The organism is Wolbachia endosymbiont of Culex quinquefasciatus Pel (genome assembly GCF_000073005.1).
GTDB lineage: Bacteria > Pseudomonadota > Alphaproteobacteria > Rickettsiales > Anaplasmataceae > Wolbachia.
This window is the reverse complement of the sequence record NC_010981.1, coordinates 1-115343: the sequence shown is the minus strand read 5'-3', so window position 1 is coordinate 115343 and position 115343 is coordinate 1. Positions and strand designations below refer to the sequence as shown.

At 33.7% G+C, this 115343-nt stretch carries 98 protein-coding genes, 2 tRNA genes and 12 pseudogenes (1 of these 112 running past the window's edge); 49 read left to right on the top strand and 63 right to left on the bottom strand.

Features of this window, described 5'->3' with window-relative positions:
- From WP_RS00555 to WP_RS00510, 10 genes are all read right to left on the bottom strand, one after another.
- A protein-coding gene (locus tag WP_RS00555; RefSeq protein WP_007301954.1) for an IS982-like element ISWpi16 family transposase crosses the window boundary here: on the bottom strand, positions 1–157 show its beginning. It extends 716 nt beyond the left edge of the window; only the first 157 of its 873 coding nucleotides appear in the window; the start codon lies at positions 155–157; its stop codon lies off the left edge, out of view.
- 65 nt (positions 158–222) lie between these two features.
- Positions 223–444, bottom strand: a complete 222-nt coding sequence (locus tag WP_RS00550; protein ID WP_007302738.1) for a hypothetical protein — start codon at positions 442–444, stop codon at positions 223–225.
- 68 nt (positions 445–512) lie between these two features.
- Positions 513–1271 carry a phosphate ABC transporter ATP-binding protein PstB gene (pstB, locus tag WP_RS00545; protein WP_012481738.1) on the bottom strand — a complete coding sequence of 253 codons (759 nt, stop codon included), beginning with the start codon at positions 1269–1271 and terminating at the stop codon, positions 513–515.
- Positions 1268–2056 (bottom strand): 4-hydroxy-tetrahydrodipicolinate reductase, encoded by a 789-nt coding sequence (dapB, locus tag WP_RS00540; RefSeq protein ID WP_007302740.1) that lies wholly within the window; start codon positions 2054–2056, stop codon positions 1268–1270. Before dapB ends, pstB begins: the two co-directional genes overlap by 4 nt.
- Positions 2057–2344: 288 nt before the next feature.
- The gene (locus tag WP_RS00535; RefSeq protein ID WP_007301954.1) at positions 2345–3217 is read right to left on the bottom strand and encodes an IS982-like element ISWpi16 family transposase; all 873 of its coding nucleotides are present in this window, start codon (positions 3215–3217) and stop codon (positions 2345–2347) included.
- Positions 3218–3293: 76 nt separating this feature from the next.
- Positions 3294–3848, bottom strand: coding sequence for a hypothetical protein (locus tag WP_RS00530; protein ID WP_007302741.1), 555 nt, complete (start codon positions 3846–3848; stop codon positions 3294–3296).
- A 312-nt stretch (positions 3849–4160) separates the two neighbouring features.
- On the bottom strand, positions 4161–5873 hold the full coding sequence (locus tag WP_RS00525) for a hypothetical protein (protein WP_007302742.1): 1713 nt from the start codon (positions 5871–5873) through the stop codon (positions 4161–4163).
- Between the two features lie 126 nt (positions 5874–5999).
- Entirely contained in the window at positions 6000–6803 is an 804-nt protein-coding gene (locus WP_RS00520; protein WP_007302743.1) for a hypothetical protein, read from the bottom strand.
- A 133-nt stretch (positions 6804–6936) separates the two neighbouring features.
- Complete coding sequence (locus WP_RS00515) at positions 6937–7638, bottom strand: hypothetical protein (protein ID WP_012481736.1); 702 nt, start codon at positions 7636–7638, stop codon at positions 6937–6939.
- Positions 7639–7712: 74 nt separating this feature from the next.
- Positions 7713–8876 carry a phage major capsid protein gene (locus tag WP_RS00510; protein WP_007302745.1) on the bottom strand — a complete coding sequence of 388 codons (1164 nt, stop codon included), beginning with the start codon at positions 8874–8876 and terminating at the stop codon, positions 7713–7715.
- A gap of 167 nt (positions 8877–9043) precedes the next feature.
- Between WP_RS00510 and WP_RS07460 the strand changes: the two genes are divergently transcribed.
- The gene (locus WP_RS07460) at positions 9044–9196 is read left to right on the top strand and encodes a hypothetical protein (protein ID WP_156220886.1); all 153 of its coding nucleotides are present in this window, start codon (positions 9044–9046) and stop codon (positions 9194–9196) included.
- Positions 9197–9627: 431 nt separating this feature from the next.
- On the opposite strand, the gene pyrF is transcribed toward WP_RS07460, so the two are convergent.
- Together pyrF and WP_RS00500 are read right to left on the bottom strand one after the other, a co-directional pair.
- The gene (gene pyrF, locus WP_RS00505) at positions 9628–10308 is read right to left on the bottom strand and encodes an orotidine-5'-phosphate decarboxylase (protein ID WP_012481735.1); all 681 of its coding nucleotides are present in this window, start codon (positions 10306–10308) and stop codon (positions 9628–9630) included.
- 43 nt (positions 10309–10351) lie between these two features.
- Complete coding sequence (locus WP_RS00500; protein WP_012481734.1) at positions 10352–11518, bottom strand: hypothetical protein; 1167 nt, start codon at positions 11516–11518, stop codon at positions 10352–10354.
- A 129-nt stretch (positions 11519–11647) separates the two neighbouring features.
- On the opposite strand from WP_RS00500, the pseudogene WP_RS00495 reads away from it, so the two are divergent.
- Positions 11648–12885 (top strand): annotated as a pseudogene (locus WP_RS00495) (IS256-like element ISWpi15 family transposase).
- Between the two features lie 122 nt (positions 12886–13007).
- Here WP_RS00495 and WP_RS00490 read toward each other — a convergent pair.
- Both WP_RS00490 and WP_RS00485 read right to left on the bottom strand, forming a co-directional pair.
- Positions 13008–15119, bottom strand: a complete 2112-nt coding sequence (locus WP_RS00490) for a coiled-coil domain-containing protein (RefSeq protein ID WP_007302749.1) — start codon at positions 15117–15119, stop codon at positions 13008–13010.
- A gap of 41 nt (positions 15120–15160) precedes the next feature.
- Positions 15161–17734: a valine--tRNA ligase gene (locus WP_RS00485; RefSeq protein WP_007302750.1), complete on the bottom strand. Its 2574-nt coding sequence runs from the start codon at positions 17732–17734 to the stop codon at positions 15161–15163.
- A gap of 85 nt (positions 17735–17819) precedes the next feature.
- On the opposite strand from WP_RS00485, the gene WP_RS00480 reads away from it, so the two are divergent.
- Positions 17820–18395 carry a hypothetical protein gene (locus WP_RS00480; protein WP_012481733.1) on the top strand — a complete coding sequence of 192 codons (576 nt, stop codon included), beginning with the start codon at positions 17820–17822 and terminating at the stop codon, positions 18393–18395.
- A gap of 117 nt (positions 18396–18512) precedes the next feature.
- Here the strand turns inward: WP_RS00480 and WP_RS00475 are convergent, their stop codons facing one another.
- A complete protein-coding gene (locus tag WP_RS00475; RefSeq protein WP_007302752.1) occupies positions 18513–19805 on the bottom strand; it encodes a cbb3-type cytochrome c oxidase subunit I in 1293 nt (430 codons plus the stop codon).
- A gap of 315 nt (positions 19806–20120) precedes the next feature.
- On the opposite strand from WP_RS00475, the gene WP_RS00470 reads away from it, so the two are divergent.
- From WP_RS00470 to WP_RS00445, 6 genes and pseudogenes are all read left to right on the top strand, one after another.
- Positions 20121–21230, top strand: coding sequence for an outer membrane protein assembly factor BamB family protein (locus WP_RS00470; RefSeq protein ID WP_007302753.1), 1110 nt, complete (start codon positions 20121–20123; stop codon positions 21228–21230).
- A complete protein-coding gene (lpdA, locus tag WP_RS00465; RefSeq protein ID WP_007302754.1) occupies positions 21223–22602 on the top strand; it encodes a dihydrolipoyl dehydrogenase in 1380 nt (459 codons plus the stop codon). Before WP_RS00470 ends, lpdA begins: the two co-directional genes overlap by 8 nt.
- Positions 22603–22604: 2 nt before the next feature.
- Entirely contained in the window at positions 22605–23525 is a 921-nt protein-coding gene (locus tag WP_RS00460) for a tyrosine-type recombinase/integrase (protein WP_010401376.1), read from the top strand.
- Between the two features lie 499 nt (positions 23526–24024).
- A pseudogene (locus tag WP_RS00455) lies at positions 24025–24565 on the top strand (IS982-like element ISWpi16 family transposase); the annotation flags it as partial.
- A 94-nt stretch (positions 24566–24659) separates the two neighbouring features.
- Positions 24660–25532 (top strand): IS982-like element ISWpi16 family transposase, encoded by an 873-nt coding sequence (locus WP_RS00450; protein ID WP_007301954.1) that lies wholly within the window; start codon positions 24660–24662, stop codon positions 25530–25532.
- 14 nt (positions 25533–25546) lie between these two features.
- A pseudogene (locus WP_RS00445) lies at positions 25547–25885 on the top strand (transposase); the annotation flags it as partial.
- Positions 25886–26181: 296 nt separating this feature from the next.
- Here WP_RS00445 and WP_RS06905 read toward each other — a convergent pair.
- The 4 genes from WP_RS06905 to pdhA form a co-directional block, all read right to left on the bottom strand.
- A complete protein-coding gene (locus WP_RS06905; protein ID WP_231834416.1) occupies positions 26182–28371 on the bottom strand; it encodes an ankyrin repeat domain-containing protein in 2190 nt (729 codons plus the stop codon).
- A gap of 259 nt (positions 28372–28630) precedes the next feature.
- On the bottom strand, positions 28631–29506 hold the full coding sequence (locus WP_RS07605) for a hypothetical protein (protein ID WP_044475423.1): 876 nt from the start codon (positions 29504–29506) through the stop codon (positions 28631–28633).
- A gap of 11 nt (positions 29507–29517) precedes the next feature.
- Complete coding sequence (gene gatB, locus WP_RS00430; protein WP_007302757.1) at positions 29518–30939, bottom strand: Asp-tRNA(Asn)/Glu-tRNA(Gln) amidotransferase subunit GatB; 1422 nt, start codon at positions 30937–30939, stop codon at positions 29518–29520.
- Between the two features lie 205 nt (positions 30940–31144).
- Complete coding sequence (pdhA, locus tag WP_RS00425) at positions 31145–32125, bottom strand: pyruvate dehydrogenase (acetyl-transferring) E1 component subunit alpha (protein ID WP_007302758.1); 981 nt, start codon at positions 32123–32125, stop codon at positions 31145–31147.
- A gap of 65 nt (positions 32126–32190) precedes the next feature.
- Between pdhA and hemJ the strand changes: the two genes are divergently transcribed.
- From hemJ to WP_RS00390, 7 genes are all read left to right on the top strand, one after another.
- Entirely contained in the window at positions 32191–32619 is a 429-nt protein-coding gene (gene hemJ, locus WP_RS00420) for a protoporphyrinogen oxidase HemJ (RefSeq protein ID WP_012481732.1), read from the top strand.
- Positions 32620–32773: 154 nt separating this feature from the next.
- The gene (locus tag WP_RS00415) at positions 32774–34285 is read left to right on the top strand and encodes an HlyD family type I secretion periplasmic adaptor subunit (protein ID WP_007302760.1); all 1512 of its coding nucleotides are present in this window, start codon (positions 32774–32776) and stop codon (positions 34283–34285) included.
- A gap of 556 nt (positions 34286–34841) precedes the next feature.
- The gene (coxB, locus tag WP_RS00410) at positions 34842–35606 is read left to right on the top strand and encodes a cytochrome c oxidase subunit II (RefSeq protein ID WP_007302761.1); all 765 of its coding nucleotides are present in this window, start codon (positions 34842–34844) and stop codon (positions 35604–35606) included.
- A gap of 15 nt (positions 35607–35621) precedes the next feature.
- Positions 35622–37172 carry a cytochrome c oxidase subunit I gene (gene ctaD / locus WP_RS00405; RefSeq protein WP_012481731.1) on the top strand — a complete coding sequence of 517 codons (1551 nt, stop codon included), beginning with the start codon at positions 35622–35624 and terminating at the stop codon, positions 37170–37172.
- Between the two features lies 1 nt (position 37173).
- On the top strand, positions 37174–38061 hold the full coding sequence (locus tag WP_RS00400) for a heme o synthase (RefSeq protein ID WP_007302763.1): 888 nt from the start codon (positions 37174–37176) through the stop codon (positions 38059–38061).
- Between the two features lie 175 nt (positions 38062–38236).
- Positions 38237–38674, top strand: a complete 438-nt coding sequence (rnhA, locus tag WP_RS00395) for a ribonuclease HI (protein WP_007302764.1) — start codon at positions 38237–38239, stop codon at positions 38672–38674.
- A complete protein-coding gene (locus tag WP_RS00390; protein ID WP_007302765.1) occupies positions 38667–41600 on the top strand; it encodes a YhdP family protein in 2934 nt (977 codons plus the stop codon). Before rnhA ends, WP_RS00390 begins: the two co-directional genes overlap by 8 nt.
- A gap of 30 nt (positions 41601–41630) precedes the next feature.
- Here WP_RS00390 and WP_RS07865 read toward each other — a convergent pair whose 3' ends face one another.
- The 6 genes from WP_RS07865 to WP_RS00360 all read right to left on the bottom strand — a co-directional run bounded on the left by WP_RS07865 (position 41631) and on the right by WP_RS00360 (position 45996).
- A complete protein-coding gene (locus WP_RS07865; RefSeq protein WP_012481730.1) occupies positions 41631–42044 on the bottom strand; it encodes a YqaA family protein in 414 nt (137 codons plus the stop codon).
- Positions 42013–43407: a cysteine--tRNA ligase gene (gene cysS / locus WP_RS00380; RefSeq protein WP_012481729.1), complete on the bottom strand. Its 1395-nt coding sequence runs from the start codon at positions 43405–43407 to the stop codon at positions 42013–42015. The genes WP_RS07865 and cysS overlap by 32 nt, the downstream gene beginning before the upstream one ends.
- Positions 43400–44056: an exopolysaccharide biosynthesis protein gene (locus WP_RS00375; RefSeq protein WP_007302767.1), complete on the bottom strand. Its 657-nt coding sequence runs from the start codon at positions 44054–44056 to the stop codon at positions 43400–43402. The genes cysS and WP_RS00375 overlap by 8 nt, the downstream gene beginning before the upstream one ends.
- 114 nt (positions 44057–44170) lie before the next feature.
- Entirely contained in the window at positions 44171–44824 is a 654-nt protein-coding gene (locus WP_RS00370) for an exopolysaccharide biosynthesis protein (RefSeq protein ID WP_007302768.1), read from the bottom strand.
- A gap of 126 nt (positions 44825–44950) precedes the next feature.
- On the bottom strand, positions 44951–45118 hold the full coding sequence (tatA, locus tag WP_RS00365; protein WP_006013840.1) for a twin-arginine translocase TatA: 168 nt from the start codon (positions 45116–45118) through the stop codon (positions 44951–44953).
- A 140-nt stretch (positions 45119–45258) separates the two neighbouring features.
- Positions 45259–45996 carry an ABC transporter ATP-binding protein gene (locus WP_RS00360; protein WP_007302769.1) on the bottom strand — a complete coding sequence of 246 codons (738 nt, stop codon included), beginning with the start codon at positions 45994–45996 and terminating at the stop codon, positions 45259–45261.
- Between the two features lie 151 nt (positions 45997–46147).
- Here WP_RS00360 and WP_RS00355 point away from each other — a divergent pair.
- Positions 46148–46221 (top strand) — tRNA-Arg (locus WP_RS00355).
- Between the two features lie 77 nt (positions 46222–46298).
- Here WP_RS00355 and WP_RS00350 read toward each other — a convergent pair.
- Positions 46299–47639 (bottom strand): ankyrin repeat domain-containing protein, encoded by a 1341-nt coding sequence (locus WP_RS00350; protein ID WP_007302770.1) that lies wholly within the window; start codon positions 47637–47639, stop codon positions 46299–46301.
- A 114-nt stretch (positions 47640–47753) separates the two neighbouring features.
- On the opposite strand from WP_RS00350, the gene glpX reads away from it, so the two are divergent.
- The gene (gene glpX / locus WP_RS00345) at positions 47754–48677 is read left to right on the top strand and encodes a class II fructose-bisphosphatase (protein WP_007302771.1); all 924 of its coding nucleotides are present in this window, start codon (positions 47754–47756) and stop codon (positions 48675–48677) included.
- A gap of 140 nt (positions 48678–48817) precedes the next feature.
- Entirely contained in the window at positions 48818–50164 is a 1347-nt protein-coding gene (locus tag WP_RS00340; RefSeq protein WP_007302772.1) for a hypothetical protein, read from the top strand.
- A gap of 42 nt (positions 50165–50206) precedes the next feature.
- On the opposite strand, the gene ychF is transcribed toward WP_RS00340, so the two are convergent.
- On the bottom strand, positions 50207–51301 hold the full coding sequence (gene ychF, locus WP_RS00335; protein ID WP_007302773.1) for a redox-regulated ATPase YchF: 1095 nt from the start codon (positions 51299–51301) through the stop codon (positions 50207–50209).
- 118 nt (positions 51302–51419) lie between these two features.
- Here ychF and WP_RS00330 point away from each other — a divergent pair, with 118 nt between their 5' ends.
- Positions 51420–52598 carry a hypothetical protein gene (locus WP_RS00330; RefSeq protein ID WP_007302774.1) on the top strand — a complete coding sequence of 393 codons (1179 nt, stop codon included), beginning with the start codon at positions 51420–51422 and terminating at the stop codon, positions 52596–52598.
- A gap of 89 nt (positions 52599–52687) precedes the next feature.
- Positions 52688–53926: pseudogene (locus WP_RS00325) on the top strand (IS256-like element ISWpi15 family transposase).
- A gap of 418 nt (positions 53927–54344) precedes the next feature.
- Here the strand turns inward: WP_RS00325 and WP_RS00320 are convergent.
- From WP_RS00320 to odhB, 5 genes and pseudogenes are all read right to left on the bottom strand, one after another.
- Positions 54345–55121, bottom strand: a complete 777-nt coding sequence (locus tag WP_RS00320; protein WP_007302843.1) for an enoyl-ACP reductase FabI — start codon at positions 55119–55121, stop codon at positions 54345–54347.
- 418 nt (positions 55122–55539) lie between these two features.
- Positions 55540–56385 carry a hypothetical protein gene (locus WP_RS00315; RefSeq protein WP_007302842.1) on the bottom strand — a complete coding sequence of 282 codons (846 nt, stop codon included), beginning with the start codon at positions 56383–56385 and terminating at the stop codon, positions 55540–55542.
- 107 nt (positions 56386–56492) lie between these two features.
- A pseudogene (gene tnpA, locus WP_RS00310) lies at positions 56493–56911 on the bottom strand (IS200/IS605 family transposase).
- Positions 56912–57205: 294 nt separating this feature from the next.
- Positions 57206–57367: a hypothetical protein gene (locus WP_RS00305; protein WP_007302841.1), complete on the bottom strand. Its 162-nt coding sequence runs from the start codon at positions 57365–57367 to the stop codon at positions 57206–57208.
- A gap of 68 nt (positions 57368–57435) precedes the next feature.
- A complete protein-coding gene (gene odhB / locus WP_RS00300; protein WP_007302840.1) occupies positions 57436–58608 on the bottom strand; it encodes a 2-oxoglutarate dehydrogenase complex dihydrolipoyllysine-residue succinyltransferase in 1173 nt (390 codons plus the stop codon).
- A gap of 143 nt (positions 58609–58751) precedes the next feature.
- Here odhB and WP_RS00295 point away from each other — a divergent pair, with 143 nt between their 5' ends.
- The 3 genes from WP_RS00295 to WP_RS00285 all read left to right on the top strand — a co-directional run bounded on the left by WP_RS00295 (position 58752) and on the right by WP_RS00285 (position 61557).
- On the top strand, positions 58752–59969 hold the full coding sequence (locus tag WP_RS00295) for a hypothetical protein (RefSeq protein ID WP_007302839.1): 1218 nt from the start codon (positions 58752–58754) through the stop codon (positions 59967–59969).
- 276 nt (positions 59970–60245) lie between these two features.
- Complete coding sequence (gene uppS / locus WP_RS00290) at positions 60246–60941, top strand: polyprenyl diphosphate synthase (protein ID WP_007302838.1); 696 nt, start codon at positions 60246–60248, stop codon at positions 60939–60941.
- Entirely contained in the window at positions 60931–61557 is a 627-nt protein-coding gene (locus WP_RS00285; RefSeq protein WP_007302837.1) for a phosphatidate cytidylyltransferase, read from the top strand. The genes uppS and WP_RS00285 overlap by 11 nt, the downstream gene beginning before the upstream one ends.
- 15 nt (positions 61558–61572) lie before the next feature.
- Here the strand turns inward: WP_RS00285 and WP_RS00280 are convergent, their stop codons facing one another.
- Together WP_RS00280 and coaD are read right to left on the bottom strand one after the other, a co-directional pair.
- Complete coding sequence (locus tag WP_RS00280) at positions 61573–61782, bottom strand: zinc-finger domain-containing protein (RefSeq protein ID WP_007302836.1); 210 nt, start codon at positions 61780–61782, stop codon at positions 61573–61575.
- Between the two features lie 71 nt (positions 61783–61853).
- Positions 61854–62360 (bottom strand): pantetheine-phosphate adenylyltransferase, encoded by a 507-nt coding sequence (gene coaD, locus WP_RS00275; protein WP_007302835.1) that lies wholly within the window; start codon positions 62358–62360, stop codon positions 61854–61856.
- Positions 62361–62434: 74 nt separating this feature from the next.
- Here coaD and WP_RS00270 point away from each other — a divergent pair.
- Positions 62435–62507: transfer RNA gene (locus tag WP_RS00270), tRNA-Phe, on the top strand.
- Positions 62508–62567: 60 nt separating this feature from the next.
- Positions 62568–63506 carry a gamma-glutamyl-gamma-aminobutyrate hydrolase family protein gene (locus WP_RS00265; protein ID WP_007302834.1) on the top strand — a complete coding sequence of 313 codons (939 nt, stop codon included), beginning with the start codon at positions 62568–62570 and terminating at the stop codon, positions 63504–63506.
- Between the two features lie 122 nt (positions 63507–63628).
- Here the strand turns inward: WP_RS00265 and WP_RS07920 are convergent.
- A pseudogene (locus WP_RS07920) lies at positions 63629–63784 on the bottom strand (IS5 family transposase); the annotation flags it as partial.
- Positions 63785–63879: 95 nt separating this feature from the next.
- Between WP_RS07920 and WP_RS00260 the strand changes: the two are divergent.
- Positions 63880–64752: an IS982-like element ISWpi16 family transposase gene (locus WP_RS00260; RefSeq protein WP_007301954.1), complete on the top strand. Its 873-nt coding sequence runs from the start codon at positions 63880–63882 to the stop codon at positions 64750–64752.
- 3 nt (positions 64753–64755) lie between these two features.
- On the opposite strand, the pseudogene WP_RS07915 reads toward WP_RS00260, so the two are convergent.
- A pseudogene (locus WP_RS07915) lies at positions 64756–65555 on the bottom strand (transposase); the annotation flags it as partial.
- Positions 65556–65805: 250 nt separating this feature from the next.
- Positions 65806–66963 (bottom strand): 2-octaprenyl-6-methoxyphenyl hydroxylase, encoded by a 1158-nt coding sequence (gene ubiH / locus WP_RS00250; protein WP_007302833.1) that lies wholly within the window; start codon positions 66961–66963, stop codon positions 65806–65808.
- Positions 66964–67124: 161 nt separating this feature from the next.
- On the opposite strand from ubiH, the gene WP_RS00245 reads away from it, so the two are divergent.
- Positions 67125–67532 carry a hypothetical protein gene (locus tag WP_RS00245; protein WP_007302832.1) on the top strand — a complete coding sequence of 136 codons (408 nt, stop codon included), beginning with the start codon at positions 67125–67127 and terminating at the stop codon, positions 67530–67532.
- A 141-nt stretch (positions 67533–67673) separates the two neighbouring features.
- On the opposite strand, the pseudogene WP_RS00240 reads toward WP_RS00245, so the two are convergent.
- A pseudogene (locus WP_RS00240) lies at positions 67674–68903 on the bottom strand (IS256-like element ISWpi15 family transposase).
- 426 nt (positions 68904–69329) lie between these two features.
- The gene (locus WP_RS00235; protein ID WP_012481726.1) at positions 69330–69998 is read right to left on the bottom strand and encodes a septal ring lytic transglycosylase RlpA family protein; all 669 of its coding nucleotides are present in this window, start codon (positions 69996–69998) and stop codon (positions 69330–69332) included.
- 26 nt (positions 69999–70024) lie between these two features.
- On the opposite strand from WP_RS00235, the pseudogene WP_RS00230 reads away from it, so the two are divergent.
- Positions 70025–70853, top strand: a pseudogene (locus WP_RS00230) (Mur ligase domain-containing protein); the annotation flags it as partial.
- A 443-nt stretch (positions 70854–71296) separates the two neighbouring features.
- Entirely contained in the window at positions 71297–72169 is an 873-nt protein-coding gene (locus WP_RS00225; RefSeq protein WP_007301954.1) for an IS982-like element ISWpi16 family transposase, read from the top strand.
- Positions 72170–72280: 111 nt separating this feature from the next.
- Here the strand turns inward: WP_RS00225 and WP_RS00220 are convergent, their stop codons facing one another.
- Positions 72281–73441, bottom strand: a complete 1161-nt coding sequence (locus WP_RS00220; protein ID WP_007302830.1) for a multidrug effflux MFS transporter — start codon at positions 73439–73441, stop codon at positions 72281–72283.
- 16 nt (positions 73442–73457) lie between these two features.
- Between WP_RS00220 and WP_RS00215 the strand changes: the two genes are divergently transcribed.
- Entirely contained in the window at positions 73458–74015 is a 558-nt protein-coding gene (locus WP_RS00215) for a GNAT family N-acetyltransferase (RefSeq protein ID WP_007302829.1), read from the top strand.
- Positions 74016–74268: 253 nt separating this feature from the next.
- Positions 74269–75198, top strand: a complete 930-nt coding sequence (locus WP_RS00210; protein WP_007302828.1) for an AEC family transporter — start codon at positions 74269–74271, stop codon at positions 75196–75198.
- A gap of 364 nt (positions 75199–75562) precedes the next feature.
- On the opposite strand, the gene WP_RS00205 is transcribed toward WP_RS00210, so the two are convergent.
- Together WP_RS00205 and prfA are read right to left on the bottom strand one after the other, a co-directional pair.
- The gene (locus tag WP_RS00205; RefSeq protein WP_007302827.1) at positions 75563–75940 is read right to left on the bottom strand and encodes a leucine-rich repeat domain-containing protein; all 378 of its coding nucleotides are present in this window, start codon (positions 75938–75940) and stop codon (positions 75563–75565) included.
- A 184-nt stretch (positions 75941–76124) separates the two neighbouring features.
- Complete coding sequence (gene prfA / locus WP_RS00200; RefSeq protein WP_007302826.1) at positions 76125–77216, bottom strand: peptide chain release factor 1; 1092 nt, start codon at positions 77214–77216, stop codon at positions 76125–76127.
- Between the two features lie 113 nt (positions 77217–77329).
- Here prfA and yihA point away from each other — a divergent pair, with 113 nt between their 5' ends.
- Positions 77330–77923: a ribosome biogenesis GTP-binding protein YihA/YsxC gene (gene yihA, locus WP_RS00195; protein WP_007302825.1), complete on the top strand. Its 594-nt coding sequence runs from the start codon at positions 77330–77332 to the stop codon at positions 77921–77923.
- Entirely contained in the window at positions 77898–78836 is a 939-nt protein-coding gene (gene argB / locus WP_RS00190; RefSeq protein ID WP_007302824.1) for an acetylglutamate kinase, read from the top strand. The genes yihA and argB overlap by 26 nt, the downstream gene beginning before the upstream one ends.
- Positions 78837–79207: 371 nt before the next feature.
- Here the strand turns inward: argB and WP_RS00185 are convergent, their stop codons facing one another.
- A complete protein-coding gene (locus tag WP_RS00185) occupies positions 79208–80740 on the bottom strand; it encodes a hypothetical protein (protein WP_007302823.1) in 1533 nt (510 codons plus the stop codon).
- Positions 80741–80919: 179 nt separating this feature from the next.
- Between WP_RS00185 and WP_RS00180 the strand changes: the two genes are divergently transcribed.
- The 4 genes from WP_RS00180 (at position 80920) to WP_RS00165 (ending at position 85380) form a co-directional block, all read left to right on the top strand.
- Positions 80920–82197, top strand: coding sequence for an adenylosuccinate synthase (locus tag WP_RS00180; protein ID WP_007302822.1), 1278 nt, complete (start codon positions 80920–80922; stop codon positions 82195–82197).
- A 158-nt stretch (positions 82198–82355) separates the two neighbouring features.
- The gene (locus WP_RS00175) at positions 82356–84485 is read left to right on the top strand and encodes a hypothetical protein (RefSeq protein WP_007302821.1); all 2130 of its coding nucleotides are present in this window, start codon (positions 82356–82358) and stop codon (positions 84483–84485) included.
- A gap of 71 nt (positions 84486–84556) precedes the next feature.
- Positions 84557–84793: a translation initiation factor IF-1 gene (infA, locus tag WP_RS00170; protein WP_007302820.1), complete on the top strand. Its 237-nt coding sequence runs from the start codon at positions 84557–84559 to the stop codon at positions 84791–84793.
- A complete protein-coding gene (locus WP_RS00165) occupies positions 84790–85380 on the top strand; it encodes a Maf family nucleotide pyrophosphatase (protein WP_007302819.1) in 591 nt (196 codons plus the stop codon). Before infA ends, WP_RS00165 begins: the two co-directional genes overlap by 4 nt.
- Here the strand turns inward: WP_RS00165 and WP_RS00160 are convergent.
- Positions 85367–87580 carry a hypothetical protein gene (locus tag WP_RS00160; protein ID WP_012481723.1) on the bottom strand — a complete coding sequence of 738 codons (2214 nt, stop codon included), beginning with the start codon at positions 87578–87580 and terminating at the stop codon, positions 85367–85369. The genes WP_RS00165 and WP_RS00160 overlap by 14 nt on opposite strands.
- Positions 87581–87935: 355 nt before the next feature.
- Here WP_RS00160 and WP_RS07910 point away from each other — a divergent pair.
- Positions 87936–88876 (top strand): annotated as a pseudogene (locus tag WP_RS07910) (IS5 family transposase).
- Between the two features lie 166 nt (positions 88877–89042).
- Here the strand turns inward: WP_RS07910 and WP_RS00145 are convergent.
- Entirely contained in the window at positions 89043–90380 is a 1338-nt protein-coding gene (locus WP_RS00145) for an alanine/glycine:cation symporter family protein (RefSeq protein WP_007302817.1), read from the bottom strand.
- Between the two features lie 638 nt (positions 90381–91018).
- On the opposite strand from WP_RS00145, the gene WP_RS00140 reads away from it, so the two are divergent.
- Positions 91019–91909 carry a hypothetical protein gene (locus tag WP_RS00140; protein ID WP_007302816.1) on the top strand — a complete coding sequence of 297 codons (891 nt, stop codon included), beginning with the start codon at positions 91019–91021 and terminating at the stop codon, positions 91907–91909.
- A 144-nt stretch (positions 91910–92053) separates the two neighbouring features.
- Here the strand turns inward: WP_RS00140 and WP_RS00135 are convergent, their stop codons facing one another.
- From WP_RS00135 to WP_RS00115, 4 genes are all read right to left on the bottom strand, one after another.
- Entirely contained in the window at positions 92054–92557 is a 504-nt protein-coding gene (locus WP_RS00135; RefSeq protein WP_007302815.1) for a protein-disulfide reductase DsbD domain-containing protein, read from the bottom strand.
- A 177-nt stretch (positions 92558–92734) separates the two neighbouring features.
- Positions 92735–93594 (bottom strand): IS630-like element ISWpi11 family transposase gene (locus WP_RS07005; RefSeq protein ID WP_076611713.1). Its coding sequence is split into 2 segments (ribosomal slippage): positions 92735–93270 and positions 93270–93594, totalling 861 coding nucleotides; the frame shifts between segments, so codons are not numbered across the junction.
- 201 nt (positions 93595–93795) lie between these two features.
- Positions 93796–95454, bottom strand: coding sequence for a chaperonin GroEL (gene groL, locus WP_RS00120; protein WP_007302814.1), 1659 nt, complete (start codon positions 95452–95454; stop codon positions 93796–93798).
- An 89-nt stretch (positions 95455–95543) separates the two neighbouring features.
- Positions 95544–95834, bottom strand: coding sequence for a co-chaperone GroES (locus WP_RS00115; RefSeq protein ID WP_007302813.1), 291 nt, complete (start codon positions 95832–95834; stop codon positions 95544–95546).
- A gap of 112 nt (positions 95835–95946) precedes the next feature.
- Between WP_RS00115 and ygfZ the strand changes: the two genes are divergently transcribed.
- Complete coding sequence (ygfZ, locus tag WP_RS00110; RefSeq protein ID WP_006012580.1) at positions 95947–96744, top strand: CAF17-like 4Fe-4S cluster assembly/insertion protein YgfZ; 798 nt, start codon at positions 95947–95949, stop codon at positions 96742–96744.
- Positions 96745–96806: 62 nt separating this feature from the next.
- The gene (locus tag WP_RS00105; RefSeq protein WP_007302812.1) at positions 96807–97724 is read left to right on the top strand and encodes a hypothetical protein; all 918 of its coding nucleotides are present in this window, start codon (positions 96807–96809) and stop codon (positions 97722–97724) included.
- 751 nt (positions 97725–98475) lie between these two features.
- Here the strand turns inward: WP_RS00105 and WP_RS06995 are convergent.
- Positions 98476–99141: pseudogene (locus WP_RS06995) on the bottom strand (IS6 family transposase).
- Positions 99142–99216: 75 nt separating this feature from the next.
- Positions 99217–100206 carry a ribonucleotide-diphosphate reductase subunit beta gene (locus WP_RS00095; protein WP_007302810.1) on the bottom strand — a complete coding sequence of 330 codons (990 nt, stop codon included), beginning with the start codon at positions 100204–100206 and terminating at the stop codon, positions 99217–99219.
- Between the two features lie 129 nt (positions 100207–100335).
- Here WP_RS00095 and WP_RS00090 point away from each other — a divergent pair, with 129 nt between their 5' ends.
- A complete protein-coding gene (locus WP_RS00090) occupies positions 100336–100674 on the top strand; it encodes an outer membrane protein assembly factor BamE (protein ID WP_007302809.1) in 339 nt (112 codons plus the stop codon).
- Between the two features lie 30 nt (positions 100675–100704).
- Here WP_RS00090 and WP_RS00085 read toward each other — a convergent pair.
- Positions 100705–101100 (bottom strand): annotated as a pseudogene (locus WP_RS00085) (hypothetical protein); the annotation flags it as partial.
- Positions 101101–101413: 313 nt separating this feature from the next.
- Between WP_RS00085 and WP_RS00080 the strand changes: the two are divergent.
- The 3 genes from WP_RS00080 to WP_RS00070 all read left to right on the top strand — a co-directional run bounded on the left by WP_RS00080 (position 101414) and on the right by WP_RS00070 (position 104737).
- Positions 101414–103000, top strand: coding sequence for a hypothetical protein (locus WP_RS00080; protein ID WP_012481717.1), 1587 nt, complete (start codon positions 101414–101416; stop codon positions 102998–103000).
- 106 nt (positions 103001–103106) lie between these two features.
- A complete protein-coding gene (proS, locus tag WP_RS00075) occupies positions 103107–104366 on the top strand; it encodes a proline--tRNA ligase (protein WP_007302805.1) in 1260 nt (419 codons plus the stop codon).
- Complete coding sequence (locus WP_RS00070) at positions 104363–104737, top strand: holo-[acyl-carrier-protein] synthase (RefSeq protein ID WP_007302804.1); 375 nt, start codon at positions 104363–104365, stop codon at positions 104735–104737. Before proS ends, WP_RS00070 begins: the two co-directional genes overlap by 4 nt.
- 52 nt (positions 104738–104789) lie before the next feature.
- Here WP_RS00070 and WP_RS00065 read toward each other — a convergent pair whose 3' ends face one another.
- The 6 genes from WP_RS00065 to WP_RS07455 all read right to left on the bottom strand — a co-directional run bounded on the left by WP_RS00065 (position 104790) and on the right by WP_RS07455 (position 107920).
- Positions 104790–105524: a hypothetical protein gene (locus WP_RS00065; RefSeq protein ID WP_006013937.1), complete on the bottom strand. Its 735-nt coding sequence runs from the start codon at positions 105522–105524 to the stop codon at positions 104790–104792.
- A 58-nt stretch (positions 105525–105582) separates the two neighbouring features.
- Complete coding sequence (locus WP_RS00060) at positions 105583–105972, bottom strand: phage tail tube protein (RefSeq protein ID WP_007302803.1); 390 nt, start codon at positions 105970–105972, stop codon at positions 105583–105585.
- Positions 105947–106402 (bottom strand): DUF3168 domain-containing protein, encoded by a 456-nt coding sequence (locus WP_RS00055; RefSeq protein ID WP_012481716.1) that lies wholly within the window; start codon positions 106400–106402, stop codon positions 105947–105949. Before WP_RS00055 ends, WP_RS00060 begins: the two co-directional genes overlap by 26 nt.
- A gap of 282 nt (positions 106403–106684) precedes the next feature.
- Complete coding sequence (locus WP_RS00050) at positions 106685–107215, bottom strand: head-tail connector protein (RefSeq protein WP_007302801.1); 531 nt, start codon at positions 107213–107215, stop codon at positions 106685–106687.
- Positions 107216–107317: 102 nt separating this feature from the next.
- On the bottom strand, positions 107318–107596 hold the full coding sequence (locus tag WP_RS00045; RefSeq protein ID WP_007302800.1) for a hypothetical protein: 279 nt from the start codon (positions 107594–107596) through the stop codon (positions 107318–107320).
- 156 nt (positions 107597–107752) lie between these two features.
- Positions 107753–107920, bottom strand: a complete 168-nt coding sequence (locus WP_RS07455; protein ID WP_012481715.1) for a hypothetical protein — start codon at positions 107918–107920, stop codon at positions 107753–107755.
- Positions 107921–108228: 308 nt separating this feature from the next.
- Between WP_RS07455 and dut the strand changes: the two genes are divergently transcribed.
- Together dut and WP_RS00035 are read left to right on the top strand one after the other, a co-directional pair.
- The gene (dut, locus tag WP_RS00040; protein ID WP_007302799.1) at positions 108229–108690 is read left to right on the top strand and encodes a dUTP diphosphatase; all 462 of its coding nucleotides are present in this window, start codon (positions 108229–108231) and stop codon (positions 108688–108690) included.
- A 68-nt stretch (positions 108691–108758) separates the two neighbouring features.
- Positions 108759–109436: a hypothetical protein gene (locus WP_RS00035; protein WP_007302798.1), complete on the top strand. Its 678-nt coding sequence runs from the start codon at positions 108759–108761 to the stop codon at positions 109434–109436.
- Between the two features lie 99 nt (positions 109437–109535).
- Here WP_RS00035 and nusB read toward each other — a convergent pair whose 3' ends face one another.
- Genes nusB through yidC form a run of 3 tightly spaced genes read right to left on the bottom strand, consistent with a single transcriptional unit; the run spans position 109536 to position 112133 of the window.
- Positions 109536–110018, bottom strand: coding sequence for a transcription antitermination factor NusB (gene nusB / locus WP_RS00030; RefSeq protein WP_006014794.1), 483 nt, complete (start codon positions 110016–110018; stop codon positions 109536–109538).
- A complete protein-coding gene (locus WP_RS00025; RefSeq protein ID WP_007302797.1) occupies positions 110018–110446 on the bottom strand; it encodes a 6,7-dimethyl-8-ribityllumazine synthase in 429 nt (142 codons plus the stop codon). The genes nusB and WP_RS00025 overlap by 1 nt, the downstream gene beginning before the upstream one ends.
- A complete protein-coding gene (yidC, locus tag WP_RS00020) occupies positions 110424–112133 on the bottom strand; it encodes a membrane protein insertase YidC (protein WP_007302796.1) in 1710 nt (569 codons plus the stop codon). Before yidC ends, WP_RS00025 begins: the two co-directional genes overlap by 23 nt.
- Before the next feature lie 113 nt (positions 112134–112246).
- Between yidC and WP_RS00015 the strand changes: the two genes are divergently transcribed.
- Complete coding sequence (locus WP_RS00015; protein ID WP_007302795.1) at positions 112247–112771, top strand: TIGR02281 family clan AA aspartic protease; 525 nt, start codon at positions 112247–112249, stop codon at positions 112769–112771.
- 5 nt (positions 112772–112776) lie between these two features.
- On the opposite strand, the gene secF is transcribed toward WP_RS00015, so the two are convergent.
- Positions 112777–113652: a protein translocase subunit SecF gene (gene secF, locus WP_RS00010; protein WP_007302794.1), complete on the bottom strand. Its 876-nt coding sequence runs from the start codon at positions 113650–113652 to the stop codon at positions 112777–112779.
- 157 nt (positions 113653–113809) lie between these two features.
- The gene (gene dnaA, locus WP_RS00005) at positions 113810–115192 is read right to left on the bottom strand and encodes a chromosomal replication initiator protein DnaA (protein WP_012481713.1); all 1383 of its coding nucleotides are present in this window, start codon (positions 115190–115192) and stop codon (positions 113810–113812) included.
- Between the last annotated feature and the right edge of the window lie 151 nt (positions 115193–115343).

Sequence of the window (115343 nt, the reverse complement as noted above, 5' to 3'; positions counted from 1 at the left end):
GGTATAACAGGATTATGGTTAGAATTTCTGAGTGCGCTATTTCTGGTACTCTGGTTGGTTTTTTGCCGTTTGATAAGAACCTATTTGCAAAATTATCATCTACCGCACGACAAAAATCCTCGACGCAACAGTACAGTTCTGTAATATCTTTCTTCATGGGTAACCTCTTATTATTACTAAAATACTCGAGTTTACCCTGTTTCCCTCTTCTTAGTTATACTTTTATCTATTTTCTAATCCATAACTGAGGTTACTAGTAACAAAAGCTGAAATAATGCACATCAAAGGTGTCATCCCATCCTCAAAAGCGTTAACATTCGCTCCTTCTTTCAATGCTTGTTGAAAATGATTCCAAGCTTCCTCAGGTGTTATTCTTTCACCACTAGCATTTTGAAATTCAATAGCTTTAAACAACTTTTTTGTTGCTTCACTTGTACTAAACATTTTAACCCCCTATCACAATAAACTTGATAAAATTATACATAGAAAGAATTAAAATATCAATTATTAAGCTAATGATCCAGAATATACTCCTTCGTTAAAGGAGACTGAGCATTTTCAAAGATTTCTTGAGTACTTCCGAATTCAACAATCTTGCCATTGCAAAAGAAAACTATGCTGTCAGATAATTTTTTAGCTTGCTTCATCGAATGAGTTACCATAATTATGGTGAACCTCAATTTCAATTCTTGTATAAGATTTTCGATTGCATTGGTTGCCATTGGATCAAGAGCAGAGCATGGTTCATCCATTAATAAAATAGTTGGCTTTACTGCAATTGCACGAGCAATGCATAATCTTTGTTGCTGGCCACCAGATAAATTTAGTGCACTATCTTGCAATCTATCTTTCAACTCTTCCCATAAACCAACCTTAGTTAAACTACTTTCTACTATTTCATCTAATTTTTGCTTATTTTTCACCATGCCATGCAATTTAGGCCCATAAGCAACATTATCATATATTGACTTTGGAAAAGGATTGGGTTTTTGAAATACCATACCAACTTTTGCTCTGAGCAATACAACATCCATATCACGTGAATATATATTACCCAGCCCATCGATTACCAGCTCACCGGTCGCTTTACATCCAGGTACGTAATCATTCATACGATTAAAACAACGCAAAAATGTCGATTTACCGCACCCAGAAGGTCCGATAAAAGTTGTGACTTTCTTTTTGCAAATATTCAAATTTATATCGAATAAAACTTGTTTAGAGCCATACCAAAGATTTAAATTTTTAACGAAAGCGTATTTATCGTTCATACTAAATCCTGCATTGAATAAAGTCCTGGAGTTTTATTCTCGCACAACCATATTGCTGCCTGAACCGCCCCTCTAGCAAACGTTGTACGATCAATTGCCTTGTGATTTAATTCTACTCGTTCATCGTAATTGACAAACATGACACTGTGATCTCCTATTACTCCACCTCCACGAGATACTGCAAAGCCTATTCCTCCTTTCCCTCTTATATTTGAATTATTATGTGAATATTGATTGAGCTCAAAATCCACTTTTGCAGCGTTAGCAACTGCTTTACCAAACTCTATAGCTGTTCCAGATGGTGAATCCTTTTTTAAATTGTGATGCATTTCCCAAATTTCAACGTCATACTCATTACCTAAAAGCTTGGCAGCTTCTTTTACCAATTTCAGCAACACATTAACTCCTATACTCATATTTGCTGACCATAATATTGGAACTTTAGCAGCATAGTCTTTTAAATTTAGACCTTCTATTCCAGTTGTGCCACTAACTAGCGGTTTTTTAAATTTCACGGCCGCCTTAAGGCATTCTAGCATACATTCTTTAGTTGTAAAATCTATTACAACATCGGACGATTCAAATACCTCACTAATAGAACTTGTAATTTTGATTCCTAAATTGCAATTATTGCCTACAATAGGCCCAATATCTAAGCCTATATACTCACTGCCCAAGCGAGCAACAGCACCTGCTATTTCCACTTTGGTATTCGTAATTAATTCATTGAGTATTTTCTTACCCATTCTGCCTAAGCAGCCTATTACTCCAACTCTGATTTTCATAAAGCTTTTTCCACTATGTTAGGCTTTTTTTGAAGCTTTGTCATCTTTATAAGCTTAGCATATTTAGCCTTACACTGATAAAACTATAGCTATACATCGATGAATCTATTGAAAATTGATACGAAAAATTGTAATTAGTCAATTTTCTCCTATGGAGAAAACTTATAAAGAAAAAAAGAGCACCAAAGGAGGTGCTCTTTTGTGAAGGGTTTATTTTAATAATAACCGTTTCTTACTTTGATCGGATTAGATATTTGTGCTTCTGGCACTTCAAACCTCAGTTATGGATTAGCCGATAAAGAAAGGCATAGAAATAGAAGGCTTTTTGGACTGCATGGAGTAGGAAATCAGAACAGAAAAAACATGAATTAGGAAATTTGTTGGCGATCTATGTCTTGTATGCTCAATCTCAAATTTGTTTTTCAAGGAATCAAAAACAGTCTCAATAATCGACCTTTTCCTTAATAAAATCTTCTCTTTAAGTGAAATTAGTGCGTTTTTCATACCTTTTTTTACTTTAGTGACTAACTTTAGGCCTCTATCGAAGAGTTTCTCAAAAAGCTCTTTCTTTATATAGCCCTTATCTCCAAACAAAAGTCCGGTCAGTCTTTTAGTGAGAGTTGGTAAAGGTTTTCTGTCATCAACGTTACCTTTGGTTAGGGTAAGTGCTTGAATTTCACCAATTTCGTTAATCACTAAGTGCAACTTGAAGCCAAAAAACCAACCATACGTACTCTTACTAATTTCTGCTAGATGATTAAAAACTTTATTCCTAGAGATCCTTTTTTTGTGGCAAACGGCAATCGTAGAGGTGTCGATGTAGGAAGTGCCGGTCATTTTCGCTTGTTCACAGAACCATTGCAAAAGTAATGCTAAATACCACAAAACTCGCGGCTTTAAGGCAATAAATCTGTGATATGAAGGCAGCTTTGAAAACTCTGATCTATAGAATAACTGAAGATAACAAAGATAAAAAGCCTTGAAGTTTTTACATGGTGATTTATGGTATAACAGGATTATGGTTAGAATTTCTGAGTGCGCTATTTCTGGTACTCTGGTTGGTTTTTTGCCGTTTGATAAGAACCTATTTGCAAAATTATCATCTACCGCACGACAAAAATCCTCGACGCAACAGTACAGTTCTGTAATATCTTTCTTCATGGGTAACCTCTTATTATTACTAAAATACTCGAGTTTACCCTGTTTCCCTCTTCTTAGTTATACTTTTATCTATTTTCTAATCCATAACTGAGGTTTCAACTGTTGGACTTGGTTTTGTACCTTTTTCATCTTGTTGTGCCGCAATAGGATTATGCTTATCCAACGCTGTACCTTCAAACGGCTGATTAGATATAATACTATCTACTTTAATCTCTGTTACATCATCTTTCAATCCTAACATTTCTTTTATATTGTAGGCGTTATCTTTTTTACTCTTAATTTTATTAAGATTTAAATACTCGCCATTTTCATTCTTTTTTGTTACTTCTTCTATAAGTACATTTTTGATCTCACTAAAGCCCGTATCATTACCAACGATTTTATATTCATTTTTACCGCACTTTACATATACAAGTAGTTTTTTCAATAAACTAGATTTAGCACTGAGACAATTGAGATTTTTATACTCTCCTTCTGCTAAAGGTTTCTTTAATGAAAGAAAGAATTGGTTATCCTCAAATTTAATCTCACCTACCGCTTTAGGTTCATCATTTAATCTTTCTGGAAAATTTTCTGCTGGCTCGACGTTTATATCTGTTTTAGATACAGATTCTTCAGTCTCATTTTGCATAGGGGTGCTAACAGTTGGACTTTTATTTACATTCTCATCTGAAGGTCTCTTTGGTGATATATTTTTTTGAGCAGCATTTGCTTTACTGCTAAATAACCAATTCCAACCTGATGAAACTTTTTTTGTAATCCATGAGATTCCTGTACGATAAGCAATCGACTGAAAAAAGTTTTTTATACTTTCCTACATACTTTACTCCTTAAATTAATAATTTAATTATTATATATAAAATTTAATTTGTCAATTTTCCCTATGAATAAAACTTATAAAGAAAAAAAGAGCAACAAAGAAGATGCTCTTTTATGAAATTAACTAGCAAGAACAATTATTACTCGCAAGCTTTTCTTCAACTATTAGTCGAATAAGTAACGAATTTGGTACTACTTCATCGCAAAGCAATCTTCTTATTTCTGAGCTTCTTGCTTTTGATAAGTAGTTAGATAATTCTTGAGAAAACTTCAATCTTGCTTCTTCTGGAATAAAAAATGCATCATGAAAATCACCATCTAATTCCTTTTCTGCATCATAAAACTTCTCTTGTTCATTATCCTCATTATTAACCTCTTGTTGTATTATCTTGTGACTAGCATCAGTATTATGCTCATCTTTTTCTTTATGTGCATTAACTAATAGAGATTTATTACAGTTAGCGTTCTTTGCTTCCAGACTAGTAGTTTCTGAACTTGGCACGCCATTATTTGTTGGCGCTTTAAAACTTTCAATAGAATCTATTACAACAAATGTTGAACCTTTCTTGAAGCCTAAGGACTTTTTCATTTTCCATACATGAAAAAGTTGGAGTTTATCTTTTTGTAGTATATTAATAATTAGAGATACGGAACCATCATCGTTATCTCTTTTACTAAAATTAATATTAAAATCATTTTTATTGCAGTGTATTTTCATACGATATTTACCTTTGTTTCTTGGATGCTTATAATCCTCTAGATTTTGTTGAATATCATCTGCAAGACGTAGTTCTAAGTTTCCGTTAAAAATGTTGATAGTAGAAGATTCTCTTGTTACTGCCAATGGATCAATAGTTGTATTGTCACCCGCTTGTTGTGCCGTAATAGTAGGTGTTATAGATTCAAATGGCTGATTAGATATACTACCCACTTTAATCTCTGTTACATCATTCTCCAATCCTAACATTTTTTTCACATTCTCAATACTGTCTTGAACTAATATTTTATCGCTATCGATATACTTCCCATCTTTGTTCTTCTCTATTATCGATTCTACAATTAAATGTTTAACATACTCAGGAGAATTAACACTCCTACCAGTAATGCAATATTCTCCTTTATTACACTTTAGATATACAAGAAACTTAGGATGATATGCGTTCTTGGTTAAACTACTTTTATAATCCTTAATGTTTATACACTCTTCCAAATTTAACCAAAAGTTATTCCCTTCAAATTCAAGCCCACCTACTACTGATGTTTTTTTTGTTTTTAATGGCTTGTAATTTATCTTATCCACTTTAACGAACTCTTTGTTTTTACCTAAGCCTAATACACGTATCATTTCTAATGGATTACTTAATACAGAACCTTCATCAATTTGTTTCTTTACTGAAGTTATTGACACAGACTTCCTCTCACCACCTATACTTTTCTGTGAGAGATAAGGGCCGGTAATATGAAAATCTCCACTTTCACATCTTACAAATGCATGAAATTCATTATATTGACATGGATTCTTATGTTTCTCTTCAAGGATTTTATAATTTTTATTTATCATAGTTAATAGTAGTTCACCATCGATAACTTCAAGACAAACTTTGGGTCTATCTATCTGCTTTGGCAGTATTAGTTGATTACCATCTAGAGTTTTTGGCAACGTATTATTTTTATTTACATTCTCATCTAAAGGTCTCTTTGGTGATATATTTTTTTGAGCAGCATTTGCTTTACTGCTAAATAACCAATTCCAACCTGATAAAACTTTTTTTGCAATCCATGAAATTCCTGTGTGATCAGCAATCCATTTAAAAAAGTTTTTTATTTTTTTTAACATGTCCACTCCTTAAATTAATAATTTAATTATTATATATAAAATTTAATTTGTCAATTTTCCCTATGGAGAAAACTTATAAAGAAAAAGAGCACCAAAGGAGGTGCTCTTTTGTGAAGGATTTGTTTACTAATTAATAATACCGCTTCCTACTTTGCTCGGATTAGAGGTACAATGTGTTTGTGCTTCTGGTACTCCAATTGTTGGACTTGGTTTTGTACCTTTTTCATCTTGTTGTGCCGTAGTAGGATTGAGATTATGCTGCTCCAACGCTGTACCTTCAAACGGCTGATTAGATATATCATCTACTTTAACCTTTGTTACACCATTCTCCAATCCTAATATTTCTTCTATACGGTAGGTGTTATCTTTTTTACTCTGAATTTTATTAAGATTTAAATACACACCATTTTCATTCTTTTTTGTTACTTCTTCTATAAGTACATTTTTGATCTCACTCAAGCCATTATCATTACCAACGATTTTATATTCATTTTTACCGCACTTTACATATACAAGTAGTTTAATCAATGAACTAGATTGAGCACTGAGACGATTGAGATTTGTATACTCTCCTTCTGCTAAAGGTTTATTTAATGAAAGAAAGAATTGGTTATCCTTAAATTTAATCTCACCTACTGCTTTAGGTTCATCATTTAATCTTTCTGGAAAATTTTCTGCTGGCTCGACGTTTATATCTGTTTTAGATACAGATTCTTCAGTCTCATTTTGCATAGGGGTGCTAACAATTGGAATTGTATTACTTTTATTTTTATTCTCACTTGAAGGTCTTTCTGGTGATGTATTTTCTTGAGTAGTATTTTTTTTACTACTCAACAGCCAATTCCAACCTGATGAAATTTTTCTTGCAATCCATGAAATTCCTGTGTGATCAGCAATCCATTTAAAAAAGTTTTTTATTTTTTTTAACATACTTTACTCCTTAAATTAATAATTTAATTATTATATATAAAGTTTAATTAGTCAATTTTCTCCTATGGAGAAAACTTATAAAGAAAAAAGAGCACCAAAGGAGGTGCTCCTTTTGAAGGGTTTACTGCAATTATTATGCACTAACACATAGACCATTACTAGCAGCTGGTGTTGTTGTAGAACTAGCAATTTCTGATTTAGGAACTATAATCGGATCTTTAGATATCTGAGTTATGGCAACGGTTGCTTGCTTTTCATTCAGACCTAAGATCTTCTTCATTGCGGCCAATTCGTCAGACGAAGTTTTATTATCCCCAGATACTACTGACTTTATATTCAAGAATACACCATTTTTCTCACCTTTAGGTTCATCACAAGTAATATGGAATACTTCTCCTTTTTCGGACTGGACGTGTTGAGTATATACTTTTAAACGATCAATAATATCAGTCCAATTAAGATCAGTATTACCACTAAGATCTATATCACCACAAAAAACTTTACTTGCATGTTTTATCTTTACAAATAGTTCCAGCGTTCCAGGTGTGTTTTCACAAATACCGGCAATAATAGGTAGTTTATCACGTTCCTTAGATTGCGTAATCTCAGCTCGACTGTCATCACCATTACTATGGATTGAATAATCTGCAGCTACTGGCTTCTCATGATTAACTGTATTATCCAAAGTTTTTGTTAATGTCTTGCTTGAAAACTTTCCTTGCTCTGATGATAGATTTTGTTTAGCATTACTTGGTTTACCACCAAACAACCACTTCCAGCCTGATGCAATTTTTTTTGCAATCGACTTAAAAAACTCTTTTATTTTTTCTAACATATTTTACTCCTTAAATTAACAATAATTTAATTATTACATAAAAAGTATAATATGTCAACTATTTCATAAAAATTTTAGTACTTGCTTGCAATTTTCAATAATTTAATAGCACTGGTGTTGACAACCTCCCCACCGACACGCTTAGTAACAAAAAATCTAACATAAGGTTTGTTTGTATAAGGGTCTCTCAATATTCTCATTCCTCTGTTATCCACGATCTTATAAGCTTGTTTGAAATCCGCTACTGCAATCATTGTAGGTGGCATATCAGCAGATTGATATACCGGTATTCCCATCAAAGTATCTGGAGTTTCAAGCGATAAACTCGGCTGCCAAAGATACTGACCTGTTTCAGATTTTAGTAGCCTCACGTCCTTTAACGTACTCCTGTTCATCAAAAATGATGCATTTTTAGAGTAATGTTCATTTAGAGAGTAGTACAATATCATTATGGCGTCGCTGTCTAGCTTATCAGCTTTAATTTGCTCTATCTTATTATGACCATTTCCATTTTCGTAAGTTAAAATTCCTTTAGGCTGAAAAGTGCCATCACCTTTAATGAAGGCTTCATTCTCTTTCTTACTGAAAGTTTCGGCAACCTTTTCTACAAGCCAACTTTCAACATTGACAAATGCATCATCGAGCAATTTTTGTGATATTTGCGGCTGAGCATAGAGCTCGTAAGTTGTGATGGAAATCTTTTGAATTTTAGGTGTACTTGTGTCTTTTGCAAAATCATATTTGGATTTATAGCCACCATCTTCATCTTCTACTGTTTCACCACTCCAACCTGCACCAGCACGGTCACAATCTTCTATAATATAATCCAGCGTTTCAGTAGAGATTCTTTGACTAGAACATATTTGCCGCATTGGAGATGAATCAGCTATACGCTTGTTTATCCGTTTTACAATGTGAGGAGTAACTAAATACCCTCCAATATCATTGTCATCTCCACTTAGGGTTTTGTGTGATAACCTGTTTTCCATTCCTTTGCGGATATAATCAGAAAAATATTTATCACCTGTATTAAAATCTGTGCTAATCTCTGGGCGTTGAGCTGAAGTTTCAATAAAATCTAAGCGCTCTTTGCAATTATCAATATTACTATTTATCTTGCATAGCTGCTCAGGTCCTTTGCTTTCGATTTCTTTTAGTTTGCGATCATTTATTAATTTAAATTGCTCCCATGATGAAGCAAGTTCATTAACACGGTGAGCGATATCAGTAAGTGACATAATAGCCTCCTTTAAAAATAAAATTAGAATAGTTATTGTAATTTGAAGGTAATCTTTATCAGTAATCTCAGCGTTGTCATGCAACCTGCATTCAGAAAAAAGACCGGTGAATGGCAGCTTAGTATAACTCAAACGCTTGTTTACAACCAGTGCTGGGAGGCGCCCTCATGGTAAACAACGTTCATACAACTGTGACGTATAATGCTCGTACCTGCCATTCACCGGTCTTTTTTCTGGATTCTAGCATTGGCTTCATGGTAGATACAAATGAACGTAAGCTGCTTGGTAACGGGAGAAAAATGATAATGATTACTTGTTGAAGTAAAAAAAACAGTGTAGCATTACACCACGCTAAGTATTATACTTAATTGTCAGTACTATACAGCATCCATTTTTTTGTGTCAAGCACTTTTTTTCACTGAGTAGGAGAATGTGCAAATAAAGTACGTAGCCGTATAAAGCTGGGATCCATTTTTCTATCATCACCAGAAACGTTGATTACTTTTATACCTGTAAATTTAACTGGATCCCAGTTTCAGGGCACTGGGATGACAGAAGAAAAAGGCCTGTATCGGCTACTTCGATGACACTCACAGCCCTGTCATTCCAGTGCGTGACGCTGGAATCCAGAAAAAAAAGAAAAATGGTCAAGCACTGACCCATTTAGTTATCTTTTCTCGTCTACCTTGTTTTGCCACCCTGCTGAACGGATACATACCGTTTGTTGCTTTTACTCTATATCTGCCCTGCTTCAATCAGTAAGGGATTTCAATATTAACTCTGCACTACTTGCGGGATTGCTACTCTCTGTAATGGGTCTGCCAATTACGATATAATCAGCTCCTGAATTTATTGCTTCTTTTGGTGTTGCTGTCCTTTTTTGATCATCATGACCTCGATTCATACGGATTCCTGGAGTAATAATTTTAAAGTCTTTACCACATTCTTGGCGCACTTCTTGAGCTTCTAGTGCAGAGCAAACTACTCCATGTAGTCCAATCTTTTTTGCAAGCTTTGCTAGCAAAATTACCTGTGATTTTGCCTCCCTTGCTACTCCGAGTTCACTCAGATCTTCATTGCCCATACTAGTTAGTACTGTTACTCCAATTAGCTTTATTTTCTTTCCTTGCACTATACTTAGTGCTTCTTTAAGCATTTTTGTTCCACCACTGATATGCAATGTTAGCATTTCAACATCTAGAGCTTTTATTGCTTCAACTGTTCTAGCTACAGTGTTTGGAATATCATACAATTTTAGATCTAAAAAAATTGGTACATTGCATTTTGCAACTTCTCTCACTCCAGAAGGACCATGTGCAGCAAAAAATTCTAACCCAAGTTTTACCATGCCAACCTTATCACGCAGACCATTAGCCCAAGATATGGCTTCATTCAAATCTTGTGTATCCAGTGCGCATATTATTGGGTTCATTATCTTGTATAATTTTTTTTATAATAAGAGTAATTGTTGCATTTTACAATCCATATTCAGGGATTGGTCCACTTGCAATGCTTTGTACAGACACTGAACACGATAATCTGGTCGGAGTGGGTGAACGACTGGCATATCCAAGATCTTCCTGTAAAGAATCAGACGTTTCCTCCGATGTTTTGGAACCTTTCATTGGCTTGAATTGCACAAGCTGCCCTAATATAAATTTTATTTTCTGAGTCTCCCCTAATATTATTTTTTTGCTATAATCTTTAATTGTTTCATTTTCTCTTATTGATTCTTCTATCTTATCTATCACATATTGAAGTTGTTTTATTTGACTGTCTCGCTCTAAAAGTGAATTTCTTAAATTTTTCACTTCGTTATTACAATCTTGTCTTATTCTGTCTAACTCAAAAGATTGATTTTTAATTAAACCGTCTGCTTTATCTAGCTCTTCAAATTTCCTTTTTAACTCTTGAGATAAGTTTTTATTTTTCTGATCAATTTCTTTAAATTTACATTGTAATTCATCTAATTTCACACAAAGTTCTTCTTTTCTTTTATGTAATTCTTCTTTTTTCATATACAGTATATCTTTCTCTTTACGTAATTTGTCTATTTCCTTAGATAACTCCTCTTTTTCTTTAGATAATTTCTCTACTTCCTTATATAATTCCTCATATTTATCATTGTCTATTTTTCTTTTCAATTCGATTATAAGTTTTTTCCTCTCAGTTAGATTAGCTTCTTTTTCCTGTAACTGTTTACACAAATATGAGATTTTATGGAGTAGTTCTTTTTCTTGTGCAGCAAGCTCATCTTTCTCCTTCGTTACTTTTTCTAATTCGTCTGTTATTCCAATTATATGGATCATTTTTGCTTCTAATTTCTCCTCCAAAGATTTTTTTTCTTTAAGAAAAGATTTCCTCTCAGTTTCTATTTTTTGACCAAATTTTCTTTCTTCCTCGTATAAATTGTGCTTTTCTTGAGTCAACTCACGCTCTTTGTGAGCAAATTTCTTCTCCACTTTACTAGTGTCAATAATTATTTTATACAAAATCATAAAAGCCAAAACAGATAATACAGCTAAAGCGAGAATTAAAGAACTAGGTACATTAATAAGCGCTAAAGATGTAAGTAACGTGAGAGTAGCCAGAGAACTAGCTATAAAATAAAATGTATTATATTTATTAAGTAAATTGCTCATCACCTATACACAAAACTGCAGCAGTCTTGTATATATTGATTAAAATTGTCTTACCTGGGGAGTGTTAAATAAACTGTGTCAAACCGAAAAAAAAGTAATAAATTGATATAAAAAAATGGAGGTTTGACAATGAGTCAGAAAGTAGTAAACAGAACTACCGGTTTGGTAGATTATAAAGAATTAGAAACAAATATCCTGTCGTCTATACGAGAAGGAAGACCGTTGACAGGAAGAGATGGAGCATTAACACCGTTTATAAAAAAGTTGCTGGAGGTAAGCCTGGAAGGTGAAATAGAAAACCACTTGTCGGCCGAAAGCGAAGAGAATAATCGAAGAAATGGGAGGAATGCAAAGACTTTACGTACAAGCGCAGGGTCATTTGAGCTTTTGACGCCAAGAGATAGGGAAGGAAGTTTCGAACCACAAATAGTCAAAAAAAGGCAAACAAACTTACATCCAGAGCTTGAAACGAAGATTTTGAGCACATTTGCCAGTGGTATGGGCTATAGAGATATAGTGTCACATGTTGAGGAAATTTATGATCACAAAATATCGGCGGCAGAGATATCAAGTATTACTGACAAATTGCTACCAGTAATCAACGAATGGCGTAGTCGCCCGCTGCAGTCTGTATATCCGATAGTTTTCATGGATGGCATGTTTTTTAAAGTCAAAGAGGACGGGCATTGCGTAAGTAAATGCATGTATAACATATTAGGCATAGATCAAAATGGCAAAAAAGAAGTATTAGGTTTTTATTTGGCTGAAAGTGAAGGAGCTAACTTCTGGTTGGGAGTGCTAAATGACCTCAAAGAAAGAGGAGTAGAAGATATCCTTATTGCCTGCGTTGATGGGCTGAAAAGCTTTCCTGCAGCTATAAACAGTGTCTTTCCTAATGCGGAAGTGCAGATGTGTATAGTGCATCAGATACGCAACTCACTGAAGTATGTGGCCAGTAAAGATGCGAAGAGTTTTTTGAGCGATTTAAAGAAGGTATATCAAGCTTCAAGCAAGGAAATTGCCGAGAATTATCTGTTGGAATTGGATGAAAAATGGGGCACAAAGTACCCTATGGTTATAAAATCTTGGCAGAATAATTGGGAAAACTTGTCTGGTTATTTTAAGTATTCTGGTCCAGTTAGGAGGATAATCTACACCACCAATCCCATAGAGGGGCTACATAGGCAAATTAGGAAATTCACTAAGACCAAAGGCTCATTACCAGCATAAATGCCTTGTATAAGCAGGTATATTGTGCTATAAAGAAGGTAGAGGAAAAGTCGACGATGCCTGTACATGATTGGGCATTAACTATCTCTCAACTTGATGTTTTCTTTCCTGGCAGATTGAAAATTGAGTTGAACTAAAAATGCGGTTTGACACAGTTTATTTAACACTCCCCTTACCTGTAGAGGAGAACACTTATCACAATTTTACCAGTGATAAACTTTAGTTGATATTCTAACTAAACTCAAAATGCAAGGTGGCATCAGACAGGAGTAGAACATCTAGGAGTAGAACATCTACTAGAATATCCAAAATCTTCTGAATATGAAGCTTCATCCAGCTCTTTATTTGGTAGTGCTGATAAATCTCCATTACTTATATCTGAAGGAGGAAGGCTATCATTAGTTTGTACAGATATTTCTTCAATTACTCCTTTTATTTCTTGATCACTGACTCCAACATTCTTGATTAATTCCTCCAATCTATTCAAAATCTCTAATACAGTTTCCTGCGATATAATCACTTTATCTCCTTCTCTTACATTCTCTTTGAACAAATATATCATGTTTTTTGCCAAATCTTGTGCTAAGCTCACACGATTCTGATGAACTAATGAAGATTGATCATTCAAATCTGAAATTTCTTCTTTTATAGAATGCTTCTCAAATAGTAACTCTTTGTACTTTTCATGTTGAATTTGACTTTCTTCCTCCAGATTGATGCTATAATTTTCCAACTCTTCACTGTTTTTTCTTTCTTTATTAAGAATTTTTTCTAACTCTTTAATCCTACTGAAATATTTAGTTTCTTTCTCTTCCGATTGCTTACTTAGTTCTTCTAAATCTACAGTTAGTTTAATCACTTCTTGAGTTTTTTCATTTAACTTTTCTTGTAATCGTTTTTTTTCTTCTTCTGAATTACATAATCTAGATTCTAAACTAAAAACTTCCCCCTTTTCTTCTTCCAACAGCACCTCTAACTCTGCTATTTTTTTCTTTTTCTCTTCTAAGTATATTTCCAATTCTGTTATTTTTTGACTTTCTAATTCGTGTGATTGACTTTCTAATCTCTGGATTTCACCATACTTACCATCCAACTCTTTTTGAGTATCATTCAATTTTTGTTTTAATCTTTTATTTTCATTCACTGCTACAGCCACACTGTACTCTAATTGCCTTATTTGATCCTTTAGTCTTTGTACTTTAACATCTAGACCTTCAGCAAATTCTTCTAAATCTTGCTTTTCTTGCACTAATTCAGCTTTTTCTTTACTTAACTTTTGTATCTCTTTTTGCGCTTTCCTTAACTTCTCCTCTAACTTTTCCTTCTCTACTTTTCTCCTTTCAAATTCACTCTCTACCGAATCACTTAGCTGCCCGAATTTTTGTGTTATTTCAGCCAAAACTTCATCTTTTTCCCTTACCTTTCCATTTAATTCCTCTACCTCTCTCATTTTTTGCTGTAATTGTTCTAATATAGTTTGATTATTTCCAGTTAATCTTGTATTTTCTTTTTCCAATTTATTAATTCTTTCGTTTAAGCTTTCATCTACAACTTGTGCAATTTTGTCTTGCATTTTAGTACTACCTATTTGAGCTTTTTTGATGCCACGCTCAATTTCTTGAGTTGTTTGAATGTTAATATTTCTATTACTATTTTCTATCACAATCTCAGATGATTTATGATTGCCTTTCTCCTTATTTCTAAATTTTATTTGATACAAGAATAAGTTACCTATTTTTACATCTTTATTTGCTTTCAATTGATCATCAGTAACACGATTACGCTCGATAAGTTCTATACCATTAGCATCAATATTAATTATAATAGTGCACTTTTTTCCGTCCTCATCACACCAATTCAGAGTCATTTCGTATGCACCATCAGTTACAACATAGTGCCTTATTCCTTCTTCAGAAACAAAACCGTGCATTCCATTTTTTCCATTGCTATGCAGAGTTGAAAACCCTGAAATTCCATTATCTTGACAGAAATTACTATTCAAAAACTCACTGACTTTGAATTTGTTTTTATTAGCTCCCAATTTAACTTCTGCACAACTACCATATATTGACACTGTTTCAACACCATTTGCAATATACCCATTCAATACTTTTTTAGCCTCATCTTGAAGCTCTGGTCTCGCCTCCTTTACATTATTGAAATCTTGGATAACGGCTTTATACAATTCATCTTCATTAAAATTGGCATTGTATTTTATTAAAAAAGATAATATGTGAAGACTAGCTACAGCAGTGTGAATTGATTTATTCTTTTCTTTTATCTTACCGAGCAAAAACAAAAACCTTTGAATGAAGTCATGATAATCATCTTTTTGCTCTTCAATTTTATTATTATATGAATTACCAATCATTATTACCTCACAACTAAATAATTAGTATAGTAATACGAATGCTAAGTTACATCAATCAATAAACTTACAGTAAATTTTCCATTCTCAGTTATAAGCTCTGCTTCTGTACCCTCAACCCATTCTATCACTTCAGCATTGCAAACTGACTGCAAATCATGCTGAGCAGAATAATTTAACTCATCCTCTTTTACACTCGCTTTTATCATCAACTTTTGTATAAGATGCTTAACTGATACGTTATTATCTGCTTTTATTTTTCTCACAAGGTTTAATATCTGCACGAAATTATCTCCCATTTCTTCAGAATACTTATCATAGATAAGTTCTTCCTTGTTAGGCCAATTACTTTTATTGTGAACGGAGTTATAACTATACAACTGATGATATATTTCCTCTGTAATGTATGGCAAAAATGGTGCAAATAACCGCAAAATAATATTTAGTACATATGCCAAACTCTGTTTCGCACTCATGTTTGCCTCGCTGTCCAATGCATCTCCATATGCACGTTTTTTAACTAACTCTAAGTAATTATCACAAAAATCTTTCCAAAAAAATTCTTCTATTGCGCTCAAAGCTTCGCAGTATTCAAACTGTAATAGGTTGTTCGTCGTTTTTTCTATCACTTTATATAATTTGGACAATATCCACTTATCCATCGTCTCACTGATGGAATTTATGCTCAATGCTTGATGTTTTTCCATAAACATGGAAACAAATTTGCTAGCATTCCAAAGTTTCGTAACAAGTCGTTTGCCAATTTTGAAGATATTTTCAGAGTAGACTGTGTCAACTCCAAGTCTTGAGTTTGCTGCCCAATAGCGTACTACGTCAGCTCCATAGGTTTCAAGCATTACATGAGGAGTGATGATATTACCTTTTGATTTACTCATCTTTTTTTTATCATCAGCCAAACACCAACCACTAATCATGATATTTTTCCACGGCAGTGAATCTGCATGATAATGTGCCTTCAAAATCGTATAAAAAGCCCAAGTTCTTATTATCTCATGGCTTTGGCTGCGCAGATCTGCAGGAAATATCTTATCATACCGATGGCTTGGTAAACCGAGCTCACTGTTTACTGCCAGTGCACTTAATTGAGGAGTGATCGCACTTGTTGCCCAAGTATCCATCACATCTTGATCTGAAGTAACTTCTTCTTTAATATACCCTTTCGGCAAATCTTTGAGTGGATCTACAGGTAAATCCTTTACTTCAGCTAGAATGATTTTGCCTTCTTCTCCCTTACGTTTTGAATACCAAACTGGAAATGGTACACCAAAATAACGCTGTCTTGAGATGCACCAATCCCAACTTAGCCCTTCTATCCACACCTCTATACGTTTACGCATAGATTCTGGATGCCAATTACATTTACTCACTTTATCTAATACTTGAGTTTTTTGCTCTAAAGTCTTGACAAACCATTGATAAGTAGGTAATATTTCAAGCGGCGCACCAGATCTTTCAGCACATTTAACAGAATGAGAAATGCTAGTGCTTTCTATTAAAAGGCCCTTTTCAGTTAGGATTTCAATAATTCTCTTTCTTGCTTCTTTAACTCTTAGGCCATTTACTTCATCGTAGATTCCAGCGTCACGCGCTGGAGCGTGTGTCTCCTCTAATGTCTGGATTCCAGTGTCAAGCACTGGAATGTCACTCCCCTTTGTCATCCCAGTGCCTTGACACTGGGATCTATTATTACCATACACTGAATCTAGACTTATCCTACCATCCTGATCGATAATAATTTTCATCGGCAGACCATGCTTTTGCTGCCAATATATGTCGAGCTCATCACCAAACGTACAGCACATAACAAGCCCAGTACCTTTATCTATTTTAACTTTATCATCAGCTATTATTGGAACTTTTGCTCCTGTTATTGGCACTACGGCTATTTTTCCAATCAGCTGAGTGTAGCGTGCATCTTCTGGATGGCAAAAAACTGCAACACATGCTGGAAGCAACTCAGGCCGTGTAGTTGCAATCTTAATCTGCTCATTTTCTTCAGTGGAAAAAACTATCGTGTTCAAAAATGACTCAAAGACTTTATCCTCTATTTCTGCTTGTGCAATTGCAGTTTTATCGACTGGGTCCCAAAGAATAGGTTGCATTTTTTTGTATGCATACTCTTTATTATATAGATCAATGAATGACATTTGAGAAAGTGCCACAGCTTCTTTACTAATTGTGTGATACTCTAAATTCCAGTCATAACTAATACCGACTGATTTAAACAATTCCTTGAATTCCTGCTTTGACTTCTCAATAACTTCATGGCACATCTCTATAAATTCTTCTCTGCCAACTTCTTTTGCACGGGTTTTATAGGTCTGCTCAACTAACCTTTCAGTGGGAAGCCCATTATCATCAAACCCAATTGGATAAAATACATCTTTCCCCAGCATACGTTGAAACCTTGCAATAAAGTCCGTATGGCAATAGCTAAATATATGACCAATATGCAACTTTCCAGATATCGTTGGTGGAGGCGTATCTATAGTGAAAGTATTATCCTTTTCACCATTCCATTTATAAACTTTACTCCCTTCCCATAATATGTTGTATTTGTCTTCAATTTCCCTAAAGCTATACTTTTCTTCTAACATAAATATTTCTCAGTTTTAAGCTTTAAGTTATCACAATTGAGCAAATACAGCAATTTTAATGTCTGCCATTTAATTTAGCCTTGTTATGATACAAATTTTTCTTGATCTTATAATTTTTAATGTATTACATAATAAATTTTTAGTATTGAGGTTTATTATGCTTAACTTTCATAACTTAAAAGAGCTTATAGATATTCTAAGTAATCCATACTATGTGCCTCACCCAGCAAAAGTAGACTTAGTAGAATTGCTTGAAGACGTGCTGGAATTAAAAGATAAAAAAAGCCCAGAAGAGGCAATAACTACATTGAAAGATAAAATAAGAAATGAACTCAAAAGTGAAATGTCGAATGAACTGAAACAAAAAATAAATACTCAAATCCAGCAGTTACAGCAAGAAAAGAAAATATTAGAAACCAAAAATGAAGCAAATAAACAACTAAAAGAAAAAGCAACATATATCGCTACTGCTAGTACTGGTCTTGCTGTTGGGTTAGTAGTGTATATTACACTTGAACATACAAATAAATTGGACATGTGGTTAATCGTTGTTATAGCAACAGTATCTGCATTCTTAGCTGGTGATTTAATAATGAAACCTAGCTCTCAAGTAAATGGAACACAAGAACCACAAGGAGTAGCAAATAAGAATTCAGTGTAGCTTGATATAGTTTTTTTCATTTCACTGCCTTTCCAAATTTGAAGCAGGTTGTTTGAGCCATAGTACAAAGTAAATATAGTAATTTTACACTAAAATTTTTAGTTTTGTTTCTGTGGGTTAGTTGGTACGAGCCTTGCCTTTAAGAAGATGTAAAATCACAATTATTACGAATAACATTCCACCAATAACTGATATAGCTCCACCCGTAATAAAACAAGCACGTGCCAACATTGATGAAATACTTGGCAGATCTGCAACTTTTCTTAAGGCACCATATCCACCAAGCCAAACAAGTCCAGTAATGTGGAGAAAATGTCCCAAGCTATATGCATAAATCTGTAATCTTACTATGGAGCTTTTTATTTCTTTACAGCCCAATTTTGGTAACAGCCAGTAGACAAAATTCATAAAAGCTATAGTAATACCAACTACAGAACCATGATAATGCGCAGGAATAGTGACATTTCCTTCAATAGTTAGCACTCCAAGCACACCTCCATAAATGAACAATACAAACGAGTGAAGAAGATAATTGCCCTTATCATTGAGCAGAGTTTTTATGTTGCAATACACTAATATTGTTAAAAAGCACGGCAGAACTGCTCCAGCAATTCTCATATGCCAGGTAAAAAACTGTATCAATTCAGCACTATCCGCCGAATAAATAAAGTATATAAACGGCGCACCTACGGTCAAAACTGTGTTTATAAATAGTGGTAAAATGGTAATTTTATTTAGACTAATATAGCGAGCATTCAGTATGATCAAATAAACTAAAAACATTGCTTGAGCAAAGGCAAACTGCAGTAAATGTCCGCCTCCCCAAAAGAGATATTCATAAAATAAATTCTTGTCTGAGTGATATAGACCTGGAGGCATATTTTTATGTGCTAAAACAACACAAAGAAATGATGACACAAGTATAATGACCAGGCCAATTTGTCCGATTGAAAGATATGAGTCTTGTTTATTTGATATGTAGGCTAGAGCTGTATTTATCAATATGCTGGTAATGAAAAGACTGAGTCCAAGTAAAAATAATTTGTTTTGTAATACAGGTATATAGTTACTTTTGATAACTTCAGTATTTGGAACAAATGCAGATATAAACATTAGCAGCATGGAAAGGATTGAGAGAATCCATGAGAAGTTAAACCAATGATTGGTGTTTTTTAAGTTTATGATGAAGAGCAGAGATATTATAGAGCACATCCATACCAAAATTGACAAATTTACGTGTATCACCAGTGCATTATCAAAGATATATTGTGCAGAAGGAATGAGAGAAGAAATAAAAGGCAATCGTAGAAAAATAACAATTATTGACAGCAGTCCAGAACAAGCAAGAGCAAGTACTGCCAAGAATATCCATTGCCTGCAAAGTGAAGCGTTATTTTGTATGTTGAGCATTTATTTTTAGGTACTATAGCATAAGATAGTATACATTTTTCAAATTGATATGAGTAGTTCAAATGAATGACATCACAACAATATCTTTCATCCTGAAAATGCTGCCTGTTTCATATTGGAGTAGTATTACTGACAGCATTAGTTTGAGCTATAGATATTTCTTTTAGTCCATACTTGATAAAAGTTATTACAGTAAGAGAATCTTTACATAATGGTATGACATTACGTTAATGCTTTTGATCCACAATTAAGAACATTTTCGTTGTGATTTACGTTTCTAGTATGTATATTAATGAATCTTGTTTTCACTAAATAATGAAAATAATAATTGTCATGATAATGTTATTGTATAGTAACTATACAATGGCAAGCGAACGAATAAGTTTAGTAGATAAAAAATTATCTCAAGGATATGTAGCTCCAATACTTACAGAAAATAGCGTTATTTTACCAGACAAGCACGGTACCTTATATTCCTTTGATATCGATAACCCAAGAGTTATAAATTGGAAATTATACCTCTCAAGTAGGAAAAAAATTGGTAATATGAGTTTATCGAGCTACAAAGAAAACGTTTTCTTCATAGTGGATAACATTCTACACACAATAGATGCGAAAACAGGAGAGATTCAATGGGAAAAAGAATTAAGAGCTCCGGTAAGAGGGAAAACAGTAGTAATAAACAATAAGTTGGTAGTGTTGACTATTGATAACTATCTGCATGCATTTAGTATAAAAGATGGCAGTTCCATTTGGAATTATCAAAATGGTATAAATGAGGTTCGAGGTTTGTATTCCATCTCACCAGCAATCTCCAATGATAAAATAATAGCACCATTTTCAAATGGTGAATTGATAGCTTTTAATGAAGACGGTAAAAAATTGTGGAGCCAAAAATTGGCTACAAACCTTTTGGATACACAGCTTACAGATGTAACTACTACACCTAGAGTACACGATAATATCTTAATAGCTACGAGCAACTCTTATATTTATAGCATTGACGTAAACTCAGGAAATATTTTATGGTCAAGGCCACTACAAGTAAAAAGTATATCAAACATTGAGTCATATTATAGCCCTCTTATTCCTGCAGAGAAACAAAAAGAAGGCGGAAGAATTTTCATGGTGACTAAAGATAATAAGGTAATTGGCATCGACATACAAAGTGGAAAAACAGTTTGGACATCTGATTTTATAGAGAATGTGCAATTGTTTGTTCCAATTATGTATGCCCATACGCTTTGGGTAACAAGTAATAAAGGTTCAATATTTGCTTTTCCTGGATCTGAAAGTACAGGAAGGGTAATTAAAATACCCGGTAATGTGTTTCATGCTCCAGTATTTACCCATGGTAAGATGTATATAACGACTGAAGGAAATGGTGTTTATTCTTTAGAAAATAGGTTTGTTTTTTATGACTGATTATGATTTGATTATTATAGGTGGTGGTCCAGGTGGTTACAAATGCGCTATTGCTGCTGCAAAACTTGGACTCAAAGTTGCTTGTATAGACAAAAATAGCATTTTTGGTGGCACGTGTTTGCGAGTTGGGTGTATACCATCAAAAGCATTACTCCATTCCTCTTATCAGTATGCTAGCGCGAAAAATAATCTATCAAAACTTGGCATAAAAGTTAAGGATGTAAGTCTCGATTTGAGAGAAATGATAGGCTATAAAGACGCTAGAGTTCAGGAGCTTGGAAAAGGCATAGAATATCTGTTTAACCTTTACAAAATTACTAAGATCAATGGACTTGGAAAAATTACTTCTTTTGATCAAGGCAATCTTGAAGTTTCAGTTGAAGGTAAGGTACTGAAGACAAAAAATATAGTAATTGCAACCGGTTCTGACGTTATTTCTTTGCCAGGAATTAATATCGATGAGAAAAGTATTATTTCATCAACTGGTGCATTGTCTTTAACTGAAGTACCAAAAAAACTTGTCGTAATCGGAGCCGGGGCAATAGGGCTTGAAATGTCTTCTGTATGGAGGAGGCTAGGGTCTGAAGTCACTGTAGTAGAATTTTTTGACAGAATCGCTGCAGCAATTGATGGAGAATTAAGTAAGTCTCTACTTTCTAGTCTACAAAAACAAGGAATAAAATTTTTACTTAGCACTAAAGTTGAGGGAATAAAACAAAGTAGTAACTCTTTGAGTGTGAAAGTTTGCTCTGTAAAAGATAATCAAACAAATACTATAGAGGCGGATAAGGTATTGGTGGCAGCAGGGCGCAAACCATGCTCTGAGGGTCTTGAAAAAATAGAAAAAGACAGTCGTGGCTTTATTAAAGTCAACAATAGTTATGAAACCAACGTAAAAGGAATATTTGCTATTGGTGATGTGATTGGTGGAGCAATGCTTGCTCACAAAGCTGAGGAAGAAGGGGTGGCAGTTGCAGAGATACTAGCAAGGCAATTGCCTCACGTTGATTATGAAATCATACCGTCAGTCATTTACACCCACCCTGCAGTTTCTTCAATCGGTAAAACTGAAGAAGAACTAAAAAGTGCTGGTCGAAAGTATAAAGTTGGTAAATGTCAATTTGCTGCAAACGGTAGAGCAAAAGTCACTGACGATGCTGAGGGATTCGTGAAAGTTCTGACTTGTAGCAAAGCAGATACAATACTCGGTGTACATATCATAGGAGCATACGCTGATACGCTAATCAATGAAGCAGCGGTTGCAATGGCATATGGTGCAGCAGCAGAGGATATATACAGAATTTGTCACTCTCATCCTGATATAAATGAAGCCTTTAGGGATGCGTGCATCGATGCTTTCTTTAAAAAGTAACTGTGGACCTCGGTTCAATCATTGAAAAATGGTATGATTGGCTAAAGTACAACAGGTCTTACTCACCAAACACTTTGGAGTCATACATGAGGGACCTCAAGGATCTTATAAGTTTCCTAAATACTCACATTGGTGAAGAAGTAAATGTTGGCTCTTTAGAAAAATTAAGCATACCTGAACTGAGAAGTTGGTTTACCTCTCGTTATGCAAGAGGTGTAAATGCGAGATCTAACACTCGCGCATTGTCAGTAATCAGAAATTTTTTCAAATATATAAAAAACAATTATGAAATAAATAATGAAGCGGTATTTTCTTTATCAAGGCCAATTCAGAGAAGAACTCTACCTAAAGCACTTTCAATATCTAACATAGAAACTCTATTGAAAGAAATGAAATTGCCTGATCTAGGCGAGCCTTGGGTGGTAAAAAGAGAAATTGCAATTGTCGTTCTGCTATATGGTACGGGCTTAAGAATCACTGAAGCACTGAATCTTAAGGTTAGTGATATTAGCAATGAAAGTTTAATAGTAACAGGTAAGGGAGATAAACAAAGGCAGGTATTTATTCTTCCAGTAGTAAAAAAGTGTATACAAAAATATATAAAAGCTTGTCCCCACTTTGACGAAGCGGGACATCTTTTTGTCGGGGTAAGAGGAAAAAAATTGGGAAGAACTTATGTTGCTAATCGTTTGCAAAAAATAAGAAGATTTTTAAACTTACCAGAAATTTTATCTCCACATGCATTTCGCCATAGTTTTGCTACTCATTTGCTTCAGGAAGATATTGACATAAGATCAATACAACAGCTGCTTGGCCACTCAAGCCTTGAAACTACTCAAGTTTACACTCACCTAAATTATCAAGATGTCTTCAATATGTATAAAAACTTTCAGAAGAGTTTGAATAAAAAATCGAAATCTTAACTTCGTCTTAAATCGATAATATTGCCGAACTGAGTGCTTGCAACATCATTCAGTACTGTACTTGCTTTATATAAGCAATAGTGACCAGCAGAGAAGAAAGCAAAAACGTTTTGCAAAAGGTTATGAATGAAAGAGAATAGACAGCAGAATTTAAATTAGAAGCTATGTAAAGAAACAAGTCAAGCAAATAGCAAAAGAGCTAGGCTCTGTGTACAAAATGTTAGCAGGTCAAATTAATTGAGGACGGGGATTTGCGACTAAAGTTCATGCACTTGTTGACGTACTGGGAAACCCATTCAAATTTATTTTGACCTCAGGCTAGAGGAACAAAATTACTCAGTTGACTAAAAATGTCTCTAGCTACACTATATGGCTTCTTTAAAATTTTGTTTACAGAGCCTAGAAACCTCAGTTATGGATTAGAAAATAGATAAAAGTATAACTAAGAAGAGGGAAACAGGGTAAACTCGAGTATTTTAGTAATAATAAGAGGTTACCCATGAAGAAAGATATTACAGAACTGTACTGTTGCGTCGAGGATTTTTGTCGTGCGGTAGATGATAATTTTGCAAATAGGTTCTTATCAAACGGCAAAAAACCAACCAGAGTACCAGAAATAGCGCACTCAGAAATTCTAACCATAATCCTGTTATACCATAAATCACCATGTAAAAACTTCAAGGCTTTTTATCTTTGTTATCTTCAGTTATTCTATAGATCAGAGTTTTCAAAGCTGCCTTCATATCACAGATTTATTGCCTTAAAGCCGCGAGTTTTGTGGTATTTAGCATTACTTTTGCAATGGTTCTGTGAACAAGCGAAAATGACCGGCACTTCCTACATCGACACCTCTACGATTGCCGTTTGCCACAAAAAAAAGGATCTCTAGGAATAAAGTTTTTAATCATCTAGCAGAAATTAGTAAGAGTACGTATGGTTGGTTTTTTGGCTTCAAGTTGCACTTAGTGATTAACGAAATTGGTGAAATTCAAGCACTTACCCTAACCAAAGGTAACGTTGATGACAGAAAACCTTTACCAACCTCAGTTATGGATTAGAAAATAGATAAAAGTATAACTAAGAAGAGGGAAACAGGGTAAACTCGAGTATTTTAGTAATAATAAGAGGTTACCCATGAAGAAAGATATTACAGAACTGTACTGTTGCGTCGAGGATTTTTGTCGTGCGGTAGATGATAATTTTGCAAATAGGTTCTTATCAAACGGCAAAAAACCAACCAGAGTACCAGAAATAGCGCACTCAGAAATTCTAACCATAATCCTGTTATACCATAAATCACCATGTAAAAACTTCAAGGCTTTTTATCTTTGTTATCTTCAGTTATTCTATAGATCAGAGTTTTCAAAGCTGCCTTCATATCACAGATTTATTGCCTTAAAGCCGCGAGTTTTGTGGTATTTAGCATTACTTTTGCAATGGTTCTGTGAACAAGCGAAAATGACCGGCACTTCCTACATCGACACCTCTACGATTGCCGTTTGCCACAAAAAAAGGATCTCTAGGAATAAAGTTTTTAATCATCTAGCAGAAATTAGTAAGAGTACGTATGGTTGGTTTTTTGGCTTCAAGTTGCACTTAGTGATTAACGAAATTGGTGAAATTCAAGCACTTACCCTAACCAAAGGTAACGTTGATGACAGAAAACCTTTACCAACTCTCACTAAAAGACTGACCGGACTTTTGTTTGGAGATAAGGGCTATATAAAGAAAGAGCTTTTTGAGAAACTCTTCGATAGAGGCCTAAAGTTAGTCACTAAAGTAAAAAAAGGTATGAAAAACGCACTAATTTCACTTAAAGAGAAGATTTTATTAAGGAAAAGGTCGATTATTGAGACTGTTTTTGATTCCTTGAAAAACAAATTTGAGATTGAGCATACAAGACATAGATCGCCAACAAATTTCCTAATTCATGTTTTTTCTGTTCTGATTTCCTACTCCATGCAGTCCAAAAAGCCTTCTATTTCTATGCCTTTCTTTATCGGCTAATCCATAACTGAGGTTTACCAACTCTCACTAAAAGACTGACCGGACTTTTGTTTGGAGATAAGGGCTATATAAAGAAAGAGCTTTTTGAGAAACTCTTCGATAGAGGCCTAAAGTTAGTCACTAAAGTAAAAAAAGGTATGAAAAACGCACTAATTTCACTTAAAGAGAAGATTTTATTAAGGAAAAGGTCGATTATTGAGACTGTTTTTGATTCCTTGAAAAACAAATTTGAGATTGAGCATACAAGACATAGATCGCCAACAAATTTCCTAATTCATGTTTTTTCTGTTCTGATTTCCTACTCCATGCAGTCCAAAAAGCCTTCTATTTCTATGCCTTTCTTTATCGGCTAATCCATAACTGAGGTTAGAAAGAAAGCTGAGGAAAAGTAGAGGTTACCTTTACATATGAACTACATCTCAACCTGATATTGTCGTTCCTAATATGTTGGATTTCTTGCATAACTCGAATTCAAAAGTTGATGTCATTCCAGCGCGTGACACTGGAATCCAGATATTGGGTTCCAGCTGGGATGACACCTGTTTATGCAAGAAATCTATTGAAAATTGAGTTAAACTAAAAATTCAGTTTGACACACTTTTGTTAAACATTTTTGGGACGTTAAAATAAACAGATAAATAATTTTCTCTTAAGCTACTTCAACACTTTCATCATGGGTTAAAAGCAACTCCACAAGTTCTTGGAAGTTATCAACTGCACAGTCCAGTACTGTATTCCCTAAATTATTTCTAGCGTTAACGTTTGCATTGTGTTTTAGTAGCGTCCTCGTTATATCAACCTTTTGCCTAATAACAGCCAAGTGTAGTGCAGTGTTGCCATCTTTATCCTTAGCATTAACATCAGAACCTTCTCGAATAAGGCATCCTGCAATATTGTAGCTCCCAGATAAAGCAGAGTAGTGTAATGGAGTTCTACCATCTCTGTTCTTAGCATTAACATTAGCACCCTTATTGATTATATACTCTACTATTCTTAAATCTCCACTAAAGGTAGCCCTATAGACAACGCGGTGTAATGCTGTTTCGCCATATTCATTCTTGGCATTAACATTAGCACCTTTTTCAATTAGGCACTTCACTACATTTAATTTTCCATTCTCAGCAGCAAAAAATAATGGGGTTCTGTAGTGTTCGTCCCTAGCATCAACATAAGCATCCTCATTAATTAGGTGTTCCACTATACCCAATTCCCCAACGTCAGCAGCTAAATGTAATGGAGTCATACCACAATTGTCTTTAGCGTCAATATTAGCATACCTTTTGATTAGATATTCCACCATATCTAGATCTCCATTTATAGCAGCAATGTGTAATGGAGTCCTGCCATATTCGCCTTTAGCATTAATGTTATTATTTTTAATAATCAGGTATTTTACTATATCCAATTCCCCAGCGTAAGCAGCTGAATGCAATGGAGTATTATAATATTTATCTTTAGTATTAGTGCTAGCACCTTTATTGACTAGACATTTCATTACATTCAAATTTCCACTCTTAGCAGCAATATGCAACAAAGTTTGACCGTGATTGTCCTTAACATTAACAATTTTTACCAATTCACCTGGGTAATATTTTTCTATATGTGTTATTATTGCACTAATTGCTTTACAATCACCACTTTCAGCAAGCAAGTGCAAAGGGGTGCTTTTCCTTATAAACAGTGTTCCTCCATATACATAAAATGAGTGAAAGTAAAAGTTATCAATCAACTTACCGTATGTACTTGCGTATCCCCATACAAATGCAATATGGCTCATACTACCTTGTGCTAAACCACCACTGTTTATCAATTCCAAAGCTTTCCTTAGAACTTCCTCTTCTTGGCCCTCCTTTTGTAATTTTAATCTAGTTATTCCCTGCACTACTCTGTGAATACTTGCCACTTCCTCTTTCAAGTCAATCATTGAATATCTATCGAGTAGTTCAACAGCCTTCCATAACTTTTCCTTATCCTCTGCTATTAACTTTGAAAAGACTTCTTCTATATGAATCTTGTCAGGAGCAAGGTAGGCCATTATCTCCAGAATATTCAACGTTTCACAGCCGTATTCTTTTTGTATATGTGTCATCGTAATGGTACAAGTTATTGAAACTGCTTCAGTATAACGATCTTCGCCTTCACAATCTCCTTCTTTAAGTGACTTTCTTGTATGTTGTTGGAACTCCTTTAAGTAATCACTTACCTCAAATCTTCCATAACCTCTCAACTTTGATTTTTTATTTTTGTTGCAAATATATACGGTTGCTTGTTTTAAAGCCAAGGGAACATACTGCAGCTTTTCTGTTAATTCTTCTATTTCCTGATCCTGTAAATTGTCCTCTATGTTCAAAGCTTTTTTAACAAACTCGCAAGCTTCTGTTTTACAAAATTCATTTAACCGTATTACTTTTATATCTCCTTCTTCTACCGAATCCCATTTTTGATCATGAGAAGTAATTAAAACATAAGGTTTTTTATGTCTAGAATGTAAAGATGAAGGTAAAAACTTTCTAATGTATTTATATTCTCTTGCATTATCGAAAATAAAAAGACTTTTTACATCTTTAAAATATCTATATACACTCTTAATAATAGATCTGATTCCCTTTTCTTGTTCAGTATCTTCATCTGTAATAAAAATTTTCGAACCTTCAGGTAACCTTCTATTTAACTCCTTAGCTAATCCTTTAAACGATTCTTCAAGATCCTTTTGTGTTCCTGCATTTACCCATACAAGATTACCATCATAATGCTCTTTATATTCACAAGCATATTTCCTAGCTAACTCACTTTTTCCCACTCCTCCAAGGCCACTAATAGTAGCAACCTGCAATATCACCGCTTGTCTGCCCGTACTCCTTTGTAGTGCATCATGTAAGGCTTTTAATTCACTATTTCTTCCAGTAAAAAATGCAACTGGCTCTATTATTTTAAACCAAATAGGCTCCTCTATCTGCTTGTTATTTTGTGCTGTTACAGCTACATGTATTTCATGCAGTTTTTTACTATCCTTACGCTGTTGTTCTACTATTTCATCTATTCCTTTATTCCCTTTTTTTACTTCTCTCTCTATTTCACTTAAAGTCTTAGGAAATTGCTCAATTTCTCGAAAAAGCTCTTCTCCCTCTTTGTGCGAAAAAGGACGCGCTTTTATATCTTTTACCCAGTCTGATATTTTTTTTTAGAAGATTATTACAAAAGATTTGATTGTCACCAATATAGCCAAACTTTTTGTTCAACCTACTACTCAACTCACCTAGCAATAATTCTCTTAGCTGAGCTTCATGGGGTAAGTTAACGACGAACACCAGTTCATTTAAAAAGTCCTCTATCTCTTTATTGCTGACTTCCTTACCTATCTTACGCTTTATAAAATCCATATTTTGTTTCAAGTATTGAGCAACACTACCATCTGAATCACTAATTCTATATTTTGCACTATCACCTATATCCAGAAACTCATCTTTTGTGTCTATTCTTACAAATGAAAGTTCTTTTCCTTTATTTTCTCCACTTAACATTGCTCTTAGATTTCTTACTTCGTGTTGTATTGAATATGGTGAATCAAGATCCATATTCGTAGCAAAAAGAAAATGCTTTGTTCCACCACTAAACTTTGCATTATTTTTGATCTTTAAATAAGCAATAAAGTATTTCAACAAATTAAACTTACCACTCTTTGTTAATAAGCTACCTACACTGATTTTTTTAGTTCCATCTTGGTTGTGTTTAACTTGTGTAAACTCATATACTATACCTTTATTTTGCTCATGCCGGACAACAATATCATCAAAACCTTGAACTGGCTCTAACTCTGTGTCTATGGAGAAAGAATATTCTTTACCCATCTTAGACATGAGAGATGTTATATCCATCTCATGCATTAGAGATATTACGATCAATAACTCTTGGAAGGTAATACCAGGGTAAGGGCGTTTGAACCCCCCATAATTAGAATCATCTTCTAGATACATTACCCCTGTTTTTACCCTAATCTTTCACTCAAAACCAAGTTTACGACATCAGGGCTGGCTTTTCCCTTAGTGGATTTCATAACTTCGCCAACAAAGAATCCGTATAGTTTTGTTTTACCGCTTTTGTATTCTTGAACTTTATCTTGGTTGTTATTGACGATTGTGTCGATAATTTCCGATATTTGATCTCTATCGGTTATTTGCTTGAGGTCCTGTTCTTCTATAATCAAAGACGCAGGTTTGCCAGTTTCAAACATAATATCAAAAACTTGTTTGCCAAGTTTAGCAGAGATCGTTCCATCGACGATAAAGTCGAGGAGCTCGGACAAAGCATCTGCTTTAATTGGGGAGCTAACAATATCAATATTTGCTTTGTTTAAACGACCGAAAAGCTCTACGGTTAACCAGGTAACTGCAATCTTTGAATCATGCTTTTTTATTAATTCCTCAAAGTAATCAGCGGTTGCTTTATCAGAAGTGATAACGTCTGCATCGTATTCATTTATACCTAATTCATTAATGTACCGCAGTTTTTTTTGATCTGGTAACTCGGGTAAAGATGATTTAATAGAATCAATTTTGTCTTGGCTTATTTCAACAGGTAGCAAATCAGGTTCAGGGAAATATCTATAGTCACTTGAATCTTCTTTGCTTCTCATCACTTTTGTTTTTCCTAAAGTGACATCAAACAATAAGGTATCTTGACTTATTTCTCCTCCGCTTTCCAAAATTTTGATCTGCCTTTGTGCTTCATAATCTATAGCTTGTACAATATAACGTATTGAATTTAAGTTTTTTATTTCACAGCGGGTGCCAAATGCACTACTACCATTTGGGCGAACAGAAACATTTGCATCACAGCGAAGCGACCCCTTTTCCATATCACCATCACATGAACCGATATAACGCAAAATCTGCCTCAATTTTTTCATGAATTCTGCAGCTTCTGCAGATGAACGAAGATCTGGCTCTGAAACAATTTCCATTAAAGCAACCCCTGCACGATTTAAATCTACGTAAGTTTTGCTTTCTTCATGAATACTCTTTCCTGCATCTTGCTCTAAGTGAATTCTTGCGATTCTTATTTCTTTTTCATTATTATTGATAAACACTTTACCATTTTTAACTATTGGCTCAAAGAACTGGGTTATTTGATAACCTTGTGGTAAATCGGGATAAAAATAATTTTTCCGGTCAAAGTAAGAGCATTTATTAATTTCTGCAGAAATTGCAAGACCGGTACATATTGCTTGCTCTATGCAGAAATAATTTAATATTGGCAATGTACCTGGCATTGCTGCATCAACTAGAGAAACTTGAGTATTGTGCTCAGTGCCAAATTCCGTTAGTGAACTAGAAAATAGCTTTGTCTTAGAAGAAACCTGAGCGTGTACCTCAAGTCCAATTACTGTCTCCCAGTTTTCTTTTGTCATGTATTTTATTCAATTAATAACTTTATATTCTGCAAACTAGCACAAAAAGTCAAATAAAACTCATTTAACCTATGATCCAAGAGCGGTGTATATCAATAATATAAGAGTTACTACAGTTTCTATTGACTAGGCTGTTATATAATAAAGTTAAGTGCTGCCAAAAAATATCTATAGTAGGCCAAAACATAATTTTGATGGCAACTGATTAGCTAACAAATTTATAAACATCAGTATACAGCTCATCAATCTCTGGCTCTTTACTACTTTTAGCAAAATCTTCTGACTTTTTTACTAAGTCTCGTATTTCCTTATCAATAGCTTTGCATTCTTCATCAGAAGCTATTTTATTATCTTTCATATACTGCTTTAAATTACTTATAGGATCATGATTTTGCTTCATATCTTCAACTTCTTCTTTTGTGCGATAAGTAGCAGGATCTGACATCGAATGGCCACGATATCGATATGTCTTCATTTCAAGCAAGAGAGGTCCTTTTCCCCCACGTACGTGCTCAGCTATTTCACTTGTTACCTCATAGACAGAGAAAAAATCCATTCCATCAACTTGTTTTCCAGGAATACCAAAACTCTCTCCTCTTTTATATAGTTCAGTTACTAAAGTTGATCTTTGCACAGAAGTTCCCATTGCGTATTCGTTATTTTCTATGATATAAACCACAGGTAACTTCCACAAAGATGCCATATTAAATGATTCATATACTTGTCCTTGATTTGCAGCACCGTCACCAAAATATGTGAATACAACGTTATCTTTTTTCTTGTATTTATTAGCAAATGCTATTCCTGTACCAATTGGGACTTGTGCACCTACTATTCCATGTCCACCAAAGAAATTTTTTTCAACATCAAATATGTGCATGGAGCCACCTTTACCTTTTGAACACCCTGTTTCTTTGCCGTTTAGTTCTGCCATCACAACATTTGGATCAGAATTACATGCAAGCATTAAGCCATGGTCTCTATAGCTTGTGATAAAAGCATCACCAGGTTTTGATGCAGCTTGAGTCCCAACTGCAACTGCTTCTTGCCCTATTGATAAGTGACAGAATCCGCCTATTAATCCCATTCCGTATAATTGTCCTGCTTTTTCCTCAAATCTGCGTATTAGAAGCATTTTTCTGTAGAACCCAATCACTTGCTCTTTAGTGAAATTTCCTGCTTTCATATTGACTTTCTTTTATTAAACTGAGATCATACCAGAAATCTTTAACATTTTATAATACTATCTATATGGACTACTATCACTGGCTTGAAGCTTTTCACGTTATCTCTGTAATTATGTGGGTGGCAGGTATGCTCTATTTGCCAAGGCTTTATGTTTACCATGCATCTGTAAAACCAGGGTCAGAAAATGACAGCTTACTTCAAATAATGGAGAAGAGACTCCTTAGATATATCATAAACCCTGCAATGCTTTTCTCCCTTAGTTTTGGAATTATGCTAATGATTATTAGGGAAGCATATCGCGAAGGGTGGTTTCATGTAAAAGCGCTAGCATTATTCTTAATGTTTGCTATTCATGTCCTACTTGCAAAGCATAGGAAAAATTTTGCAGTGGGCTTGAATAAGAAAACTCACGTTTATTTTCGTGTTTTAAACGAAGCAGTAACAGTGTTAATAATAATTATAGTTATTATGGTTATTGTAAAACCTTTTTGATTTTCTAGCCTAATGATGAACCATTGAATGGAGTATAAGAATTGTTACTAAATAGTTTATTCTGATGTTCCGTAGTCTAAGTAAAGTACTTAAGGTATAGATTCTTTGTTTTTGTGTGTTATCCTGGTTAACAAGAATTCGCAGTAGTATTATAATGAGTAAGTTAAAAAAGCTTAGTGCTGGACTTTCTTTGACAGGCCTAATTGGTAGTGATGATATAGATATGCAAAGGGCAGGAAATAGAAAGAAGAAATATCAATTTTTGGATAAGACGTTCGCATGGATTGATGCGATGATAAATTTTATTTTTAAACGTGAGAGTAATAACGTAAATGAAGTCCTAAAAGTCACATGGGGACCACTATTTTTTGGTTTAGTGGTGATATTCATCTTTTTTGGAATAGGTGGTATTTGGTCAGCTATAGCTCCAATTGACGGAGCAGTGCATGCAAGTGGAGAAGTTATTGTCTCTTCAAATAGAAAAATAGTGCAACACTTGGGTGGGGGAATAATAAGCAAAATTTTAGTAAAAGAAGGTCAAGCAGTTAAAAAAGATGAGCCTTTAGTTTTATTAAGTGATGTTAACGAAAAGGCAAATTTGAGTATAATTAAAGAAAAACTCTTATCACTTTTGGCAACTGAAGCAAGACTTATTGCAATCAGGGGAGACTTAGATACGCTAGAATTTTCTGATGAGGTTAAAAGATTATCTAACGATGAACTTGTAAATAAAGCGATAAAGAATCAGGTAAAGTTGTTCAACTCTCAGAGAAAGAGTATATTAGGAAAAACTGACATACTGCAACAACGTATAAAGCAGTTAAATGATGAATTAGCAGGGCTAAATTTTCAACTAAATGCAGCCCATAAGCAATATGACTTGATAACTGAGGAGTTAGAAACAAAAAGACAATTACTTGATAGTGGACATATAAGCAAACCACACATTTTAGCTTTAGAAAAACAGTTTGCTGAAATTGAGGGTAGAGTTGGACATTACCGTTCTGCAATATCTCAAGTACAGCAAAAGATTGGAGAAAATGAGTTAGAGATTATAAATGTGAAGAATGATGCTCAAGAAAGAGCAAATGCTGAGCTTAAGGAAGTTAATACATCTATTGCAGACTTAAAAGAGAGGCTGATGGTTGCTGAAGATTCGTTAGCACGTACAATAATTAAATCACCTCAAGATGGTATAGTTACAGATATAAGATACCACACTGAAGGTGGTGTTATACAATCTGGAGTCCCAATCCTGAGTATAGTACCATCAGATGATGATCTAATAATAGATGCTAAAGTTCTAACCAGAAACATAGAAGAGATACTGTCAGCAAAAAAGAAAGATAGCAATATAGTCTCTATCGACGGACTAGAAGGGCTGAAAGTTAAAGTAAGGCTGAGCGCTTATAGTGCACGTCGCTTAAGTTTAATTAACGGTATAGTAAACCATATTTCCCCTGATGCTCTTGATGATCCAAGGATGGGGCGTTATTATTCAGTGCGAGTGGTGATACCAAAGTCAGAACTTGCTCAATTTAAAAACGTATACCTATATCCTGGTATGCCAGTAGAAGTATATATAGTTACTCAATCTCGCACTCTTTTATCGTTCTTGTTTACACCTATAATTGCAACATTCGATAGATCTTTCATAGAGAGATAATTTATTTGGCTTTTCTAGAAAATTTGTTTACAGAGTTTGATATGCAAAAAAATTTACACACAAGTAGTGTATTATTTTATAATTATTTTCTATAATATGTAAATCTTTGATTTAAGATGCAAATGCTAACGTAAACATTAAAGGTTAATTAGTAAACTCAGCTGTATAATAGAATTAAAGGAATTAGTAAGATTTTTACCTCAATGAATTATAAATAGGCAAACTTACTTAAAGTTTAATAGTGTCTGTTACTGCTTTTAGGTGTGAGGCTAGAGGGTTATTAGCAATAACAGACACTATTAAACTTATTATAGAACTTCCTTAAAGTAAATACTTAACTTAAAATATTATAATATTTTAACTTAAAATAGATTCATGTAAATGCTTTTTCCTCAAGTTAGTATCGTATTATTATATTTATTAAATGCTAAAAAAACATTAATCATCATTTACTTTTGACTCAATATTTAGCAAAACACTTGTGTAAATTCTATAATCTCTGTTTGCATAGTAAGTGTATATATATTATTATACAGTTAGTTTTACAGCAAAAAATATGGTGAAGTTACTTGCATTATTGATAATGTTTTACTCAAATATATCAATTGCTTCTGCTCCTACTTCTTGGCAATTTGGATTTCCTGCGCCTGCAACTGAGATAATGGAGGTTGTAGTTAAGTCACATTCGTTTGTGATGAGTGTAATGATTGCAATTATGCTTTTTGTATGGGCCCTGCTTGCTTATGTAGTATTTCGCTTTCGTAAGGGCAAAGTGAAAAATGTCAGTAAAATAACTCATAATATCTTTGTAGAAATTATCTGGTTTGTTATACCAACGATTATTGTTGGGGTATTGGCTTTTAAAAATGCTGAATTAATTAAACTACAGGAGAAAGTGCCAAAAGCTGACATAACACTAAAAGTTATTGGTCATCAATGGTATTGGAGTTACAAGTACCCAGAATATCAAGGTATTTCATTTGACAGCTATATAAAAGGAAAAGAAGACCTTACCGAAAGAGATTTAAAACTATTCTCTGTTGATAATAACGTTATTTTACCTATCAATACTAATATTCGTTTACAAGTGACAGCAGGAGATGTAATACATAGCTGGGGAATACCTGCTTTTGGTATAAAAATTGATGCAATACCAGGTAGGCTGAATGAAGCATGGTTTAACGTTACAAAGCCCGGTATTTATTATGGGCAATGTTATGAACTATGTGGTCAAGGTCATGGATTTATGCCAATTGTTGTTGAAGCAGTGAGTAAAGAAGATTTTAATAAGTGGATTGAAGATAAAAAATTAGTAAGTTAAGTTTGGAGTATAGATATGAGTGATGTACCAAAAGGTATAAGACGTTGGCTGCTTTCTACTAATCACAAAGATATAGGGACACTATACATTATTTTTTCCATATTAGCTGGAATTATTGGTGGATTATTATCGGTAATTATTCGTACTCAGCTAATGCACATTAATATACTTAACAATAATTACCAGCTATATAACGTAATGATTACAGGGCATGCGGTAATAATGGTGTTTTTTATGATAATGCCAGCCTTAATGGGAGGATTTGGTAATTGGTTCGTACCTCTCATGATTGGTGCACCAGATATGGCATTTCCTCGTATGAATAATTTAAGTTTTTGGTTGTTAGTTTCATCTTTTATTTTGCTTATCCTCTCGGTATTTGCTGGCGAAGGTCCTGGAACAGGATGGACTTTATACCCACCTCTATCGCAAATCATGTCTCACCCAAGTGCAGGAGTTGATCTTGCTATACTTGCACTTCATGTTGCTGGTATGTCATCAATTGTTGGGGCGATCAACTTTATAGTTACCATATTCAATATGCGTGCAAAAGGTATGTCACTAACTAAGATACCACTATTTGTTTGGTCTATTTTACTCACGTCATTTATGTTAATTGTTGCCTTACCGGTACTTGCTGGTGCTATAACTATGCTGCTCACTGATCGTAATATAGGTACCTCCTTTTTTGATCCTGCTGGTGGTGGTGATCCTGTGTTATTTCAACATCTGTTTTGGTTTTTTGGTCATCCAGAAGTTTACATAATTATTTTTCCTGCATTTGGTATCATCAGTCAGATTGTGTCAACTTTTTCTCATAGGCCAGTATTTGGTTATATGGGAATGGTTTATGCCATGATAGGAATAGCAACGTTTGGCTTCATGGTTTGGGCTCACCATATGTTTACTGTTGGGCTTAGCGAGGATACTGCTATATTTTTTAGCACTAGCACAATTTTCATTGGTGTTATAACTGGTGTAAAAGTCTTTAGTTGGATTGCAACTATGTGGGGTGGAGCGATTGAATTGAAGACACCAATGCTGTTTGCATTAGGTTTTATTTTCATGTTTGTTGGAGGTGGTATAACCGGAATAATTCTTTCTCACGGTGGAATAGATAAGCTTTTGCACGATACCTATTATGTCGTTGCTCACTTTCACTATGTCATGTCGCTTGCTGCATTATTTGGAGCTTTCGCCGGTTTTTATTATTGGATAGGCAAAATGTCAGGTAAGCAATATAACGAGTGTTTAGGAAAGATACACTTTTGGCTCACTTTTATTAGCACCAATGTCACTTTCTTACCCCAGCATTTCCTGGGATTAGCAGGTATGCCAAGGCGTATACCTGATTATCCCGACGCGTTTATCCCTTGGAATTATATATCCTCAATTGGCTCATATATGTCCTTTGTTTCAGTTATGTTTTTTGTATTTATAGTTATACATCTCTTTAAGTGGGGCAAAAAAAATGGAGATAATCCTTGGGGGGGTGATACCTTAGAGTGGACGGTATCTTCACCACCACCTTTTCATACTTTCGAAAAGCCACCAGTGGTAAAATAAAGTGTATATAAGTGCTTTGTTAAACGTTGAATCGACAATATTGGACTTTTGGCATTTGCTGAAGCCAAGGATAATGTACCTTGTAGTGTTTACTGCAATTGCTGGAATGGTTGCTGCACCAGGTAGCATTCATCCTTTCCTTGCACTAATATCTCTTATGTGCATTGCTCTTGGTTCAGGATCTGCAGGTGCAATAAATATGTGGTATGACAGAGATATAGACTTGGTTATGGAGAGGACAAAAAATCGTCCTATACCTTCAGGTAGAGTTTTTGCAGAAAGCGCGCTTGAGTTTGGCATAACTATTGGAATATTGTCAGTATTTATCATGGCAATAGCAGTAAATTATATTTCTGCTGCTTTACTTGCAGTTAGCATATTATTTTACGTTTTCGTATATACAATTTGGCTAAAAAGGCGTACTCCGCAGAATATCGTTATCGGTGGTGCAGCAGGTGCTTTTCCTCCAATGATTGGCTGGGCGGTTGTAACTGACTCTGTAAGTTGGGAAAGTTTTATTCTATTTTTAATAATTTTTATGTGGACTCCACCACATTTTTGGGCTCTATCTTTAAATAGATCTGAGGACTATGTAAAAGCATCGATACCAATGTTTAATGTTATCCATGGACCGAAAAAGACAAGAAAACATATATTAATTTATAGTATATTGTTGGTATTAACTAGCTTACTCCCAGCACTATTTTTGAAAAAGTCATTATTCTACCTCAGTATGGCAATTATTGAAGGTTGCGTTTTTATTTGGTTTGCCATATCAGTTATAAGGCTTAAGAATCATAGCTCGCAGAAAAAAATGTTTTCTTACTCAATTTCTTATCTATTTTCTCTATTTGCTAGTATTATTTTTTGTTCTATTGACTTATTTTAACTATGAAAGAACATAAAAACTATCTTTTACTTTCTCTTCTAATAATGCTCGTTGTAGCACTTTTTTTTATTTCCATAATAAAATTTAAAGGTGCGGCTTAAATTGCCTCTATATCTATAAAAATTGTGATTTTATAGAAGCAACGATATACTTTATTAATTCACTACAGTTAAAGATGAAGAAAAAGGAAGTGACAATATACACAGATGGAGCATGCTCTGGTAACCCAGGGACAGGAGGGTGGGCAGCAATCATATTATTTCAAAATCATAGAAAGAACATCTGTGGTAGAGAAGAAAATACTACAAATAATAAAATGGAGTTAACAGCAGTGATCAATGGACTGAAGGTATTAAAATTTCCTTGTAATATCAGTTTGTATACGGATAGCCTCTATATTAAATACGGTATAACAGAATGGATAAATAAGTGGAAAATGAACGGCTGGAAGACAAGTAATAAGAAGTCAGTAAAAAATATAGAATTATGGAAAGAATTAGATAATGCTGCTTTGCAACACGAAATTAATTGGAATTGGGTGAAAGCGCATAATGGTGACAAATACAATGAGGAAGCTGATATTCTAGCAAGAAAAGCAATAATCAATGCTTAAAAAAATTACTATATCATTTTCTATAATTTTATTATTTATATCCTGCTTCTTTATCTTTTTTAAAGGTGAGGGACCTCTAGAAATCAATATTAGTTATATTAATTTTTATATAAAGAAAAAAATATTAAAGATATTTACCAATTCGGATGTCAGCATGGAGAGTACTTCGGTTATTTGGCATCAAGATGGCAAGCTAGTCATTACAGATTTAAAAATAACAAATCCTGATTTTACAATAGAAGTTCCTGAGCTTTTCGTACACTTTAAGTTAAGTTCCAAAAAGTTCTCTCAGGTTTTAGCTGATAATGTACACATATATATCAAGAGGGAGGAGAGCAAAGAGATAACATCTGTAATGACAGAGAAGATGAGTAGTACAAAAAATCTGCTAAAGACAATAAGAAAATTTTTTTTCTACTTCAATGCAGACTCAAGGATTAAAATTACTAACATTGCTATCAATAAAAGCATGGAAGGTGAATTTTTTATTGATAAAGTATATGTAGGGAAGGGGGAAGATTTCAATGTTTTGGATATTCGTGTCCATACAAAAGAAGGTAAAGGGTTTCTAGATGATTTATCCATTACGATAAAAAACCGTAATAATTTACTAAATTTCTATGGAACATTCTATAACCTAAAGTTGGGGCTATTTAACGAATTTTCCACACTAGTTAAAAGTTACAATTTGGACAAAGAAATAGGATTCAAAGGAAACTTTTCAATTAGAATTAATGGAAAGGATGAAGTTGTGGACGGAAACATATACGTGTTAAATACAGAGAGTCACTCAGGTAAAAACTTAGCCTTGACTAATGTAAATGTAAATTTGACATATAGTGATGAAATCATTAGCATAAAAAACTTTCATTTTAAGTTAAATGATACTTACCTTTCTTTGATTGGTAAAATGAACTTTGGCACAAATCATGCTTTGCTTAGAGTTAATATTAGTAAACTTGTTGCAAAAGATTTATGTACTTATGTACCAGATGGTCTAGTGAACAATGAATTTAGAAAGTGGTATTGTAATAATATTGATGGGAATATTATAAATACAATTATAAGTTTTAACGGTAAAATCGATAGTTTAATAAATGATGATCTGTCAGGTATTGTAATTGTTGCTGATATAGAAAATGGCAGCGTTCAATTTGATGAGGATTTTGAACGAGTAGAGAACTTGAACGGTGAGTTAACCCTCAAGGATAACAATCTCAAAATTATTGTAAATAGCGCTAAGTTCCAGAATTTCAATATTGATGGTGGCGAAATTGAGATGCAATCTCTTAATAAAGAGGATTCTGTTCTCACAATTAATGGTCAGGCTGTAAGTGATGCTTATGGGTTATATGAACCTATAAAATTTAAGCTGGATGATATGATGAAGATTACAAGGGACAGTATAGGTGGAATAGCAAAATCTGTATTCAGTTTTCACATTTTTAATTTAAATGCTGATGATAAAAAAGTAGATTTTTTAGCCAAATTTCATTCTGAAATTGATAATTTTGTCGCGTATAATGGCAGTCTTGGTAAATATGAGATTAAGCTTGATTTCGGCGGAGATTTTATTGATTTAAATGGCAGTGGTATGGTAAATAATACACAGCTGCTATTTGACCTCAAAAGTAGCAATAAAAATGAAAATTTTGCCTGGAGTTTGACTGGAGATTTGCCTGCTCAAATACTTAATTTCGGTGATGGCTATATCAATGCAAATATAGAGTCAGTAATGTATCAAGACAAAACAGGGTATGTTAATGGTAATATAGATTTATCAGAGCTCGAGTTGCGTTCAAGCTACTTAGGGTGGAAAAACCATTTTGAAGATCACAATGAAGTTTTATTTTCTACAAGGCTAAAAGGAGTAGGTAAGTTACTAATAGATAAACTAGATGTTGTAGGAAATGATCTAGACATAAAATTTAGCGGAAGAGTAGAAAATGGAAATCTATATTTAAATTCTAGCAACTTTAAATTACCTGATAATAATTTTAGTATAGAAATTGAATCAGGTAAGGAGAAAAATGCCATAACTATTCACGGTGAGAAAATCAACTTAAGTGATGTGTTAGGTTTACTTGGCAAAGATAGTAATCGATTAAATAACAAAATAGAAGTTACTATGAATGTTGATAATATAATTATGAAAGAAGGAATTATCATAAAAGATGCTAAGCTAAATGTAACTTGTGCTAAAGGTGATTGTAGTGGAAGTCAATTCACAGGACAGTTTTTAGAAGATAACAGTAATATACTAGTAGAACATAGTGAAATAGGGCTTGAAATATATTCGGATAATTCAGGTATGCTTTTGCGTTCTTTAGGTATTGGTAAATCAGTTAAAAATGGCAAATTATCTCTTTATCTATCTTCTAAGAGAGAAAATGGAGAACATTATGGTATGTTATCTATCAGCAATTTCTATATCAAAGATGCTCCACTGCTTACCACTTTATTATCAATGTCTTCACTGCCTGGTATTGTAAATGCTATAAAGAACGAAGGTGTACATTTTTATAAGTGTAATGCACCTTTTTCATATAAAGATGGCACTGTTGAAATTGAAGAATCTTGGCTTGAAGGAGCGGAACTAGGCATTAGCACTAGTGGTACGCTCGATATTAAGGGTTATAAATTCCAGGTTGAAGGACAAGTAATACCGGCATACTCAATTAACAAATCTTTGTTGAAAATCCCTATAATCGGAAAACTTCTGACTGGTGGAAAGAGTAGGGGGATTATTTCAATAGACTACAAAGCAAATGGTGATGATAAAAACAACAACGTATCTGTTAATCCTATCTCTTCGCTAACCCCAAGCTTACTTAAGAGGTTATTAGGAGTATTTGATCGTATTATGACAAAAAGTAATAAAAGCATTTTAAAAGGTAGTTTGAAGAAGAAATTTAGCTCAATATGACCAGAAGAAAAGTTGTTTATTGATGTTTAGTTAGATGGTAAACGTTAGATACAACAAACAGAGGAAGTTAGATAAAATAATTAAGGGAACAAGAATATAAAGGTTTAACTTGAAGTAACCGGATAAAATCTGAGTCACACTTCCAAGTGCTGGTACCCACGAAAGCAATGCAACTGCACAAATCAGTAGGTGCCTTACAATTTTTGGTGTTTTGTCTTCATTCTCTAATTTGTGATGTGATCTTCTGATAAAAATTGTTATTCTACCTAAATACCAGTTAGCTATTCCACCAAGACTGGATCCTAATACTCCAAAAAGTAATATAAGTAGTTGATCGTAGTTTGACCTAAAGCATAACATAGTGTAAAGTACAAAACCTTGATGTATGGGTAAGATAAGCGATGATACTAGGCTATCTATAAACAATAGGAGATAATTTTCCATACCAAGTTGTTGTACCATCTTCGTTGTCAGAAATTGTAACCCCCATTTGTTTCAATTGCTCTCTTATTTTGTCTGCAGTATCATAATCTTTATTTTGTTTTGCTACTTTTCTTAAGTCTATCAACCTTTCTATTTCTTGATGACTCACACCACTTGCAAACCACTCTTGATAACTTGACTCAAGAATACCAATGAACCTTGCGCTTTTAACAAACTTCTTAGTTAATTTGAGCTTCTCATATTCATTACTTGTCTTATTGATTTCTGTAGCCATTTCATGCAATATGGCTACAGCTTCAGGAATGTTTAAATCGTTTTTCAAAGCCTCTATAAAATCTTTAGAGACTTCTGTATCACTTTCCTCAATACATGTACTACGTAATAACCGATAAAACTTGTTTAAAGTTTCTTGCGACTCAGAGATAACATTTTCTGTCCAATCAAGTGGTTTTCTGTAGTGAGTTTTAAGCAGCGCATAACGTATTACTTCACCCTTTATTCCACTATCTAACAAATCCCTTACTTTGACTATATTAAATAAGGATTTGCTCATTTTCTCTTCATTTACCGTAAGAAACCCGTTGTGTACCCAATATTTTGCAAACGTTGACTCAGCAAATGCAGATTTACTCTGTGCAATTTCATTCTCATGATGAGGAAATTGCAAGTCTATACCCCCACCGTGAATGTCAAAATCTTTGCCAAGGTAAGCATATGACATTGCTGAACATTCTATATGCCACCCTGGTCTTCCCTCTCCCCATGGACTATTCCAGTGACTTGAAAGTTTATAGTCAGTTTCGTTTGCAGGTTTCCAAAGTACGAAGTCTCCTGGGTGTTTTTTATTTTCACCAACTTCAACTCTACTACCGTAGTTTAATTCATCAATTTTTTTTCCTGATAAAACGCCGTATTCAGGGTAAGATTCTACACTAAAATATACATGTTTATTGGATTCATAAGCATGACCAGCTTGCAGCAAAGACTCAATTAACTTGATAATGTTATCTATGTTTTCCGTTGCTTTTGGTTCATATGTTGGTTCTGCACAATTTATGCTTTCCATGTCTTCATGAAAAGTTTTAGTGTAATATTTGCTAATGCTTTCTATATTACTATTTTTCTCATTTGCTGCATTGATTATCTTGTCATCGATGTCGGTTATATTACGCACATAAGTAACTTTTCCATAACAAAATTTAAGCAGTCGAAATAATACATCGTAAACAACAATAGAACGTGCATTACCTATATGTGCTGTATCATATACTGTTGGCCCACAAACGTACATTTTTATATGATCTTTATCGATCGGTGTAAAGGGCTCTTTTTTTTTTGTTAAAGTGTTGTAAAGCTTAACCATATACAAAGCTTTTTAGAAAAGAAAATGCTCCAAATATAAGCTGTGGTCCTTTAACTATTACGACAAGAGTAAGTAATAACCCACACAATGATACTAATACTCCCATTATAGAGAGAAATCCATCTTTGCTCATGATACCCAGTGAAATGAGAGTTGTACCAATTGCAGGAATGAAGTTAGTTAAAGGAAGTGGGATTGCTATCGATAATGCACAAAGCAGCATTATAAATGCTAAAATATTTTCACCAGGACCACGAAAAATGAAAGACATTCTTGGTTTCATGAACTTTTCTATTTTTTTTAATGTAGGTGAAGTTTTCTCTACCACGAGAGCTAGTGTTGAACGTTGAAAAGATTTCCTTTCTAGCCAATTAGGCATCCAAGGAGAATCAAACCCAAATAGAAGCTGCAGTGAAAATAAGATTAAAGGTATAGAAAGAATGGTTGTATAGCCAGGTGGAACAGGTATAGGTACTGATAGCGGTAAAGAGAAGATGATTATTAAAATACCAAAACCACGCTCATGTAAAGCTGTTTTAATATCAAATAATGTTACTTTATCATTATCGTTATTATTAGTATCTGCAACCTCTTTTAGAATATCAGAGGCCAATTTTTTATCTTCAGTCAATTTCACACTTTTTTCCACAGTTACCCTTTAATAACAATATAACTTCTAACTAACATAGTTATTGCTATATTTCAATATCGATTATTCATTTCATGCTGTACTTCATTCTTTTATTAAAGTGTTGTAAAGCTTTTAAGTTATAAGGCTTTTAAGAAGAGAAAGTGTTCCGGCTATAAGTTTTGGTCCTTTAACTATTACAATAAGGGTAACCAATAACGCACAGAATGAAACTAACACTCCTAACGTAGATAAAAATCCATCTTTACCCATAATGCCGAGTGAAATAAGAGTTATACCAATTGCAGGAAGGAAGTGAGTAAAAGGTAATGGAAGAGCTATTATTATTGCACAAAGCAACATCATAAAAGCTAGAATCTTTTCACCCGGACCAAGAAAAATAAAAGACATTCTTGGTTTCATGAACTTTTCTATTTTTTTTAATATAGGTGAAGTTTTCTCTACCACGAGAGCTAGTGTTGAACGTTGAAAAGATTTCCTTTCTAGCCAATTAGGCATCCAAGGAGAATCAAACCCAAATAGAAGCTGCAGTGAAAATAAGATTAAAGGTATAGAAAGAATGGTTGTATAGCCAGGTGGAACAGGTATAGGTACTGATAGCGGTAAAGAGAAGATGATTATTAAAATACCAAAACCGCGCTCATGTAAAGCTGTTTTGATGTCGAACAATGTTACTTTATCACTATCGTTGTTATTGGTATCTGCAACCTCTTTTAGAATATCAGAGGCCAATTTTTTATCTTCAGTCAATTTCTCACTTTCTTCCACGATTAACCTTTAATAACATTCTAACTAACATAATTATTACTGTACTTCAATCATACCTCTTCAATTCTTTAGCCTTGTTTAAACAAATGACACGCACTTTAGTGCGTGTCACGAAACATAAGGAAGCTAACGATCTGGTTCATTAGATGATAGTTTCTCTGAATCCTTAAGTTCTTGTTTAAGGTTTTTAATGCCTTTGCCTAAATCACCCATAACTTGTGGTAACCTACCTGCACCAAACAGAACTAAGATTATTATTAAGACTAGAAACAGCTGCCATGGACCTAAACTCATTTGTACCTCCGTTGAAAATATTAACTTTTAGGTATTAAAACTTGACTGAAGCCAAGTGATACATAAATTATATCACTTTTATTAAATTATAAATCAAGAGTTTTTAATTATCTTATAATAGTTTTAGCCTAACATTAAGTTTAGTTTAGCTGTAGAGTAAAAGGAAGCTCACTAAAAAATTTTGCTAACGTATCATCTTTAGGTCTGTGGTATATGTAGCTAGGAACTCCTGATTGAATAATTTTACCATTTTTCATCACGTAAATAAAATCTGCAACTTTCAACGCTTCTTGCGGATCATGAGTTACCATGAGTACAGGAATATTTTTGCTTCTAAAAAGTGACAATATATGGTGCCTTATTCGATATTTGAGCAGTATATCTAAATTAGAAAATGGTTCATCGAGCAAAACAACATCAGGATTTTGCGCCATTACTCTTGCTATTGCAACTAATTGTTGCTGTCCTCCTGATAAAGCATGAGGGTACATGTTTTCATATTTTTCTATATTAAATAGCTTTAAGATTTCCAATGCAGTAAGGTATTTTTCTTTCTTAGAAGTACTGCAAATAGCAAAAGTTATATTTTCTATTACTGTTTTATGAGGAAATAATGCAGAATGCTGAAAAATCAATCCGATATTTCTACGCTCTATAGCAATTGACACTTTGTTACTTGCAACTAATTTATCATTTATAACAATGGTTCCAGATTTTGGATTTTCTATTCCTGCGATTAATTTTAGAATTGTTGACTTGCCACAGCCAGAATGACCTAGTAAACAGGCAACACTTCCTTTCTTCACTTGAATGTTGATGTTGCTTAAAGCAAAGCCATCTTGATTACTATAAAAGTAACTAATATTGTTAACTAGCATTAATCTTTCAATTGGAATCGTATTATTAAATATAACAGTATTACATTCAAGAAATACAGAAATATTTTTTATTATTGTGAATTAATTGTACAGGGTGCCTAGAAAAATGCGAGACTTTTTGCTATAATTTTGCATAAATAGCAGAAGACATGGGACTATAGCTCAGTAGGATAGAGCGTTGGATTCCTAATCCGAAGGCCGTGCGTTCGAATCGCACTAGTCCCACTTAATCTTAATAAAGTAGAAGAAACTAACACAGGTTTACAACACCGTTCTAGGAGTTAGAGTCCCAGTTTCTCAACTTACAGCGTTTGCATGCTTGGGTTTATATGCTCAACCTTATTTTCTTCCATTGCTCTATAACTTGGCAGTGTAGAATTTTTTACATGTAATCCAGTTACTATTACAACTAAAATAGCTAGGACACTGCAAACTAATGCACCAGCTAAAGATGGAACCATCACAGCAGCAGCAACAAACAATCCTGCAATAACAACTCCAACAACATCACTCCTTAATGAGGCGTAAAAACTCTCCTTACTTTTTTTGTATTTAGTTTCTTTTTCATGTGGTGGAGAAAATTGAGCCTCTACAAAGCCGTTAGCTTTCTTATCATTATTTGGTGTGACAGTTGGGTCAGCCCTTGTTGATACAGGCGTTTCATTTTTGTTATTATTACCGTTAGTACTAACTGGAGGCACTGTTGCTACAGGTCTATTACCAATATTTCCATTACTGCTGCAAGGTTTTGCTCTATTTTCTTTTACATTGGGTGTTTCTGGTGTAATAAAGTTTAAAAGTACCTGAGTAATTTCTTCTTGTGTATTATTTTGTGTATTATTCACAGCACACTCTAAAGCTGCTTGTCTGCTTTCAGCATTTACATAACCTAAAAATGCTTTAACTTCTTGAACATTGCCTTGAATAATAGCAAGACGCAGAGCGTTAAATTTTTCTTCTTCATTAAATTTACCACTATCCAAGAGTATCTTTATAACATCAGCTTGTTTATTTATTGCAGCTGTACCCAACACAGTTTTGGAAGCAGTATCTTTAAAATCGATTCCGATGTTTAAATTTGTGAGTAACTCAACAATCTTTAGGAATATAATGCGATCGTCGATAATACCAGGTCCTTCTGAACGGACAGCATAATAAAGCAAAGTCCAACCATCTTGGTTTGTTATTTTTATATCTATTTTCTCTTTTTCAAGCTCATTACAAAACTCCTCAGCAGTTATATTAGGGTTGCTAGCTACAATTTTCTTTATCTTGTTGTATGAAGTAGAAAATTGATCATCTTCATTTTTGTTGCTAAGTTCTGCTCTATCTTCTTCTAAATTAGGTGTATTTTGCTCTTCCTTTTCCTTGTTTTCATCAGCAGTTACTTGTTCTTGCTCAGGAAGCTTGAATCCGTTTTTAAGGAAAAATTCTTTAATACGTAGGTTGTCATTTTCATCTGCAAGTTTTAGAAGTAAATCTCCTAATGAATGGCCTCCTTCACATTTATCTTGAAAATTAATTTCTTTCCAACTTCCTTCCTTTGTTAGATCTTCAAGACTAGCAATCCCTTTATTATCAAATTTTAAAATTGCAGCTATTTTGCGATAAAACTTCTTAACATCACCATCACTATATGCCATAATTAAACCCACTACTATAATGCTTATGTTATACTAACTTTCCCACAATCAGTCAAGGAATCTTGCAGTCTCAAATGGCATGATATATATTGATTTATAATTCTCGAGTAAATGATGGAAGATTTAGCCTATAAGTTAGTGAAAGTGACCGAAGCTGCAGCACTTGCTGCATATAAATTGGCAGGCCTTGGTAATGAAAAAAAGGCCGATCAGGTTGCAGTTGATGCAATGCGTACGGTGCTAAACTCAATGGAAATAAATGGTACAATTGTGATTGGGGAAGGGGAGAGGGACGAAGCACCGATGCTATATATCGGAGAAAAAGTTGGCACAGGAAGTGGCCCTGAGATTGACATCGCTGTTGATCCACTTGAAGGCACTACGATTTGCGCTCATTATAAACAAGGGGCAATGTCTGTTCTTGCTGCAACAAAAAAAGGTAATTTTTTACATGCACCTGATGTTTATATGGAAAAGATAGCAGTGGGAAAAAATCTCCCAGAGGGTGTAGTCTCACTAAAAAATAGGATTGAGAAGAATCTGGACAATTTAGCCAAGGCAAAAGGATGTAAAGCAAGTGATCTTATAGTAACTGTACTTAAACGTGAAAGACATGATGAATTAATAGCAAAAATTAGGAAGCTAGGAGCAAAAGTGAAATTAATAGATGATGGTGATGTTGCAGCCATAGTTTCGCTAATAAATGGCAATCACGATATGTATATCGGCACAGGAGGAGCTCCAGAAGGAGTGCTTGCAGCAGCAGCGCTAAGCTCAATCGGTGGGCAGATAGAAGGAAGATTAATATTTGACACGGATCAATTAAAAGAAAGAGCAAAAAATTTGAATATCACTGACCCAGAAAAAATCTACACCGTGAAAGACATGGCAAGAAGTGAATCAGTGTTCATTGCAACTGGAGTAACAAATGGAGAGTTTGTGGATGGAGTAAAGTTTGGCCAAGATATTTGTCTGACTAATTCATTAATAATATTGCCTGGTAAAGTAATAAAAATACAAACAAAATCAATATCTTAAACATTTGTTATATGCTAATTATAAAATTTTATAGAAGGAAGACTTATAATTGTCTTAAAAAAATGAATTTACATATTAATTTTAGCTTTACAACATTTGGCATTAAGTTATAGTTAGATAGTAATACTAAGAGGTGCTTAATGTTTAGTTCACTAACTAATTTTTTTACTAATACGTCTAAAAAGAAAAGTTCTCAATCTGAAGAAAATAATCATTCTTTCTCTAACAGCACAGAAAGTTTATTAGTCCAATCTACTAAAAAAAATCCTCAACTTGATGATCAAAGTAGAACTGACGTGTCTCCTCAAACAAATCTTCAATTTAGTGAGGATGATGTAAAAAACGTGCTCCAAGACTTCGAAAAATTGGATTTTAAGAACAGTAATGAGTGTTTTAACGAAATAGCAGAAGATTATGAAAGGAGGAAAAAAAGTGACCTTTTTAACTACGTAATATTGAATAAGCGAAAATACATAACAGATATATTAGATCAGAGGCTTGCCCACAAAGATCAAGAAAATTTTAGGAAGAAATTTAGTGAATATCTTCTTAAAATAAATGAGAAAATGAATTATGGGAAAGAATTTCAAAATAAACTTCAATTTTTTGAAGATAGGGTAGAAGAAGTATTATCAGATTTTAGAAAATTGAATTTTGGCCTTAAGGATAATTTGTGTAAAGATGATAAGGATAACGTAAATTATAATAAAGGCTGGCCTGCAGATCCATTTGACAAAATAGCGAATTATTATCGATGGAATAAGAACATTTTCCTTTTTAATTATGTAGTATTAAGTAAGCAAAAAGAAATAATAAGTATATTGAATGAAAAGTCTATTCCTGAAGACAAGAGAAAGAATTTTAAAAAGAGGTTGGGTAGATATCTTCTTCGAGTCGAAGAAGGGATGAGTAACGGACAGGAATTTCTCAAAACTGATAGTGCAGTTGCCTTTTTTGATGGATGTTATGTGCCATGCGCATATGCAAAACGTTCTCTTAATCATTATGATCATCTTAGTATTAATATTTCTAAGCCTGGGTGTAGCTTAGAAATCAGCCGTCTTTTCACTGACAAAATTGAAGGGATGGAAAGAAATAAAAATGAGGTAAAGATAGTAGAAATATACAGTAACGATAAAAGAATAGCAACGGTTGAGAAGAATGATAATGGAAAAAGAAATTACCGCTTTGCAAAAGATGCAACATGCGATATGAAAATTAGGTGGAGTGCAGAAGATGGGAAAGGTAATTCTGTTAACTGCTTTATTAGTTTAAATGTAAATCTTAGTGAAATTGAGATTGGTCAGGCAACTATTAATGGTAAAGATGTTGAACTAGACGAAATTTTGAAATTAGCTGAGCAAAGCGAAGATGTGCTTGTAGAAGGTAAAGCTTTACATGAATTTTTAGAAGAATGTCTGGAGAACGTATTATGTGAGGAAGAGAAGAATATACAACCACAGGGATCAGCGAAGAGGAAGCCATAAAGAAAGGCTCGATTCCCTGGTTCTTTGGGAGTTAGATGTATACTACACATTGAACCTAAAGTGCATTATATCACCATCTTGCACTATATAGTCTCTGCCTTCGAAGCGAATTTTCCCTGCATCTTTGCAAGCTAATTCGCTTCCATATTTTATATAGTCTTCAAAGCTTATGGTTTCTGCTTTTATAAAGCCCTTTTCAAAATCAGTGTGAATTACACCTGCTGCTTTGTCAGCTGTTGATCCTATCTTTATTGGCCATGCACGTGCTTCTTTGGGGCCCACAGTAAAAAAAGTTATCATACTTAGCACTTCATACATAATACGTGCTACTCCATCAAGTCCTGATTCTTGTAAGCCAAATTCTAATAAAAAATTCTGTTTTTCCTCTTCACTATCAAGATTTGCAATATCTGCTTCAAGTTTCGCTGAAATACAATAAAATTTGCTTTTGTTTTCTTCCGCCATTTTTTCCACCCTTTTAGATAGTTCATTACCAGTTATGATATTCGTATCTTCAACATTGCATACATACATAACAGGCTTTGTTGTTAGCAATTGAAGCAACTTCATCTTATCTTCATCGATATTCTCCAAGCTTCTTGCCGGTTTACCTAATTTTAAAGTAGCTAATACCTCTTGCATTAATTCAAGTTGTCTCTTTAGCTCTTTATCACCTTGCTTTGCTTTCTTTTCCAATTGAGGAAGCCTTTTTTCTATGCTATCAATATCAGCTAGAATTAACTCCATTTCCACTATTTCAGCATCTGATATTGGATCTATTTTACTGTTTACATGGCTGATATCGTCATCCGTAAAGCACCTGAGCAGATGAACAATGGCATCAACTTCTCTGATATGACTCAAAAATTTATTTCCTAGTCCTTCACCCTTGCTCGCACCCTTAACCAAGCCGGCAATATCGACAACTTCCAGTTGATTGTAGATTATTTTCCCTGAGTGAGCAATCGAGGCAATTTGTTTCAAACGCTGATCTCGTATTGGCACTTTGCCAACATTTGGCTCGATTGTGCAAAAAGGATAATTTGCAGCTTCAGCTGCACTTGACTCTGTAAGTGCATTAAATAAAGTTGATTTTCCTATATTTGGTAACCCAACTATACCACAGTTAAAGCTCATATTTGCTATTTAAAGCCTTAATTATTGCATAATTAAAAAATTTTTGCTATACCTAATTAGTTACTTATTAATAAGTTAGTTAATATAATAACATATAGCTTGAATTAAGGTAGAAATTATGGTTGGGCTTAGAAAACGGAAATTACCAAATGGTTTTGACAGTATTGAAAATGCTAAAGGACGCAAGACTTCAGAGAGTAATGTAGAAAAAGAACCTTCTAATAACCAAGTAGTTAAATATGATACTGCAGGTGATGGCAATTGCTTTTTTCATGCAGTGTTTGGTGATAACAGTTCTGGTACATATAAAGCTGAAAGAGCGCAAGATATGAGAATGGAATGGCACAAATTTTTAAGTCGATTTACGTCTTTAGATGATCCAAGTATGCCAGCTCCTTTAAAGGATCAGCTAGAAAAGGTTTTTAATATGTTTTTTAATAAGCCAGGGGATTTAACTGGCAAGTCTGATAAAATAAAGGGTCTGGTTAAGCAAACAAATAGGAAAATTGAAAATGCTGAAGGTAATGTGAAGAGGTTAGTAAGTAGAGCTGTTAGCAAATTTAATATATCGCATAATCAAGCTGTGCTTAATCTAAGTGAATATGCAGAGGCTCTTGATGGCATTGGTGAGAGTGACTATAACGAATATAACAGTGATTTTATTACACGCTCATTTCTTGACAAACCTGAACTCTATCAATCCTATCTAGAAGCAATAGAAAGTAAAAGTTATTTTCCTTTTATTGAAGAAATTCAATTATTAGCTTCTTTAGCCAACATTGAAATTAATGTCCATTGTAAAGTTAGCGGCAGAGAGAAACAACAAAAGTTTGAACCAAATCCTGAAATGATAAACAATGATCAACTAAATCAGATGTTTAATCGTGAGAGTTATAAATTAAATGACGAGTTATGGGGTAGTAAAGAGAGAGAAACAATATATCTTGAAGGAAATCATTACTCTAGGGCTAAAATTGTAACTCAAGAGTTAATAAAACAGCAGCAGGAGCAAGAAGACTTTCTATTAGCAAAACAACTTCAGATAGATGAAATTTTGGAATATTGTGATCTTTCAAAGGATATCTCTGAGAGAGTAGAGATTGAGAGGGAGTTTGATGAGTTATTGGCAAAAAATGCTGATGGAAAAATTGGTGATGTTATATGGCAGTGCATTAATGATGTACAGCAACGTATAAAATGCCTTGAGGAGCCAGTCTTATCAAGAAGGTGCAGTGTGGAAGAAGCACGTGTAGAAAAAACATTTTATCAACAACAAGTACCACAACCTGTAAGATAAGTCTTCATAGTATATACGGGAGTGTTAAATAAACTGTGTCAAACCGAAAAAAAAGTAATAAATTGATATAAAAAAATGGAGGTTTGACAATGAGTCAGAAAGTAGTAAACAGAACTACCGGTTTGGTAGATTATAAAGAATTAGAAACAAATATCCTGTCGTCTATACGAGAAGGAAGACCGTTGACAGGAAGAGATGGAGCATTAACACCGTTTATAAAAAAGTTGCTGGAGGTAAGCCTGGAAGGTGAAATAGAAAACCACTTGTCGGCCGAAAGCGAAGAGAATAATCGAAGAAATGGGAGGAATGCAAAGACTTTACGTACAAGCGCAGGGTAATTTGAGCTTTTGACGCCAAGAGATAGGGAAGGAAGTTTCGAACCACAAATAGTCAAAAAAAGGCAAACAAACTTACATCCAGAGCTTGAAACGAAGATTTTGAGCACATTTGCCAGTGGTATGGGCTATAGAGATATAGTGTCACATGTTGAGGAAATTTATGATCACAAAATATCGGCGGCAGAGATATCAAGTATTACTGACAAATTGCTACCAGTAATCAACGAATGGCGTAGTCGCCCGCTGCAGTCTGTATATCCGATAGTTTTCATGGATGGCATGTTTTTTAAAGTCAAAGAGGACGGGCATTGCGTAAGTAAATGCATGTATAACATATTAGGCATAGATCAAAATGGCAAAAAAGAAGTATTAGGTTTTTATTTGGCTGAAAGTGAAGGAGCTAACTTCTGGTTGGGAGTGCTAAATGACCTCAAAGAAAGAGGAGTAGAAGATATCCTTATTGCCTGCGTTGATGGGCTGAAAAGCTTTCCTGCAGCTATAAACAGTGTCTTTCCTAATGCGGAAGTGCAGATGTGTATAGTGCATCAGATACGCAACTCACTGAAGTATGTGGCCAGTAAAGATGCGAAGAGTTTTTTGAGCGATTTAAAGAAGGTATATCAAGCTTCAAGCAAGGAAATTGCCGAGAATTATCTGTTGGAATTGGATGAAAAATGGGGCACAAAGTACCCTATGGTTATAAAATCTTGGCAGAATAATTGGGAAAACTTGTCTGGTTATTTTAAGTATTCTGGTCCAGTTAGGAGGATAATCTACACCACCAATCCCATAGAGGGGCTACATAGGCAAATTAGGAAATTCACTAAGACCAAAGGCTCATTTACCAGCATAAATGCCTTGTATAAGCAGGTATATTGTGCTATAAAGAAGGTAGAGGAAAAGTCGACGATGCCTGTACATGATTGGGCATTAACTATCTCTCAACTTGATGTTTTCTTTCCTGGCAGATTGAAAATTGAGTTGAACTAAAAATGCGGTTTGACACAGTTTATTTAACACTCCCCTATATACTTCTATAGGGGGGCATTCTATAATAAAAGCCATGCTCATTTTTAACCACTGCTTAATAAGAATAAAGTCTTAGCAAAACAAACACAAGAACAATAGGATTTCTTGCTTGCAAAGCAACTCCAAGATCGGGAGGAAAAAGACTTTTTCCTTGCAAGGCAACTTCAAGAGCAACCCTCACGCACAATCCCTTAACCCAAATGGAGGAAGTAAAAATAGAAGATCAGCAGCAACAAATACTTATAAAATAATAACTCTATGGTTAATGTGCGAGATTTAATTAAAAAATGTTGTCATTCGAGTAGCTGACACTGGGCTCCAATGTCAATTACTCGGATAACAAAAAAACACAGGCTTCACATGCATCTGCAGTACTGTATTAGTCTACTATCTTCATTCCCACAACATTATACCCTGAATCAACATGTAAAATTTCTCCAGTTGTACCACTACTCAGGTCGCTTAATAAGTATAGTGCTGCCTTGCCAACATCTTCTATTGTAACATTGCGTCTAAGTGGAGAATTAATTCTATTCCATTCCGATATGGAGTGAAAGTCACTTATTCCAGAAGATGCCAAAGTTCTGATTGGACCAGCAGAAATTGCATTTACTCTGATGTTCTTTGGCCCAAGATCACATGCTATATATTTTACACTTGCTTCAAGTGCTGCTTTACATAAACCCATCACATTATAATTTGGCATAACTTTTTCAGCACCATAGTAAGATAAAGTAAGTAAACTACCACCATTTAACATCATTTTTTCGGCGCTTTTTGCTAAAGCAGTAAAAGAATAGCACGATATATGCATTGCATTGAGAAAATTGTTTAGTGAAGTATCGACGTATTTACCATTGAGCTCATTTTTATCAGAATATGCTATTGCATGTACCAAAAAATCAATAGCACCCCACTTTTCCTCTATTTCTTTAAAAGCACTATGTATGATTTCCTCATTTGAAACATCACAATGTAGTGTTAGCTCCACATTTAATTCATTCGCTATTGGTAATAATTTCTCTTTTATTACTTCATTTTGATAAGTGATTGCAAGCTCAGCTCCGTGCTCTGAGAGAGTCTTTGCTATACCATATGCTATTGACCTCTTATTTATTATTCCGGTTATTAACCCTTTTTTACCCTGCAATATCATAGAAATTATTTGCCTTTTTTATAATTTGAAATATTAACTAGGCAAAGTCAATTATGTTTTAACTGTAGCTAACGTATAAAAATTACTTCCGCATATTTCCAACCTCATTATAATTACAATTAGAGATATTTTAAGAGCTCAAAATCTATCTTTAGTCTGCAGACTTTTTAATCAAATTTATTAAAAAATATATTCTTCAGTGTATATCTGTCGTATATGCACTGCATTTTTTTCTAACTTTTTTTACACAGGAGGATTTTATGTCCAGAATTCCAGATACTTGACCTTTACTTTAAAACCAACTGGCGCCTATGGTTTTTATAAAAAGATTACAGGAAATAAAAATACTCTAGAGAACATGAAATAAGGATACTGAAATATAAGCTGCCTATATTTGCAAGCAGCTCATAAAGTCTTCTTATTTACTTACTCCTTGAGCAGAAGAAAGTTGTTTTGATATAGTCACACTTTCCATACTTGTTGAAGGATTCTGTGAAACTTTTACTATTTCAGAACCTTCTTTACGTAAGTAGGATAGTGCATCATACAAGGACTTCGCTTCGTATTGTTTTCCTACTTTTACTTCTTTATGTGCAGCTATTTGCTCCCAAGTGATATCATTGCTTTCAATAAGCTTGATAGAACCGTCATCACTAATATTAATTTTCATTTTACATTCTTTTTCTTCATCGTACCAATTCAAAGTCATGTTATATGAGCCATTAGCTACTTCATAAATTCTTACTCCATGCTCATCAACTCGTCCACGCATTCCTCTTTTTTCATCTCCAGGTAGCAACAATGTAACCGCCGTTATCCTATTGCTTTCAAAAAAATCATTAGTTAAAATATTACTAATGTTTATTTTTCCTTTATTATCATTCAGCACAGTTCTTGCAGTCAACATAGTTCTAATTGGACTTCTCACTCTAAGCTGTACAGATTCTACATCACTGTTTTCTATGTGTTGAGCAATTTCTTGCTTAGTTTCATCAATAATCTTGCCTTTTAGATATTTACCGTGATTTTCATTTTCTGAATTATAAGGAGAGCTATCAGCAAGAATTCGCCTTTTTGACTCTTCATCATCACAATCTAAATATTCAATTTTGCGGTCATGCTTGGTACCTAAAAATGGATGATCATCTGCTCTCACCCTATTATTCGGAGGAAAATTGAAAGTCCTATTCGGTTTATCACTCGATACTGATTCAGATATACCTTGAACAGCTTCAAAACTTTTTTTAAAAGAATTAGTTAACATTATATACCCCCTTATTCTATAAATAGTCTTATCTTAGAATGTTTTTAACATATGTCAATTCAACCACTATGGATTAAAATCCAAAGATTGAGAGAGAGCATAGAATGCTAACTTTCGACTTGAAAGTCACCAAATTTATCTTCTTTTTTAGAGTGATTTTCAATATAATTTTTTATCATTTCGTCAGTTACATTTCCGCTAGTCCTGACAAAGTAGCCTACTGCCCACAACCCAATATCTCTTTTTTAGCTCTGGAAAGTTTTGCTGGATTTTTCTGGAACTTTTTCCTTTTATTAACTGCACTAACTTACTAATACTTAAGTATGGGGGTACAGAAACGTATACGTGTACATGACTTGACGCAACTCTACCTCTGATAATTTCTACTTGATTATTTGCACATACTTCTTGTACAACTTCTTTAGCTTTCTGTCCAATATCTCCAACTAGTACTGGATATCGATATTTTGTTATCCACACTATGTGATATATATACAGAGTGACTGCTTTTTCTATAATATTCCACATTCTTTCAGATTTTTCACCTTAAAATTATATTCTTAAAAGGATGGACTTCAAGTCCAGGGTTTTTCTCCCAAATTTGGGACAATAAAAATTTGATATATTTGACATAAAAGCGTTTTAAATAATAAGAGCAAAATGGACAAATCTATTTCGTGAGTAACCAAAAACCGTTTTGTATTCATTCAGATAAGGAAAAATAGCAGATAGTGTCATGCAAGTAGCTGACACCCTTTTGGTGGACCACACACACAACTTTACAAACATTGCAATATGGCACATAGTAAATGATGTTATTCTATAACGCAAGACCTATACTCACCCAACCTAATGCATTACTTGCAATTTGGATCCCAGTGTCAGCTACTTGGATAACACCAAATGGGCTACTCGCATTTTTTAGGCCTAAATCACAATGCTCGTACTGACCATTTTTCGTATAAGTTACCTTTATAAACAAATGTTTGTACAGCTGTAACACCCACCTTAAAAACTTCAGAAAAACTTACTTGTCTTTTTTTAATCTGTTTAAATTTCCAAAACCAATCTATTTGGATCTTCTATGTAATTTTTGATTTTAACAAGGAAAGTAACTGCTCCTTTGCCATCAACTATTCTGTGGTCGTAAGAGAGGGAAATGTACATCATAGGTCTGATTTCAATTGAGCTACTCACAGCAACTGGCCTATTTTGTATTGAGTGCATGCCAAGTATTCCAGATTGCGGAGGGTTTATTATCGGAGTAGAAAGAAGTGAACCATATACACCACCGTTTGAGATAGTAAATGTTGCACCTTCCATTTCCGATACTTGCAGCTTACCTTCTCGTGCTTTTTTGCCAAGAGCAACTAAAGTTAGTTCAATTTCAGCAAATGACATTTGATCAGCATCACGAATAACTGGTACAACAAGACCTTTATCAGTGCCAACAGCAACACCTATGTCATAGTAATTTTTATATACAATTTCATCACCTGAAATCTCAGCGTTAATCTCACGAATTTCTTTTAGTGCTTGCACTGCTGCCTTTATAAAAAACGACATGAAACCCAGTTTTATTCCATATTTCTTTTCAAAAGTTTCTTTATACTTTGCCCTCAGATCCATGACGTTTTTCATGTCAATTTCATTGAACGTGGTCAGTATTGCAGCAGTATTTTGCGATGCTTTCAAACGAGCAGCTATTACTTGCCTTATTTTGCTCATTTTCACTCGCTCTTCTCTTCTCTCTCCACTTACTACACTTTTTGGCGATTCATATTGTTTTACCGAAGGTTGTTCAGCTTTACTCATATGGTCTATCACATCCGCTTTAGTTATTCTACCTCCCATGCCAGTTCCTTTTACATTTTCTGCACTAATTGCATTTTCTTCCATAATTTTACGAGCTGAAGGGGCATCTTTTTTATCAGGGCCTTCGCCTTTATCTTCTTTTTTCACTTCTTCTTCTACTTCTCCTGCAGCAAGTTTTGCCAGTAATTGATCAGGGCTAATTATATCATCTTCTTTCACAAAAAATTCAGTTATTTGTCCTGAAGCTTCTGCAGTTAGTTCTAGCGCCGTTTTATCAGTTTCAATTTCAAAGATCAAGTCATCTACTTTTACTGCTTCGCCGATATTTTTCTTTATTTTTACTATACCTTCCGTAACTGATTCACCACCAAGAGTTTTTGGCGCTCTGATTTCTATAATTTTGCTCATAAAATAACTTCTATATAAAACTTTCTATAAATTTATACATGAAAAGAAACATAAATAAACTAATAAATTCATTAGGCCTTATGCTTGATTCTTTCCTCCTAATACATGCAAAATTAAAATACTAAGTAAATTGAAATAAGATTATGGATTTTGATAAGGCAGGCAATGCAGAAGACTTATATAACGAAAAACTTCAACTGATATGTAAGACTTATAACAGAGAATTACTATCAAATCAAAGAGTTGTTGATGGCATCAATTCAATGGATTACAGTAAGCTTAAAATCTTATGCAAGTATCATAATAAGTTTAGTCACAAAGGTATTGAAGAATTACTATTAGATGAGAGCATTGTTAATCACATCAACGATTATGATGATGAAATGTTTAGGTCCATGCTAAATAATGCACCTGCGGAGCACAATATTCTAGAAATACTAAAAGGTGGAAAGATTTGCAATATCAACAATGAATTCGAAAGTAGTGATAGTGAGGAGAATGGAGAAAATTATGGATATTATGATTACGAGGAAGATGAAAAAAATGATCCGAATAACTTCGCTAAAGAAGCACTAGGAAATAAAGGAATTAATGAAAAACATGTTGATGATGTTCAGTTTTGCAACGATGCAGATGTGGGAATACCACCAAAAAATCAAAATGATATTAGGAATATCCGTCTTATTCAATGGATGATAGTTGAGAGTGATGGTAAGCTTAGTGAGCAAAATGTTACAGAATTACTAAAAGATCAGAGTTCTATTGATCGAATTAACTCTATTGGTGATAAAAAGCTTCAACTTATACTCAAGAGTAATAAGTTTAGTGGTGAAAATATTATGGAGTTATTAGGAAATCAAAAAGTTGTTGAATACCTCTGTTTTATTGATTATGAAAAATTTGAACTCATTCATAATAGCGATAAGTTTAATAGTAGCAATTATACTAGTAGCAGTTACAAGATTATAAGGTTGCTAGAAAATCAACAAGTTGTTGAGCACATCAATTTTATTGATTATGAAAAACTTAAATTCATACTTTGTAATGATAAGTTTCTCTTTAGCGATATTGTAAGACTACTAAAAAATCAGGAGGTTGTTGAGAATATCATTTCTTTTAACATTAAAAAATTTCGACTCATATTTTATCGTGATAATCTTAACTACGTAGATACAATAGAATTACTAGGAAATCAGAAAGTTGTTAATGGAATCGGTTTTACTCCTTTTGAAGAGTTAAAATCCATGTGTAGTCATTCTAGTCTTAGCGATATTATAAAACTACTAGAAGATAAAAATGGGCCTAGTAATGTCTTAAGTGGGACACGGAAAGAAAAAATGCAAGTCAGTTACATATCATGACATAGCTTAAAAAGTGTTTATATCCAAGGTTTTGCTTTATAAATTTAAGAGGGTGTTAAATAAACCATACGCATCAAATTAAGAAAACACGCTCAATTTAGACCATTTTTGCCATATTTCTTAGTAAAATCACTGGCAGCTGACACCGAGGTTGAGAAAATTTTTGTAATATAGACTATCAATGATTTTTCAGTAATAATATAGTTTTAGGTGGATATAGTGAACGTTTCATACAGAGATATAGACATTAAGCTAATTAGAACAGGTTGAATTCAAATGTTGAATCTAGAATCTCTGCCAAAACATCTAGCAATTATTATGGATGGTAATGGTAGGTGGGCAAACAATCAAGGAAGGGTAAAAATTGATGGCTATAGAAAAGGCAGTGAGGTTGCATTTGATATTGCTAAGCATTGCACAGTCCTGGCCATACCTTACTTAACTTTGTATGCATTTTCCATGGAAAATTGGCTCAGATCTGAAAACGAAACAGACTACCTATTTAATTTATTTTACTACACTTTAACTAATGAAGATAAAATGAAATTCATTTACAATTGTAACATTAAGTTAAATTTTATTGGCAATTTAAGTCTATTGCCCAGTAAAATATTCGATCAAATCAAAAAAGCAGAAGAAGTGACACATAAGAACGATGGTCTATTACTCACTGTTGCAGTTAGTTATGGAGCAAAGCAGGAAATTATACATGCTATCAACAACGTCATAAAAGGAAATATTGATTGCGTATTGGAAGAGGAATTTGAAAAATTTCTGTATACTAAAGATTTGCCAAAATTGGATTTATTAATTCGCACTGGTGGCGAAAAAAGGTTAAGCAATTTTTTATTATGGCAAGCAGCTTATGCTGAATTGTATTTTTGTGATACTTTGTGGCCCGATTTTTCTTGTCAAGATTTGACCAAAGCACTAGAAGATTATACAAAAAGAGAAAAAAAATATGGTAGATAATAACTTTATGGTTAGAATATTGTCCTCAATAGTAATATTACTCATATTTTCTTTTGCTACATATTTCAGTGATTTATCATTTTATCTACTAATTTTTTCAATTGCAGTTTTATCTTCTTTTGAATGGTATAATCTAACTCAGGGCAATAGAATCTTATACATTTTCGCATTACTATTAATCGCACTACCAAATGCCTCGCTAATATGCCTATATAATCTACCACAGGGAAAATATGCATTAGTATGGCTTATCTTAACTATTTGGAGCATCGATATTGCTGCCTATTTTTTCGGCAAAAATTTTGGTAAAACTAGAATTTGTCCAATCATTAGCCCTGGGAAAACTTGGTTAGGACTTTTTGGTGCAGTCTTAGCTGGAATAGTGTGTACAATTTTTGGCTCAATATTTTTGAGTTTATTTCCAATTTTTTATTCTCCAATAATTGGTTTGATAGTTGCTATTCTAGCCCAACTTGGAGATTTCACTGAGTCACTCATCAAAAGAGTTTACAATGTTAAAGATAGTGGAGGTATTATACCAGGCCATGGAGGAGTACTCGACCGTATGGATAGTTTCATTTTTACTGCCCCTCTCATTGCTATTTACATAAGCTAAAAAAATGAAGTACTATTAACCTTTGGTTCTTTCCTTCTTGCTTATTACTTTCACCTCAACAGATTGAAATTCTTCGGCACTCACTATTTCATCCATTGACTTATTACAATAAGGACAATACATTTCTCCTTCTTTGTGTAAGTATACTATTGGATGACCAGAACCATCATCATTTTCATCACCACGGCAGCAAACTATTACATTATTATCCCTCACTTTTAACATGTCTCTCCTTTAGCTTACAATATTTTACACATCTAACATACTCGTTTGGAAATAAAAAAGACAACAAATACTTATTCTCCATTTTCTACCCTATTTAGATTAATCAATTCACTTTGGACACTTTTTGACACAAAGTTGCTAACATCTCCTCCTAATCTCGCTATTTCCTTTACAAAACTTGATGAGATAAATTGAGTATCCTCAGATGCAGGAAGAAATATAGTTTCGATTTCAGGAAAGAGCTTATAATTTACCCAACTCATTTGAAACTCGTAATCAAAATCCGATACTGCTCTCAGTCCTCTAATAATAACAGAAGCATTTTGCTCTTTGGCAAACTTCACTAGCAACCCATTAAAGGATATAATATCTGCATCAATTCCTGCTCCTTTCACTTCATTTTTAGCCATGCTTGTGCGCAGTCTTATGTCAAAATTAGTATGTTTATTAACATTCTCTGCAACACCAATTATCAACTTATCGACTAGCTTACATGCTCTTTTTATTATGTCAAGGTGCCCAAAAGTTATGGGGTCAAATGTACCAGGATAAATTCCTATTTTGTTACTAATGTTCATTCTTTGTTTCTATACTTCAAAAACTTTTGATGGACATGATAACGTTTTTTATCTAAAAATGAAAGTACGTAGTTGGCCTGATAGCTCAGTTGGTAGAGCAAAGGACTGAAAATCCTTGTGTCGCTGGTTCGATTCCTGCTCAGGCCACATTCTTTTTCTTAATGTTCTATAATATATTATAATATTAATATAATTATTTAGGAAATAATGTATAAATGTTACAATAGAATATTTAATATACTATTAATTACATTTCTACTATTAAGTAATATCGCTTATAGTGAAAAAGTAAACAAAGAATTACCTGCTTTGACAGTGGAAAATGCAGTAAATTATAATATAATTGTTGGTTTATTGCAAACAGATGAATCTCAAAATATCTATGAGATATTCAATAATTTTGGGGTTAAAACTATATTCATTGACTACGACAAAATAATTAATCTAAAAGAAATCCAAGAAGAGTTCGCAAAACAAGATGAAATATTGGCAAAAAAGCTGATACTAGATCGAATAAAAGTTGAAGTTGCAAAATTTATCAAAGAGCAAAAGATAAACAGAATATTTATTTCAGATAACTTTCATTCAGCTCTTAACCCTTACCGCCAGCTTGTGAATGAAGCAATTGTAAAAATAGTAGATGACAATCCTACAATTCATTTGCTTGCCATATGCGGTGGTTTACAAGACATTATGCATGCAAAAGAAATTGAAATAACAAATGTTGTTAATGATGAGAAGAATCATTTAAAATCAGCATCCTATCCACAAAAAGAGAATATACCTCTTCAGCAGATAAAAATTGTTCCAGGTAGTAGTTTGGAAAAAGTGGTAGCTAGATTTTTACTACCTAATCAAAATGGCTGGTTTTCAACTTATTTTCCGAATGCTCATTCAGGTACAGTAAGTAATACTACAGAGAATAGAAGAAGGCTAGAGCTACTTGGATATAAAATTGCAGCGTTTGCCAATGACGGATTAATAGAAGCTATCGAAGATAAGCATAGTAATATTTACTTTCAAAGTCATCTAGAAGCCCTTGTTGTCAAATCAGATAAAAACTCTCGTTTGTCAAGCCAAAAGGTACGTCAGGTTTCAACACTAGTTGCTATAGCGATTATAAATGATTTTCTTCATCGCGTTTAATGCTAAAATAAGGAGAATCATTTAATGTAATGCCAGTACTCTTTCTTCTTGTCATCCCAGTGCTTGACACTGGGATGGCTTTGTTGCACAGCTCTTCGGATAGTGGGTAATGTATAATAAATTCATGAAGCTATATCAAACTTAGCCATGCCTATTTCAGTAAATTTGTTAAGCAAATAACACTTGAGTAGCAGTTCCTTCTCACGATTAATCTCAGATTTATTCCTAAAACTAAATCCAAATATTTGCTTCAGTCGCGAGAAAAAACTTTCTATATAAACCTCAGTTATGGATTAGAAAATAGATAAAAGTATAACTAAGAAGAGGGAAACAGGGTAAACTCGAGTATTTTAGTAATAATAAGAGGTTACCCATGAAGAAAGATATTACAGAACTGTACTGTTGCGTCGAGGATTTTTGTCGTGCGGTAGATGATAATTTTGCAAATAGGTTCTTATCAAACGGCAAAAAACCAACCAGAGTACCAGAAATAGCGCACTCAGAAATTCTAACCATAATCCTGTTATACCATAAATCACCATGTAAAAACTTCAAGGCTTTTTATCTTTGTTATCTTCAGTTATTCTATAGATCAGAGTTTTCAAAGCTGCCTTCATATCACAGATTTATTGCCTTAAAGCCGCGAGTTTTGTGGTATTTAGCATTACTTTTGCAATGGTTCTGTGAACAAGCGAAAATGACCGGCACTTCCTACATCGACACCTCTACGATTGCCGTTTGCCACAAAAAAAGGATCTCTAGGAATAAAGTTTTTAATCATCTAGCAGAAATTAGTAAGAGTACGTATGGTTGGTTTTTTGGCTTCAAGTTGCACTTAGTGATTAACGAAATTGGTGAAATTCAAGCACTTACCCTAACCAAAGGTAACGTTGATGACAGAAAACCTTTACCAACTCTCACTAAAAGACTGACCGGACTTTTGTTTGGAGATAAGGGCTATATAAAGAAAGAGCTTTTTGAGAAACTCTTCGATAGAGGCCTAAAGTTAGTCACTAAAGTAAAAAAAGGTATGAAAAACGCACTAATTTCACTTAAAGAGAAGATTTTATTAAGGAAAAGGTCGATTATTGAGACTGTTTTTGATTCCTTGAAAAACAAATTTGAGATTGAGCATACAAGACATAGATCGCCAACAAATTTCCTAATTCATGTTTTTTCTGTTCTGATTTCCTACTCCATGCAGTCCAAAAAGCCTTCTATTTCTATGCCTTTCTTTATCGGCTAATCCATAACTGAGGTTATAAGATCTCTTCCAATAATTTATCTCTTTTTTCCACCTCTTCATACCATCTTCATCATATGACTTTATGAGCTTGATTGTAGAATTTCTCTCATTCATATAATCCAACTTTGGATGCTCTACTGCATTATTTTGCGGAGGAATCCTTGTCTTTATGTCAAGCTCATCGCACAGTTTGTATAACTTCTTTCGATCTATCTGCATATATCGTGCTTATGTTATACTTGGTATCCACTCTTTCAATAAGATCACAGGCTCCATAGTGGTCGGAATAAACTCCACTACTGTATTTTGCAGCTATAACTTTTTTACTACCTATCTCTAGCATTACATCTTGTTTGCTCATAGCGGCGATACTTTCTATCTGTACCATTTGCCTTACTATGGCTTGGAATATTATTGTAGATGCTGATACCTGTACTATCTATAGCAATTTCAATATCTTCCATATCGTTCTTATCAACTCTGCAGTCGTTGATTTTGATATTAAGCTTTTTAAACCTTCTTGAAGCCTGCGAATAGCTGATAATTTGCAAAATTTTCCCTATTTGCTCAAGATATTTCTCTATAAATCCCACTGTTTGCCTAAGACCAATCCTGAATAGATAGGTTATTATGTGAATTAGAATCACTACTTTGTCGCTGTAGACATTGTTGCCACCTGCTACTTTTGGACTATTTTCGTACCAATTTTCAATGGCATCGTTGATATAATGAAAAACATTTCCCCTTTCTTGAAGAAATTTGTTATATTCATTGCAGTTACTGACTTTCATTCTTATTGGCATATTTTTCCTTTGTCGGCTAAATATCTATTTTATAACAAATTCCATCAGTAACTGCCTGTTCTTTCCTTGAGTGGTGCAACAAAGCCCACTGGAATCCAGTTTTTCGTTTCATCAAATTTAGCATAACTCAAGTTTGCTTATAAATTTTTCTGGATGCCAGTGTCTGGGCACTGGCATGACATTATGGAATTTGAGCTCCAGTGTCAACTACTCTAATGATACCTGATTATGATGAAAGAAATCTAATGATTTATATAAACCCCATAGCATGTCGAACGAAGCTTTTTTTAAGAAAATCTGAATTTTCAACTACCATTAAACCAAGATTTCTCAGAACTTGAGCGCAAAGTATTCTGTTGGAAAATATTCTATTTAGTCCATCAGTTGCAAGTGCCATAGTAAAATTATCAAAGTATCTGTCATATGAAATTTTCTTCAATAGATAATTACTGCCAACATCAATGCCAGAGGATTTTGCAGCAGTTATTTGTCTAATAACACTCTCTACATCTCTCATTCCAAGGTTAAGTCCTTGACCTGCAACCGGGTGGATTGAATGTGCTGCATCGCCAATCAGCAAAATTCTGCTTTTATGCAGCTTTCTTGCAAAAGAAAAACTCAAAGGATAGAATCTTCTTTCACCCTCTAATTCAATTTCTCCCAAATAAGAACCAAATCTTTTTTTGAGTTCTATGACAAATTCCTCTTCGGATAAGCTCATCAGCATTTTTGAAATTTCGCATTTTTCTGTCCAAACTATTGAAGAAGTATAGCCACCTTTCATTGGCAAAATTGCAAATGGACCACCAGGAAAAAACCGCTCTACAGCTAAGTTTTGGTGATGTAATTCATGTTTTACATTAAATACCATGCTATTTTGTTTATAATCAAATTTTATCATTGGTATAGAAAACAACTCTGGCAACCTAGAGTTTTTACCTTCAGCACAGATAAATAGTGATGATATCAATTTTTGATCATTATCAAGAGTAACTTCCATGTATCCTTCGTCACAAGAGATTGTTTTATAGGAACGTGGAGAATATATATTGAGTTTATGCAAAAAATTTTTATTGATTGCATTCCATATAATAGCGCTCTTGATTACATAGCCCATTGGCTCTTCACCAACCATTTTATGGTCATAATGCACAGTAAATGGACTATCTCCATCTAATATGCATATATCAAGTATTGGTTCAGTTTCGCCTTCTAAGAGCCGCCAAATCCCTAATTTTTCTAGTATTTTTTTTGATCCTTGAGAAATGGCAAATGCTCGATTATCATCAACTGCACGTGGTAAACTATTTTTCTCAATTACGGCTACAGATACAGAGTCATTACTCAGGCCAATAGCAGTAATAAGACCAATTAGCCCACTACCTGAAATGATTACATCGTAATTCATTTTATTAACCTAAAATTATATTATACCCATTTTGAAAATAGTTTAAACGAACTTTGTAGACACTGAACTTCTCATTACTATCTTAGTTATAACCAAAATAGTAATAAAATATTAATTATTTTACACTAAATTAGGTCTAATTTTATTAAAGGAGCTAGATTATGACTACAGATTGCAAAAAAGAATTACTAAATTGCATTAGCAAGTACAGAGAAGAACTTGCAGAAAATAAAGCAGCAATTAGACAAACTTTAACTAGCGATAAAATTAATATAAGCGATTACTTTTATAAGGGTGATAAAATCTGTAACAAAGAGCTGTTTAACATAGGAAGTGAGTGTCAAGATAAAAAATATGGTAGTCGACAAGAATATACGTATGATGAGTGGAAGGAAAAAATTGAAAAACCTCATGCTAAAGATTTGCTAAAGATGTTACAAAATGAAATCAAAGGTAAAATATTAAAAAGTTTTGAAGATTATGAAAAATATCATAAAAATTCTACTGAAGCTATAAAAAGAGAATTAGACATAGATTCAAAATTAAAGGCAATACTCAAAGAAAAGTAACAACCAGAAACTGATGAAACTCGAGCATATTATGACGTTATACGAGGTTTATATGAAAATAGAGACATGCGCTCTCAACTAAAGTGCAATGATCTTGATTGTTTTAAGGGAGTGTTAAATAAACTGTGTCAAACCGCATTTTTAGTTCAACTCAATTTTCAATCTGCCAGGAAAGAAAACATCAAGTTGAGAGATAGTTAATGCCCAATCATGTACAGGCATCGTCGACTTTTCCTCTACCTTCTTTATAGCACAATATACCTGCTTATACAAGGCATTTATGCTGGTAATGAGCCTTTGGTCTTAGTGAATTTCCTAATTTGCCTATGTAGCCCCTCTATGGGATTGGTGGTGTAGATTATCCTCCTAACTGGACCAGAATACTTAAAATAACCAGACAAGTTTTCCCAATTATTCTGCCAAGATTTTATAACCATAGGGTACTTTGTGCCCCATTTTTCATCCAATTCCAACAGATAATTCTCGGCAATTTCCTTGCTTGAAGCTTGATATACCTTCTTTAAATCGCTCAAAAAACTCTTCGCATCTTTACTGGCCACATACTTCAGTGAGTTGCGTATCTGATGCACTATACACATCTGCACTTCCGCATTAGGAAAGACACTGTTTATAGCTGCAGGAAAGCTTTTCAGCCCATCAACGCAGGCAATAAGGATATCTTCTACTCCTCTTTCTTTGAGGTCATTTAGCACTCCCAACCAGAACTTCACTTTCAGCCAAATAAAAACCTAATACTTCTTTTTTGCCATTTTGATCTATGCCTAATATGTTATACATGCATTTACTTACGCAATGCCCGTCCTCTTTGACTTTAAAAAACATGCCATCCATGAAAACTATCGGATATACAGACTGCAGCGGGCGACTACGCCATTCGTTGATTACTGGTAGCAATTTGTCAGTAATACTTGATATCTCTGCCGCCGATATTTTGTGATCATAAATTTCCTCAACATGTGACACTATATCTCTATAGCCCATACCACTGGCAAATGTGCTCAAAATCTTCGTTTCAAGCTCTGGATGTAAGTTTGTTTGCCTTTTTTTGACTATTTGTGGTTCGAAACTTCCTTCCCTATCTCTTGGCGTCAAAAGCTCAAATTACCCTGCGCTTGTACGTAAAGTCTTTGCATTCCTCCCATTTCTTCGATTATTCTCTTCGCTTTCGGCCGACAAGTGGTTTTCTATTTCACCTTCCAGGCTTACCTCCAGCAACTTTTTTATAAACGGTGTTAATGCTCCATCTCTTCCTGTCAACGGTCTTCCTTCTCGTATAGACGACAGGATATTTGTTTCTAATTCTTTATAATCTACCAAACCGGTAGTTCTGTTTACTACTTTCTGACTCATTGTCAAACCTCCATTTTTTTATATCAATTTATTACTTTTTTTTCGGTTTGACACAGTTTATTTAACACTCCCTGTTTTAATAGAACAATAGAAGATAATCTATCTCAAAAACAATCCGAGCTAGCTGCTATAAAGGATGACTTTTTGGATAATACGCAAAATATTTTTCAACATATTCAAGTTGAAGATAGTATTTTTTAGAGAAATAAGATTATGCTATTTTTTTTAATGAAATTTCTTAAGTGGTAGATTATTTTTTACAGCTACATCTGAGGTAGCTGTCACTACCTGAAATGTAACAAATAAAATACCAATCTTAAATATTGCTATATTTCACGATAGTTTCTCAATTTAACGCACATGCTTTTGGAACATTCTCATTTGTCAAATAGTTTCTGTCATGCTACACAATCTGTAATGCAGGTTTTAACTTACTTTTACGCAATATTGATCATTCTTGAAAAGCAATCTAACATTTTCTATTCCTTGATTACGAAGCTTTGATGCAGCTGATTTAGCTACCTGAGCGTTTACAAAAAATGCTACATATCCCTTACTTTCTGCATTGTTTTGTTTTGGGTGACGTTTCTGCATTTCTTTTTCATATTGCCTTTTGTAATGAGGAGTATTTTGTATCAATTGTTCTGACCTCTTTCTTAAGTACTCGACTTTTACCTTCGCAAGCCCAGACTTATGAAGTCCTAAAACTTGTGCTGCTTTTTCTGACAAGTCTATTATTCTACCTTCAACAAATGGCCCTCTATCATTAACTCTTATAACAAGCTTTCTTCCATTTTCTAAATTAGTAACACGAACAAAGCAGGGTAGGGGCAAGGTCTTATGTGCTGCAGAAATCAAGTGACGATTAAACACTTCACCGTTAGCTGTAATTGTGCCATGATCTTCTATTCCATACCACGATGCTATTCCTACTTCCTCATAACAGCTACAGTATTTTGGGTGGTAGGTGATACCATTTATTGTATAGCTATTGCCAATTTTATAATGACCTGCGGTGTGATTACACCTATTGCTAAAACTACAACTACTCATCAAAACGAATATTAGACATAGAAAGGCTAGTTTTTTTATCATTGTACTTAGTGAAATGGTTCGATACCATGAGGATTTTAAATTATACTATAATAAATTTAGTAATAAGTAAACGTCTACTGCCAAATATGCACAGCACTAAAAAAGAAGTAATACATATAATCGGTATAGGTGGAATTGGAATGAGCGCAATTGCTGAAATTCTTCATAATTCCAGTTATAAAGTTCAAGGCAGTGATACGCGATCAAACGACAATATAGATAGGTTACAAAAATTAGGTATAGAGGTCTATATTGGTCACGATGCAAGTAGTATTAGACAAGCTCAAATAGTTGTACATTCTTCCGCAATAAAACCTGATAATGTGGAGCTAGTTGCAGCAAGAAATAACAATAAAACCGTTTTGCATAGGTCAGACATGCTGGTTAAAATTATGAAAGGTAAATATGTGATAGCAGTTTCAGGTTCAAGTGGCAAGACGACGACGACAGCTATGATTGCTTCCATTTTTGATCATTCTGGTGCTGACGCCACTGTAATTGTTGGAGGAATATTAAATTCCTATCAGAGTAATGCAAAACTTGGCAAAAGTGACATTTTCTTAATTGAGGCTGATGAGTCTGATGGAACTATGTTAAAAATTCCTGCAGATATTGCTGTTGTAACAAGTATTAATGACGACCATATAGACCATTACGGTACATTTAACGACATCAAAAATGCGTTTTCTAGATTTGTAAACAACGCGAATTTTGCTATTTTGCCTGATTCTGCAGACATCAATCATGATGCGAGTAATTCTATAAAGTTTTGGTTTGGAAATGGTAAAATTAGAGCTAGCAACATCAAACAACACAATAATAGCATAGAATTTGACGTGCTGATTAGTATAAACGAAAGTAATCGTATTCCATTGTCCACTACTCGAGTAGTTGAGAGTGGTGGAATAAAAGCAGCTCTTGATTCGTCACTTCAATGCTTGAAACTGGATTCTCGTTTCAATGTTAAACAAGATACTATAGAATTTAAGAGGACAATCCCTAGAAAATCTCTACATTCAAAAAAAGTAAATCGTACTAATGCTATTTGAACAAGCTAGCGTAAAAGTAAGCTAAATTTTTTAAGGTACAAAAATAGCAAGAAACAGTTGTTTGAAAAAAATTGGAATTTGATTGGATTGCTGAAAATTGGCTCTCAAACTTTAGACGCATGAGCAAGATAATACTCTTTAACTAATATAGATTAACCTCAGTTATGGATTAGAAAATAGATAAAAGTATAACTAAGAAGAGGGAAACAGGGTAAACTCGAGTATTTTAGTAATAATAAGAGGTTACCCATGAAGAAAGATATTACAGAACTGTACTGTTGCGTCGAGGATTTTTGTCGTGCGGTAGATGATAATTTTGCAAATAGGTTCTTATCAAACGGCAAAAAACCAACCAGAGTACCAGAAATAGCGCACTCAGAAATTCTAACCATAATCCTGTTATACCATAAATCACCATGTAAAAACTTCAAGGCTTTTTATCTTTGTTATCTTCAGTTATTCTATAGATCAGAGTTTTCAAAGCTGCCTTCATATCACAGATTTATTGCCTTAAAGCCGCGAGTTTTGTGGTATTTAGCATTACTTTTGCAATGGTTCTGTGAACAAGCGAAAATGACCGGCACTTCCTACATCGACACCTCTACGATTGCCGTTTGCCACAAAAAAAGGATCTCTAGGAATAAAGTTTTTAATCATCTAGCAGAAATTAGTAAGAGTACGTATGGTTGGTTTTTTGGCTTCAAGTTGCACTTAGTGATTAACGAAATTGGTGAAATTCAAGCACTTACCCTAACCAAAGGTAACGTTGATGACAGAAAACCTTTACCAACTCTCACTAAAAGACTGACCGGACTTTTGTTTGGAGATAAGGGCTATATAAAGAAAGAGCTTTTTGAGAAACTCTTCGATAGAGGCCTAAAGTTAGTCACTAAAGTAAAAAAAGGTATGAAAAACGCACTAATTTCACTTAAAGAGAAGATTTTATTAAGGAAAAGGTCGATTATTGAGACTGTTTTTGATTCCTTGAAAAACAAATTTGAGATTGAGCATACAAGACATAGATCGCCAACAAATTTCCTAATTCATGTTTTTTCTGTTCTGATTTCCTACTCCATGCAGTCCAAAAAGCCTTCTATTTCTATGCCTTTCTTTATCGGCTAATCCATAACTGAGGTAGATTAGGTGATTTGGAAGAGATACATCTAGAGCAGCCAGCAAAGTTACAATACATATTACCGCAATAACTAGAAATGAGAAGGATCTATATGGTGATTATAGATTTTTCCAGACCTTGAAAACAATAAATAGACAGTAAATTAGAACTACTGCAAAAAAAACAAGAATAGCTACACTGGTTGCTTGACCATCGTAAACGTAGCTTGTTAAGCCGATAAAAATAGCCATGATAGAAGCTCTAATAAATGAAATTGCAGAAGAAGTTGTGCCTTTCATTTCAGGGAAAATATTTAATGATGCATTGAAAATGACTGCTTGACAAATTCCACAGCCAATACAAAAAATAACCATAGACAGCGTTACTAAGTAGTAAGCACTGGGCATGATTATACTGAATATTAAAAGTGATAGGGATCCAATAGCAATTACGCCTGTACCGGAAATTACACACCAAATTGCTCCAAGTTTCTTTAAGATCTTACTGGAAAACAGGCTAATTAGTGAGAAAGACCCAACCATTGCACCTTGATGTAGCGCATAAATAGTGCTGGATAAACCAAAAGTTTCCATATACAAAAAAGGGCCACAAGTAATGAATGACATATAAGCCGCAGAAAAAAGGCTCTGTGCCAAAGACAACACCATAAATTTTGAACTTGATAATAATTTTTTATAGTCTTTCATCATTTTTTTTAGACTAAAAATATCACGGTCCTTTTTTGTTTCTGGTAACAGAAAAAGCAGCAAAACCCAAGAGATGAAACAAAGTATTGCAACACTTGCATAGTTACCACGCCACCCAACAATTTTGTTGATGAAACTGCCTAATACTGGTGCAATTGCTATGAGAACTGTGATAATAGAATTCATGATTCCAATAAATTTTACTGCTTCGTTGCCTTTATAGCTGTCTGCAATAATTGCAAACACAACTACAGATGTGCTAACACCAATGCCTTGAATAAAGCGAGAGATTAAAAGCCAAGAAACTGACAGCGCAAAAACACAGCCAACAGCACCGATGAGTAGCAAAGTGTTGCCTATGATCATCATCCTTCTTCTGCCATAGCATTCAGACAATGGACCAAAAAATAACCCTCCTATGCAAACGCCTAAAAAATTATAAGCAATAGTTAATTGAATTGTGCCTTCCGGTACGTTAAAATAGAGTACTATATCAGGAAAACTAGGTACAGAAATATCAATTTCAATGAACTTAGCAATTAGAGATAGAATTAATAAAAACGGTAGTAACACTTAAAATCTTTAATTAATGAATAAAAATATCACATTTAAAGCGTTGAAAGAAGAACATTTTTCACTATTATTAAAATGGGTAGAAATGCCCCATATAAAGAAGTGGTGGGATACGGATATAAATTGGACACCAGAGTTAATTGAGAAAAAATATAGCAACTACGTTAAAGGATTCAAACGTTTGAAATTTAAGACACAAATTATTGAAAAACCAATGCACGCATTCATTATTAATTGTGATGGGGTTGATATTGGTTATATTCAATATTACAACAAACATGATTTCCCACCTAAACAGATCTATAACACTTTAGAACTTCCAGAAAGTTGTGCTGCTATAGACTGGTATATCGGAGAGCTGAATTATGTAGGTAAAGGAGTTGGTTCACAAGCTTTGAATATATTTTTAAACAAATTTGTCTTTAAAGTTTATGAGAATGCCTTTGTCGACCCAGGTATAGCAAATGTTTGTGCAATCCGTGTTTACGAAAAAGTTGGCTTTAAAAAAATTATGGAAAGTAATAGTGCGATTTTAATGATTAAGGCAAGAATTCCTGAGAACCATTCAAGATGAGTGTTTTTTCAACAATCTACCTAAATTACTAAAAGTGGCTTATAAAAATATACAAGGAGCTTTATACAAACTTAACATAATTTAGTCATAAAAATATCATTATTAAGTCCTATATAAGAACAAATTTTGGCACTCAGTGAATCTTTTTTAACTAACTATGAACTTGATTAATTGGAAAATAAATTTTACTTGCTTTTACAATACCTTAAAATCTAATATCACTTTATCAGCAAAGATATCACAATAGGCTAGTATGTTCTTCACTCTTTTCCTCAAAATATTACCTATTTACATTACAATACTTATTGGTTACTTAGCAGGAAGATATCTTAAAATTGATAGAAATACTATATCTCAAATACTCTTTTATATAGCTAATCCAATAGTGATTTTATACGGAGTATCTCATACAGAAGTTAATTTAAAAGTAATTTCTCTGCCGATTTTGATATGGTTTATAGGTAGTACTATGTCCTTATCAGTGTATTATCTTTCTTCTTTTTTATTTAAGGACAACACGAGAAACATATTAGCGTTTAGCTCGGGCAGCACAAGCATGGGTTATTTTGGTCTACCGATTGCCATGGCTTTATTTGATGAAGATTCAGTGTCTGTGTATGTTGTCTGTTACATAGGAATGGCACTATTTGAAAATAGCTTGGGATTTTATATAGCTGCAAATGGTATCTATACTGCAAAAGAATGCATATTAAAGTTACTCAAACTTCCTTCATTATATGCGATGATTCTAGGCTTCTTTTTAAGTATATATGATATACAAATACCCACTTTTTTGACGGATGTTATGATAAATATCAGAAGTACATTTATCACATTAGGAATGGTGCTGCTTGGAATAAGTATTGCACAAATTACAAATTTTAAAGTAGATTGGAAGCTTGCTTTGACCACTATTGTAGCAAAGTACATATTCTGGCCGTTATTTGTTTTGGGAATTGTCTTACTAGACAAGCATGTTACAGGTATATATGATGAAAGCATCTATAAAGCACTGATGTTACTGGCTATTATTCCAATTTCTGGATCCAGTATAATACTTGCTAATATTTTAAATTACCAACCAGATAAAGCTACTTTATTGCTCCTAATTAGTACTGCAGTGGGACTATTTTATGTTCCACTTATAATATCATTATTTTTTACTAAACTTGTCCCTTTTTAATCAAAAATTTAAGCGCTAGGCCTATTCACAAAACTTGAATTTAGACTAGACTTCTTGGATAATCATAAAAGAAACTAATCCTTTTTTTCCTCTCCTTTCTTATTTTTTTACACAGAATAGGAAGTTATCAATTGATGGAATTTTCGCAATAATGTCAATAGCAGTAAGATTTCCTACACCTTTTAGCAGGTCTATAGTTGAATTTGGATGTTCTATGAGCAGCAACAAATAAATGTAACTTGCCTTTTTCTATATGATGCTATTAACCGAATAGGTATTCGTTTGACATTTCCATATCTTTGTTATCATTAGTAATACTAAAGGGAAAACTAAACTTAATAAGATTTGGAAGCATATTGTTGTTCTATGATTCACGTAATGCTGCTATGCCTTCGTTGCAGACGTTGTCATAAAGTAAATTAAATTCTTTAATATTTGAAAAACTACTACCCCTTAGCGCACTCATTAATATTATTCCACTTTCAACATCAATATCATTAGAAATTAAATCAAGTTTAATAAGATTTGGAAAGTTACCATTCTTTAACAATTTAGTGATTGCTATTGAGCCTTCTGCGCCAATAATGCTAGAAGTTAATTTACACTCAGTAATATTTGGAAGATTAATATTCTCTAATGCTTCATTTAAAACTTCTCCGCACTGAGCATCAATATAACAATTAGATAAAGTCAAGCTTGTAATATTTTGCTTTTTCTGTAAAAAGTTTACTAGCTTTTCCATATATACATATAGATTATTTAACTCTAAGGTGTTACTATTAACATATTGATTAAAGTCAACTTCCATGGTTTCTGTAAGTTATAGAGCTGCTAATTATAGCATAAATTTAAATAATTGTCAACCTTATGAACAACTAACTTTACTTCTTTTTAACCTGATACCTATGCTTTGTTTCAAATTTCCATCAAAAAGTAACATTACCCCCTCCAGTCAACCTTTCTGCTTCATTTCGTGAAATCAATGCCTCAATAAATTCATCTAGTTCACCTTCTTTTATAATCTGTTCTAGTCGATGTGAAGTGAGATTAATTCTATGATCTGTTATTCTTGATTGTGGAAAGTTATAAGTTCTTATACGTTCAGAGCGATCTCCAGAACCAATTTGGCTTTTCCTCATTGTTGACCTTTCCATTTCTTTTTTTTGTCTTTCAATTTCGTATAGCCTTGCTCTCAACACTTTGAGCGCTTTAGCCTTATTTTTGTGCTGCGATTTTTCATCTTGCTGTATTACAACTATCCCTGTTGGCAAGTGGGTGACCCTTACTGCGCTGTCAGTTGTATTCACTGATTGCCCTCCAGGACCACTGGATCTATAAACATCTATGCGTAAATCTTTTTCTTCTATTTCAAAGTCAACCTCTTCTACTTCAGGTAATATTGCAACAGTAGCTGCGGAAGTGTGCAATCTTCCTGAGGATTCAGTTTCTGGCACTCTTTGTACTCTGTGCACCCCTGACTCAAATTTCAGTCTTGCAAAAACTTCTGTTCCATTAATGAGTGCAGAAGCTTCCTTATAGCCACCTATACCTGTATTAGAAATACTTATTGGCTCAAACTTCCAATTTCTTCTTTCTGCATATTTTTGATACATACGAAATAACATCGCTGCAAATAATGCTGCTTCTTCTCCGCCTGTGCCTGCTCTAATTTCTAATATTGCATTTCTTGAGTCATCTTCATCTTTGGGTAATAATGCCAACTTTAGTTTTGCTTTTACTTTCGGTAATACTATCTTTTGCTTCTCAAGAAGTTCTTCTTTTGCTAACTCTTTTATATCACCATCGCTGTTCTCATCTTTCATGATTTCTTCTAAATCTGAAATTTCCTCTTTTAATATATTATATTCATCGATTATCTCGATAATTGGTCTGAGTTCAGAGTATTCCTTTGAAAAACTAACGAATTCTTTTTGACTCAAATTGGTAGGGTTTTCCAGATTTCTCTCTACATCAGAAAACTTTTTTTTTAAGTCTTGTAAATTATTCTCTATATCCATATAGTACAGGTCTAGTTTTCAGCTGTTTAAGTAAGTAATATATACTGAAATAAAAAATTTCTTATATCAAGCAATAACACTATAATTGTCTCGAATATTTCTACCTAAGTATAATGGCAAAACAGATAACATCAATCTGCAGCTTCATATTTGGAGCTTCAGACAAAAAATCATTACCAGATGAGTCGGCTCCAGAGATTGCATTTGCTGGTAGATCAAACGTAGGAAAATCAAGTTTAATCAACTTGCTGATAAACAGCAAAAAAGCTGCAAGAGTTTCTTCTAAACCTGGATGCACTAGACAAATAAATTTTTACTCTATGTACAATGATAAGTTTAGGATTGTCGACCTACCGGGTTATGGCTATTCTTGTGCAAGCAAGGAAGAAGCAGTACAATACTTAAACCTAATTGAGTACTATCTAATTCACAGGAGAAATCTAAAAAGAGTGTTTGTGCTTATAGATAGCAAGGTAGGATTAAAAGAAATAGACAAAGACTTTGTTTATTGGTTAATATGTAATAATATTAACTTTAATATTGTGCTAACAAAAATAGATAAAGTGAATCAGGAAAGTCTAAATGCTATTCTAGAAAATACTCAAAAGTGGGTTAATAATGAACATGTATCAATTCATCAAATAAGCATTCGTGTTAAGCATAAAATCACCAAGGTAAGAGATGAGTTTTTCAAATTTACAAGATAAAAAAATGAAAAGTGATGAATCTTTAAATGGTAAGATGCCATTGAAGGAAAAAACAGAAATATTATTTGAAGTTCTGTCTAACATACCTAAATTTGTAGGCGAAACTTTTATCATCAAATGCAGCAGTGTAATAATCTCAGATGAAACGCTGCTTAGTGCTTTTGCGCATAATGTTGTTCTGTTGAAACAGCTTGGTATAAATCCGGTAGTAGTTCATGACGGAGAATATGAAATTAACTTAGTGTTAAAAATGCTAGATATGAATGATAAGTTTATAAATGGTGTCAGACTTACAGACAAAAGCACTATGAAAATCATTGAAATGGCACTGTGTGGTTCAATTAATAAAAAAATTGTTCAGCATATAAATTCTGCTGGTGGTTCAGCTATTGGACTATGTGGAAAAGATGGCAACCTCATAAAAGCTGAAAAGATAAGCACTACGCTTAGGGAAAATAGATTAAATAATATTGAAAAAATACTAGACATGGGATTTATCGGTAGACCAACTGAAATCAATCCTGATATATTATTCTTTATTGAAGAATCAGATTCTATACCAGTTATTGCACCTATCGGTTATGGAAAAAATGGAGAAACATATCATATTGATACTGATAGCACTGCAAGTGCAATTGCACTTGCAGTTTACGCATCTAAAATGATAATCTTGAGTGATACAGATGAAGAAATAAACAAAGTTGGCAATGGAAGAGTCTTGATTAAAAATTTAAAAGAATCGATTGATTGTGGAAAAATTAAAGGAGAAAAATTTGTTGAAAGGCTTATGTCATATACTAAAATGGTAGAAGAATGTGCAGGGGTTGTTCACATAGTTGACGGTAGAGTACCTAACATTATACTTGATTTATTTACTGAGAATAATTCAGGTATATCAATAATGGATGATTAATAGCTGTACTGCTTATAACCATATGAACATTGAAAATTTGGGAATAGCTTATGTCAAATTCCTATTCTCTTTTCCAGTTTTTTAGGTTTTTTTTTCTTGCAAGCATAATAGTTTCGTATACATAATGAAACCAAATGGTATTTTTAGCTTGATAACAGAGGAAAATAAAGAGGGCTTGGGTGTAACACTCAAATAATGATTTACCTTATGGATACCGCTAGAAAAGTTGACTAAGGTATACAATTCTCTCTGCATCAAGTTACTCAAGATATCGAATCTACAAACGCTTTCGATTGAGTGTGTTTGATCAATTTGAGTGCTTTAAATGAAAGGCGAAAATTGAGCATACTACGCCTCTGTACACAGTATCTTTAATGCAAATGCCCATGTGATTCCATAGATAATCTCTGTTTTTTTATTTTATCTGTCCATTTATCATTTTCTATATCTTGTTTGTTGGTTGCTCTTTTTTCTTGCTCAACAATTGCCTTATCTATCTTCTGATGAATTGCATCAATTGCATTAATTGCATTTTTTTCTTTGTATACTTCGCTTTTTCCTTCAACAATTAAATTGGTAAAAATATTTACAACAAACTGCACTTGATTATGATTAACCTGACCTTTTATCGAAGAAGGTAAAGAGTTTAATTCCATCAATACTTCTGATGCTGTTTTATCTTGAGTGGAAAGCCCTAAATTATCTGCTACTTCACTTATTAATAACTCTCTGTTTTCTTTATTATCTTCTAATTTAGTATAATCACGCAGTAGATCCATAACTGCAGATACTCTGACTTCAATAATATCATCAACGTCTTCACCTCCTAGAGCAACTCCTGATTCCAATAACTTCTCTCTGAGGTTTTTGCTTAAAAGATTAATAAATTCTTCATTTGCATCTGATCCTATGGTTGATATCGTACCATCTAAATAGTTATTTACTTTGATTTGAGTACCTAAGTCATGCTCTATTTGTATTTTTGTCTCATATTTAAATCCTAGTTCTGCACAGAATTTCTGAAAATATTCTTTAATAATGTCAAACAAGCTCTTGCCATTATCTTTATAGTTTTTTAGCTCTTCAGGAATAGTAAGTGATAACTTACCTTCTTTATATATTATACCATTTTTGCTATCTTGAGATTCAAGTGTGAATTCTAATGAGCTGGATAGGTCACATATTTTCTCTTTTGGATTGTTAAGCGTGGTTATAGGCATTGCCATATCAGACTTCACTTTTATGTGGTTGTGATCAGTGCAGTAAATGTTTAGCGCTTTTTTAGGACTATGTGGAATCAAGCTACAACTACTGAGTGCTGCATGAGATTCATTAAATATACCAGCTTCATACCCTGCTTGATTACAATTGGTGACTAGCTCTTCTAAAATAGCATTACTTGGAACTTCTGCCCCAGCGTACCTGAACATTTCCTTGAAAATTTCCTTTGCTAATGCACGGTAATCTTTTTTGGAGAATAGATGATAAGAGCTTCTCCCTGCGTTATAAAATCTCTCAAATTCCTTTCTATATTCATCAATTTTTTTTTCATCAGCAACTGTAGGGCTATTACAATGATTTTCCCAAACTTCAGATAGTCTATCTTGATCAAGCTCCTTAAGTACTGGTTCCATAAAAGCTTTACCTTCTTCAGAGAGGTTATCAAAATTATCACGGTTAAAAATCTCATTTTTATAATCTTTAGCTCCTTCCTTAAATGCAATAATAAAATTTTTATCTATTTCTTTTTCATTAATAATAAAATTCATTCTTTGAAAATCTAAGAACATTGTTTCACCGGAATTCGCTAATTTATTATCTTGATCTGCTCTTAATTTACTAAAATTGAATTCTTTAGCTGTGGCCTTTAATCTAACTACCGGACTCTTCTTTGCCTCTTTCATAATTAACACCTTACTATAAATATGCTGTAAGTTGTACCATATAATGATGAATAATTTTATAATATATAAAAAAGTCGATAGTCTATTTCTTTATTTTAGGGATATAGGAAAGGCGTAGATTTCTCTTTTCATTTGTAGCATGCTGCATTAATATTTACGTATTAATCTAGAAAATAGTGATGAATAATATTGTAATTGTTGGTCTGCAATGGGGTGACGAAGGCAAGGGTAAAATAGTAGATTATCTTTCTGAGAATGCAGATGTAGTTGTGAGATTTCAGGGAGGAAATAATGCAGGGCACACTATAGTAATAGATGATGAGGTTTATAAATTAAATTTACTGCCCTCTGCTGTTTTGAGAGCGGACAAAATATCTATTATAGGAAACGGTGTTGCTCTTGATTCACATGCTCTAGTCTCAGAAATAGAGTCATTGAAAGTTAAAGGAGTAGACGTAAACTATAACAACTTGATGGTATCCGAGAGCTGTCCATTAATACTTAGCGTACATAAGGACAAGGAAAAGCTATTTGAAGATTTAAACGGAAATCACAAAATTGGTACAACAAACAAAGGGATAGGGCCATGTTATGAAGATAAAGTTGGCAGGAGAGCTATACGCCTTTGTGACTTAGAAAACACAGATGAGCTCAATCAAAGAGTGGATGCTCTCCTGAGTTACCATAATGCTATCAGAAAAGGACTTAACTACCAGGTAGTTAAAAAAGAAGAAATATTAAAGGAAATTCAAGAGATTTCAGAAAAAATTCTTTTATATAAAAAACCTGTGTGGAAGATACTAAATGATTTTATGAAAGAAGGTAAGAAAATAATATTTGAAGGCGCTCAAGGCGCATTTTTAGATATCGACCACGGAACTTACCCTTTTGTTACTTCAAGTAATACCGTAGCATCGCAAGCGATAACAGGCTCAGGATTATCCTACAATGCTCAAATTATTGGTGTAGCAAAAGCGTATACAACAAGAGTGGGTAATGGTCCATTTCCTACTGAACAAAATAACGAGATTGGAGACAGCTTATTTTCTATAGGTAAGGAACTTGGAACAGTAAGCAATAGAAGAAGGCGCTGCGGATGGTTTGACGCAGTTTTAGTGCGCCAGGCCGTACAACTCTCTGGAGTTTCAAGCATTGTATTAACCAAATTAGATATTCTTGATTCTTTTGATACTATTAAAATAGGCACTGGTTATAAGTATGGCGGAAAAATGTATGATTATTTACCCGCATCACATTCAATACAAAAAGAATTAGAGCCAATATATGAAGAATTTCCTGGTTGGAAAGAGAAAACTCAAGGCAAAAGGTCAGTTAAGGAATTACCTGCAAATTTGATGAAATATGTGAGAAAAATAGAAGAATTAATAGGTGTACCAATTCATCTAATTTCAACTAGTCCCAATAGAGAGGATGTTATTAAGCTTAAAAATCTATGAAAACGTCTTGTTAACTTTTATCTAATAAAAAACGATACTTGTGTGACTTCAAGCAATCTATTATGCAAAGTAGCAGCGTAAACGTACAGTGAGCAGTGTGATTTTTCTTAAATACATGTTGATTGTTATAATATAAACATAGTTAAAGGAGGCGTATTATGATTGCAGGTTTGACTAAGGGAGACAAAGCAGTAAGAGCGGAAAAAACAAGTGATCAGCCGAGAGAACTGTCAGTTGCAGAATATGTAGTTAAGTCAATACATGACTTGCAAAAATTGCATAATAGATTATGTTCATCACAAGGCAACAATTGTGTTAATGATAGAGAGAAGTTTGTCCAAGATAGTGATGGGCTTGGTATATTTCAATTTCTCAAAAGCTATATTAATGATGCAGAAAAAAATGAGCCTTCCATTAAGAACCTTACTATAATGAAATTTCTTCGCTCAATTATAGAAGATAGGGAACTGTATAAAAAGTTATGCAGTTTCGATGATTTTCTCGATTGTGAGTTAGAAAATTTGAGAGATAAGATAAGCTTATTAGCGCTTTTGAGAGAAAAGATGGACTTTGCTGATATACAAAAAGCTTATGATAATTGGCGTTTTAATGATCTAATAGGTGATAATGATTTTAAGCGAATGTACGTGGATCAAGCAGTAAAAGAAAGAGAAAAGCCTGTTAATGAGGACTTTGAGAAAAATATAGGTAAATACATAGAGTTAGTAAAGGAAGGAAAAGAAGTTGCAAGTAGGTATTTTGGAAAATGGAAAGAGGACTTTCAAGTTTACTGTGAAGAAATTGACAATAATAATAAAGTTTTGAATATTAACCTTACTCATTACGACAATAGTGAGCCAACAAAGATTAGTGACGTTTTACAGCAAGAGAAAGATATTAAAGAACTGAATATCTATTGCAATAAAAAACATGAAATACACGCTCGTAAAAAAGATAAGAAAAGATATTATGAATTTAAAGAAGGTGCATATTATGAAATGACAAGCACTTGGCCTGCAAAAGATGGATCAGGAATGTGTACCATGATTATGAATGTGAGTAGAGATGGCATAACTGAAATACTAAAATTTAATGGTGAAGATTTTGTTTCATCGAAGGAGATTCTAGAATTAATAAAGCAAAACGATGAATTATATATTCAAGGTCTCTCCTTATACGATGCTGTAATGGAATCACTAGAAGAGAATAGGGCTACTCCTATTAATCTTTACAATGAATCTATGGTGGCTTATCAAGGTAAGGAACCAGAGGGGAAGTTAGATCATAAAGTTGATACTGATAATAGCCTTCCTTCTTCTCCTTCTATTAATAGCAATGCATTGGAAGCCAATTTACAGCACACTGAAACTCAACCAGAAATTGCTTCACAACAAATAACTGATTTACAAAACAGTTTTAGAAAAGAAGAGCGAAAAAACACGGAATTGCAAACTGAACTGGCACAAAAAGATGAAAAGTTAGCAAGTGTGTTAGCAGAGTTACAAGAGAAAGCACAAGAACTTAAAAATGTATGTGAAGCAAAAGGAAAGCTAGAGGGTAAGCTAAAAGGTGTTAATACAGAAAAGAAGGAGTTAGAAGACAAATTAAAAGAAGCAGCACACATAATGAAGGAAAAGGAGCAGTATATAAGCAATTTAAAACTTCAAGTGCAAGAGTTGAAAGATGAGTATAAAGCACAATTGGAATCTTATGAACAAGGGATATGCAAACTAGCATGGGAAGTTGAAGAGTTAAGAAGCAAGCTAGAGTGTGAGAATGAATGGGATGATAAAGTTGTAGAAATAGCTGATGGACTGGGAGAAAAAATTCATGCTGATGAACAAAGAAGCCTCAATAATCAATTTTATACTCCAACAAGAAATATTTTTAATGAGACTAATAATGAGTCTTGTGTTCCACTGGAAGAAAAGATGACGTTACTCAGATCTTCAAGCTCTGATGGCGGATATGGTAGTGATAATGGTTTATCTTCTAACATGAGTTCTATTGAACAAAGAAGCTTCAATCATCAATTTTATACTCTAGCAGGAAACGTTTTTAGTGAGCCTGATAGTGCCTCACAAAAGAAGACAGAGTTATCCAGATCTTCAAGTTTTGATAGTGGACTTGATAGCGATGAGGAAAATTGTGATAATGATTTATCTTCTAAAATAACTTCTATTGAGAAGGTAGTAGAGAGTAGAAGCGTAGGTAGCTCGCTTTCCTCTTGCATTGTTAAGGAGATGATTGGAGTTAAGTTGCAAGAGCAATACTCAAGTAGAGTATAAAAATCTCCTGTATTGATAATAATTTAAAATCTATAGTAGACTGAAAAAGATTATTAAATTATAATACGACAATGATAAAAGAAGACAAATCAAAAACAATTTTTGAAGTGGAAGGGGCAGTAACTGCTTTACTACCTGCAGCAGAATTTAGAGTGAAGCTGGACAATGAACATGAGATTATCTGTCATGTATCAGGAAGAGTGAGAAGAAGTAAAATACGTATTATTATAGGCGATAGAGTGTTAGTTGAGATGAGTATTTATGATAGGAATGCAAGAAAGGGTAGGATAATAAAAAGGCTAAAGTGATAGAACAATCTCTAGATAATCTTATTCTTGCTTCATCATCAGAAAGGCGAGTAGCCTTACTCAAACAAATAAATATTAAGCCAGGTTTGGTTTTGCCAGCAGATATAGATGAATCGCCTTTGAAGAAAGAACTGCCAAAAGATTACTCAATCCGTATGGCAAAAAGTAAAGCCGAGAAAATACAAAGTGCAAATCCAAATTACTTTGTGCTTGGTGTGGATACAGTTGTTGCTTGTGGTAGAAGGATATTGCTCAAAGCTGAAAACGTTGAACAAGCAGAAAAATGCGTTCGCTTGTTATCAGGAAGAAGGCATAGAGTATACACCAGTGTGTGTTTATTAATTCCTGATCAATCTAAACAGCATATTAGGACTGTAGTTACAATAGTGAAATTTAAGCGTCTCAGCGAACAAGAAATTAAATATTATTTAGCATCAGAAGAGTGGAAAAACAGGGCAGGGGGATGCAACATACAAGGCCTTGCGGGAATGTTTGTATTATTTTTACGTGGTTCTTACTCTTCTGTAATAGGGTTACCATTACATGAAACCAATTGCTTGCTAAGTAATTACTTTAACCTATACTAATACCACTGTCCTTTTTTTGTTTTTCTTCAGCAATAAGTTTAGCCCAGATTCTATTTCTATTTGCTAATGCAATTCTATTGCGATCAGGACTATCATTGCATTCTGTTAAAGTATCTTTTCTTTCCTCTTCTACTATTCCAGCTTTCAGTTGTGCTGCATCTTTTTCTAGCAATTTATATAGTTCGCTATTTTTGTCTATAGTCAGATTAGTATTATCATTTTCTTGTTCTGCTACTTTTCTTTCTAATAACTTACGTACAGGGTCATATTTTTTACCTTCTTTTACTTCTTTCAACATACTTTCTGAGAATAAATCTTTAGTAGCCTGGTCTCTCAATCCTTTATTCAATTTTTCCAATGTATCTTTTGGTTCAATGGTTTCTAATTTCCTCTCTAATTGTTCAGGATTTACCTGAAAATTATCGTGGCTAGTGTAAGTTGGAGATGAGTAACCTGAGTCGTTTATTTCTTCCTCCGCTGCATTGTCTTTTAGCAATCCAGCTGCTAATAAATGTTCTTTTGTTTGTTCACTCATTTTCTTTTGATTTACTGGTTTTAGCGGGAATTTCTGAGTTTCTTTATCCAACCTACTGGTAAATTCCGTAAGTAGGGTATAATCTCTTTGTTCAACATTCATTAGGCTCGCTTTTAACTGTCCAGAATTTACTCGAGATTGTTCATGATTAGAGTGAGTTGGAGATGAATAGCCCGAATCGTTTGTTTTTATATCTGTTGAGCTGTATTCTAGCGATTCATTTTCTTGTTCGGTTTCTTTTTGTTCATCGTTTCCTCTTTCTTCGTTTTCCTTAGCGCTAAGATAATCTTTTTCTTGTTTATAATCTGATTGAGGTTTTGAAAGCGTTATATACTCATCTTCGTTATCGCTCCAACCATCTTCGAAGTCAGAAAATTCTTCACCATACTTACTTGCACTACGTAATAACTCATTTTTTGCTTTCCATGCAAGAATCGAAGCTACATCATTTAGTGATTGCTTATTTCCAGTATTGCTTGATTCTTTAGCGTTTTCATACTTAAATGCACCTTTAACTTTTTTGAATGCAACGTCTTGTGCTGCTGCAGTGCTTTCATTAGTTGTAGGATCAAAAATTCCACCTTTTTGCCGATTATTAGATATTTGCTCACTTTCATCTGATCTTCGGCTTCCAGATGCAGTATATCCAAACGTAGTAAATGTAGACTGCCTATCGTTTTGATTTTGGCTTACAGATTTGGTGAAAGCAGTACTGTTTGAATGATCAGAATATGGAGAATTGTAGTTATTTCCACTATTAATCCGTATTGGCTGATACTCACCTTTTTGCTGATTATTAGGTAATGAACTAGTTCTAGTTGGCAGTGACGGTGGAATCTTTTTAGCAGATGCGTTATTAGAATGTGTAGTGCTAGTCGTTGCATGCTTAAACTTAACTTCTTGATCTTGAGTAGCTTGAACGCCAACACCTTTACTAATATCATTTTCTATGAAAGTTTCAGATGATTGTTGATTCTCTTGTTCTTGTCCTTTCTCCTTGAATTGTATTTGATATAGGAATAAGCCACCTATTTTTACATCTGTGTTTGCTTTTAATTGTTCCTCAGTAACACCATTACGTTCAGTGAGATCTACACCATCTTTATCAATCTTGATTTTGATAGTACATTTTTTGCCATTTTTGTCATGCCAATTCAAAGTCATTTCATATGAACCATCGGTTACAACATAATGCCTTATTCTTTTCTCTCCTTCTTCGGCAACAAAACCGTGCATTCCGCTCTTTCCATCACTATGCAGCGTTGAAAATCCCGAAATTCCTTTCTTCTGACAAAAGTCACTATTTAAAAACTCGCTGATTTTAAACTCTTTTTTGTCATCTCCCAGTGTAATACTTGCGTGATCGCCATATATTGAAACTCCTGCGATATCATCAACATACTCTTTTAACCTTGCTTTAACTTCACTTTCAAGCTTTTGTTCGGCTTTCTTTATCTTGTTCTGCTCTGGAAGAATAACTTCATAAGCTTTATTTTTGTCTTCATCTGTCTCCAAATTCCAGACGGAGTGCTTTATTAGAAACTTTACTGCATTAAAACCAACTCTGGAATTATAAATTGGGTCGTCTTCCTTTTTTATTTCATCGAATAAAGTAAAAAATCCTCGAATGAATTCATGATATTGTTGTGTGCTTTGAGTATTCATATTTTCCCTCACTAATAACCCTCTGCCTTTTAGCCTTAGCTAGTACAATTATTACGGGAATTGATTTAGTTTTTATTAAAGAAGTTGTATTGCTAACGTGATGACATGAGCTATTTTATGTTCACATCAAGCAATTTAAGTTGTCATTCCAGTCTGGAATCTAGATTTTTCTAGACTTGATCCTATAGTCAAATTCATAACTACAAACGTTATAATATAAGAGTAATTTTCACCAAAAAGTATGTCATTCCAGCGCGTGACACTGGGATGGCTTTGTTGCACCACTCAAGGAAAGAACAGGCAGTTACTGATGGAATTTGTTATAAAATAGATATTTAGCCGACAAAGGAAAAATATGCCAATAAGAATGAAAGTCAGTAACTGCAATGAATATAACAAATTTCTTCAAGAAAGGGGAAATGTTTTTCATTATATCAACGATGCCATTGAAAATTGGTACGAAAATAGTCCAAAAGTAGCAGGTGGCAACAATGTCTACAGCGACAAAGTAGTGATTCTAATTCACATAATAACCTATCTATTCAGGATTGGTCTTAGGCAAACAGTGGGATTTATAGAGAAATATCTTGAGCAAATAGGGAAAATTTTGCAAATTATCAGCTATTCGCAGGCTTCAAGAAGGTTTAAAAAGCTTAATATCAAAATCAACGACTGCAGAGTTGATAAGAACGATATGGAAGATATTGAAATTGCTATAGATAGTACAGGTATCAGCATCTACAATAATATTCCAAGCCATAGTAAGGCAAATGGTACAGATAGAAAGTATCGCCGCTATGAGCAAACAAGATGTAATGCTAGAGATAGGTAGTAAAAAAGTTATAGCTGCAAAATACAGTAGTGGAGTTTATTCCGACCACTATGGAGCCTGTGATCTTATTGAAAGAGTGGATACCAAGTATAACATAAGCACGATATATGCAGATAGATCGAAAGAAGTTATACAAACTGTGCGATGAGCTTGACATAAAGACAAGGATTCCTCCGCAAAATAATGCAGTAGAGCATCCAAAGTTGGATTATATGAATGAGAGAAATTCTACAATCAAGCTCATAAAGTCATATGATGAAGATGGTATGAAGAGGTGGAAAAAAGAGATAAATTATTGGAAGAGATCTTATATAGAAAGTTTTTTCTCGCGACTGAAGCAAATATTTGGATTTAGTTTTAGGAATAAATCTGAGATTAATCGTGAGAAGGAACTGCTACTCAAGTGTTATTTGCTTAACAAATTTACTGAAATAGGCATGGCTAAGTTTGATATAGCTTCATGAATTTATTATACATTACCCACTATCCGAAGAGCTGTGCAACAAAGCCCACTGGGATCCAGTCGCACTCAGTTAGTGAGCATAAAAGTATTATGTTAAAACATAAAATTTTTGATGAAGTTCATGAAAGGCTGGATTCCAGACTGGGATGACAACTTAAAATATTGCTTTAGCTCTGTTTTTGCAACTTCAGGTATTTGCTACTCATAGTAAATACTTCTGGATCTTGAGAAGTGAGCTTGAGTATAGCAAGTATGTTTATGAGTAGCAAAGCAGCAATTGAAATATCAGCGATATCCCAGAGTAACTTAACTCCACCAATTGCACCAAATGGAATGATTAAGGTAAAAACTACAGTCCAGATTTTGGTGTATTTATTATCCATAGATACATAGCGTATTGTTTGTTTTGAACAAAAAAACCAAGTAAAAATAGTAGTAAATGCAAAGCAAAACATTATGGTCATAATAAAATAGTCAATATAGGGCCAATTCATAGCTTTTCTAAAAGCAAATATGCATATGTTAGTGCTCTCTAAATCAGTAATCCAAGAATCTGTGACAAGCAGTACCATTGCTGTAATGAACACTATGAGTGCAACTATAAAAGGAGATATTATTGTGATTAGACTTTGTTCAATGATAAATTTATTGTTATTTTTTTTAGGAGTAATCGAGGAGTGTACAATTCCTTCGAGGCCAAGTCCTATATCTGTTGCAAAAATACCTCGCAGAGTTCCTACTTGAATAATAGTCAACATTTCTAAAATTAAACCTAAAGATAAGCCAGAGTTAAAGCTACTAGTTGTAAAAAAATTGCTTGTTATTAGTTTTAGAGAAGGAAGAATATTTTCACTAAACTTAAATAATATGATACCGCAAAGTGTGAGGTAACTTACCGTCATTATCGGTATCATAGCCGATATAAAAATTTTAATTTTTTTTAAGCTGAGAGCTGCAACAACAAAAAATATTATGGCCATTACAATGCCGCCAATGACTACAGGTATATCTACCATGCTGAGTGGTATTGATAGAGAATTTACCTGAACAAGGTTACCAACTGTTATTGAAACCATCATCATAATAACTAGAAACACAACTGTAGCTTTTCTAGAATTAAATGCATCAGTCATGTAGGCTACAGGTCCACCTATAAACCGTCCATTTTTTTCTTTTCTGGTTTTTATACTTAGGTAACAAGTAACATATTTTATCACAGAAGTAACAACAATAATTATTGCCATCCATAAAATGGATCCTGGTCCTCCGGTTTTTAGAGCAACAGCAGTGCCTGAAACGTTTCCTACTCCTAAATTTCCTCCTAAGATTGTAAACAGGGCGGCTATAGAAGAAAATTTATTTTCTCCTCTTTTAGCTCCAATAAGTGAAACGGCATACGGTAGTCTAAACACCTGTAACCATTTTAGTTTAACCGATAGGTAAACACCAGCAACTAGTATGAGTAGTATTGTTGGCAGTAAGAAAACAAACTTTACTGTATCCATCTGTAAAAGAGAGATTTTTACTTGAGTATATAGCAAAAGTTGAAAATACCCAACCTATTTTCTATGTATGACTTCGGTTTCATTATTCTAGCACCTCTTAATCTTGTCATACCAATCACAACTGATTGTAATATGGTACAATGTTCATACAATGTCATTCCAGTGCTTAACACTGGAATATTGTGTTTTTACATAAGGTTAGCTGCTTTTATACTTATCAACTTAGTGTCTAATCTGGATGCCAGAGGGCTTTGTTGCATAGCAGGAGAAAAACTAGCGATTACTGACAAAATTCATTATAAAATAGCCATTTAACCGCTTAAGGATAAATATATCATAAAAAATGAGAGTCAGTAACCAAGGTAAATATAACAAATTTTTCCAAGAAATAGGAATATTTTCATTTAGGCAAGGTGTTGATAAGAAGTTTAAGCTACAAGAGCATTAAATATAGTGATGAAGCACGAGAATATCTAAATCACACATATTGAGAAGCAACCTTCAACAAGTGTAGATGGAGCACAAGCACAATCTTTAGCAGGTGAAAAGAAACAACTATAGTTTTCGTTATTGTTTAGTGTTGACCTAGAAGGTCAATACTGATATATACCTCTATATAGCTAATGTGTGGAGGTAATATGGTGGTAGATAATCCAAAAGCAGTTAATAATCAGGATTATTTTGATAAAAGTAATCGTTTTTATTTGCGCCTAAAAGATAATTTTTTTCAAAATGTGAATCCAGGTAGTAAAGTGACTATCGATTCTGAAGAGAAGAACGAAGAAGTTAGTATTGATGATGATGAAAAGTGGTTTAAACACTTTTCTACTGTACTTTCCAATGAAGAAGGACAGGAAAAGTATAGATATGAGGTTAATGGCAGGTATGAATATAAACATGCCAATAAGTACGATAGCAAAAATGTCGTAGGTGCAATTGCTCAGAAAATTGCAAAAGATGTAAAGGAAAGTATAAAAGATAATACTTTAGAATATATAGGAATTAAAGAAAGTAGAAAGAAAGGTAAGATTAAGCCTGCACTCAGAATTATGCTTGGCGATCCTACAAAATCAATAAATGTGGTTGATGTTTTAAATAGTGATATATGCAGAAAATATGGTGTAGATGGAATTACATTATTGCTGCCTAGTAAAAGCAAATGTGAAACAAGGGGAATACGCTGCAGAGTTGATGAGAATGGAACAAGAATTTATGAAGTAGCTAACGGCTCATATTATATGACTTTAAATTGGTATGCTGAAGGAGAAGAGTGTGAAATGAAAATTATCATTAGTGATAATGGTGCTGTAGAGTTTATTGAAAGCAATGGTGTCACTTGGGAGCAATTAGCTGCAAATAAAGAAGTAAAAGTAGGAAGACAATATGAAGCGAAGCCTTTATATGAAGCATTGTCATATTTAAAGCGAGAAGGCTCTGAAGTAATAAAAGGATTTTATCCTTCAACAAGTGTGGAAAGCATACAAATCACTACAGGAGTTAATAAGCAAGCAGCTCTTTCAAAGTTATAATTTTCGTTATTGATTGAAATGAAGCCTTTTGGGGACCAAAAGGCTTCATGATCGAAATTTTTGGAAAGATCTTTATTGGAAAATTCAGGGACAGGAATAACATTTTTAAGCTATCGTATAACTATCACTTGCTCGCTGGGAGCTCTATTTTTCATACCACTCATTTATGAGTTTATTGATATCGGAATCCATAAAATCCTTTAGTGGTTGACTGGTTTTTATCTCGGCATTTTTAGGGATACACCTATCTTTACATATTGCGTACTTTATATGAAAGTTAATATCAACATATTCCTGATTTGGAATGATATTAGTTTTAAAGGGAAATAACACCATATCTTCATATATGTTACTAACAAATGTAACTTCCCCAACTTTATCTTCATGTTCCTTGGGAGTAGACCAATGAATATCTATATTTGATATGTTACCCTGACAGTCAAAGGAAGTAGGAAGGCCGAAATCTCCAGGGTCTTTGTAATATATATGCCAACCTGGTTTTATTGTAACCTTTATTGCGCCTTCAATGGTAAGGTTTGCTTTATTTACCTTACCAATGAGCAGATCAAATTTTGCAACTTCTTCTTCAGCGCACAATTGAGTGCAAGAAAAAAGTAAAAGTAGGATTGAGTATATACGTATTTTCATAAATACTCTATTTATGAAGAAAATAATTTAAGTTCTATCTATTATAATAAAAATATTATATAAATCATTTATTAATATAATATTATACTAATAGTAATATACTAGCAATTATAACTTTCATATATTATTTTTTTATTTTTAAGCAGTTATAGCTCTTTTCATAATAGTCCGAAAAGCTTATAGAAAAGCAGAATCAACAGCATGACGAAAAGATGTGAATAGAGGGATGTTTTTCCTAGCTCTGTTTTTTATAGCAAACCAATGATGCTCAATTTTGTTAAAATCGGGAGAATAAGGCGGTAGATATAAAATTTCTGCACCAACTCCTTTAGCAAGTTCAGTAATCTTATTAGACTTATGAAAAGTAGCATTATCAAGGATAACAGTTTGTCCAGGTTCCAAAATCGGTGTCAGGAACTGCTCAAACCATTTATTAAAGATATCCATATTACAGTGGCCTTCAAATGTTAACGGAACAGCTATTTTTCTGCCGTTTAAGGCTGCAATCATACTGATTCGTTGAATTTTTTTACCAGATTTTAGAGCATAAAAGCGCTGTCCCTTCTGGCAATATCCATAAGGGTAGTCCTCAGTGTTATCAATGCCAGACTCATCTATATATACTAAGTTTTGAGGTTCTTTTGTTGCTATAATTTTCAAAAATTCAGCGCGTTTTTCTTCGTTCCTTTCTTTGTATCCATATGTCTTTTTTTGCGTGTGAGTCCAATTTTTTTAAGAGCTCGATGGATCGTTGTGATACTAACATTGCCCCAAAGCTTAGCCATTTCCGATAGAGTTTTTCCACCATGTTTTTTGGCAAATTCAGTAAATTTATTCCTGTCGGTAATTTTGTGATTATAACCTACATTTCCAAGTTTTTTTGACTGAAAATCTCCTGTTTCTTTTTTTCTTTGCTGCCACTCCCATAATGTAGTTTTTCCAATTTTAAATCTTGCTGCCACTGTTTCTCTCCTTTCCCCTTCTTCTAGTACTTCCATTGCTTTTTTTCTTAAATCATAACTATATGCTGCTGGCATACTTACCTTCACTACTATAAAAACTTATTTTACCTCGTTTGGACTATTATGAAAAGAGCTATATAATATTAAAGAGACGTAACAAATATAAATAGTAGTGGCTTTGCATAGAAAATCACAAATTTCTTTCCTTTATAAATGTAAGACTTTTTAGAACTAGAAAGATACCTTGGAGCAAGTTGCTCCAAGGCTCTTGTTTACTTAGAATCCACCCATTCCGCCCATTGCTCCTGCACCCATAGGTGATGAAGCATTTTCTTCTTTGTTTGGTAGATCAACTATCATAGATTCAGTAGTAATAAGTGCGCTTGCTACAGACACTGCCGTTTCAAAAGCAATACGAACTACTTTTGCCGGATCAATTACACCAGCTGTTGATGCATTAGCGTAGTTCATAGCCTCAACGTTGTATATAAGCTCTTTATCATTCTGCTTAATCAAATAGTCAATTATAACAGCAGATTCAAGACCAGCATTTTTAACCAATCTTTTGATTGGAGCACTGAGAACTTTTTTGACAATGTTGATACCTATTTGCTCTTCATCGCTTGAAGCTTTTAGCTTATCAAGAGCAGATGCAGCGTAAAGAAGTGCAACTCCTCCACCTGGAACTATCCCTTCTTCAATTGCAGCTCTTGTTGCATGAAGTGCATCTTCTACTCTATCTCTACGTTCTTTTACCTCTACTTCAGTTGCTCCACCAACTTTGAGTACAGCAACGCCGCCTGATAGTTTTGCTAAACGCTCTCTTAGCTTTTCTTTGTCATAATCAGAGGTTGAAGTTTCAATCTGAGATTTAATCTGGTTAATTCTAGCATTTACTCTGTTTTGTTTGTCACAGTCGCTGTCTTCACTAACAATTGTGGTATTGTCTTTAGTGATTTTAACATTTTTAGCAGTACCAAGATCTTCAAGAGTCAAATCTTCCATCTTGATTCCAAGCTCATCTTTTATGACATACTTAGCACCTGTTAAAGCTGCTATATCTTCGAGCATCTCCTTTCTCCTATCACCAAAACCTGGAGCTTTTACTGCAGCAACTTTTAGACCACGTAATTTGTTGATCACTAAAGTGCTTAATGCTTCACCTTCAACATCTTCTGCAATGATAAACAAAGGTTTACCAGACTTAAAAATAGCCTCAAGAATAGGAAGTAAAGGTTGAATAATATTAAGTTTTTTTTCTGTAATCAGCAAATATGGATCATCAAGCTCCACGCTCATCTTTTCATTATTTGTAACAAAGTATGGAGAGAGATAACCACGGTCAAACTGCATACCAGTTGTAAGTTCAACTTCTAATTCTTTTGAACCCTTACTCTCTTCAACAGTGATGACGCCTTCTTTTCCAACCTTTTTAACAGCATCAGCAATGCTATTACCAATATCTTTATCACCATTTGCAGAAATTATTGCAACTTGTGCAACTTCATCCATTTTCTCTAAAGAAATTGTGCGAGACATTGATGTAATTTCCTTTAATATCACATCTTTTGCCTTCTGTATTCCATTTTTGATACAAATACGATCATTTCCAGCTGCAATTGACTTTGAAGCTTCCATTATCATATTGCTAGTCAGTATTGAGCATGTTGTGGTACCATCACCAACTTTGTCATTACACTGAGAAGCACTTTGAGCAATGGTGCTTACTATCGCAGAGTGTAATGGTTTTTCAGGCTTTATACCTTTCATTACCTTATAGCCATCCTTTGTGACCTCTGGTCCACCATATGGCTTGCTAATTCCTATTGTATTTCCCCTAGGCCCTGCAGTTGCTCCCACCGTTGAGTCAACCATTGCTGCAACTTCACGAAAGGCTTCTTGCAACTGTTCGCCTGATACTACTATGTTAGCCATTTTTATCACTCCTTAAATTAATAAAAAATTTAGAATATTAAAATACATAATGCACTATATAGCGCATTAGTTTAGTAAAATAGGGATACCTACTTGATAACAGCAAGTAGGTCTGACTCCTTCATCACGACATACTTTTCATTGTCATGCTCTACTTCTGTGCCAGCCCACTGCCTGTAGAAAACCTTATCACCAGTTTTTACAGTTAAAGCTATACGCTCTCCGCTTGAGTTGCGTGAACCACTACCAATTGCTATAACTTCACCTTTAGTAGGCTTCTTTTCAGCACTTGATGGTAGTACAATTCCACCTTGTTTTTCTTCAGTAATAGGCTTTATTAGCACGTTATCATCTAATACATTCAAATTTACACTTGACATTTATGTTTCCTCATTAATAGATTAACCTACAATTCTATGTAGTCATCTAAAGGTTACATTTCAAGGGTTGGAGTTAGTAAAAGTGTATAATTAAGATTTGAACAGAAGTTTTATGGGTTACATACCGCTAGCAAACCGTAGTCTAATATCTTTATACGGACCAGATACGAGAGATTTTCTTCAGGGTGTTATAACAAATGATATTAATAAACTAAGTAGCCAGCAGGCAATTTACTCTTTATTACTCAACCCTCAGGGAAAATATCTGTACGATTTTTTCCTCATTGAGCATGATAAATATATTTATTTGGAGTGTGAAAATGCCCATCTACAGCAAATAATTGAAAAATTAGACTTGCTCAAAACTTACCTTAGAGTGAGGATTAAAGACATTAGTTCACTATATAAGGTTGGAGTTTTGTTTGATGCTAAGTTGGCGAAGTGTAGTAGTAAGTCACAAGTTATTTTTCAAGATCCAAGGCACAAGCTGCTAGGAATGAGGATCATACATGAAGATGAAATAAAAGAACCGGTTGGAGATTTTATTCAGTATGAAAAAGTTAGAATTAAAAACCTTGTCCCAGATGGAGCAAAAGATATGGTGCAAAATTCATCATTTCCGCTGCAATATTTAATCGATAAGATAAATGGTATAAGCTTTAATAAAGGGTGCTATATAGGTCAGGAAGTTGTAAATCGAATGAGCAGACAAGAAAAATTCAGAAGGAAACTTTACCTTGTTGAGGGAAAAAATGCACTTCCAAATATTGGCACTAAAGTAATCAGTGAACATAATGAAGAAGTAGGAGAACTACGCTCTAGTGTCGACAATATTGGACTTGCATTGCTTAATACTGGAAAAAGCCACGCAAATTTATATGTCGGTGGAGTTAGCATTAAGACGTTATAAAATATCTATTCGAGTAAAAGCCCCTTTTTCTTGTTTAAGTGTTTGCAATACTAGTTAAATTCTTGACTTTATTATTTAAATATATCATAATTGAAGAACAAACAACTTTACGCAATGATCTAGAGCTTGTAATAAAAGGAACCGGAACTAAGGATATAGTTCAAATACTTGAAGAAGCTAAAACAGAAGATCTTTTTGCTGTTTTTAAATTATATAGAGGTGAAAAAGGAGACGAAGATTCTCCTTATACAAGAGTTAGCCTTTTATTCGATCTTCTTGGTAAGAATAAAATTTGCGAATCAGCCGTTTTCGATATGGTTAAAAAGAGAAATATATTAAAAGAATTTTTAAGTATCGATCTTAGCTGTGTAAAATCGGATAATGGTATTCGCGAAGATTATAGAATGGCTGATATTATTGTGAAATCTTCAGTTAATATAACTGAAGATTTAGATTTAATCAAAGACAAATTTGGATTAAAAGAGTTTTGGAAAGCTTTACCTGAAGATTCAGATCGTAATATGATTAAAGGTGCTTTAAAAAGAGAGATGGGGAAACTGGGAGATGATCAAGAGAAAAGTAAATATAAAAATTTTCTAGAAGAAATCAGTATAATCGAATCGGAACAAGCGTTCAATACAAGAACGTTAAGGGGAATGGAAAGGACACTAGATTTTGGAGATAACCGTGAGTTAAGGAAAAATGCAGTTAAGAAAGGAATGAAATTTGGTGCTATTGGTGGTGCTATAACTGCATTGGCAGTTGGGTTGGGATTGTATTTTGGTACTGGTGCCGCATTAACGGCATTGCCGACTATAATTGGTATAGCTTTAGTCGCTGCATTATTAGTTGGAGCTACGATTGGTGCTATTACGTACGATGTTTTAAAGCCTAAGAGTTGTATAGATACCGTTTATACGACAAAAGGGTTTGACACTGTAAAACAAGAAACTAATACAGCGACAGGTATATCAGTTTAATTAAGTAGAGCGAAGAAGTTTTCTTCCTTTTTCTCCAAATTTTTTACTTCGTTAGGTACCCTTAATCCTATTCAGGGTACCTAGATCTGATAATAGGTGTAACCATAAACTCGTGCAAAAGCCCCTTTTTCTTGTTTAAGTTATTCACAGAATTGTTAATAACTAAGTTGATAACCTAGTAGAGTATATAATTTTACATTTCTGAGTACTTTGGAGATCTATAATAAATATGATCTCCAAATACTAATATATAATTGAGAATAAAAAAACTGTGGATAACTCTGAAAAGTTATATTTATTTTAATATTTAAAAAAAAAGAAACAACCATTAAGGGAGCTAAGCTAATACAATCATATAAAAGATTACATATTTGGTTATAGTTTTAATATTTTTCTAACAAAAGCCAATAAGGGGGTAGTCTTGGAAAATTTTTCCTAAAAGATAAAATTTTTAAGTGCTTTTGAAGTGATACTTTAGGTATTTTTAAAGTAATACTTTTAAAGTATCAATTGAACATTTTTGAGCATTAATCTGGAGGTTCAACAGGCACTTTTTTATGCTGTTTGAGAAGACCAAAAATTGCATTTTCTCTTGCTGAAAGCTTGTGTTTCTTATATTTTCCATAATATACATTATGTAATTTTTAATACTAACAAAAACATTTCCCAAATTTTTACACAGCAACCTATCTGGTTCTGTTGCATCTATAAACCATAGAAAAGAAGATCATTAAAGCTGGGATTATAGGAGTTATAGAGCCATTAACATAGCAAAATTCTCAAAAGTAGAAACATTGTCATTAGCTCCGATAATTTGTTTTTTCTGAATCATGCGAATATTTTCTATACCTGTAATAGTAATCTTTGCGGAATGAAAATTTTTAAAACTAAGCATAGGCTTTATTCGCTTCTTGATAAACCTCTCAACAATATTATTTAGATATTTTATTTGAAGAACTGTGATTCTATAATCTTCAGAAATTTCTGCATTCAAATCATCAAGAGCAGCAGTATTACTGCCGCTTTTATCAATGACAATTTTCTCAGGAAGATAGTTACTCCTGAAGGCTTTACGAAAGAATGCAAGTGCTGCAGACTTGTCTCTACTAACACACAAGAGGAAGTCTACAGTATTACCAATAGTGCTCTATATAAATAAACCCATTTACCGTTTAATTTAATGTAGGTCTCTCCAACTACTACCAACCTGCTTCTTTCTTTTCCTTACTGCCTAATCTATCAGTGGTGATAACCCACTTTGTAACGTAGCATGGTCAATTTTTGCTCCCCTTATACTCATAATTTCTTCCAAATCTCGATAGCTCAAAGAGAATCGACATTTCATGTATACAGATAACATCGCTGAAAAGCTAAATCCTTTGAAGGATGGCAATAATTTTTTATTGATACGAAACATCTTTGCTTTATTTTTAGACAATTATATCATTCTTTTTTCTACTTCCCTACAAATGCGACAGAACCGAAGTTACTGCTATTCACTTTTTGTATAGTTTTTAGCAAAAGCTTCCTCCCAAGTGCCTTGAGTTGCTGCACGGCTATACTCTGTTACTCTATTTTCAAAGAAATTTGTATGTTCCACGCCATTTAGTATTTCATCAAGCCACGGAATAGGGTTATCTTTAACATTATATATAGATTTAAGACCTAATTGCGTTAACCTTCTGTTTGCTATGTAACGTATATAATTGCGCACTTCCTCTGCAGATAGCCCTTCAACATCTCCTAAATCAAAAGCAAGACTTATAAATTCATCTTCAAGTTCAACAATAGTGCGACATGCAGAATATAATTCTTCTTTGAACTCGTCATTCCAAATTTCATTATTCTCTTTAATAAACGTATTGAACAAATTGATAATTGAATTGGTATGCAAGGTTTCGTCACGTGCTGACCAAGCAATTATTTGCCCCATACCTTTCATTTTTCCAAACCGTTGAAAATTGAGCAAAATTGCAAATGATGCAAATAACTGCAATCCTTCAGTGAAGGCACCAAATACTGCTAAAGTTTTAGCAACATGTTTTTTATCTTGCTTTTTACTTTCCTCAAATTCTAACATATATTCATACTTCTTTCTCATAGCATCATATTTTAAGAATGCTTGATATTCACTTTCTGGCATGCCAATCGTATCTAGAAGGTATGAATAGGCTGCAATGTGTATAGTCTCCATATTGGAAAAGCTTGCAAGCATCATACATATTTCTGTTGGCTTAAATATATTTGAATAATGCCTCATATAGCAATTATTTACTTCAATATCTGCTTGAGTAAAAAACCTAAAAATCTGGGTCAATAAATTTTTCTCTACATTCGAAAGTTTAGTTTTCCAATCTTTCACATCATCAGCAAGCGGAACTTCTTCAGGTATCCAGTGTATCCTTTGTTGCTGCAACCATGCATCATATGCCCAAGGATAATTAAAAGGCTTGTATATTGGATCTGCTTCTAGCAATGACATAAGGTACCTAATTATTTTGAAGTAAATATTATATTAAATGATATTGAGAATCAGTCAATTTAACTTTTTTGAAATTTGACGACAGATAGTTTATCAGTGTATTATGATTTCAAATAATTAATTGACGAAATGCGAGTATTAATATCTTTTATTTTATTATTTACAGTGAGCTGCACTCACACTATTCACAATCACGGAGTTCCTGGCATTAATATTGAACTGTGGAGCAAAATACAAGTAGGTGATGATAGAGAAAAAGTGGTTCATACTTTAGGATCGCCAACACTAGTATCAAAGTTCGACGAAAATGTTTGGTACTATGTCTCATATAAAATTAAACAAGCTAACTTCTTAGGAAAAAGGAAGTACAGTAGTAAGTCTCTGCAAATTTCGTTTAATCAGAATGACGAAGTTACAGATATAAGAGAAATCAACGTTGCAGAAAGGTCTTTAGCTGTTGTTGATTGAAAATTTGCTGATCTATTTTTCATCACAAGTATCAGCACTTTGAGCTATTTCATTGTTAGAGTGGGGATAATCATCCGGATGATGCCCCTCATCACCGTAGTCCATACCCATTCCTTCTGATGGCATATCTTCTCCACCACCACCTGAAAAATATTCAGCAAGACTTTCAAGAAATTTTATGCCAAACATATTACCTGATTTCCCAAATAACGTTACTAGACTGCTACCACTTACCAAACCTTCAAACACATTATTATAAGCAGCAATTGCTCCTTCATGAAAGTTGAACATCCACTTCATTCCATCCACAATTGTTGCAACAGAGTCACTATGACCAAGACCGAAACCACTTTTCTCACTAGCGGCTTCCTGGTGTTGCTGCTGTGCCTGCCATTCTGCAATATTTGGACCTTGTGCTTCACTCATAAACTTTTATTCTAAGCCTTAAGCTATTATTTTACCAAAAACACTGTAAAATATCAATTGTTTAAGAGAGGTTATCTAAAAATAGCTAACACTAAGCTATTTTTATGATTCTGAATACCAAAACATCGATAATGTGCTGTAGTAACAAAGTGATGACTTGAGGTTTAAAACAGCTTCTATTTCTTCTTAGAAGACTGCTCCTCTCTCTTTTCTTTTTATTATATATTATCTTAGTATTAACTTACTCATAAATTATTGACAAGTACTAATAATTTAATTATCATTAATATAATATTAATAATAAGGAAGAAAAATGCTTACTAATGATTTATCTAATAGTAACACACCATCATCAGCTCCGCCACCACCCCCACCTCCACCACCTGCAAATTGGGAAAAAAATCGGAAGCCAGCGAAAAATAACGATAAAGATGGAAAATCTCCTAGTGTTACTGCAGAAAAAAGCAGCAGTGGCAATAAGCCAAGAAGAGATCAATCTAAGAGTCCTGTTCAACAATCATCTCTTAATTTTGCAGAAAATCCACTATTTAAGAAAAAACAAGAAGAACATAATGTAAATAGCGAAACTGCAGATGAAGGAAGCAAGAATAGTATTCATGTTAAGAATCCAGAAATAGCGCTCAATCATAAAGAAGAAGATAATGCGAGTGACAAAACTAAAAATGATAGAAGCAATACTAAACAGGTTATGCCGAAAAAACCTATGACTGAACAACATAATGGTGTACACTCTGATAGTGAAAATCAAAAGTCATCTGTAGCAGAACAAAAAAAGGCAACTGGCTTAAAATATTCAATTGCTATTTTATTATTATGTACATCCAGTACTGTAGCTGGAGTATACACGTGTTTCATCATTTTAGAGGTATTAAGTAGTGCTGCAGTGCCAGTGTCTTCTGCAGTTATTGCTTTTGTTTCTGCATCGGTTATGTTGAGCTTAGCTGCATATCTTATCAATTCACACCTTTCTGCAATAAACAGCGAGAAAGGAGTTGATCCTGGTAGAAAACAATCACAAGATTTACAGAAAGCAAAAGGACTTGAACACAGCAATACTCATACATCATCACTTTCAGTAACGCTTGGAACATCCAGTGCACCGCCACCACCACCACCTCCTCCTCCATCTTTAGGGAATAATTTCCCTTCTGGGCCTGCAACGGATGCTGATATGTTTGCAGAGATGAAGAGTAAGACACTAAAGAAAACTGATTCTTTTGCAGGTAAACCTGGGGGTCATAACGAAACTTATGCTTTGTTTGCAGAAATAAAAAAAGGAAAAAAACTCATGAGCAAGGAAGAGCGTGACAAGATTGAGAAGAAGAGGTTAAAAGAACAGGAAGCAAAGAAGTCAAGCAATAAAGGAGGTGGGCAACAAGAAAAAAAAGAAGATCTTATGGCTGATTTGAATAAAGTACTTCTGAAACGAAGGGCAGGCCTTCATGGAAAGCAAGGGAGCAACGTACAACAGCCAAGTAACCTGGACGGGGCATTCAATAAAATGTCAGATATGATCCCACCACCACGGAGTCGTAGTAGTAGTGTATCGAGTAGCAGTAGTGAAGAGTATGAACAAGATTGGAGCGATAATGAAAGTACATATTCAACACCTCTAAACCCTCAACTAGACAATAAAAAAAGAAGGGATAGTTCTGACAGTGGTCATGAATCTGATGATAATGTAAAACCTAAATCCACAACTCCACCACGTTCTACACTAAAGGCAGAGAAGCCACCGATATCGCCTAAGCCTGTTAATTCAAAAACGAAATCTGAAGCTTCTTCTCCAACAAAAACAAATACTGTGGAGCTAGCAAGTAGTGAGATGCAAGAATCGTCTACTGTTTCTGTTCAGGAAATCCGAAAGAGATTTGAATAATAAGGAAATGTCAAGAAAAGCACCATACACTTTCCTTCCTTTTTAAAATAAGTTTACCTAAAGGCCTGATTGTACTAAGATTGCTTAGTACAATCAGATTTATCAAATGCGTTTATCTCAATATTACCTGCCAACTTTAAAAGAAACCCCGGCTGGTGCTGAAATTATTTCTCATCAATATTTGTTACGTGCGGGCTTAATCAAGCAGACAGCATCTGGAATTTATTCTTGGCTGCCGCTTGGTCTTTTGGTACTTAAAAATATTGAAAATATTATCAGAGATGAAATTGGTGCAATTGAAGTGTTGATGCCTTGTGTGCAGCCAGCAAGTCTTTGGCGAGAGTCAGGACGTTACGATGATTACGGCAAAGAAATGCTACGTATTAAAGATAGGCATGAAAGCGATATGCTTTTTGGTCCAACACATGAGGAGGTGGTAACTGATTTGATTAGAAATACGGTAAAAAGTTACAAAGATTTACCACTTTGTTTATATCAAATTCAGTGGAAGTTTCGTGACGAAGTAAGACCTCGTTATGGCGTTATGAGAGGCAGGGAATTTCTGATGAAGGATGCATACAGTTTTGATGTAGATTACGAAGGTGCACTGAATTCATATAATTTGATGTATAAAACTTACATAAAAATCTTCAAACGAATGGGGCTTACTCCAATTGGAGTGAGGGCAGATACAGGACCAATTGGAGGAAATTTAAGTCATGAATTTCATATATTGGCAAACACCGGTGAGAGCACTCTATATTATGACAATAAACTTTTTGAATTACTAGAAAGCGAAGATATTGAAAGCCTGAAGAGCATATATGCAGTTGCAGACGATATGCATGATCCTGAAAGTTGTCCTATAACGCAAGAACAGTTAAATGTTAGCAAGGGTATTGAAATAGGGCATATTTTTTATTTTGGTGATAAATATTCGAAACCTATGAAGGCAAGTGTTACTTCTCAAGATGGAAAAAATGTTAACATGCATATGGGTTCGTATGGTATTGGAGTTTCAAGGCTTGTTGGCGCAATAATAGAAGCTTTCCATGATGATAAAGGAATTATCTGGCCAGAGGCAGTAGCTCCTTTTAAAGTTGGTTTGATCAATTTACAAACAAAAGTAACGGAGGCTGCAGATAAAATATACAAAGCTTTGAAAAGCGATGAAGTGCTTTATGATGATACAGACGAAAGTGTAGGAGTGAAATTTGCCAGAATGGATCTGATAGGCTTGCCATGGCAAATAATTATTGGAAAGAAAGCAGTAAGTGAAAATATAGTTGAAGTAAAAAATAGGGCAACTGGAGAGGTAGAGGAAATACAAGTTGAAGAAGCAATAAATCGTTTTAGCGCAAAATGATATACGGTATTGGCACTGACATAGTATATATACCCAGAATATTGAGAATATCACAAAAATACGGGGAAAAATTTCTCAATAAAGTCTATACTAAGAAGGAAATAGAGATAAGCAAAAAATATAATAGCCAAGAAGTAAGAGCAAAATATTTTGCTAAACGCTTTGCTGCAAAGGAAGCTTTTGTTAAAGCGCTAGGCACTGGATTCAGCCAAGGAATTATAATGAAAGATATAGAAATATACAGTAATATCAGGGGAAAACCACATCTTGCTATCACAAAGGATTTCATCTCGAAAGACTACAAGATACACCTTTCTCTAAGTGATGATCAAGATTATGCTACTGCGTTTGTTGTAATTTGCGTTGAGTAGATATTGTTTAGTACATATGATTTCAAAAATTTTTTTGAAATTATACTTTGACCTACACAGATCGACCTTTCTGTGAATCCTGGTTTCTGCTTTCTTCAACTTGTTTTGCAAAAGACGTCTCTTGTGTATTCATATGTTGAAGTGGTTTAGCAATTTCGCGCACAACAGCAGCAACTGCAGTTAAAAACGCCTTGAACAATCCACCTAAAACTCCACCAACTGCTTCTCTACCGTACATACGAGCTTGCTTTTCATTGTCATCAGCAGTTTCCCCTGCCCTCCTTCGTGGATCCATTCTATGAGCAATAACTGAAAACAACACCCCCCTAATTGAAGACTTCACTCGTGCTTTTGCCTTCTGAACATCCCCATCACTTGCTACTTCATGTTTTTCCCTACTATTCATTAGCTCCTTTTGTTGTTGAAAACTTAAGATCTCTTCCATCAGTTGTTTCTTTCTCTTTTCCAGAACTCTTTTCTTGGACTCTGATTTATCGCGAGTGTGTTTTGTGGTTTCAAGTTCTACATCAATATCCTCAGATGCTGCTTGGCTATATAAGGTTTCTATGAGCCTATCTATACTTCGCTTTACTTGCATAGTCCTTTCGTAACTATCTAAATTATCAACTCCTTCATCAATTTGACTTAAAATATCCTCGAAAGGTTTTAAATACTCTTTAAATTGCTCTTCGAGCTGATTTTCATTCTTCAAATTCCTTTCTCTTCTGTCATCGCTATTCTCTTCAACATTATCATCGCCTTCTTCGAAAAGATCCTCATCATTCATAATTTTTTTTAATTTATTCCCACTTATTATTATTGTATATGAAAAAATTAAATTAACACTAATGAAAAGTGTTCACAACTTCAGCACTGGCTAAAACTACAGTGAAGCTGTCAAAAGTGGCAGGATCATAATATCTCTCATACAATTCAACCGAACACCTGAGTTTTATCTTCTCCTTAGCATTAAAACTAATCTCATAATCATTATTAGAGTTTAACATTGCAGAATTACGCAATAATTCATCAGCCAATACTGAATTTAAAATGCCATTAATTTTTATTGTAATCTTTCTACTTCCAGCACAATCAAGCACTTTTCTCCAGCCAAAAGAGGAAATATCTTTCATCTCCTCTTTGTTATTACGCAAAGTAAACCTTAAGTTTCGTATATTATTCAGCACAACAAAATTATTGTCATGACCTTTAATTTTCAGCTGTAATTTGCTCATCGCTACCTCCTTGTATTAAAATATCAAAATTAATTGTTGAATGTAAAACTTCATCATGCTGATTTATAACACAATTACTTTCCAAAATGGTCTCACTACTAATGCTCTTTACCACCAAGCCAACATGCTTTATAGCAGCAAGCATGCTGCTTATATGATAAGTATATATGTCGCATGAAAATCTTACTTTTGTAGCAAAATTAGATAGCATATGCAGGTTAACATAATTTACTATGCGCAATCTCAGATAAGGAATAGTAACCTGCTTAGGCAGGTAATCATAGATGTTAGTAACATATTTCTTTAAATCAGAGTTTGCTTTTAATGCTGCATAAATACTATCATACAACTCATTTATAATTTGAATTTTTTCCATCTCACAGATACGTTTACGAAGATTGCAATTTGCAGGTACAACAGATGGTATCATCCTAGTGCTTACTGCACGAACATTATCTGTCAAGAAGATGTCATCCCATCCCCAGACACTGGTTCACTTTATAATGATGTCGTTCCAGTAGCTCTTTCTTGTAATCCCAGTACTGGGATCCAGGAATTTTATTAAGTTGGTAAGCATAAAAGTAGCCGTTTTATTTTAAAATACAACGTTTTGATGATCATGAAAAAACTGGATCCCAGTACTGGGATGACATCGAAGGGGCTACTCGGATGACACCATCTGTTGTATCTGCTATTGAATGACAAACAGGAACTACAAAACAACCTTTGGTTCGCGAAATGGAGAATACACCTTCTTTACCTCAGATAAATGGCTACTTACTTCTGATTCACGATTTTTATAGAGAGCAGAAACATGCTGTATAATACCTAGCTTTATTTGCTCAGGAACACTATCATAACCAGCTTCATATACAACATCAGCCCTTATTATGTTCAAATAATTGAAAAATTCAATATAGCTTCCTATATCACTAAAATAATAACTAAGTTTTCTATTCTTATCAGTAGCCAATATTATTTTATTCACAGGACCATAGCTTAAATAGATTCTACGAGGTATATAACCTTCATATGAAACTTGCCACGTTTGCTTTACTAGAGACTTTTCCATATGCCACTGAGCATAATCAGTTGCCATAAAAATAAAACTTGAAATCAACTTATCATCTTGATCATTTTCAATTCGTAAAAAAGATTTAACCTCTCCTAAAGTTACTGGAAAAGATTTAGGCTTAGACTTACGTTGTATATTTATGATTGGATACTTTAGTCTTGTTGACATAACAACCCTCCTTTTCTATATATAGCTAAAATAAGTAAGACTTATCTATAAAAAATCTTACTTATTTTAGTTATCACTTAATATTAAATTGCAGCAGCAACTCTATCGTACAAGTATATTGAGAAGAGAACGTATTAACGCTGTTTCTCCTTTTTTTAGGCCGGATTTTAGTAGATTGACATTCTGAGAATGAATGTTATTGAAAGTGAAGTTTAGCTCTTTAGCAAGTAGACTGCGAAATTTCTGCACACTTTCATATGCGATGTTTTCAAGTTCATGTGCAAACTTATCTTGAGCTACAGCTAATATGTCTTCAACTTTCTCATTGAACTCTTCTAGCTTTCTTTCCTTACCTTTAAAATTTTTCGTAAAAGTTTTCATATTAATTGGCCTCAACTATTCTTGTAATTATAATGACAATAAAAAGACTACCGAAGTAAAAAATTAGCACTACAATACTGCAAACAACAGCAGCACACCAAACCGGTTCACTTTATAGCGTAAATTCAAGTATGTCATTCAAGTAGCCCTTTTTTGTCATCCCAGTGCCCAGACACTGGGATCTAAGTTGCTCACAAGCAAACTAGCATAGAAAGGTGGTACAACGTTTTCGATGAGATTGCAGAAAGGCTGGATTCCAGCATCAAGTGCTGGAATGACACCCTCTATATAAACGTTAAGAAATTTACTAATAAAAAAAGGCAAAAGCGTTAGCTAGTTGTTACTCTCTCATCCTAAAAATTGGCGTTCTATACTGTATTTAAACATTTTATAAGCCCGCTTCAGCTTATATTAGGTAGAAATTGTTGTGAAGACATAAAGTGCACATAGCGGAAAGATTTATAAGACGCCAACTGTATAATACTTTTGTCGTTTAATCTGAACAGATTGAAGGTAATAAAACACTTTGAATTTTATAGTAAGGAAGCTGAAAGATTTGTCAAGTAGTTTTCTTATCTTTTACAGGCATAATTTACATGCTACAATCAAATTTTCATAACTGGTGAATAAAAATGCAAAGAGATAAAATTAAAGTAGAAATAAAAAAGTTATCACATGGCAAAAGCTTGCCTCTTCCCTGTTATGCAACTATGCAGAGTGCTGGCATGGATCTTTATGCTGCATTGGACGACTCTGTTATTTTAAATCCACTTGAAAGGTTACTTATTCCAACTGGCATTGTAATTGCAATACCAAACGGTTTTGAAGGACAAGTTCGCCCACGTTCTGGGCTTGCTGCAAAACATGGAATCACTGTCTTAAATTCTCCGGGCACTATAGACTCCGATTATCGAGGTGAAGTTAAAGTTTGCCTAATCAATCTAAGTAATCAGCCATATGAAATAAAAAGAGGAGATAGAATTGCACAAATTCTTATCACTCCTGTACCTGAGATAATTTGGAACAACATAGAAGAATTCTATGCAAAAGAAACTGCTCGCAATGAAGGAGGCTTCGGCTCAAGTGGTAGATAATTTATTGTTTATAAGTTGACAATAATAATTCTTTACATACAACTTTAATTAATTTAAATGAGGCAATTATGTTAATTTTTAAAAACCACCGTGGCCAGCTCCACAAAACAAATACTGCACTTTTAGTACTTACTTCTCTGTATGTTATAGGCGCAGCAGTAGCACTTTCATCACCATATTTGATGTCTTCAACTTATATACTTGTTCCACTTGCAGCTTTTGCAGCTACACCACTTGGAATGAGTGTTTTAGCATTTGTTACTGTTGCACTGATTAGTTTAGCAATATATTCCTTCATGAAAAATAATGAAATATCTGAACTTAAAGCTCCGAGAATTGTTGCTGGTAGCTCTCAAAGATACCTGATGTTGCAGGTAACAAATAAAGATCTTGAATTTATTGAAAAGAACTATAAGAACGAAAATGGTGAATATACTATAGATTTTACTAACTCAAAAGGCGAAGTATTCAAAGCTGAGAGTTATGGTCAGATCAGATATATTGGTAATCCTGATCCAATCTTGCTTGGCAACACTAAACTCCTTGATATACATCAGCTATACAAGAAGAAAGGGGATAGTACATTTGAACAGATAAATTGTGGACAGGAGTTAAAAACGTTAGGTTTAAACGTTGAAGAAAATAATGTTCAAGAACTAACCATCGAATTTGTGCCAAGCTCAATTGTTAAGTCACCAAAAGTTGAACACGAAAAGCCAGAAAGATTATTAATCAGCCAAGTATAAAAGGAATAAGTCTTCCCTTCATTTTTTAGTGTTAATGACTTAAACTTATTGTAGAAACTGTCTCAAAAAATAGATATTCACATACTTGTAAGAAATTTGCTAAGGATTTTTATTTAGTCTGACTGCATCCTTTACCTTATCTAACAACCCATTAATAAAGCCAATTTTGTTTGGAGCATCAAGTAAATCAGATGCAATGTTAGTATATTCATTAATAACAATTGGTGCTGGTGTATCAAAATCAATTAACTCACATACTGCAATACGCAAAATAGATAAGCTTATAAGATTTAATCGTGAAAGTGACCAGCTTGGGTGTAAATAAGACTCTATTATTTTATCATATTCTTCACTGCTTTTTATAACCTTACATAACAAGTTTTCTAAGAACTGATGTTCAAATTCTTCACATTCAAATATATCTTTCAACGTACTTATGTAGTCCTTAAGCTCACAATTTTCCAATTTAAAAGTGCTTTTGTTGTAACTTACAAAAATATTTGAATAAGCAATTTGTACAGCAAGAAATCTTGCCGTACTTCTTTTTATGCGCCATTTTTTATCTACTGGTTTTTCCTCCATTATTTTAATTTATTGTGTAGATCTATCATATGCAAAACAGTTGAGGCTGCATGGCCACCAACGTTCTTTTTATTTTTGTCAGCTCTAATTAGTGCTTTATCTTTACTATCTGCTGTGATTATTCCCATACCAAGAGGTATTGCATGATGCATAACAATTGCATTTAAGCCTTCGATTACTCCTTTACAAACGTATTTATAATGATCAGTTTCACCACGAATTACACATCCAAGAGCTAAATAACCATCATAATTAGTATTCTTGCCTTTGACCGCAAAAAGAATTGCAGCTGGTATCTCAAACGTACCAGGCGCTTTAATTATCTCGTAACCAATATTATTTCCTTTGAATTTATCAGTTGCACCCTCAAGCAAAAGGTTTGCTATTTCAGTATAATAAACTGAATTAACTATTAGTATTTTCGACATTCATTCCTACTTTTCTTGTTAAAAGCAACTTTATTAATGATTGTTGAACCAGAGTTATAATATTACTAAATATCCAATATATTACCAGGCCGGCAGGAAAAGAAGAAAAAATAAAGACAGAAATGTAAGGTAAAAACTTCATAACATTTACTTGAATATCATCTTTACTGGTTTGATCTTTCTCACTTAGCTTCTGCTGAATTATCATGGTAGCGCCGAAAATTATAGGTAAAATGCCTATAGAAATAGGAAAGTTATAATTAAACAACCCAAATAATGTAAAAATGTTTGTTGGATCAGAAGCTGAAAGATCCTTAATCCATAAATAAAAAGGGGCGTGTCTCATCTCTATAGTAACAAATAATACTTTATACAGAGCAAAAAATACTGGTATTTGTATGAGCATAGGGAAAATGCTCGACATTGGATTTACATTGTTTCTCTTGAACAACGCAATTGTCTCTTTGTGCTGCTTTAAGCTGTCATTTTTGTACAACTCTTTTATACGAGTTAATTCAGGCTGCAGGCTTTTCACCTTGAACATCGAAATATATGATCTATTAGATAAGGGAAGCATCAAAAGTTTGATTACTAAAGTTAGCAATAATATTGCTAAGCCAAAATTTTTCAAAACAAAGTTAAAATATTCAAGCAGTAAAAACACTGGCTTGGTTATAAAATAAAGTACACCAAAATCTACAGCCTTATCAAATAAAGGTATATTAAGAGTGTCTTTATAAGAATCAAGTAAATTCAACTTCTTTGCCCCAGCAAAAAAGTAGTTCAGAGTAGAAACACTTGCACCAGGGAGTATGTGTTTGTAAGGTTTAACAAAATCTACTTGAAACTTATCAATGTTATTAACATTCGTATGCTTAATACTTACATTTATTTGATCAGATTTTTCAGGTATGATAGCTGTAAACCAATATTTATCAGCAAAACCAAACCAACTTTTTTCACTTGTGCTGGCCTTTATTAAACGTTTCTTGGAAATATCCTTATATGTCCACTCCTCTAGTTTATTGTTAAATGCACCTAGTACTCCTTCATGTGATATCCAATAGGATTCGTTAATATTATCACGTTTACGATTGATTTTACCATAGGGAACCAAAACTACATTATCTTTTGTATTGTTTTCAATAATTTGCTCAACTTTAAACATGTAGTTATCGTCAAGGCTAATTTTCATTCTAAATAAAATGCCATTTTCATTATCCCAAAATAAATTGACCTCTTTTTGATTGAGTTTATCTGCTTGCCATACTGTTTTAGAATCTGGAACTTTAATCTTTTCATTCGGATCGAGCCACCCAAATTCTGCGAAATATACATCTTTTGATTCTGCAGGTGACAGTAACACCACTTGTGGAGAAGAAGAACTCGGTTCTAAGTGGTAGTTAGTTAAGATTAAGTCATCAAACCTTGCACCTTTCAGAGAAATTGATCCTTCAAGCATGTTATTGGTTAAATTAACTCTCTGTTCTCTAGTAGAATTAATAATTTCAGAACGATTTTGGTATATCATAGGAGCAAGGTCGTTAGAAGATTCGATATGTTCAATATTTTCAATCGATGGTTGGCTTTGGCTCGTGTTAAGAAAATTATCATAAATAATATGCCATAATACTATAATCAATATAGAAAGAATTGTTGCTAAAATTAAATTTTTTGCTTCTGACATGAAATTAAATCGAACATACCTCCTTAAAGTATATATTAAATATTGTACTAAAACAATAAAATTTACTTATTTTTAATAATAGCTTTTAACGCTAATCTTAAAAATTTACTCTTATGGCTTCAAATTTTAATAATATGAATGCAGCAAAAAATCTAGTTATTTGGCTACTGATAATAGTCATTACTGCAATGTTTATTGATTCACAAGGGGATAAACTAAGCAATAGGTTTCTGAGCACTTTTCTACCGTACAAAGGAAGGGTTCAAAATGGCGGAAGTATTGAATTTACAAAGTCATACGATGGACACTTTTATATTCAAGCTCAAGTCAATGATCGTAATATAACGTTTTTGCTTGATACCGGAGCAACTGATATTGTTCTATCGCAAAAAGATGCGTTACATGCTGGTATTAACTTACAAAACATTCAAGACTTTAAAATATATGAAACTGCAAAAGGTCAAATAAAAGCTGGTGTTGTTCACATCCCTCAAGTTAAAATAGGAAATTTTTTAATTAATGATGTACACGCTAGTGTTAATACTCACTCTATGTCCCATTCATTACTTGGTATGAGCTTTTTGAGATATTTTCATTTCACTATTAGGGATAATAAGCTAATATTATATCGTAGTTAAACGTTCTATACTCTACTTATCAACGCTCTGCAGGTCAATATAGGAGCAGAGATAAATATTGCGGAACAGGTGCCGATTGCAATGCCAAAAGAAATGATTAAGCAGAAGTCTCTGACCACACCTGTACAAATCAGCACTAAAGGAAGAGCAGCAAGAAGAGTAGTACCTGAAGTTAACATAGTACGAAATAGTGTAGAATTAATGCTAGCATCAACTATTTCATCCATTTCTACATCTTTTCTATTTTTTTTATACTCTCGAATCCGATCGTATATAACCACTGAATTATTGATTGAATAGCCAATCACGGTAAGTAGAGCTGCAACTGATGAAATATTAAACTCAATACTCGTTAAGCTGATAAAGCCAAGAGTTAAAATCACATCATGGATCAGTGCCATTATTCCACCAAGTCCACACTGCCAGCTAAATCTAAGCCAAACATAAAAAAATATTCCAATAATTGCAATTAACATGGCTGATATCCCTTCAAATATCTGCGTTGAGCCTATTTGTGGACCAACATAATCTATTTTACGATAAGTTACTAAATTACCTAATTTGCTTTCTAATATACTTTTAACCTTTTTAATTTTATCTTCATCTCCCTCATCTTTAAACCGCACAACTAAGTTATCACCAGCTTTTGAACTCTGTATCGTAAATCCACTCTCTTTTAATATACCGAGAATAGCATCATCCTTGCTTGAAGATTTTATCTCTATCAAAATTCCACCTGTAAAGTCTATACCCAAATTCATTCCACGCAGCATAAAAGTAAGCATTGAAAAAATGATAAGAATAACGCTAACAAGTGCTGTCAAATTTCTATATTTACTAAATCTTATATCAAGATTATCTGGAATAAGTCTAATTGCCATATTTCCTACTTAAATTGTGATTTTATATACTTTTTAAGCAATCGACTAGCTATTTTCTCTTAGCTTATACTAATAATGATCTTTGATTTACTTAATCTACTTGAAAAAGATATTTGATCAAAAAAATGAAAACAGCCTGGTTGTCATTAATAAAGTGCTACTTAAACATCTTTTTTAATCGATTGATTTCATCAGCAAATTTTGGGTCAGTTCTTATGAAATTTTCCACTTGTTTGACTGCGTGTATAACAGTAGCATGATCTCTACCACCAAAATTTCTTCCAATATCTGGTAAACTTTTTTGCGTAAACTTCTTTGCGAAATACATAGCTATTTGTCTCGGCCTCGCAAGACTGCGGAGCCTTCTATTAGATTGCATATCTGCAATCTTTATATTGAAAAATTCAGCTATTTTTTTCTGTATTTCTTCTATTGTGATTGACCTATGATTTGACCTAAGAAGATCAATTAGGGTCTCACTAGCTGATTCTACTGTCATGCTTCTTCCAATTAAAGAGGTATGAGCAACCTTATTTAATGCTCCTTCTAGTTCTCTTATATTGGATTTTATATTCCTTGCCAAAAATTCTAGGACATCCTTTGGAACATACATATTCATTCGTTCCACTTTCGCCTGCAATATACCAAGTCTTAATTCAAAAGTTGTTTCATTAATATCTGCAACTAATCCCCAACCAAGTCGTGATTTTATTCTTTCTTCTACTCCATCAAGATCACTAGGAGACCTATCAGCTGATATAACCAATTGTTTATTTTGGTCTATCAATGCATTGAAAGTGTGAAAAAATTCTTCTTGTGTACTATCTTTACCACTGATAAATTGCACATCATCTACCATCAATACATCTACTGATCTAAATTGCTCTTTAAATAACATAATATCTTTGCTCCGCAGCGCCGTAATATATTGATACATAAATTTCTCTGCTGATAAATATACCACTTTTCTTTTTGCTGACGGAGAATTGACTATGTCCCAAGCTATAGCATGCATTAAATGTGTTTTACCAAGTCCCACTCCACCATATAGAAATAAAGGGTTGCTTCCTGATATTGGATCTATAGATTCCGCTACACGCTTTGCCGCTGTAAATGCTAACTCATTTGACTTTCCTACCACAAAATTATCAAAAGTGAATCTGGTATCTAGTGGTGAACCAAGATTATGATTATTTTCCTCTCTATTTTTTAGTATCGTATTAGAATTTGAATTTCTTTCTTCAATTAATTGAATATCAATAGAACATACACTTTGATCTTCGCTTTGCCATAATGACAATATTTTTTCCATGTAGTGAACTGTAATCCACTCCTTTATAAATCTTGTTGGTACAGACAACAAAACTTCTCCATTTCTGTTGCTGATAAATCTTAGTGAACTCAGCCAGCTGTTATATGTTGCTTCTCCATAGAGATTATGGAGATAATTTTGGATTTTTTCCCAAGTAACATTGTGGTCCGTTACTGTAATAATCTGATCAAAAAACATAGTAGAAACCTTAGGGTTAGTTAAGTTCATATACCACACCAAGAAAGAATAATAATCAGAAAGATGCAAGATAATCAATAGCTTACTGTAAGATAAAAAGCTAACACTACTTAATACATATCTAAAATTATGAGGATTTTTTGACGAGTTGTAAAGAGTATAAAAGCACTAAAATTGATCA

Coding starts and splice junctions, on each gene's coding strand:
- WP_RS00550 (WP_007302738.1), bottom strand. CDS start 444: ATGTTTAGTACAAGTGAAGCAACAAAAAAGTTGTTTAAAGCTATTGAA.
- pstB (WP_012481738.1), bottom strand. CDS start 1,271: ATGAACGATAAATACGCTTTCGTTAAAAATTTAAATCTTTGGTATGGC.
- dapB (WP_007302740.1), bottom strand. CDS start 2,056: ATGAAAATCAGAGTTGGAGTAATAGGCTGCTTAGGCAGAATGGGTAAG.
- WP_RS00535 (WP_007301954.1), bottom strand. CDS start 3,217: ATGAAGAAAGATATTACAGAACTGTACTGTTGCGTCGAGGATTTTTGT.
- WP_RS00530 (WP_007302741.1), bottom strand. CDS start 3,848: ATGCAAAATGAGACTGAAGAATCTGTATCTAAAACAGATATAAACGTC.
- WP_RS00525 (WP_007302742.1), bottom strand. CDS start 5,873: ATGTTAAAAAAAATAAAAAACTTTTTTAAATGGATTGCTGATCACACA.
- WP_RS00520 (WP_007302743.1), bottom strand. CDS start 6,803: ATGTTAAAAAAAATAAAAAACTTTTTTAAATGGATTGCTGATCACACA.
- WP_RS00515 (WP_012481736.1), bottom strand. CDS start 7,638: ATGTTAGAAAAAATAAAAGAGTTTTTTAAGTCGATTGCAAAAAAAATT.
- WP_RS00510 (WP_007302745.1), bottom strand. CDS start 8,876: ATGTCACTTACTGATATCGCTCACCGTGTTAATGAACTTGCTTCATCA.
- WP_RS07460 (WP_156220886.1), top strand. CDS start 9,044: ATGGTAAACAACGTTCATACAACTGTGACGTATAATGCTCGTACCTGC.
- pyrF (WP_012481735.1), bottom strand. CDS start 10,308: ATGAACCCAATAATATGCGCACTGGATACACAAGATTTGAATGAAGCC.
- WP_RS00500 (WP_012481734.1), bottom strand. CDS start 11,518: ATGAGCAATTTACTTAATAAATATAATACATTTTATTTTATAGCTAGT.
- WP_RS00490 (WP_007302749.1), bottom strand. CDS start 15,119: ATGATTGGTAATTCATATAATAATAAAATTGAAGAGCAAAAAGATGAT.
- WP_RS00485 (WP_007302750.1), bottom strand. CDS start 17,734: ATGTTAGAAGAAAAGTATAGCTTTAGGGAAATTGAAGACAAATACAAC.
- WP_RS00480 (WP_012481733.1), top strand. CDS start 17,820: ATGATACAAATTTTTCTTGATCTTATAATTTTTAATGTATTACATAAT.
- WP_RS00475 (WP_007302752.1), bottom strand. CDS start 19,805: ATGCTCAACATACAAAATAACGCTTCACTTTGCAGGCAATGGATATTC.
- WP_RS00470 (WP_007302753.1), top strand. CDS start 20,121: ATGAAAATAATAATTGTCATGATAATGTTATTGTATAGTAACTATACA.
- lpdA (WP_007302754.1), top strand. CDS start 21,223: ATGACTGATTATGATTTGATTATTATAGGTGGTGGTCCAGGTGGTTAC.
- WP_RS00450 (WP_007301954.1), top strand. CDS start 24,660: ATGAAGAAAGATATTACAGAACTGTACTGTTGCGTCGAGGATTTTTGT.
- WP_RS07605 (WP_044475423.1), bottom strand. CDS start 29,506: ATGTATCTAGAAGATGATTCTAATTATGGGGGGTTCAAACGCCCTTAC.
- gatB (WP_007302757.1), bottom strand. CDS start 30,939: ATGACAAAAGAAAACTGGGAGACAGTAATTGGACTTGAGGTACACGCT.
- pdhA (WP_007302758.1), bottom strand. CDS start 32,125: ATGAAAGCAGGAAATTTCACTAAAGAGCAAGTGATTGGGTTCTACAGA.
- hemJ (WP_012481732.1), top strand. CDS start 32,191: ATGGACTACTATCACTGGCTTGAAGCTTTTCACGTTATCTCTGTAATT.
- WP_RS00415 (WP_007302760.1), top strand. CDS start 32,774: ATGAGTAAGTTAAAAAAGCTTAGTGCTGGACTTTCTTTGACAGGCCTA.
- coxB (WP_007302761.1), top strand. CDS start 34,842: ATGGTGAAGTTACTTGCATTATTGATAATGTTTTACTCAAATATATCA.
- ctaD (WP_012481731.1), top strand. CDS start 35,622: ATGAGTGATGTACCAAAAGGTATAAGACGTTGGCTGCTTTCTACTAAT.
- rnhA (WP_007302764.1), top strand. CDS start 38,237: ATGAAGAAAAAGGAAGTGACAATATACACAGATGGAGCATGCTCTGGT.
- WP_RS00390 (WP_007302765.1), top strand. CDS start 38,667: ATGCTTAAAAAAATTACTATATCATTTTCTATAATTTTATTATTTATA.
- WP_RS07865 (WP_012481730.1), bottom strand. CDS start 42,044: ATGGAAAATTATCTCCTATTGTTTATAGATAGCCTAGTATCATCGCTT.
- cysS (WP_012481729.1), bottom strand. CDS start 43,407: ATGGTTAAGCTTTACAACACTTTAACAAAAAAAAAAGAGCCCTTTACA.
- tatA (WP_006013840.1), bottom strand. CDS start 45,118: ATGAGTTTAGGTCCATGGCAGCTGTTTCTAGTCTTAATAATAATCTTA.
- WP_RS00360 (WP_007302769.1), bottom strand. CDS start 45,996: ATGCTAGTTAACAATATTAGTTACTTTTATAGTAATCAAGATGGCTTT.
- WP_RS00350 (WP_007302770.1), bottom strand. CDS start 47,639: ATGGCATATAGTGATGGTGATGTTAAGAAGTTTTATCGCAAAATAGCT.
- glpX (WP_007302771.1), top strand. CDS start 47,754: ATGGAAGATTTAGCCTATAAGTTAGTGAAAGTGACCGAAGCTGCAGCA.
- WP_RS00340 (WP_007302772.1), top strand. CDS start 48,818: ATGTTTAGTTCACTAACTAATTTTTTTACTAATACGTCTAAAAAGAAA.
- ychF (WP_007302773.1), bottom strand. CDS start 51,301: ATGAGCTTTAACTGTGGTATAGTTGGGTTACCAAATATAGGAAAATCA.
- WP_RS00330 (WP_007302774.1), top strand. CDS start 51,420: ATGGTTGGGCTTAGAAAACGGAAATTACCAAATGGTTTTGACAGTATT.
- WP_RS00320 (WP_007302843.1), bottom strand. CDS start 55,121: ATGATATTGCAGGGTAAAAAAGGGTTAATAACCGGAATAATAAATAAG.
- WP_RS00315 (WP_007302842.1), bottom strand. CDS start 56,385: ATGTTAACTAATTCTTTTAAAAAAAGTTTTGAAGCTGTTCAAGGTATA.
- odhB (WP_007302840.1), bottom strand. CDS start 58,608: ATGAGCAAAATTATAGAAATCAGAGCGCCAAAAACTCTTGGTGGTGAA.
- WP_RS00295 (WP_007302839.1), top strand. CDS start 58,752: ATGGATTTTGATAAGGCAGGCAATGCAGAAGACTTATATAACGAAAAA.
- uppS (WP_007302838.1), top strand. CDS start 60,246: ATGTTGAATCTAGAATCTCTGCCAAAACATCTAGCAATTATTATGGAT.
- WP_RS00285 (WP_007302837.1), top strand. CDS start 60,931: ATGGTAGATAATAACTTTATGGTTAGAATATTGTCCTCAATAGTAATA.
- WP_RS00280 (WP_007302836.1), bottom strand. CDS start 61,782: ATGTTAAAAGTGAGGGATAATAATGTAATAGTTTGCTGCCGTGGTGAT.
- coaD (WP_007302835.1), bottom strand. CDS start 62,360: ATGAACATTAGTAACAAAATAGGAATTTATCCTGGTACATTTGACCCC.
- WP_RS00265 (WP_007302834.1), top strand. CDS start 62,568: ATGTATAAATGTTACAATAGAATATTTAATATACTATTAATTACATTT.
- WP_RS00260 (WP_007301954.1), top strand. CDS start 63,880: ATGAAGAAAGATATTACAGAACTGTACTGTTGCGTCGAGGATTTTTGT.
- ubiH (WP_007302833.1), bottom strand. CDS start 66,963: ATGAATTACGATGTAATCATTTCAGGTAGTGGGCTAATTGGTCTTATT.
- WP_RS00245 (WP_007302832.1), top strand. CDS start 67,125: ATGACTACAGATTGCAAAAAAGAATTACTAAATTGCATTAGCAAGTAC.
- WP_RS00235 (WP_012481726.1), bottom strand. CDS start 69,998: ATGATAAAAAAACTAGCCTTTCTATGTCTAATATTCGTTTTGATGAGT.
- WP_RS00225 (WP_007301954.1), top strand. CDS start 71,297: ATGAAGAAAGATATTACAGAACTGTACTGTTGCGTCGAGGATTTTTGT.
- WP_RS00215 (WP_007302829.1), top strand. CDS start 73,458: ATGAATAAAAATATCACATTTAAAGCGTTGAAAGAAGAACATTTTTCA.
- WP_RS00210 (WP_007302828.1), top strand. CDS start 74,269: ATGTTCTTCACTCTTTTCCTCAAAATATTACCTATTTACATTACAATA.
- WP_RS00205 (WP_007302827.1), bottom strand. CDS start 75,940: ATGGAAAAGCTAGTAAACTTTTTACAGAAAAAGCAAAATATTACAAGC.
- prfA (WP_007302826.1), bottom strand. CDS start 77,216: ATGGATATAGAGAATAATTTACAAGACTTAAAAAAAAAGTTTTCTGAT.
- yihA (WP_007302825.1), top strand. CDS start 77,330: ATGGCAAAACAGATAACATCAATCTGCAGCTTCATATTTGGAGCTTCA.
- argB (WP_007302824.1), top strand. CDS start 77,898: ATGAGTTTTTCAAATTTACAAGATAAAAAAATGAAAAGTGATGAATCT.
- WP_RS00185 (WP_007302823.1), bottom strand. CDS start 80,740: ATGAAAGAGGCAAAGAAGAGTCCGGTAGTTAGATTAAAGGCCACAGCT.
- WP_RS00180 (WP_007302822.1), top strand. CDS start 80,920: ATGAATAATATTGTAATTGTTGGTCTGCAATGGGGTGACGAAGGCAAG.
- WP_RS00175 (WP_007302821.1), top strand. CDS start 82,356: ATGATTGCAGGTTTGACTAAGGGAGACAAAGCAGTAAGAGCGGAAAAA.
- infA (WP_007302820.1), top strand. CDS start 84,557: ATGATAAAAGAAGACAAATCAAAAACAATTTTTGAAGTGGAAGGGGCA.
- WP_RS00160 (WP_012481723.1), bottom strand. CDS start 87,580: ATGAATACTCAAAGCACACAACAATATCATGAATTCATTCGAGGATTT.
- WP_RS00145 (WP_007302817.1), bottom strand. CDS start 90,380: ATGGATACAGTAAAGTTTGTTTTCTTACTGCCAACAATACTACTCATA.
- WP_RS00140 (WP_007302816.1), top strand. CDS start 91,019: ATGGTGGTAGATAATCCAAAAGCAGTTAATAATCAGGATTATTTTGAT.
- WP_RS00135 (WP_007302815.1), bottom strand. CDS start 92,557: ATGAAAATACGTATATACTCAATCCTACTTTTACTTTTTTCTTGCACT.
- groL (WP_007302814.1), bottom strand. CDS start 95,454: ATGGCTAACATAGTAGTATCAGGCGAACAGTTGCAAGAAGCCTTTCGT.
- WP_RS00115 (WP_007302813.1), bottom strand. CDS start 95,834: ATGTCAAGTGTAAATTTGAATGTATTAGATGATAACGTGCTAATAAAG.
- ygfZ (WP_006012580.1), top strand. CDS start 95,947: ATGGGTTACATACCGCTAGCAAACCGTAGTCTAATATCTTTATACGGA.
- WP_RS00095 (WP_007302810.1), bottom strand. CDS start 100,206: ATGTCATTGCTAGAAGCAGATCCAATATACAAGCCTTTTAATTATCCT.
- WP_RS00090 (WP_007302809.1), top strand. CDS start 100,336: ATGCGAGTATTAATATCTTTTATTTTATTATTTACAGTGAGCTGCACT.
- WP_RS00080 (WP_012481717.1), top strand. CDS start 101,414: ATGCTTACTAATGATTTATCTAATAGTAACACACCATCATCAGCTCCG.
- proS (WP_007302805.1), top strand. CDS start 103,107: ATGCGTTTATCTCAATATTACCTGCCAACTTTAAAAGAAACCCCGGCT.
- WP_RS00070 (WP_007302804.1), top strand. CDS start 104,363: ATGATATACGGTATTGGCACTGACATAGTATATATACCCAGAATATTG.
- WP_RS00065 (WP_006013937.1), bottom strand. CDS start 105,524: ATGAATGATGAGGATCTTTTCGAAGAAGGCGATGATAATGTTGAAGAG.
- WP_RS00060 (WP_007302803.1), bottom strand. CDS start 105,972: ATGAGCAAATTACAGCTGAAAATTAAAGGTCATGACAATAATTTTGTT.
- WP_RS00055 (WP_012481716.1), bottom strand. CDS start 106,402: ATGATACCATCTGTTGTACCTGCAAATTGCAATCTTCGTAAACGTATC.
- WP_RS00050 (WP_007302801.1), bottom strand. CDS start 107,215: ATGTCAACAAGACTAAAGTATCCAATCATAAATATACAACGTAAGTCT.
- WP_RS00045 (WP_007302800.1), bottom strand. CDS start 107,596: ATGAAAACTTTTACGAAAAATTTTAAAGGTAAGGAAAGAAAGCTAGAA.
- dut (WP_007302799.1), top strand. CDS start 108,229: ATGCAAAGAGATAAAATTAAAGTAGAAATAAAAAAGTTATCACATGGC.
- WP_RS00035 (WP_007302798.1), top strand. CDS start 108,759: ATGTTAATTTTTAAAAACCACCGTGGCCAGCTCCACAAAACAAATACT.
- nusB (WP_006014794.1), bottom strand. CDS start 110,018: ATGGAGGAAAAACCAGTAGATAAAAAATGGCGCATAAAAAGAAGTACG.
- WP_RS00025 (WP_007302797.1), bottom strand. CDS start 110,446: ATGTCGAAAATACTAATAGTTAATTCAGTTTATTATACTGAAATAGCA.
- yidC (WP_007302796.1), bottom strand. CDS start 112,133: ATGTCAGAAGCAAAAAATTTAATTTTAGCAACAATTCTTTCTATATTG.
- WP_RS00015 (WP_007302795.1), top strand. CDS start 112,247: ATGGCTTCAAATTTTAATAATATGAATGCAGCAAAAAATCTAGTTATT.
- secF (WP_007302794.1), bottom strand. CDS start 113,652: ATGGCAATTAGACTTATTCCAGATAATCTTGATATAAGATTTAGTAAA.
- dnaA (WP_012481713.1), bottom strand. CDS start 115,192: ATGAACTTAACTAACCCTAAGGTTTCTACTATGTTTTTTGATCAGATT.